This window comes from Roseovarius sp. MBR-51, from assembly GCF_053628575.1.
This window is the reverse complement of sequence record NZ_JBRJGQ010000001.1, coordinates 338364-449191: the sequence shown is the minus strand read 5'-3', so window position 1 is coordinate 449191 and position 110828 is coordinate 338364. Positions and strand designations below refer to the sequence as shown.

General features: G+C 59.3%; 114 protein-coding genes and 1 pseudogene (2 of these 115 cut by a window edge). 55 read left to right on the top strand and 60 right to left on the bottom strand.

All coding sequences use genetic code 11. The annotated features are described in order from the left end of the window. The 3 genes from ACSSVY_RS02225 to ACSSVY_RS02215 all read right to left on the bottom strand — a co-directional run. Positions 1-84 carry the 5' end (the start) of a hypothetical protein gene (locus tag ACSSVY_RS02225; RefSeq protein WP_454267756.1) on the bottom strand. The gene continues 396 nt to the left of window position 1, outside the view, so only the first 84 of its 480 coding nucleotides appear in the window; its start codon is at positions 82-84; its stop codon lies off the left edge, out of view. 180 nt (positions 85-264) lie between these two features. Then, positions 265-612 (bottom strand): antibiotic biosynthesis monooxygenase family protein, encoded by a 348-nt coding sequence (locus ACSSVY_RS02220; protein ID WP_454267754.1) that lies wholly within the window; start codon positions 610-612, stop codon positions 265-267. 208 nt (positions 613-820) lie between these two features. Next, positions 821-1132, bottom strand: a complete 312-nt coding sequence (locus tag ACSSVY_RS02215) for an NIPSNAP family protein (RefSeq protein ID WP_454267753.1) — start codon at positions 1130-1132, stop codon at positions 821-823. Positions 1133-1212: 80 nt separating this feature from the next. Between ACSSVY_RS02215 and ACSSVY_RS02210 the strand changes: the two genes are divergently transcribed. The 8 genes from ACSSVY_RS02210 to ACSSVY_RS02175 all read left to right on the top strand — a co-directional run bounded on the left by ACSSVY_RS02210 (position 1213) and on the right by ACSSVY_RS02175 (position 11416). Then, positions 1213-1896: an ArsR/SmtB family transcription factor gene (locus tag ACSSVY_RS02210; protein ID WP_454267752.1), complete on the top strand. Its 684-nt coding sequence runs from the start codon at positions 1213-1215 to the stop codon at positions 1894-1896. Between the two features lie 106 nt (positions 1897-2002). Next, entirely contained in the window at positions 2003-3484 is a 1482-nt protein-coding gene (gene pdxR, locus ACSSVY_RS02205) for a MocR-like pyridoxine biosynthesis transcription factor PdxR (protein WP_454267751.1), read from the top strand. A 232-nt stretch (positions 3485-3716) separates the two neighbouring features. Next, entirely contained in the window at positions 3717-5492 is a 1776-nt protein-coding gene (gene xsc, locus ACSSVY_RS02200) for a sulfoacetaldehyde acetyltransferase (RefSeq protein ID WP_454267750.1), read from the top strand. A 3-nt stretch (positions 5493-5495) separates the two neighbouring features. After that, positions 5496-6656 (top strand): acetate/propionate family kinase, encoded by a 1161-nt coding sequence (locus ACSSVY_RS02195; RefSeq protein WP_454267749.1) that lies wholly within the window; start codon positions 5496-5498, stop codon positions 6654-6656. A gap of 137 nt (positions 6657-6793) precedes the next feature. Next, complete coding sequence (locus ACSSVY_RS02190; protein ID WP_454267748.1) at positions 6794-9613, top strand: molybdopterin oxidoreductase family protein; 2820 nt, start codon at positions 6794-6796, stop codon at positions 9611-9613. Continuing rightward, positions 9610-9765, top strand: a complete 156-nt coding sequence (locus ACSSVY_RS02185; protein ID WP_454267747.1) for a hypothetical protein — start codon at positions 9610-9612, stop codon at positions 9763-9765. Before ACSSVY_RS02190 ends, ACSSVY_RS02185 begins: the two co-directional genes overlap by 4 nt. Beyond that, a complete protein-coding gene (locus tag ACSSVY_RS02180) occupies positions 9762-10544 on the top strand; it encodes a 4Fe-4S dicluster domain-containing protein (protein ID WP_454267746.1) in 783 nt (260 codons plus the stop codon). Before ACSSVY_RS02185 ends, ACSSVY_RS02180 begins: the two co-directional genes overlap by 4 nt. Next, positions 10544-11416, top strand: a complete 873-nt coding sequence (locus ACSSVY_RS02175; RefSeq protein WP_454267833.1) for a dimethyl sulfoxide reductase anchor subunit family protein — start codon at positions 10544-10546, stop codon at positions 11414-11416. The genes ACSSVY_RS02180 and ACSSVY_RS02175 overlap by 1 nt, the downstream gene beginning before the upstream one ends. Positions 11417-11428: 12 nt before the next feature. On the opposite strand, the gene ACSSVY_RS02170 is transcribed toward ACSSVY_RS02175, so the two are convergent. Beyond that, positions 11429-12007 carry a DUF1523 family protein gene (locus tag ACSSVY_RS02170; protein WP_454267745.1) on the bottom strand — a complete coding sequence of 193 codons (579 nt, stop codon included), beginning with the start codon at positions 12005-12007 and terminating at the stop codon, positions 11429-11431. A 10-nt stretch (positions 12008-12017) separates the two neighbouring features. Then, on the bottom strand, positions 12018-12284 hold the full coding sequence (locus tag ACSSVY_RS02165) for a hypothetical protein (RefSeq protein ID WP_454267744.1): 267 nt from the start codon (positions 12282-12284) through the stop codon (positions 12018-12020). 104 nt (positions 12285-12388) lie between these two features. Here ACSSVY_RS02165 and ACSSVY_RS02160 point away from each other — a divergent pair, with 104 nt between their 5' ends. Then, positions 12389-13204 carry a cyclase family protein gene (locus tag ACSSVY_RS02160; protein WP_454267743.1) on the top strand — a complete coding sequence of 272 codons (816 nt, stop codon included), beginning with the start codon at positions 12389-12391 and terminating at the stop codon, positions 13202-13204. Between the two features lie 664 nt (positions 13205-13868). Here the strand turns inward: ACSSVY_RS02160 and ACSSVY_RS02155 are convergent. The 4 genes from ACSSVY_RS02155 to ACSSVY_RS02140 form a co-directional block, all read right to left on the bottom strand. Further along, positions 13869-14111, bottom strand: coding sequence for a hypothetical protein (locus ACSSVY_RS02155; protein ID WP_454267742.1), 243 nt, complete (start codon positions 14109-14111; stop codon positions 13869-13871). Positions 14112-14267: 156 nt separating this feature from the next. Further along, a complete protein-coding gene (locus tag ACSSVY_RS02150; protein WP_454267741.1) occupies positions 14268-15146 on the bottom strand; it encodes a phosphotransferase in 879 nt (292 codons plus the stop codon). A gap of 72 nt (positions 15147-15218) precedes the next feature. Beyond that, a complete protein-coding gene (locus tag ACSSVY_RS02145) occupies positions 15219-15911 on the bottom strand; it encodes a flagellar hook capping FlgD N-terminal domain-containing protein (protein ID WP_454267740.1) in 693 nt (230 codons plus the stop codon). A gap of 11 nt (positions 15912-15922) precedes the next feature. Further along, positions 15923-17545, bottom strand: coding sequence for a flagellar hook-length control protein FliK (locus ACSSVY_RS02140; protein WP_454267739.1), 1623 nt, complete (start codon positions 17543-17545; stop codon positions 15923-15925). A 14-nt stretch (positions 17546-17559) separates the two neighbouring features. Between ACSSVY_RS02140 and ACSSVY_RS02135 the strand changes: the two genes are divergently transcribed. The 7 genes from ACSSVY_RS02135 (at position 17560) to ACSSVY_RS02105 (ending at position 21294) form a co-directional block, all read left to right on the top strand. Beyond that, positions 17560-17844, top strand: coding sequence for a rod-binding protein (locus ACSSVY_RS02135; protein WP_454267738.1), 285 nt, complete (start codon positions 17560-17562; stop codon positions 17842-17844). Beyond that, positions 17834-18193, top strand: a complete 360-nt coding sequence (locus tag ACSSVY_RS02130) for a flagellar protein FlgN (RefSeq protein ID WP_454267736.1) — start codon at positions 17834-17836, stop codon at positions 18191-18193. Before ACSSVY_RS02135 ends, ACSSVY_RS02130 begins: the two co-directional genes overlap by 11 nt. Before the next feature lie 206 nt (positions 18194-18399). Beyond that, positions 18400-19230, top strand: coding sequence for a flagellin N-terminal helical domain-containing protein (locus ACSSVY_RS02125; RefSeq protein ID WP_454267832.1), 831 nt, complete (start codon positions 18400-18402; stop codon positions 19228-19230). A 73-nt stretch (positions 19231-19303) separates the two neighbouring features. Then, the gene (gene flaF / locus ACSSVY_RS02120; RefSeq protein ID WP_454267735.1) at positions 19304-19678 is read left to right on the top strand and encodes a flagellar biosynthesis regulator FlaF; all 375 of its coding nucleotides are present in this window, start codon (positions 19304-19306) and stop codon (positions 19676-19678) included. After that, the gene (gene flbT / locus ACSSVY_RS02115) at positions 19678-20082 is read left to right on the top strand and encodes a flagellar biosynthesis repressor FlbT (RefSeq protein ID WP_454267734.1); all 405 of its coding nucleotides are present in this window, start codon (positions 19678-19680) and stop codon (positions 20080-20082) included. The genes flaF and flbT overlap by 1 nt, the downstream gene beginning before the upstream one ends. Beyond that, the gene (locus ACSSVY_RS02110; RefSeq protein WP_454267733.1) at positions 20079-20882 is read left to right on the top strand and encodes a DUF1217 domain-containing protein; all 804 of its coding nucleotides are present in this window, start codon (positions 20079-20081) and stop codon (positions 20880-20882) included. Before flbT ends, ACSSVY_RS02110 begins: the two co-directional genes overlap by 4 nt. A 175-nt stretch (positions 20883-21057) precedes the next feature. Next, positions 21058-21294: an Lrp/AsnC ligand binding domain-containing protein gene (locus tag ACSSVY_RS02105; RefSeq protein WP_009817203.1), complete on the top strand. Its 237-nt coding sequence runs from the start codon at positions 21058-21060 to the stop codon at positions 21292-21294. On the opposite strand, the gene ade is transcribed toward ACSSVY_RS02105, so the two are convergent. The 6 genes from ade to ACSSVY_RS02075 all read right to left on the bottom strand — a co-directional run bounded on the left by ade (position 21291) and on the right by ACSSVY_RS02075 (position 28682). Continuing rightward, entirely contained in the window at positions 21291-22985 is a 1695-nt protein-coding gene (ade, locus tag ACSSVY_RS02100) for an adenine deaminase (RefSeq protein WP_454267732.1), read from the bottom strand. The genes ACSSVY_RS02105 and ade overlap by 4 nt on opposite strands. 103 nt (positions 22986-23088) lie before the next feature. After that, positions 23089-23469 carry a hypothetical protein gene (locus tag ACSSVY_RS02095; protein ID WP_454267730.1) on the bottom strand — a complete coding sequence of 127 codons (381 nt, stop codon included), beginning with the start codon at positions 23467-23469 and terminating at the stop codon, positions 23089-23091. 71 nt (positions 23470-23540) lie between these two features. Beyond that, complete coding sequence (locus ACSSVY_RS02090; RefSeq protein ID WP_454267729.1) at positions 23541-25583, bottom strand: ASKHA domain-containing protein; 2043 nt, start codon at positions 25581-25583, stop codon at positions 23541-23543. Between the two features lie 121 nt (positions 25584-25704). Further along, a complete protein-coding gene (locus ACSSVY_RS02085; RefSeq protein ID WP_454267727.1) occupies positions 25705-26394 on the bottom strand; it encodes a hypothetical protein in 690 nt (229 codons plus the stop codon). A gap of 145 nt (positions 26395-26539) precedes the next feature. Next, positions 26540-27886, bottom strand: coding sequence for a 3-phosphoshikimate 1-carboxyvinyltransferase (gene aroA / locus ACSSVY_RS02080; RefSeq protein WP_454267726.1), 1347 nt, complete (start codon positions 27884-27886; stop codon positions 26540-26542). 82 nt (positions 27887-27968) lie between these two features. Then, complete coding sequence (locus tag ACSSVY_RS02075) at positions 27969-28682, bottom strand: UTRA domain-containing protein (RefSeq protein ID WP_454267725.1); 714 nt, start codon at positions 28680-28682, stop codon at positions 27969-27971. Positions 28683-28909: 227 nt separating this feature from the next. Between ACSSVY_RS02075 and hutI the strand changes: the two genes are divergently transcribed. From hutI to ACSSVY_RS02055, 4 genes are all read left to right on the top strand, one after another. Continuing rightward, positions 28910-30100 carry an imidazolonepropionase gene (hutI, locus tag ACSSVY_RS02070; protein WP_454267724.1) on the top strand — a complete coding sequence of 397 codons (1191 nt, stop codon included), beginning with the start codon at positions 28910-28912 and terminating at the stop codon, positions 30098-30100. Further along, positions 30097-31665, top strand: coding sequence for a histidine ammonia-lyase (gene hutH / locus ACSSVY_RS02065; RefSeq protein ID WP_454267723.1), 1569 nt, complete (start codon positions 30097-30099; stop codon positions 31663-31665). Before hutI ends, hutH begins: the two co-directional genes overlap by 4 nt. 166 nt (positions 31666-31831) lie before the next feature. Then, on the top strand, positions 31832-33499 hold the full coding sequence (hutU, locus tag ACSSVY_RS02060) for a urocanate hydratase (RefSeq protein WP_454267722.1): 1668 nt from the start codon (positions 31832-31834) through the stop codon (positions 33497-33499). 26 nt (positions 33500-33525) lie between these two features. Then, a complete protein-coding gene (locus ACSSVY_RS02055) occupies positions 33526-34011 on the top strand; it encodes a DUF1810 domain-containing protein (protein ID WP_454267721.1) in 486 nt (161 codons plus the stop codon). 4 nt (positions 34012-34015) lie between these two features. Here ACSSVY_RS02055 and ACSSVY_RS02050 read toward each other — a convergent pair whose 3' ends face one another. From ACSSVY_RS02050 to ubiE, 4 genes are all read right to left on the bottom strand, one after another. Continuing rightward, a complete protein-coding gene (locus ACSSVY_RS02050) occupies positions 34016-34654 on the bottom strand; it encodes a YjbF family lipoprotein (RefSeq protein ID WP_454267719.1) in 639 nt (212 codons plus the stop codon). Positions 34655-34695: 41 nt separating this feature from the next. Next, positions 34696-36795, bottom strand: coding sequence for a YjbH domain-containing protein (locus tag ACSSVY_RS02045; RefSeq protein WP_454267831.1), 2100 nt, complete (start codon positions 36793-36795; stop codon positions 34696-34698). A gap of 148 nt (positions 36796-36943) precedes the next feature. Continuing rightward, positions 36944-38476 carry a 2-polyprenylphenol 6-hydroxylase gene (gene ubiB / locus ACSSVY_RS02040; RefSeq protein ID WP_454267718.1) on the bottom strand — a complete coding sequence of 511 codons (1533 nt, stop codon included), beginning with the start codon at positions 38474-38476 and terminating at the stop codon, positions 36944-36946. A 1-nt stretch (position 38477) separates the two neighbouring features. Then, a complete protein-coding gene (ubiE, locus tag ACSSVY_RS02035; protein WP_454267717.1) occupies positions 38478-39221 on the bottom strand; it encodes a bifunctional demethylmenaquinone methyltransferase/2-methoxy-6-polyprenyl-1,4-benzoquinol methylase UbiE in 744 nt (247 codons plus the stop codon). 86 nt (positions 39222-39307) lie between these two features. On the opposite strand from ubiE, the gene mutM reads away from it, so the two are divergent. Together mutM and ACSSVY_RS02025 are read left to right on the top strand one after the other, a co-directional pair. Then, positions 39308-40159, top strand: coding sequence for a bifunctional DNA-formamidopyrimidine glycosylase/DNA-(apurinic or apyrimidinic site) lyase (gene mutM / locus ACSSVY_RS02030; protein ID WP_454267715.1), 852 nt, complete (start codon positions 39308-39310; stop codon positions 40157-40159). A 64-nt stretch (positions 40160-40223) separates the two neighbouring features. Then, positions 40224-41000 (top strand): enoyl-CoA hydratase, encoded by a 777-nt coding sequence (locus ACSSVY_RS02025; RefSeq protein WP_009817187.1) that lies wholly within the window; start codon positions 40224-40226, stop codon positions 40998-41000. Between the two features lie 190 nt (positions 41001-41190). On the opposite strand, the gene ACSSVY_RS02020 is transcribed toward ACSSVY_RS02025, so the two are convergent. Then, positions 41191-42177: an adenosine kinase gene (locus ACSSVY_RS02020; RefSeq protein ID WP_454267714.1), complete on the bottom strand. Its 987-nt coding sequence runs from the start codon at positions 42175-42177 to the stop codon at positions 41191-41193. Next, complete coding sequence (nth, locus tag ACSSVY_RS02015) at positions 42174-42818, bottom strand: endonuclease III (RefSeq protein ID WP_454267713.1); 645 nt, start codon at positions 42816-42818, stop codon at positions 42174-42176. The genes ACSSVY_RS02020 and nth overlap by 4 nt, the downstream gene beginning before the upstream one ends. Before the next feature lie 98 nt (positions 42819-42916). On the opposite strand from nth, the gene ACSSVY_RS02010 reads away from it, so the two are divergent. Beyond that, complete coding sequence (locus ACSSVY_RS02010; RefSeq protein WP_454267712.1) at positions 42917-43753, top strand: methylated-DNA--[protein]-cysteine S-methyltransferase; 837 nt, start codon at positions 42917-42919, stop codon at positions 43751-43753. A gap of 125 nt (positions 43754-43878) precedes the next feature. After that, positions 43879-44526 carry an OmpA family protein gene (locus ACSSVY_RS02005; protein WP_454267711.1) on the top strand — a complete coding sequence of 216 codons (648 nt, stop codon included), beginning with the start codon at positions 43879-43881 and terminating at the stop codon, positions 44524-44526. A 56-nt stretch (positions 44527-44582) separates the two neighbouring features. Here the strand turns inward: ACSSVY_RS02005 and ACSSVY_RS02000 are convergent, their stop codons facing one another. Both ACSSVY_RS02000 and ACSSVY_RS01995 read right to left on the bottom strand, forming a co-directional pair. Next, positions 44583-44972, bottom strand: coding sequence for a c-type cytochrome (locus tag ACSSVY_RS02000; protein WP_454267830.1), 390 nt, complete (start codon positions 44970-44972; stop codon positions 44583-44585). A 71-nt stretch (positions 44973-45043) separates the two neighbouring features. Continuing rightward, entirely contained in the window at positions 45044-46618 is a 1575-nt protein-coding gene (locus ACSSVY_RS01995; RefSeq protein ID WP_454267710.1) for a lysine--tRNA ligase, read from the bottom strand. A 120-nt stretch (positions 46619-46738) separates the two neighbouring features. On the opposite strand from ACSSVY_RS01995, the gene ACSSVY_RS01990 reads away from it, so the two are divergent. After that, a complete protein-coding gene (locus ACSSVY_RS01990) occupies positions 46739-47164 on the top strand; it encodes a tellurite resistance TerB family protein (RefSeq protein WP_454267709.1) in 426 nt (141 codons plus the stop codon). A 6-nt stretch (positions 47165-47170) separates the two neighbouring features. Here ACSSVY_RS01990 and ACSSVY_RS01985 read toward each other — a convergent pair whose 3' ends face one another. Continuing rightward, on the bottom strand, positions 47171-48520 hold the full coding sequence (locus ACSSVY_RS01985) for a FliI/YscN family ATPase (protein WP_454267708.1): 1350 nt from the start codon (positions 48518-48520) through the stop codon (positions 47171-47173). 85 nt (positions 48521-48605) lie between these two features. Between ACSSVY_RS01985 and ACSSVY_RS01980 the strand changes: the two genes are divergently transcribed. Genes ACSSVY_RS01980 through ACSSVY_RS01940 form a run of 9 tightly spaced genes read left to right on the top strand, consistent with a single transcriptional unit; the run spans position 48606 to position 53164 of the window. Then, on the top strand, positions 48606-48995 hold the full coding sequence (locus ACSSVY_RS01980) for a FlgB family protein (protein ID WP_454267707.1): 390 nt from the start codon (positions 48606-48608) through the stop codon (positions 48993-48995). Between the two features lie 9 nt (positions 48996-49004). Then, a complete protein-coding gene (gene flgC / locus ACSSVY_RS01975) occupies positions 49005-49397 on the top strand; it encodes a flagellar basal body rod protein FlgC (RefSeq protein WP_454267706.1) in 393 nt (130 codons plus the stop codon). 12 nt (positions 49398-49409) lie between these two features. Continuing rightward, a complete protein-coding gene (gene fliE / locus ACSSVY_RS01970) occupies positions 49410-49700 on the top strand; it encodes a flagellar hook-basal body complex protein FliE (RefSeq protein ID WP_454267704.1) in 291 nt (96 codons plus the stop codon). A gap of 4 nt (positions 49701-49704) precedes the next feature. After that, positions 49705-49974, top strand: a complete 270-nt coding sequence (locus ACSSVY_RS01965; protein WP_454267703.1) for a flagellar biosynthetic protein FliQ — start codon at positions 49705-49707, stop codon at positions 49972-49974. Position 49975: 1 nt separating this feature from the next. Then, positions 49976-50689: a flagellar hook-basal body complex protein gene (locus tag ACSSVY_RS01960; RefSeq protein ID WP_454267701.1), complete on the top strand. Its 714-nt coding sequence runs from the start codon at positions 49976-49978 to the stop codon at positions 50687-50689. A 14-nt stretch (positions 50690-50703) separates the two neighbouring features. Then, positions 50704-51489 (top strand): flagellar basal-body rod protein FlgG, encoded by a 786-nt coding sequence (flgG, locus tag ACSSVY_RS01955; protein WP_454267700.1) that lies wholly within the window; start codon positions 50704-50706, stop codon positions 51487-51489. A 23-nt stretch (positions 51490-51512) separates the two neighbouring features. Next, positions 51513-51905 (top strand): flagellar basal body P-ring formation chaperone FlgA, encoded by a 393-nt coding sequence (gene flgA / locus ACSSVY_RS01950; protein ID WP_454267698.1) that lies wholly within the window; start codon positions 51513-51515, stop codon positions 51903-51905. An 8-nt stretch (positions 51906-51913) separates the two neighbouring features. Beyond that, on the top strand, positions 51914-52648 hold the full coding sequence (flgH, locus tag ACSSVY_RS01945; RefSeq protein ID WP_454267696.1) for a flagellar basal body L-ring protein FlgH: 735 nt from the start codon (positions 51914-51916) through the stop codon (positions 52646-52648). A gap of 24 nt (positions 52649-52672) precedes the next feature. Then, positions 52673-53164 (top strand): flagellar basal body-associated protein FliL, encoded by a 492-nt coding sequence (locus ACSSVY_RS01940; protein ID WP_454267694.1) that lies wholly within the window; start codon positions 52673-52675, stop codon positions 53162-53164. A 30-nt stretch (positions 53165-53194) separates the two neighbouring features. Here ACSSVY_RS01940 and ACSSVY_RS01935 read toward each other — a convergent pair whose 3' ends face one another. Genes ACSSVY_RS01935 through ACSSVY_RS01925 form a run of 3 tightly spaced genes read right to left on the bottom strand, consistent with a single transcriptional unit; the run spans position 53195 to position 55484 of the window. Then, on the bottom strand, positions 53195-53632 hold the full coding sequence (locus tag ACSSVY_RS01935; RefSeq protein ID WP_454267693.1) for a hypothetical protein: 438 nt from the start codon (positions 53630-53632) through the stop codon (positions 53195-53197). Further along, entirely contained in the window at positions 53629-54717 is a 1089-nt protein-coding gene (locus ACSSVY_RS01930) for an EscU/YscU/HrcU family type III secretion system export apparatus switch protein (protein ID WP_454267692.1), read from the bottom strand. The genes ACSSVY_RS01935 and ACSSVY_RS01930 overlap by 4 nt, the downstream gene beginning before the upstream one ends. A 2-nt stretch (positions 54718-54719) precedes the next feature. Next, entirely contained in the window at positions 54720-55484 is a 765-nt protein-coding gene (locus ACSSVY_RS01925) for a flagellar biosynthetic protein FliR (RefSeq protein ID WP_454267691.1), read from the bottom strand. Between the two features lie 92 nt (positions 55485-55576). On the opposite strand from ACSSVY_RS01925, the pseudogene ACSSVY_RS01920 reads away from it, so the two are divergent. The 3 genes and pseudogenes from ACSSVY_RS01920 to ACSSVY_RS01910 all read left to right on the top strand — a co-directional run. Continuing rightward, a pseudogene (locus ACSSVY_RS01920) lies at positions 55577-55735 on the top strand (flagellar type III secretion system pore protein FliP); the annotation flags it as partial. A gap of 344 nt (positions 55736-56079) precedes the next feature. Then, positions 56080-57171 (top strand): glycosyltransferase family 2 protein, encoded by a 1092-nt coding sequence (locus ACSSVY_RS01915; protein WP_454267690.1) that lies wholly within the window; start codon positions 56080-56082, stop codon positions 57169-57171. A 2-nt stretch (positions 57172-57173) separates the two neighbouring features. After that, positions 57174-59420, top strand: coding sequence for a glycosyltransferase family 2 protein (locus tag ACSSVY_RS01910; protein ID WP_454267689.1), 2247 nt, complete (start codon positions 57174-57176; stop codon positions 59418-59420). A gap of 31 nt (positions 59421-59451) precedes the next feature. Here ACSSVY_RS01910 and ACSSVY_RS01905 read toward each other — a convergent pair whose 3' ends face one another. Then, positions 59452-60417, bottom strand: coding sequence for a glycosyltransferase family 2 protein (locus tag ACSSVY_RS01905; RefSeq protein ID WP_454267687.1), 966 nt, complete (start codon positions 60415-60417; stop codon positions 59452-59454). 217 nt (positions 60418-60634) lie between these two features. On the opposite strand from ACSSVY_RS01905, the gene ACSSVY_RS01900 reads away from it, so the two are divergent. Next, positions 60635-62851, top strand: a complete 2217-nt coding sequence (locus tag ACSSVY_RS01900) for a hypothetical protein (protein ID WP_454267685.1) — start codon at positions 60635-60637, stop codon at positions 62849-62851. Between the two features lie 30 nt (positions 62852-62881). Here the strand turns inward: ACSSVY_RS01900 and ACSSVY_RS01895 are convergent, their stop codons facing one another. From ACSSVY_RS01895 to ACSSVY_RS01860, 8 genes are all read right to left on the bottom strand, one after another. Then, positions 62882-63994: a flagellar basal body P-ring protein FlgI gene (locus ACSSVY_RS01895; RefSeq protein WP_454267684.1), complete on the bottom strand. Its 1113-nt coding sequence runs from the start codon at positions 63992-63994 to the stop codon at positions 62882-62884. Then, positions 63991-65001, bottom strand: a complete 1011-nt coding sequence (locus ACSSVY_RS01890; RefSeq protein WP_454267683.1) for a flagellin — start codon at positions 64999-65001, stop codon at positions 63991-63993. The genes ACSSVY_RS01895 and ACSSVY_RS01890 overlap by 4 nt, the downstream gene beginning before the upstream one ends. A 2-nt stretch (positions 65002-65003) precedes the next feature. Then, a complete protein-coding gene (gene flgK, locus ACSSVY_RS01885) occupies positions 65004-66452 on the bottom strand; it encodes a flagellar hook-associated protein FlgK (protein ID WP_454267682.1) in 1449 nt (482 codons plus the stop codon). A 33-nt stretch (positions 66453-66485) separates the two neighbouring features. Continuing rightward, complete coding sequence (locus ACSSVY_RS01880) at positions 66486-67787, bottom strand: flagellar hook protein FlgE (protein WP_454267681.1); 1302 nt, start codon at positions 67785-67787, stop codon at positions 66486-66488. Positions 67788-67874: 87 nt separating this feature from the next. Next, positions 67875-68738, bottom strand: coding sequence for a flagellar motor protein MotB (locus ACSSVY_RS01875; RefSeq protein ID WP_454267679.1), 864 nt, complete (start codon positions 68736-68738; stop codon positions 67875-67877). Between the two features lie 91 nt (positions 68739-68829). After that, a complete protein-coding gene (locus tag ACSSVY_RS01870) occupies positions 68830-70230 on the bottom strand; it encodes a TRAP transporter large permease (RefSeq protein ID WP_297777568.1) in 1401 nt (466 codons plus the stop codon). A 12-nt stretch (positions 70231-70242) separates the two neighbouring features. Further along, positions 70243-70875, bottom strand: a complete 633-nt coding sequence (locus tag ACSSVY_RS01865; protein ID WP_454267678.1) for a TRAP transporter small permease subunit — start codon at positions 70873-70875, stop codon at positions 70243-70245. 73 nt (positions 70876-70948) lie between these two features. Continuing rightward, the gene (locus ACSSVY_RS01860; protein ID WP_454267677.1) at positions 70949-71968 is read right to left on the bottom strand and encodes a C4-dicarboxylate TRAP transporter substrate-binding protein; all 1020 of its coding nucleotides are present in this window, start codon (positions 71966-71968) and stop codon (positions 70949-70951) included. Positions 71969-72455: 487 nt separating this feature from the next. Here ACSSVY_RS01860 and ACSSVY_RS01855 point away from each other — a divergent pair, with 487 nt between their 5' ends. Both ACSSVY_RS01855 and ACSSVY_RS01850 read left to right on the top strand, forming a co-directional pair. Then, positions 72456-73679 (top strand): MFS transporter, encoded by a 1224-nt coding sequence (locus ACSSVY_RS01855; RefSeq protein WP_454267675.1) that lies wholly within the window; start codon positions 72456-72458, stop codon positions 73677-73679. 136 nt (positions 73680-73815) lie between these two features. Continuing rightward, complete coding sequence (locus ACSSVY_RS01850; RefSeq protein WP_454267674.1) at positions 73816-76020, top strand: NADP-dependent isocitrate dehydrogenase; 2205 nt, start codon at positions 73816-73818, stop codon at positions 76018-76020. 35 nt (positions 76021-76055) lie between these two features. On the opposite strand, the gene ACSSVY_RS01845 is transcribed toward ACSSVY_RS01850, so the two are convergent. Next, positions 76056-78008, bottom strand: coding sequence for a lytic transglycosylase domain-containing protein (locus tag ACSSVY_RS01845; RefSeq protein WP_454267672.1), 1953 nt, complete (start codon positions 78006-78008; stop codon positions 76056-76058). A gap of 151 nt (positions 78009-78159) precedes the next feature. On the opposite strand from ACSSVY_RS01845, the gene dapA reads away from it, so the two are divergent. Continuing rightward, positions 78160-79035 carry a 4-hydroxy-tetrahydrodipicolinate synthase gene (dapA, locus tag ACSSVY_RS01840; RefSeq protein ID WP_454267670.1) on the top strand — a complete coding sequence of 292 codons (876 nt, stop codon included), beginning with the start codon at positions 78160-78162 and terminating at the stop codon, positions 79033-79035. 300 nt (positions 79036-79335) lie between these two features. Continuing rightward, positions 79336-81042, top strand: coding sequence for a bifunctional sulfate adenylyltransferase/adenylylsulfate kinase (locus tag ACSSVY_RS01835; protein WP_454267669.1), 1707 nt, complete (start codon positions 79336-79338; stop codon positions 81040-81042). 82 nt (positions 81043-81124) lie between these two features. Here the strand turns inward: ACSSVY_RS01835 and ACSSVY_RS01830 are convergent, their stop codons facing one another. After that, positions 81125-81352 (bottom strand): DUF1150 family protein, encoded by a 228-nt coding sequence (locus ACSSVY_RS01830; protein ID WP_454267668.1) that lies wholly within the window; start codon positions 81350-81352, stop codon positions 81125-81127. 6 nt (positions 81353-81358) lie between these two features. Further along, a complete protein-coding gene (locus ACSSVY_RS01825) occupies positions 81359-81772 on the bottom strand; it encodes an Hsp20 family protein (protein ID WP_454267667.1) in 414 nt (137 codons plus the stop codon). 159 nt (positions 81773-81931) lie between these two features. Between ACSSVY_RS01825 and ACSSVY_RS01820 the strand changes: the two genes are divergently transcribed. The 3 genes from ACSSVY_RS01820 to ACSSVY_RS01810 are packed head-to-tail and all read left to right on the top strand — an operon-like array spanning position 81932 to position 83757. Then, positions 81932-82156, top strand: a complete 225-nt coding sequence (locus ACSSVY_RS01820; RefSeq protein WP_009817133.1) for a YdcH family protein — start codon at positions 81932-81934, stop codon at positions 82154-82156. Between the two features lie 46 nt (positions 82157-82202). Further along, positions 82203-82691: a 5-(carboxyamino)imidazole ribonucleotide mutase gene (gene purE / locus ACSSVY_RS01815; RefSeq protein ID WP_454267666.1), complete on the top strand. Its 489-nt coding sequence runs from the start codon at positions 82203-82205 to the stop codon at positions 82689-82691. Beyond that, positions 82684-83757: a 5-(carboxyamino)imidazole ribonucleotide synthase gene (locus ACSSVY_RS01810; protein ID WP_454267665.1), complete on the top strand. Its 1074-nt coding sequence runs from the start codon at positions 82684-82686 to the stop codon at positions 83755-83757. Before purE ends, ACSSVY_RS01810 begins: the two co-directional genes overlap by 8 nt. 8 nt (positions 83758-83765) lie before the next feature. Here ACSSVY_RS01810 and ACSSVY_RS01805 read toward each other — a convergent pair whose 3' ends face one another. Continuing rightward, positions 83766-84620, bottom strand: coding sequence for an SDR family oxidoreductase (locus ACSSVY_RS01805; RefSeq protein WP_454267664.1), 855 nt, complete (start codon positions 84618-84620; stop codon positions 83766-83768). 126 nt (positions 84621-84746) lie between these two features. Here ACSSVY_RS01805 and ACSSVY_RS01800 point away from each other — a divergent pair, with 126 nt between their 5' ends. Beyond that, entirely contained in the window at positions 84747-85232 is a 486-nt protein-coding gene (locus ACSSVY_RS01800; protein ID WP_454267663.1) for a transglycosylase SLT domain-containing protein, read from the top strand. A 164-nt stretch (positions 85233-85396) separates the two neighbouring features. Here the strand turns inward: ACSSVY_RS01800 and ACSSVY_RS01795 are convergent, their stop codons facing one another. Further along, positions 85397-86152 carry a class II aldolase and adducin N-terminal domain-containing protein gene (locus tag ACSSVY_RS01795; protein WP_454267662.1) on the bottom strand — a complete coding sequence of 252 codons (756 nt, stop codon included), beginning with the start codon at positions 86150-86152 and terminating at the stop codon, positions 85397-85399. After that, a complete protein-coding gene (locus ACSSVY_RS01790; protein WP_454267660.1) occupies positions 86149-86592 on the bottom strand; it encodes a glyoxalase in 444 nt (147 codons plus the stop codon). Before ACSSVY_RS01790 ends, ACSSVY_RS01795 begins: the two co-directional genes overlap by 4 nt. 78 nt (positions 86593-86670) lie before the next feature. On the opposite strand from ACSSVY_RS01790, the gene ACSSVY_RS01785 reads away from it, so the two are divergent. Together ACSSVY_RS01785 and ACSSVY_RS01780 are read left to right on the top strand one after the other, a co-directional pair. Continuing rightward, positions 86671-88134, top strand: a complete 1464-nt coding sequence (locus tag ACSSVY_RS01785) for an AMP nucleosidase (protein ID WP_454267659.1) — start codon at positions 86671-86673, stop codon at positions 88132-88134. A 132-nt stretch (positions 88135-88266) separates the two neighbouring features. Further along, positions 88267-88554 carry an HU family DNA-binding protein gene (locus ACSSVY_RS01780; protein ID WP_009817125.1) on the top strand — a complete coding sequence of 96 codons (288 nt, stop codon included), beginning with the start codon at positions 88267-88269 and terminating at the stop codon, positions 88552-88554. 131 nt (positions 88555-88685) lie between these two features. Here the strand turns inward: ACSSVY_RS01780 and ACSSVY_RS01775 are convergent, their stop codons facing one another. Further along, the gene (locus ACSSVY_RS01775) at positions 88686-89669 is read right to left on the bottom strand and encodes an NAD(P)H-quinone oxidoreductase (protein WP_454267658.1); all 984 of its coding nucleotides are present in this window, start codon (positions 89667-89669) and stop codon (positions 88686-88688) included. A 16-nt stretch (positions 89670-89685) separates the two neighbouring features. Next, on the bottom strand, positions 89686-90375 hold the full coding sequence (locus tag ACSSVY_RS01770; RefSeq protein WP_454267656.1) for a COQ9 family protein: 690 nt from the start codon (positions 90373-90375) through the stop codon (positions 89686-89688). Between the two features lie 106 nt (positions 90376-90481). On the opposite strand from ACSSVY_RS01770, the gene rpsU reads away from it, so the two are divergent. Next, positions 90482-90688 carry a 30S ribosomal protein S21 gene (rpsU, locus tag ACSSVY_RS01765; protein ID WP_008207378.1) on the top strand — a complete coding sequence of 69 codons (207 nt, stop codon included), beginning with the start codon at positions 90482-90484 and terminating at the stop codon, positions 90686-90688. A gap of 198 nt (positions 90689-90886) precedes the next feature. On the opposite strand, the gene ACSSVY_RS01760 is transcribed toward rpsU, so the two are convergent. From ACSSVY_RS01760 to ACSSVY_RS01725, 8 genes are all read right to left on the bottom strand, one after another. Next, positions 90887-91075 (bottom strand): hypothetical protein, encoded by a 189-nt coding sequence (locus ACSSVY_RS01760; protein WP_454267653.1) that lies wholly within the window; start codon positions 91073-91075, stop codon positions 90887-90889. 105 nt (positions 91076-91180) lie between these two features. Next, on the bottom strand, positions 91181-91900 hold the full coding sequence (locus tag ACSSVY_RS01755) for a gamma-glutamyl-gamma-aminobutyrate hydrolase family protein (protein WP_454267652.1): 720 nt from the start codon (positions 91898-91900) through the stop codon (positions 91181-91183). After that, positions 91897-92850 (bottom strand): amidoligase family protein, encoded by a 954-nt coding sequence (locus ACSSVY_RS01750; protein ID WP_454267651.1) that lies wholly within the window; start codon positions 92848-92850, stop codon positions 91897-91899. The genes ACSSVY_RS01755 and ACSSVY_RS01750 overlap by 4 nt, the downstream gene beginning before the upstream one ends. A gap of 4 nt (positions 92851-92854) precedes the next feature. Beyond that, entirely contained in the window at positions 92855-94033 is a 1179-nt protein-coding gene (gene rlmN / locus ACSSVY_RS01745; RefSeq protein ID WP_454267650.1) for a 23S rRNA (adenine(2503)-C(2))-methyltransferase RlmN, read from the bottom strand. 115 nt (positions 94034-94148) lie between these two features. After that, entirely contained in the window at positions 94149-95117 is a 969-nt protein-coding gene (locus tag ACSSVY_RS01740; RefSeq protein ID WP_454267649.1) for an agmatinase, read from the bottom strand. Then, positions 95114-95863, bottom strand: coding sequence for a C40 family peptidase (locus tag ACSSVY_RS01735; RefSeq protein ID WP_454267648.1), 750 nt, complete (start codon positions 95861-95863; stop codon positions 95114-95116). Before ACSSVY_RS01735 ends, ACSSVY_RS01740 begins: the two co-directional genes overlap by 4 nt. Then, entirely contained in the window at positions 95860-97239 is a 1380-nt protein-coding gene (locus ACSSVY_RS01730; protein WP_454267646.1) for a leucyl aminopeptidase family protein, read from the bottom strand. The genes ACSSVY_RS01735 and ACSSVY_RS01730 overlap by 4 nt, the downstream gene beginning before the upstream one ends. Positions 97240-97319: 80 nt before the next feature. Continuing rightward, positions 97320-97700 (bottom strand): hypothetical protein, encoded by a 381-nt coding sequence (locus tag ACSSVY_RS01725; RefSeq protein WP_454267645.1) that lies wholly within the window; start codon positions 97698-97700, stop codon positions 97320-97322. A gap of 157 nt (positions 97701-97857) precedes the next feature. Between ACSSVY_RS01725 and ACSSVY_RS01720 the strand changes: the two genes are divergently transcribed. Then, positions 97858-98508, top strand: coding sequence for a carbonic anhydrase (locus tag ACSSVY_RS01720; protein WP_454267644.1), 651 nt, complete (start codon positions 97858-97860; stop codon positions 98506-98508). 107 nt (positions 98509-98615) lie between these two features. Here the strand turns inward: ACSSVY_RS01720 and ACSSVY_RS01715 are convergent, their stop codons facing one another. The 8 genes from ACSSVY_RS01715 to ACSSVY_RS01680 all read right to left on the bottom strand — a co-directional run bounded on the left by ACSSVY_RS01715 (position 98616) and on the right by ACSSVY_RS01680 (position 107134). Beyond that, the gene (locus ACSSVY_RS01715) at positions 98616-100814 is read right to left on the bottom strand and encodes a 3-hydroxyacyl-CoA dehydrogenase NAD-binding domain-containing protein (RefSeq protein ID WP_454267643.1); all 2199 of its coding nucleotides are present in this window, start codon (positions 100812-100814) and stop codon (positions 98616-98618) included. Between the two features lie 15 nt (positions 100815-100829). After that, entirely contained in the window at positions 100830-102041 is a 1212-nt protein-coding gene (locus ACSSVY_RS01710; protein ID WP_454267642.1) for an acetyl-CoA C-acetyltransferase, read from the bottom strand. A gap of 15 nt (positions 102042-102056) precedes the next feature. After that, the gene (locus tag ACSSVY_RS01705; protein ID WP_454267641.1) at positions 102057-102692 is read right to left on the bottom strand and encodes a glutathione S-transferase family protein; all 636 of its coding nucleotides are present in this window, start codon (positions 102690-102692) and stop codon (positions 102057-102059) included. A gap of 286 nt (positions 102693-102978) precedes the next feature. After that, positions 102979-104112: an acyl-CoA dehydrogenase family protein gene (locus tag ACSSVY_RS01700; protein ID WP_454267639.1), complete on the bottom strand. Its 1134-nt coding sequence runs from the start codon at positions 104110-104112 to the stop codon at positions 102979-102981. Between the two features lie 27 nt (positions 104113-104139). Next, positions 104140-104352, bottom strand: a complete 213-nt coding sequence (locus tag ACSSVY_RS01695) for a hypothetical protein (RefSeq protein WP_037270221.1) — start codon at positions 104350-104352, stop codon at positions 104140-104142. A 27-nt stretch (positions 104353-104379) separates the two neighbouring features. After that, entirely contained in the window at positions 104380-106158 is a 1779-nt protein-coding gene (locus ACSSVY_RS01690) for an acyl-CoA dehydrogenase C-terminal domain-containing protein (RefSeq protein ID WP_454267638.1), read from the bottom strand. Positions 106159-106192: 34 nt separating this feature from the next. After that, a complete protein-coding gene (locus ACSSVY_RS01685; protein WP_454267636.1) occupies positions 106193-106594 on the bottom strand; it encodes a MerR family transcriptional regulator in 402 nt (133 codons plus the stop codon). Between the two features lie 171 nt (positions 106595-106765). After that, the gene (locus ACSSVY_RS01680; protein ID WP_454267635.1) at positions 106766-107134 is read right to left on the bottom strand and encodes a MerR family transcriptional regulator; all 369 of its coding nucleotides are present in this window, start codon (positions 107132-107134) and stop codon (positions 106766-106768) included. A 119-nt stretch (positions 107135-107253) separates the two neighbouring features. On the opposite strand from ACSSVY_RS01680, the gene ACSSVY_RS01675 reads away from it, so the two are divergent. The 5 genes from ACSSVY_RS01675 to ACSSVY_RS01655 all read left to right on the top strand — a co-directional run. Further along, positions 107254-107676 (top strand): PaaI family thioesterase, encoded by a 423-nt coding sequence (locus tag ACSSVY_RS01675; protein WP_454267633.1) that lies wholly within the window; start codon positions 107254-107256, stop codon positions 107674-107676. Beyond that, positions 107676-108185, top strand: a complete 510-nt coding sequence (locus tag ACSSVY_RS01670; RefSeq protein WP_009817104.1) for a PaaI family thioesterase — start codon at positions 107676-107678, stop codon at positions 108183-108185. The genes ACSSVY_RS01675 and ACSSVY_RS01670 overlap by 1 nt, the downstream gene beginning before the upstream one ends. Continuing rightward, the gene (locus ACSSVY_RS01665; RefSeq protein ID WP_454267631.1) at positions 108178-109494 is read left to right on the top strand and encodes an MATE family efflux transporter; all 1317 of its coding nucleotides are present in this window, start codon (positions 108178-108180) and stop codon (positions 109492-109494) included. The genes ACSSVY_RS01670 and ACSSVY_RS01665 overlap by 8 nt, the downstream gene beginning before the upstream one ends. A 92-nt stretch (positions 109495-109586) precedes the next feature. Next, a complete protein-coding gene (arfB, locus tag ACSSVY_RS01660) occupies positions 109587-110009 on the top strand; it encodes an alternative ribosome rescue aminoacyl-tRNA hydrolase ArfB (protein ID WP_454267630.1) in 423 nt (140 codons plus the stop codon). A gap of 105 nt (positions 110010-110114) precedes the next feature. After that, on the top strand, positions 110115-110828 hold the 5' portion of the coding sequence (locus ACSSVY_RS01655; protein WP_454267628.1) for a beta-ketoacyl-ACP synthase III. Its footprint extends 408 nt past the window's final position; 714 of the gene's 1122 nt are visible here — the first part of the coding sequence; its start codon is at positions 110115-110117; the stop codon falls past the right edge of the window.

Genomic DNA, 110828 nt, shown 5'->3' with positions numbered 1-110828 from the left:
TGCCAACCCCAGCCGCAGCACCAAGACCGCCAGCGCATCCAGCTTGTCCTGCGGTGACAGAATGATTTTCTCGTGCAATGCCATATGAACCCATCCCCGTTCCAAACACCTTCTGGCTAACGGCATGGACTCGCACATTCAAATCACAGCTTGGCGAAGAGTGTGTCAGGCGCGCGTCGCCTCCGCCACTCCTGCGCCCCCTATGCCCGCCGCCCTCTGTCGCCAATGGTCCTCCTCTGTCCTTGATCCGCCGCGCAAGCGGCCTCACGCCCCATGCGCCGCACGGCTGTCCTCGGGTGCCTCGTCCCGCTCATGCTTGCCGTAATCCCGGATCACGCTGACCACGCGCAAGCGGTAGTCGTCAAACATCACCTCGCGCCCCGCCTTCTGCGCCCCGCGATGCGCCGCCAGTTGCCGCCAGCGGATCACCGCCGCCTCATCCTCCCAGAATGACAGCGACAAGAGCTTGCCGGGTTGGGTCAGACTCTCAAACCGCTCGACGCTGATAAAGCCAGGGATCGCCTCGGCCAATGGCCGCATCTTGGCCGCCATCTCCAGATACGGCTCCTTTTGTCCCTCACCGGGGATCACCTCGAATATAACCGCAATCATGTCACGCCCTCCCACTTGTTGGCCCCGGTTCACTTAGCCGCGTTCCTCGGCGCCTTGCCTTGGCATTCTGCCACGCCACTCAATCTCGGCCCTCTGCCCCCGGCACCTTGCCTCGGACCTCAGCCCCGGCTCAACATCTCGGCCCTCAGCCTCCGCGTCTTGCCCCGGCTCGCCGCTTGGATGCCACCGCGCCACCCCGGAACGTCCATCATCCCCCTCCGCTCACCAACTTCAGGAAAACGCGGTCTTCGCGCAACAAAAACCGCTCGCGCTGCGCGAACGCATAATTTTCGCGCCCCAGCGGATCATCGGCCAGCCGCGCGCGATAGGTCTCATACGCCGCCAGAGAGGGGATGTTATAGATACCATAGGCCAGCGTGCTGCTGCCTTCATGCGGGGCATAATAGCCGATCAGATCCGCCCCACAGCGCGGGATCGCCTCACCCCAGTTGCGGGCATACTGTGCAAATGCCTCCGTCTTGGTTGGATCAATATGATAGCGAATCACACATGTGAGCATGTCAGGCACTCCTTTCCAAATGGTTGCAGCCCCCGATCTACCCGATTGCGCAGCGTTAATACTTCGGCTACTATCGAACTATGAAAACTGGTCCCGACATCGCCCGCATCGCTGCCCTCATCGGCGACCCGGCCCGCGCCAACATCCTCACCGCCCTGATGAGCGGCAAGGCCCTGACCGCCACCGAACTAGCGGCCGAGGCGGGCGTGACCCCACAAACCGCCTCCGCCCATCTGGCGCGGCTGGAAACCGGCGGTCTCGTCACCCAGCGGCGGCAGGGGCGGCACAAATACACCCGCCTCGCCTCGGAGGACGTCGCGCATCTTCTCGAAACCCTGATGGGCTTTGCAGCGGGAGCAGGTCATCTGCGCACCCGCCCCGGCCCCCGCGACCCCGAGCTGCGCCGCGCCCGCGTCTGCTACAACCACCTTGCGGGCGACATGGGCACCCGGATGTATGACAGCCTGCGCGCACGCGGCTATCTACATCGCGATGACACGACCCTCACGCTCACCGACAGCGGCCACCGCTTCATAGCCACCCTCGGGCTTGACCTCGCCACGCTTCCGTCGCCGCGCACGCCCCTGTGCCGCGACTGTCTCGATTGGTCCGAACGCCGCGCGCATCTGGCCGGGCGTCTGGGGCGCGGCCTGCTCACGCATATCGAGCAGGTTGGTTGGGCCCGCCGCATCCCGGACACCCGGATCATTCGCTTCACGCCGGCGGGCGTGTCCGCCTTTGACAGCGCCTTTCCCCAGATTTGAGCTTGTGTACAAAAGCCGTGTACATAATGAACATCCCGTACACAGCGCCCTCGACGCATCACCAGACCAGATTGCACAGCGCATAAGTCCAGTCTAATCTCGCAACATGGCGATTCCAGTCGAAACCTTCTTTCTTGCCCCCGAGGCCGAGGGCACGCTTCAGGCGCAGATTCAGCAGATGATCGCGCAGGGCATCCTGTCAGGCCGTTTTCGCAAGGGCGAGAAACTCCCCTCCTCCCGCAAACTCGCCGCGCATTTGGGCGTGAGCCGCATCACCGTGACCCTCGCGTTGACCGAATTACAGGCCAATGACTACCTCGCCTCGCGCGACCGCTCTGGCTACTATGTCTCTGAAAACGCACCAGAACCCCCGGCGTTCACCGCCCCCGCGCCACGCGGCGACACAATTGACTGGTCCCGCGCGCTAGGCCGCCGCTTCACTGGCGGTGACACCCCCGAAAAGCCACAGGATTGGGCGCGCTACCCCTATCCCTTCATCTACGGTCAGACCGATCCGGCGCTCTTTGACCATGCCAACTGGCGCCATTGCGCGCTTCAGGCGCTCGGCGCCAAGGATTTTCAGGCCCTCACCGCCGATTACTACGATCAGGACGATCCCAAGCTCATAGAATTCATCGCCCGCCATACCCTGCCGCGCCGCGGCATCATCGCGCAACCCGATGAAATCCTTGTGACAATGGGCGCACAGAACGCTTTGTGGCTCACCGCGCAGGTGCTCCTGACCCAACGGCGCACCGCAGCAATCGAGAACCCCTGTTACCACGCCCTGCGCGACATTCTCATGCAATCCCGCTGTCACCTGATGCCGGTGGACGTCGACCGCGATGGCCTGCCGCCCGAAAATCTGCCCGATGAGGCCGACGTGATCTTTACCACGCCCAGCCATCAGGCGCCCACCAATGCCACCATGCCTCTCGCCCGGCGCAAGGCGCTGCTCACCCGCGCCGCCGATATGGAGGCGCTGATCGTCGAGGATGATTACGAGTTTGAGGTCTCCTTCCTCCGCGCGCCCCTTCCGGCCCTGAAATCCCTCGATACCGAAGGGCGGGTGATCTATGTCGGCTCCTTCTCCAAGTCGATCTTTCCCGGCTTACGCCTAGGCTATCTTGTTGGTTCCAAATCCTTTATCCGCGAGTGCCGGGCCCTTCGCGCCTCAGTCCTGCGCCATCCGCCGGGCCATATCCAACGCACGGCGGCCTATTTCCTCTCGCTCGGACATTACGACAGCCTCGTGCGCCGGATGGGTCAAGTCTTTGCCCGCCGCCGCAGTGTGATGGAGAGCGCACTGACCGAACACGGCCTCGACGTCGCCGGGCGCGGCGTCTTTGGCGGCTCGTCCATCTGGATGCAGGCCCCCGATCACATCGACATGGGCCTGATTGACATCGCCCTCCGTCAAGCGGGCGTGTTGATCGAGCCGGGTCACCCGTTCTTCCACGGTTCCGACCGGCCCCGCAATTTCTACCGCCTTGCCTATTCTTCGATCCCCTCAGAACGCATCCCGCAAGGAATAGCCCATATCGCTCGCGAATTGGCCTTGGCTTCAGAACATAGCCCTTTAGGCTAAAATTTTAAAATTTTACAATAAAAGCAAATACATATACTAATTTCGTTTTGACGCGACCAAGAGTGCCCCCTCAGAAAAAATTTGATTTTGATACCATAATTCTCATTTTTAATATATTCTGGCATTACCCTACATCAACGTCTGGCCCTAGAAGTACGCCCCTCAGAAGGCTAGTTTCCCCTCAGACACCCACTCAACCGCCACCGTGCGCCCGACCCAGAGGACCCAGCCGATGAAGATGACCACCGAAGAGGCCTTTGTCAAAACCCTGCAACTGCATGGAATCCAACACGCTTTCGGGATCATCGGCTCTGCCATGATGCCGATCTCGGATATTTTCCCCAAGGCCGGGATCACCTTTTGGGACTGCGCGCACGAGGGCTCTGCCGGCATGATGGCCGATGGCTACACCCGCGCGACCGGCAAGATGTCGATGATGATCGCCCAGAACGGCCCCGGCATCACCAATTTCGTGACCGCCGTCAAAACCGCCTACTGGAACCATACCCCCCTCCTCCTCGTCACCCCGCAGGCCGCCAACAAGACCATTGGTCAGGGTGGCTTCCAAGAGGTCGAACAGATGAAACTGTTCGAAGACATGGTCGCCTATCAAGAAGAGGTGCGCGATCCCACCCGCATCGCCGAAACCCTCAACCGTGTGATTCTCAAGGCAAAACGCGCCTCTGCCCCGGCCCAGATCAACGTGCCCCGCGATTTCTGGACGCAAGTGATCGACATCGAATTGCCCGCCATCGTCGAATTTGAACGCCCCTCCGGCGGCGAGACCGCGATCGCCGAGGCGGCCAAACTGCTGACCGAGGCCAAGTTTCCCGTTATCCTCAACGGGGCCGGTGTGGTGCTCGCGGACGGCATCGACGCCTCGCGCCAATTGGCCGAGCGTCTCGATGCCCCGGTCTGCGTGGGCTATCAGCACAACGACGCCTTCCCCGGCTCGCATCCGCTCTTCGCCGGACCTTTGGGCTACAACGGCTCCAAGGCGGGGATGGAGCTGATTTCCCGCGCTGACGTCGTGCTCTGCCTCGGCACCCGCCTCAACCCTTTCTCGACCCTGCCGGGTTATGGCATCGACTACTGGCCCAAAGAGGCCAAGATCATTCAGGTCGATATCAACCCCGACCGCATCGGCCTGACCAAAAAGGTCACCGTGGGCATCGTCGGCGACGCCAAGAAGGTCGCCACCTCGATCCTCGCCCACTTGGGCGAGAGCGCGGGCGACACCGACCGCGCAGACCGCAAGGCCCTGATTGCGCAGACAAAATCGACATGGGCGCAGCAGCTGAGCTCGATGGACCACGAGGACGACGATCCCGGCACCACCTGGAACGAGCGCGCCCGCGCCGATAAACCCGACTGGATGAGCCCCCGCATGGCATGGCGCGCGATCCAATCCGCTCTGCCCCGCGAGGCAATCATTTCCTCGGATATCGGCAACAACTGCGCCATCGGCAATGCCTATCCGTCCTTTGAAGAGGGCCGCAAATACCTCGCCCCCGGCCTCTTTGGCCCGTGCGGCTATGGCCTACCCTCTATCGTCGGCGCGAAAATCGGCCAACCTGACGTGCCCGTCGTGGGCTTTGCTGGCGACGGTGCCTTTGGTATCGCGGTCAATGAACTGACCGCAATCGGGCGGGGGGAATGGCCCGCTGTGACGCAGATCGTATTCCGCAATTACCAGTGGGGCGCCGAAAAGCGTAACTCAACCCTTTGGTTTGACGACAATTTCGTCGGAACAGAGCTGGATCAACAGGTCAGCTATGCCGGCATCGCGCAGGCCTGCGGCCTCAAGGGTGTTATCGCCCGCACGATGGAGGAACTGACCGACGCGCTCAACACCGCGATCAAGGATCAGATGGAGCATGGCAAGACCACGCTCATCGAGGCCATGATCAATCAGGAACTAGGCGAGCCCTTCCGCCGCGACGCGATGAAGAAACCCGTGGCCGTCGCAGGGATCAACCCCGCCGACATGCGCGAGCAGCAGGTCTGATCCATGTCAGGACCCGGCAACAGCGATCTCATTCTGGTCCTGAATGCCGGGTCTTCCTCGATCAAGCTGGCCGTTTTTGACGGCGCACTGACCCAAATCCTGACTGGGATCGCCGATGGGATCGGCGGCCCCGGCACGCTCAAACTGGGTGATGTGAAAACTGCTCAGGACTTCCCTGACCACGCCACAGCCCTGCACGCCATCCTGCAAGCACTTGAAATTCAAGGTTTTCCAATCAGCCGCTTTACCACCGCCGCGCATCGCGTGGTGCATGGCGGAACGGAATTGACTCAGCCCATTCGCATCACACCCGATGTTTTGGCTGCAATTAGGCGCTGCTCACAACTGGCCCCGCTGCACAATCCCCACAATATCGCGGCAATAGAGACATTGGCCGCCCTCGCCACTGATCTGCCGCAGGTAGCTACCTTCGACACCGCCTTTCACGCGAGCAACCCCGAGGTCGCCACCCGCTACGCCCTGCCGCCACAAATCGAGGCGCGCGGTATCCGGCGCTATGGCTTTCACGGCATCTCCTATGCCTCTTTGGTCGACAGCCTGCCCGCCCTGACCGGCACGCTGCTGCCCGCCCGGCTCTTGGCCTTTCACCTCGGCAACGGCGCGTCGATCTGCGCCATTCGTGACGGACAATCTATCGCCACATCAATGGGTTACTCTCCCCTTGAGGGGCTGACCATGGGCACCCGCACCGGCATGATCGACGGCAACGCGGTGCTGCGCTTGGCCGAGGAGGACGGCATTGCGGCCACCCACACGCTTTTGAACAAGGAAAGCGGGCTGCGCGGCCTCTCAGGCGGTCTCTCGGATATGCGCGCGCTGCTCGCTGACCCCTCCCCGGCAAGCGCCTTCGCGGTCGAGCATTTCTGCTACTGGGCCATCCGCCACGCCGGATCGTTGATCGCCGCAATGGGGGGCCTCGACGCCGTGGCCTTTACCGGCGGCATCGGCGAAAACGCGGCCCCCGTGCGTGCCCGGATCATGGACGGACTGGCATGGCTCGGGGCACAGATCGACGCCCGCGCGAATGCAACGGGCGAAACCCGCTTGCACGCCCCCAACTCTGGCATCGCCTGCTGGATCATCCCGGCCCAAGAAGAACGCATGATCGCAGGCGACGCACAGCGCCTGTTGTCTCGCGAATGAGCTTTCATATCGGGAAAACAGACCTGTAAATTCGGAAATTCCGAGACATGTTTTCAGGAAATGAAAAGAAACGAGAAGATGGTCGCGAATTGGGTTCTCCTGCCATAACGTGACGCCGACGGAGGAAAAGACCAGCCATGACACATCAGCCCCGCATCGACACCTCGCCGCATGTCTCGGATGAGGTGCGTAAAACCACCTGTTACATGTGCGCCTGCCGCTGTGGCATCAATGTGCATCTCAAGAGCGGCAAAGTCGCCTATATCGAGGGCAATCGCGATCACCCTGTGAACAAGGGTGTGCTCTGCGCCAAGGGCTCGGCGGGTATCATGCAGGTCAACGCCCCCTCCCGCCTGCGCGCGCCGCTCAAGCGGGTCGGCCCGCGCGGTTCCGGCGAATTCGTGGAAATATCCTGGGATGAGGCGCTGCAAATCGCCTGCGACTGGCTCGAACCGATCCGCCATAACGATCCGTCCAAGCTGGCCTTCTTCACCGGGCGCGATCAATCACAGTCGTTCACAAGCTTCTGGGCGCAGAATTTCGGCACCCCCAACTATGCAGCACACGGCGGCTTTTGCTCGGTCAACATGGCCGCGGCGGGCATCTACACCATGGGCGGCGCCTTTTGGGAATTCGGCCAGCCGGATTGGGACCATACCAAGCTCTTTATCCTCTTCGGCGTGGCAGAGGATCACGATTCCAACCCGATCAAGATGGGCATTGGCCGGATCAAGGCACGTGGCGCGCGCGTCATCGGCGTGAACCCGATCCGTTCGGGCTATAATGCCGTGGCCGATGATTGGGTGGGCATAACCCCCGGAACCGATGGGCTTTTCATCCTGTCGCTCATTCACGAACTCATGCGCGCAGGCAAGATCGACCTCGATTATCTCGCCCGCTACACCAATGCGCCGGTTCTGGTGAATGCCGATTCCAACTCGCCCGAACATGGCCTCTTCCTACGCGACGCCGATGGTAAACCTCTGGTGATCGACCGCAAGACGGGCCAACTCACGGCCTTCGACAAACCCGGCGTGCGCCCCGATCTCAGCGCCACATACGACTCCGATGGCATCACGCATCGCCCGGTGATGCACCTCATGGCCGAGCGCTATCTCGATCCGCAATACGCCCCCGAAGCAGTGGCCGAGCGCTGCGGCATCACCCCCGACAAAATCCGTCGCATCGCCGCCGAAATCGCGCGTGTGGCTTTCGAAGAGGAGATCGCCCTAGATCACGAATGGACCGATTTCCGCGGCGAAACCCATAAGACAATGATTGGGCGGCCCGTCAGCTTTCACGCCATGCGCGGGATTTCGGCCCATTCCAACGGTTTCCAGACTTGCCGCGCCTTGCACGTCCTGCAAATCCTCCTCGGCACGATCGAGGTGCCCGGTGGTTTCCGCTTCAAACCGCCCTATCCGAAACCCGTCAGCGCGCATCCCAAACCGCATTGCGGCGTGCAGCCTGATTGCCCGCTCGACGGACCGCATCTGGGCTTCGTGCGCGGTCCCGAAGATCTGGCGCTCAAGCCAGACGGCACGCCCGCCCGCATAGACAAGGCGTTCACATGGGAAAACCCGATGTCCAGTCACGGGCTGATGCATATGGTGATTTCCAACGCCCACGCGGGCGATCCGTACAAGATCAACACGCTCTTCATGTATATGGCCAACATGTCCTGGAACTCATCCATGAACACGAGCGGTGTGATGGACATGCTGACGGACACCGACGAAACTGGTGAATACGTCATTCCCCGCATCATCTATTCGGATGCCTATAGCTCGGAAATGGTTGCCTATGCCGATCTGATCCTGCCTGACACGACCTATCTGGAGCGGCATGACTGCATTTCGCTGCTTGATCGCCCCATATGCGAAGCGGATGCAGCCGCCGATGCGATCCGCTGGCCTGTGATCGAGCCTGACCGCGATGTGCGCGGCTTTCAGACCGTCCTTGTGCAACTTGCCAACAAGTTGAAGCTGCCCGGCTTCACCGCTGAAGACGGCTCGGCGAAATACGCCGATTACGCCGATTACATTGTCAACCACGAGCGAAAACCGGGAATTGGCCCACTCGCAGGCTTTCGCGGCGATGGAACCGAGACCGGGCGCGGCGCACCCAATCCCGAGCAGCTTGACCGCTATATCGAGAACGGGGGGTTCTTTGTCAGCCATATTCCTGAGGGGGCGAATTACTACAAACCGTGGAATGTGGCCTATCAGGGTTGGGCCGTCGGCATGGGTCTCTTTGACGCGCCGCAGCCCTATGTGTTTGATCTCTATGTTGAAACGATGCGCAAATTCCAACTAGCCGCCGAGGGACATGGCTCGCGCCAACCCCCCGAGCATCTGCGAGCACAGATCAAGGCCACGATGGACCCACTCCCTATCTGGTATCCACCCTTTGAGGATACGCATGTCGATCCCGAAGAGTTTCCCATCCATGCGCTCACACAACGCCCGATGGCAATGTATCACTCCTGGGGCACGCAGAACGCATGGCTGCGCCAGATCCACGGGCATAATCCACTCTATTTACCCACGAAACTCTGGCAACAGCACGGTTTCACCGACGGCGATTGGGCCCGCGTGACGTCTGCGCATGGCGAAATCACCGTGCCGGTCGCCCACATGGCCGCGCTCAATGAGAATACCGTCTGGACATGGAACGCCATCGGCAAACGCAAAGGCGCTTGGGCTCTAAGTGAGGATGCCCCAGAGGCCACCCGTGGCTTTCTACTCAACCACCTCATCCATGAGCTTTTGCCACCCAAGGGCGACGGGTTGCGCTGGTCGAATTCTGACCCGATCACCGGACAGGCCGCATGGTTTGACTTGCGGGTCAAGATCACCAAGACTGACGCCCCATCTGAGGCGAAACCCATCTTCGCCCCGCTCAGATCCCCCGTTCCCCAAGGGCCCTCACATCTTGAATGGAAGGTTGGCAAATGAGCGGAAAAACCCTGACATTGCTCGCAATTCTGACTTTTGTCGCCGTGACGGTCGGATCATTTTTCTGGTTCATTGTCACATGGGACAAGGCCAAAGAAGAACCGGTCACTCTGATTGCACCAGCATATACCGTTGAGGAGCGCATCACATGACCTCGCTTCCAAAATCGACACAGCGCAAGATGGGGCTCGTGATCGACCTCGACACCTGCGTCGGCTGTCATGCCTGCGTCGTGTCCTGCAAGGGCTGGAATACCGAGAACTACGGTGCGCCACTGAGTGATCAGCAGCCCTACGGAGCTGACCCCTCGGGCACCTTCCTCAACCGCGTGCACAGCTACGAGGTGCAGCCGCTGGCAACCTCGACAATGCCGCACCCCGCCGCACAATTGATCCATTTCCCCAAATCCTGCCTGCATTGCGAGGATGCGCCCTGCGTAACGGTTTGCCCGACAGGGGCCAGCTATAAGCGGGTGGAGGATGGGATCGTTCTGGTCAACGAAGCCGACTGCATCGGTTGCGGCCTATGTGCTTGGGCCTGTCCTTACGGCGCGCGCGAAATGGACGCGGCCGAAGGGGTAATGAAGAAATGCACCCTTTGCGTCGACCGCATCTATAACGAAAACCTCCCCGAGGTGGACCGCGTGCCCGCCTGCGTGCGCACCTGCCCCGCGGGTGCCCGGCATTTCGGCGATTTCGCGGATCCTGAGAGCAATGTGTCCAAATTAACCGCAGAGCGCGGTGGAATGGATCTCATGCCCGAGCAGGCCACCAAACCGGTCAACAAATACTTACCGCCGCGCCTCAAGGATCAGCTCGATCAGCCCAAACCAGTCGGCGAAATCGACGTTCTCGCCCCCTTTCTCGCCCCTGTAATCCAAGAACCCAAGGGCTTTCTTGGATGGCTCGACAAGACCTTGGAGAAGCTCTGATGCACCCCGCACCATCCGTCATCGTCTTCACCACGCTCTCTGGGTTGGGTTTTGGCCTACTTGTCTGGCTTGGTTTAGGCCTGCCTGCCGTTTCAGGCTGGGTGGCCTTTGTTTTCTTCGTCATTGCCTATGCTCTTGCCGTTGGCGGGCTGATGGCCTCGACATTTCACCTCGGCCACCCTGAACGGGCCTGGAAGGCCTTTAGCCAATGGCGTTCCAGTTGGCTCAGCCGAGAAGGCGTCTGTGCGGTTGCTGCTCTCTTGGTCATGGGGGTCTATGCGGCGGGATTGGTGTTATTTGACATCCGGCTTGCGTTGGTTGGCTTGATCGGGGCGCTCCTGTCGATGGCGACTGTTTTCACGACCTCGATGATCTACGCGCAACTCAAGACCGTTCCGCGCTGGAAAACACCCCTGACGCCCGCGCTCTTGATCGCGATTTCTTTGGCAGGCGGTGCGCTATTGGCAGGTCAAGTGAGCGCCGCTTTGGTTCTCATCCCCATTGCAGGTGCGCTGCAAATTCTATGGTGGGTTCGTGGCGACGGAGCCTTTGGGCAAAGCGGCACGACCATGGCTACAGCCACTGGCTTAGGTCAAATCGGCCAAGTCCGCGCGTTTGAGGCGCCGCACACCGGACCCAATTACCTTTTGCGCGAACTTGTCTTTCAGGTGGGGCGCAAACATTCGCTAAAGCTACGCGGTATCGCCTTTGGCCTTGGCTACGTGCTGCCCGTGCTGCTGTTGCTCGCCCCTTTCACTCATATATTGGCGCTCATCGCAGTGATCGCCCACGTCGCTGGTATCGCCGCGTCACGCTGGCTGTTCTTCGCCGAGGCAGAGCATGTCGTGGGCCTCTATTACGGCAAACGCTAGGGCACGGGCGCGTTAACGCCCTGTGCTCCATTCTTCGTCGACCGACTCACCTCGCCCATGCCAGAACCGTTTCCACCGCGCGCGGATGGCCCAAAAGAGTGCGGCCAAGAGGATCAAGATCACAATCTTGACCCAAGGAATGATTTGCACGTCCGGACCCTCAACGGCCCAGATCGTGACGGCATTTGGATAGATCGAAAAGAATTCGTTACGCCATCCATAATGGCGCACCACGACCCACTGCGCATTCTCGGCGTTCTTCTTTGACATCATGTCTGACGCCTGCGCCTGCAAGTTCGATGTATCGAACTTGAAATAGGGTGGCCAGCCCCAGCCGGTATCCTCATTGCGGTAGATCATGGGCTTGTCGTTGGCGCGAAAGGTCTGGATGAAAAAAACATCCCGCTCCACAACATCCGTGCGCTCACCAGTATCGGCACTGGACCAAAAGAGCGAGTTATCGCCCGGATTTACCCGCTTTTCATAGGTGTCTGTGATCCGCACCACGTCATGCTGTGGTAGCGTGTAATGCAGAAACGCAATCAACACGGTCCAGAACAGACCCCAGAACACCCATTTGACATAGACCATATCCGGCTCCTTACCTGAAATTCGTCACATAGATTACGACAGCCACCGTCGTCACCGGAACGATATAGACCAGCAATATCAGACGCCGCCGCAAGGAGTGCTGATATTGGATCATTCCTGCCTCTATATAGGCCTCACGATCACCCGGACGACCCGCCTCTTCCCAATCACGCTCCATTTTCTGGCGGCGCTGCGATCGCGAGTACCACGATATCGCCAGATAGAGCAGGGTCAGCACGATCAGCCCAAAAATCAGCAATCGCATCAGCGCAAGCATAACAATCTTCCCTTTTGGTTCCAGCAGATCAAGCCACGCTCTGCATAACTCAGAATCATGCTAGGCTGCACCCCGTATCCCTCAAATAATGAAAGGACCACCCCATGTGTGACGCCTGTATCATCAACGCGGTCAAAGACCGGATGCTGTCTCGCCGCGCTTTCTTTAGCACCGCCGCGGCATCCGGGGCGGCTGCGGCCCTCGCAACCGGGGGCACAACTCGTGCGATGGCCTCAGGTCATTCCTCAGTCGAGGATCTGACCCATGCCTATGACGCCAGCTTCCCGACCTATTTCGGCGCGCCCGGCATCTCGACCGAGCAGACCTTCAACTTTGCCGAACATGGCTTCAATCTAATGACGTTGACGGTCAACGAACATACCGGCACCCATGTGGATGCGCCGCTGCATTTCTCTGCGGACGGCGCCTCGGTCGATGAAATCTCGGTGGGAGATCTGGTGGCCCCACTCTGTGTCGTGGATATCGCGGCGCGTGCGACGCAGGACGCCGACACACTGCTGACACCTGACGATCTCAAAGCGTGGATTGCGACGCATGGGCCAATCCCAGATGGGGCCTGTGTGGCGCTCCATTCGGGGTGGGGGCCCAAGACCGGAACCGAGGCCTTCCGCGGCTTTGATGGCGAAAAGCAACATTACCCCGGCTTTCATATCGAGGCGGCGCAGATGCTGATTGAGGAAACCGGTGCACGTTCGATTGCCAGCGATACGCTCTCGCTAGACCATGGGCCCTCGGCAGATTTTGCCACCCATTATGCTTGGCTCCCTACCGGTCGGTTTGGCATCGAATGTCTGGCCAACCTCGACAAGGTACCCGCAGCCGGGGCAACGATTGTGATCGGAGCGCCCAAACATCGCGGTGGTTCGGGCGGGCCGGCACGGATTTTCGCCATGATCTAAAGTCTGGCGGCCCCGGCGACATCTCTCCGGGGCCGAATTCTTGACGACCGTAGGACATGACGGTTCAAAACCGTTTCATTTACAACGATGCACGTCATCATAGGTTTGATGCGCGGCGTGTTGATTTCCTAGACGCAGGTCTGGCTCGGCGTGGCCCCGTACACCCTCACAAAAGTTTAGGGGATACGCCCCTACTCTAATGCCCGCTGGAAATGAGGACCATTTCGCTCTTTCCCGAACCCGAAAGAGACGCCCCACTTTTGTGGCCTGAGATCAAGACACCGACATTAAGAAGCCTATCAGGACATACGCCTCTATCCCTTTGCTGGACGTGGCGATCAGAACGCCCGTCCAAGCAACGCAGACCACAAAGGGGTACGCAAGGGATTGATCAAGAGCGGTGCCCCATCATCAAACCCTACCAGCAGCCGTACAAACTTAAATCCGAACTCATCAGCCTGTTGAATGCAAGCAATCCACTTGAACATCGGCATCAATGCGCCTGGCTTGCGTGAGCTAAGTACGAGACCGCGCTCTCGCTCAATCGAGAGAGATTACGCCAGACAGACCTGTCGCTCGATCTGCATCGCCCATAAAAAAACGGGCCAAAAGGCCCGTTTTTATTCTGTGAATCTCACGTACCTCTTGGCAGCGCGGAGATCTATTAGTTGGTGGTTGTGGTCGTGCTGGAGCTGTCGTCCGAGCCCCCGGCTACAGCCGCAATAAAGATCGCGCCAACTACGATACCTGCAGCCGTTGCCGCAGCGACACCAAGACCCGGAGTCGTCGACTCACCTTGGGTCGATACAAAGGGGTCAGTGTTCACTTTTGCGTCGTCAGCGAACACAGGGGCAGCCGCAGAGCATGCCATTGCAGTCGCAGCAACAAACGTCGAAATCTTGTTCATACCATTCTCCTATCCATAATGGACCATGACGCCCTACAAGGACTTGGTCTGGTTATGCCATACCTCATGGTTCAATGGAACCAATAATTGCAACCATAACGCAATCTCGCTGGATCGGCGCAAACTTGCCACGTTTTGAATGTTTTTTAGGCAGTTTCAACTGGCTACCATCGCCATTGCAGCGATTTCCGCCGCTCCGACACTGCTGGCGGAGCTGTCACCCCGCGATTCGAGCCAAAGACAATAGGCGGCCATGCGCCAGTGATACCAAGGCGCAAGGGACAGGTAGCGAAGGACAAGATCCTTATCAGGATAGCTAAAGAGAAATGTCTCTCGTTCGTTATCTGTAAGAGGCCGTTTACGATACACCAGTTGCATCGCGGGTGACAAAAAGAGCGCGAGATCTTCACAGGGATCGCCCAATGCCGGACATTGCCAGTCGATCAGCCGCCATGAGCCTTGCATACCAACAATATTCCCCGGAACCGGGTCACCATGCAGAAATGAGAGCCTTCCGGATGGTTGAACGGCACCTTTTGGCCTGAGACCCAAGAGACTCTGCGCCTGGAATTGAGGGCAAAGAGCGAGGATACTCTTGGTCTGATGTTCAATTTCGCGACTTCCATCGGGGGTGATGCGGAGATGAGGGGGGCCGGTGACGCAATGAACCCGGTACAAGAGCTCCGCAATTTGCAACGGCCCGTCCTGCCATGTTCGGCCGGGCACATGCTCATAGATCAAGCAATGCCCATAGTCGGTCGAAAAATCATCGACATAAGCTGGAGCCAGGTCTCGGCCGGAGAGATGCCGCAAAGCCGCCACCTCTCCATCCGGATCATTCGGAAACAAGGGATTGTATCCATCGGGGCTAAACAGTTTGACGACAATACATTGGTCGTGGGATTCCACTTTCCAACTACTGTTCGTTCTTCCACCGACCAATTGGGTCCAAGCCGATCCTGCGACATCAAAGCCCCGGCCTTTCAGCGTCCGCAACAAGCCTGTTTGTGTCTCGATTGCCGAACCGAACGGCATGGTGTGTCACCTGTTGCAGGGAAATGGGTCGAGTGACGCTAGAGGGATTGGACCCATTCGGCAAGTCCAGGATTACTGAGAACTCGGACGCAGGCCTAGAACTTGGTCTGGTGAAATCCGCTGCCCGCTTTCGAGTACCAAAACTGCCTCACCAGCCTCGAATTGGGCCTCAACGATGCGGCTAGGCACACGCGCGTTATGCCGGGCGATGGTGTCGTTATTCACCAGCGAGTGTACCGAAAGAGCGTAGTCCCCATGGGCGAGGGGCAAACCTATACGATCAAGCCCAGCCCACAAAACCTGTCCGGAGGTGGTCGGGATGGGTTGTCGATTTACAATGATGCCTTGGGCACTGGTTGCCACAATCTCGGCCGCTTCGGCTTGCGGGTCAACAGTAGCCAAGAGCGAAACGGGCTCACCGCTAAAGCTGACAGGCAGCTCTGAGAGCGCCTCCATCCCGATCCAACCAGATACCTGAGACAGACTCTGTGCGCCAATCCGCGCACCCAGATCCGTAAGGAGATCGTTGGTGAGGACCTGCTGCTCGACCGCCGAGAATGTCGCCAGCTGCACAGCGAAATCCGACGACTCAATGGGGTTGAGCGGATCCTGATTACGCAACTGAGTTGTAAGCATTTTGAGAAAGGTTTCAAAATCGGTGCTGAAGCCACCAGTCGCTTTCTCAAGGGAACTGTCCGAGGTTGTCGCGCCGCGCTGGATAGCGCCCGCCTCGAAGCTGGGTTGACTGGCAGACGTCACGTCCATCTAGATTTCCTTTATATCAGAACATCAAGCCGTTCTCCGTGCATTGACAGCGGAGAGGCCAAGGGAATTGTAGCAGCCCCTGAGGCAGTATCGAACTGAACCGATTCCTGAGCAGGGTCTCGTCGGTAGTGCAACTTAGCATTGGAGCCGTTGGCAGAGTCTTGGCCGCCAAATGAGAAATGCGTATGCTCATATCCGACGTCGAGGAGGGCGCGGGCCAGAGTATCTATATGGCGTCGCAAGAGATCGAGAGTTTCCGGTCGATCGGCCAAAAGATTGACAGTCATCACGCCATCTTGAGCGGAGAGTTTCAGACGTATCCGGCCCATTTCATCGGGGGACAAAAGCAATCCTACCGAGTGTTCGCCGTCCCCCGATTGATGCACAGCGGTCGCAATGTACTGCGCAAGAGCCGAAGGCAACTCCGAACGATGCCACAGGACACTGTTTCGGAACATGCTGGGGTTCTCTTGTGATGTCGCCAAACGGAATTCCGAACCCATGACATCATTCGGGTCCTCCCGACCCAGTTCAACATCAAGGTTCGGGACACTGACCACAACACCGTCAGTCAGTATTCCATGGTTCTGGCTAAGCTGGGATCTGATTTCAGGCCACGCGACGGCGCGTGTCGGATCAAACACGTCAGGATTAACGCGCTCAACACTATATGCATTCCTTGCCAGCCCGGAGTCGCGAGAACTTAGGTCGTCCGGGACCGACTTTGACGCAGATGCGGTTAGGCCCAAGGCGATCACCTTCTCTTGCATGATAGCGTGAGCGTTATGAACAACGTGGGGCATTTCTTGCACGGTGGCGGCACCGGTGGTCTTGCCTAGAATAATCTGTGCCTCGGGATCTATGAGGGCCCTTCCCGTTACATCTATGGTCTTGTTCACATGGATAATCTGTCCGAGATCGCGCCCCTGATTCAGGGATGACAACCCGTCCGGCGCTTCTGGTAAAGCCACCGAGTGTTCCACCCCCTGTCGCGAAATTGCACCATCAGCGAACAGAAGGTCCAAATTTTGGTCAAGACTATTCAGAACTGGCACCCTTCCACCGTCGGACGCCACGATAAGAGCGTTGTTAACCCCTGACGCCGCTTCTGGCCGTGCATACTTGGTCAATCGCTCATCAAACTCTCCATCAAGACCGTGGGTCTTGGGAAACTCCGGCACATCGTCCAATGCCACCAAGACATGTTCAACCCCGCCACCCTGCAGACCCTCATCCAGGACCACCGATGAGGACATCAAGATGTCTTTGGTCGAAACGGTTTCTGGCCGCCCACTATGCATCGCCTCTGATAGCGAAACATCTAATTCTGGTGTGTCACTCTCAATCAATGTCGTCGCTTCATCGTCGCTGATGTCATCGCGAGTCACGTCATGAATTCTCTCGAACACCTCTCCAAAATCCAGCGGCCCACGCGTAGAATCGAGCGATTTAGTCTCAATGCCCCTCACGGTCATCGGCGGCGCAGGAGTCCGCGTGATGGAGTGCATTGGCTCAGTGGCAAGTGATTCGAACATCTGCGCCCTCCAGTTGTCTTTGACCATGTCCCTGAATATGGCGAAACCGATTACTGCTTGTTTACCGATTTCGGGTCTTCTGGTGATTAGTTCGATCAATTTGAGGAATACCCATGTCCAACCCAGTATCGTTACCGTCGGGAATAGGGGGCTCAGACGCCCCCCTCAAAAACCCAACGCGCATAGTCGCCGAGCGCCTGGAAGCCAGCTTTCTGGCAGAGATGCTCAAGTTTGGAGGGCTCGAACCAAAAGAAAGCAGCTTTGCTGGCAGCACCGGAGAATCACAGTTTGCTTCGTTCCATCGAGAGGCATTGGCACGCGAGATGGTCAAAGCAGGCGGCATCGGACTGGCGGACGTCTTTTTTCAGTCCATGATGGAGCGCTCAAATGGCTCATGAAATTGAAGCCCGGATTATCAGTGATCTCGATGCCATACTGGAAGAAGAGCGTAACGCGCTACTGGCGAGTGATATTGCAAGGATCACCGCGCTCATTCCAGAAAAGGAACGCCTGCTTGAACATCTCAATGCGCTCGACCATCAATCGGTCAGTGCATTGAACAGCCTCCAGAAAAAGCTGTCGCGCAATCAGGATCTGCTCAACGGCACTTTGCAGGGCATTCGAAACGTCGCTGCGCGGCTCGCGGCTCACCGCAGCATTCGCCGTTCGACGGATACATACGACCAACATGGCCGCAAATTCTGTATCCGCGGCGAGGTCGTCCATAATATCGAAAAACGCGCCTAAGCGGGTCGTTAAAATTCGTCGCTTTTCTCATGCCGGGTTTAGCACTCCATTAGGACCTTCGGGGCACTCTCGGTCTTGCATCCACGACAGGATGGCGCAGACGGATCATACCCTTCGCTGCACATGTCAGAATGACATCAGACCGCTCCCGGTACGGGCGTGGGATATTAAATGGCGAAAAGCGCCAAAATCAAAGGGAACGTACAATGTCCAGTATTCTGACCAACAACAGTGCCATGGTGGCGCTTCAAACCCTGCAATCAGTCAACTCAAATCTCGCCAAGACGCAGGATATGATTTCAACAGGCAAAGCTGTTGCGACGGCCAAAGATAACTCGGCGATTTTTGCAATTTCCAAGGTGATGGAATCCGACGTCAGTGGCTTCAAGGCTGTCTCGGACGCCTTGTCCTTGGGTGAATCGACCGTGGCCGTGGCCTCTGCCGGAGCCGAACAAATCACCAATATTCTCAATGACATCAAGGAAAAGGTCGTTGCTGCTACTGGTGAAAACGTCGATCATGCCAAAATACAGAACGATGTTGATGAACTGGTCAATCAGGTCAATTCGATCATTGGCGCGTCCCAGTTCAACGGGGCGAACCTGCTCGACACGGCAGGCAATGCTGGCATTACGGTTCTGTCCTCGCTTGATCGGGACGCGACTGGAACGGTAACAGCATCGAATATTACCGTGGCCTCTGTCGATTTCGAGGCCAACCTTGACCTGAGCGATATTGATGTGTCGAGCGCAACTGCAGCAGACAGTTCTCTGGCTGCGATCGAAACCCATATTCAGACAGCAGTTGACGGGGCAGCGGCCCTTGGCGCTTCGGCGCGCCGGATCTCTGATCAGAACGAGTTTGTCAGCAAAGTCACGGATGCGATGAAATCCGGTATCGGCGCCTTGGTCGATGCCGATTTGGAAGAGGCCTCGGCGCGTCTTCAGGCTCATCAGGTACAGCAGCAGTTGGCGACCCAATCCCTGTCCATTGCCAATCAGGCACCACAGGCGATTCTCTCGCTGTTCAGAAACTAAGCTCAACTTGGGGCGCCCTCAGGGGCCCCCAACCTCCGCTCAGTGACAGACCGCCAACTTGAAAGGACATGACGTGAACGCGACCCAGCTGGCGCAGACCGCCTATCAAAACCAAGCGCAGACCATTCGGACTGAGCGAAGGCTGGAGTACGACGCCTTTGCCCGGATAACGCATCGCCTTGGCTTAGCTGCAGTCAAGGGTCGTGAGGATATTCACAACCTTGCCGCCGCGCTACATGACAACCGGCGCCTTTGGACAATTCTGGCGACAGACGTCGCAGATCCAGAAAACCCCTTGCCGCAAGAATTGCGCGCGAGAATTGTCTATCTGGCGCAGTTCTCGCACCATCACAGCACTTTGGTGCTCAATGGCGATGCGTCTCTTCAGCCTCTCATCGACATCAATACAGCCATGATGCGCGGGCTGAGTAACAGGCAGGTCGTTTAATGAGCGGTCTTGTACTGAAGCTTGGTCCCAAAGAGCGCGTGCTTATCAACGGAGTGGTGGTTGAGAATGGGGATCGTCGCTCGCGTTTGTCAATTATGACTCCGAACGCACATATTTTACGTCTGCGCGACGCAATACACCCTGAAAGTGCAACCACGCCGGTGCGCCGGGCATGCTATGTCACGCAGCTTCTACTGTCAGGTGACGGCGATCCGCAACAGGCGCGTCGCCAACTCTTGCGACACATTGAGGAGCTAAGTCAGGTACTGCGCGATTCCGACAGTCGGATCCAGCTGACACTCGCAACAAGAGCCCTTTTAGACGGGGAATATTATCAATGTCTCAAGGCCCTTCGTAGGCTAATACCACGAGAAGAACGGCTATTGGCGCATCGAATGTCATGAACTTTGCCCCGGTTCTTCCTCTGAACGGATTGTCGGGATGGGCACTCTTGTCTCGCACCTTTGAGCGCCAGTCAGAGCTTTTCAATAAATCGCCGCAGATTGTTCGCGATACTGACTATTTCGAGCAGACCATCGGCAAGATCACCACCGCTGAGGATCTTGTGTCTGACCGCCGCTTATTGCGGGTCGCGCTTGGGGCATTCGGGCTTCAAGAGGACATCGAAAGCCGTGCCTTCATCCGCGCCATCCTTGAGGGAGGCACAATCAACGAAGAGTCATTGGCCAATCGCCTCGCCGATGATCGCTATAAACAGCTGGCCGAAGCCTTTGCATTTGCAGATCGCCCCATCCCTCGCACTCAATTGTCCACTTTCGGCTTCGAGATCACTGAAAAATTTCGCCGCAGGGAGTTTGAGGTGGCGGTCGGTGATCAGGATCAATCCCTCCGCTTAGCCCTGAACGCGCGGCGCGAGTTGGGGGATATCGCAGGCGACGATGCGGCAGAGGATACGCGGTGGTTCCGTATTCTCGGAAATACTCCGCTGCGCCGCGTATTCGAGGTGGCGCTAGGATTACCTGAGAGTTTTGCACAAGCGGATCTGGATCGACAGTTGGACGAGATAAAATCTCGGGCGGCGCGCCAATTGAACATCGGTTCGCTATCAGACCTTGCCGATACAGGTGTTCAGGAACAATTGCTCCGACGTTTTTTACTGCGTGATCAGATGGCGCGCATCAACATGCAATCATCACAGTCGATCGCGCTGACCCTGCTGCAATCGGTCCCTCCCCGATCTTGAGGCGCAGACCTTGAGGCGGGTGTCATAGGTCAGATCCGAACGTCATGTCAAATTTCCCATTGCAATTGTAAGGACATGACGGCCCTATAGCTCTATGATCTGGCGCAGCCTGAAGCCGAAAAAGTCTTTCGCTTTCTCGAAAACAGTCTCCGCGTCTACACAGAAGGAAAGTTAAATGCGCTGCGTCTTTATCAACATTCGCTGCAAACCGGGGCATTCCTACCGTGTTGCTGAGGCGATTGCATTGCGCGAGATTCATTCAGAGCTTTATTCCACGTCCGGCCCGTTTGACCTTTTGATGAAGCTGTACGTTCCCGAGAGTGAGGATATCGGAAAATACATCAACGATAATGTGCTCGATATCGCGGGCATCGAGAGAACCGAAACGACCCTGACATTCAAGGCCTTCTAGCTCAGGATTTCGAACCGCGTGACATCGACCAACCCACGATCGGTGATCTTGAGTGCCGGAATGACCGGTAGCGCCAGAAACGCCAATTGCAAAAACGGCTCTTGCAACGTGACCCCCAGGGATTTAGCCGCCGCGCGCAAACCAATGAGCCTATCACGCACGACTTCAAATCGCTCAAGGCTCATCAGCCCAGCCATGGGCAACGCCAGTTCCGCAAGCACCTGCCCCCCCTCGACGACTACAAAACCACCTTCTATTTCGCCGAGTCGGTTCACGGCAACAGCCATGTCCGCATAATCAACGCCAACACAAACGATATTGTGATGGTCGTGACAGACAGTCGAGGCAATTGCCCCGGCCTGCAAGCCAAAACCCTGCACAAATCCTGTTGCGATATTGCCATTCTTTCCGTGCCGCTCAACAACCGCAATGCGTACTAGGTCCCGCGCGACGTCTGGACACTTGTCACCATTCTGCGGGGCGATTTCTTCGTGCAGATGCTCCGTCAGAATCTTGCCACTCAGGATACCGATCACATCGGTTTCGGCCCGATTGCCCGCGTGACGAAAATCCTCTGGCCGAACTTTAGGAGCATTTACGGAGTTCCGCCCAATTGGTGGTATTTCGTAACGTGCGGCGAATGTACTGGCATCTGCCACCCGACCACTGCAGAGCACCAATCGCACATCGCAAGCCTCCAACGTCCCAACGGCTACGATATCGGCACGTCGCCCCGGCGCAATCAAACCGCGATCTTTTAGCCCAAATGCTTCTGCTCCGGACAGCGACGCCGCACGATAGGTTGCCAATGGGGAAGATCCGAGCGCTATCAAACGTCGGATCATGTGATCGAGATGCCCTTCTTCGGCGATATCGAGCGGGTTGCGGTCATCCGTACACAGGCACATGTAGGGGGCTGTGACATCCGTCAATAGCGCTTGTAGAGCATTCAGATCCTTGCTGACCGACCCCTCGCGGATCAGAATGCGCATGCCGCGCTGCAGTTTCTCGCGCGCCTCCTCTGGCGTTGTCGCCTCATGTTCGGTGCGAATTCCTGCAGAACAGTAGGCGTTAAGATCGCGACCCGAAAGCTGCGGACAATGTCCGTCGACATGCGCCCCTTTAAACAACCGCAGTTTGGCCATCATGCCCGGATCACGGTGGATGACGCCCGGGTAATTCATCACCTCGGCCAACCCGATGCCAGAGCGATGACCCATCACGCAGCAGAGATCCTCTGCCGTAATTTCGGCGCCAGAGGTTTCCATATCCGTCGAGGGCACACAGGACGACAGTTGGACCCGAATATCCATCAAGGTATGCTCGGAGGCGGCTTGAAAATAGCGAATTCCGTCGAGGCCCAATACATTGGCGATCTCGTGCGGGTCACAAATGGCCGTGGTCACCCCACGCGGCGTGACACAACGGTCGAACTCATAAGGTGTGACCAGCGAGCTTTCGATGTGGAGATGCGTGTCGATAAAGCCCGGCACAAGGATGAGGCCTGAAACGTCGATCACAGCGCGCCCTTCATAGGCGGCCCCAATGCCCACGATGGTATTGCCGCAGACCGCGACATCTCCGGGAATCAAATCCCCCGTGACGAGGTCAAGCACCTGCGCCCCACGCAGCACCAGATCAGCGGGGTCATCGCCCCGCCCCTGTGCGATCCGTTGTTCGAGATCTGACATGTTTACGCCCCCCGCGACATTCAGCGAGTGTCGCGCGGAGGGTAGCCAAGAGCAAGCCCATTGAGCCAAAACCATCGACCACGGGCTTGCTGTCAGAGAATGATTACCCGGTCTTCGCCGTTGGCTTTTCGAGCTTCATTTCGGGTTTGCACGCCATGCCGTTGTAGCGGCCGACCAGCGATTCGTTACGGCGCTGATAGGCACGCGCCTCGTCGCCCGCGGCCCCCTTGAGATCCATAAAGAACCAAGGGACGACAAGGAAAGCGCCTGCTGTTCCGGCAACGATGTTCTGCGTGGTTTTGGCCTGCTGCTCTTTGACGAGGCCTTGAATAGCATGGGTATTGGCCGTGATCTCGGTGCGCAACTGGGAGCAAGAGAGCGCGCCGTCGCCGGACTGAATTTCGTCAACAGGATCGGGGGCACGACCACCACAACCGCTCAACACGGCAATGGACAGGAGGGCAGGTGCTAACAACTGGTTCATCTGATTACCTTTTAACAGAATGTTCGCGTCAGTACCTCGCTCCTAAGCCAATGAAAAGCAGCAATTTTCCTTTAGCCGCGCCGACGCTTGCGGCGCCCACCATCGCTTCCATCTCCATGGGTGTTGAAACTCGGAGTTGGCAAGGTCACGATCTTGGCCAATTCGGGAAACGGATCGGTCTTGTGTGGGATCGCGTTTGCCGCAACAAAATGCTCTTGGAATTTCGGCTCGATCGCGGTCTCGACCTTGGTAATCTGGCCCACGACACGCTCGATTTCGCGCCGGGCGGCAACATTGCAGAGCGCAATGCGCGCACCGGTACCCGCCGCATTGCCCGCCGATGTCACCTTGTCGAGCGGGACATCGGGGATCATGCCAAGCACCATCGCATGTAGCGGCGAGATATGCGCTCCAAATGCTCCAGCCAGAACCACCCGGTCCACTTTGTCCACACCGCGCTCGTCCATCAACAGGCGCGCGCCGGCGTAAAGCGCAGATTTGGCGAGCTGGATCGCTCGTATATCGCCTTGGGTTACGGTAATGACCGGACCGCCTGCGGCACTCCCATCATGGATCAAATAAGAATGGGTGCGTCCGTCTTCGATCATCCGCGCGGTGCCCGTGGCCGCCGCCGATCCGATCAGACCGGAATCGTCCAAGAGGCCGGCCATCCGCATTTCGGCAACCGCCTCGATGATGCCGGAGCCGCAAATGCCGGTGATACCGCCGTCGCCCACCTCTTCGGTGAAACCATCGTCATCCGACCATTTGTCAGACCCGATCACCCGAAACCTTGGTTCCTTGGTCACCGGATCAATGCGGATCGCCTCAATTGCGCCGGGTGCGGCCCGTTGCCCACTGGAAATCTGCGCGCCCTCAAAGGCCGGTCCGGTGGGGGATGAACAGGCCAGAACCCGCGTCTTGTCACCCAACAATATCTCGGCATTGGTGCCCACATCGACGATCAGCGCCAGATCTTCAGATTTGCCGGGCTCTTCACTCAGCGCCACAGCGGCGCAATCCGCGCCCACATGGCCCGCAATGCAGGGCAGCACATAGACCTGTGCCCGCGGGTTTATCGCCGTGAGGTCCAATTCCTTGGCACCCAAGGTCAGGCTTCCAGACGTCGCAAGCGCAAAGGGCGCCTGCCCGAGTTCTACCGGGTCAATCCCCAAAAGCAGGTGATGCATGACTGGATTGCAAACAAACACTGTCTCGACGATGAGATTTGCATCAACCCCCGCCTCTTTGGCGATCTCCTCAGCCAACAAGTTGAGCGCATCACGCACGGTCGCCGTCATTTCCTTGTCACCGCCGGGGTTCATCATGGAGTAGCTGACACGGCTCATCAGATCCTCGCCAAAGCGGATCTGCGGATTCATGATACCAGACGAGGCCTTGACCTCGCCGGTTTCCAGATCCGTCAGATGCGCGGCGACCGTGGTCGAGCCAAGATCAATCGCCAGACCAAATAGCCCACCCTCGTGCAGTCCGGGCCATATCTCCAGAATTTGCGCCGCCGCGTCAGCGTGACCGCGGTGCAGCGCCACTGTTACCTGAAACTTGCCCTTGCGCAGAACGGGTTGCAGCTTCGACAACAAGCTGAGATCAGCACGAATATTGTCAATCTCCCATTGCGATTTGAGCGCGCGCTTGAGGCGTTCGAAATCTCCGGTTGGCTCGTGCATGTCGGCCTCTTCGACTTCAACGAAATAGAGCCGAGTTGCCGGGTCCATCTCGATCACGCGGGCCGAAGCAGCTTTGCGCACCACCTGCTTGTGGACTTGGCTCTCAGGGGGCACGTCGATCACAACATCGCCCATGATTTTTGCCTGACAGCCGAGCCGACGTCCCGGTTTCAGGCCACGCTTCTGGTCATACCGCTCTTCAACCGCGTTCCAGTCCGACAGCGCGTCCTGATGCACGGTAACACCGTGTTTTGAGAACTCACCATAGCCCGGCGAGATCTGGCATTTCGAGCATATCCCGCGCCCACCGCAAACGGAATCAAGATCGACACCAAGCTGCCGCGCGGCCGTCAGGACTGGGGTGCCTATGGCAAATCGCCCACGCTTACCGGACGGGGTGAATACGACGAGAGGGTCTGTCGACATAACGAATATCCTGCTTCTGACGCTGCGCTTGCGCGGAACATAAGGCATAGGCGCTTGCCCGACAGCCCACAAGCGTCAGAAAATCGTCGTCGCGCGGCATGACCTGATAATCAAACAGCCCCTAAGACAGAGTCCAGCCAAAGAGCCAGATTGCGAGAGGCACAGGCGCGGTCGCAATCACAAGAGTCAGAATTGCCAAATGCGCCCGAAACACGCCCGATAACCCGGACACAAATGCAATACCACCTCCGCCCCCGATCATCGAATTTCCCGGAATGTTGATAAGGAGCGCGAGGTTGACGTAGCGATATTTGACAACCCAGCTCAAATAGCGCGCGGGCAACTGCGCTTGCACAAAGCTGGCCCGCTCATCGAGGGGCAGCGCCTGAAACCTTTCGAACATCAGGCAGGCCCGCGTGAGATGCAGATCGAGCAGTATGCGGCTAAGCCAACGATAGGGGACCTTGCATCCAACTATATAGGCCAAAATTAGACCAGATGCCGTGGCAAGCCAGACCAAAGGCGCAATATCCGGGCCACCGACGGCTAGAACCATGAGGCCGATTTCAATGCCCGGCACAAACGGAATGGCGATCAGAACGGCATAGATCAAGAGCGCCGCCGCTAGAACGCTCGGTATGGCCCAGCCAAAATTATTCTGTGTGATCCAGCCTTGCGCCCAGACAAAGAGCTCGTGCAGCAAGATTGCCAAGATCACGAGCGCCACAAGGCGCAGCGCAGTCCGGAACAGCCCGATTTTGACAGGCGGCGGAACCGGCGTTTCAAGAATTGGAAGGTCGTTTTTGTCCATAGCCGAGTCTATGGTTCATTCACCGGTCTCCACAATGGCCCGCAGACAGAGATCACACGCATTTGCTTGACGGGCGAACTGCAGATCTGTCTCAGTCCATTCAACCTGCGCTGATCACTCAGACCGGAATGTCAGCCAGTGTGACTCATACCCTTCGAATGTCAGCGCCTAGACCAGCCATCAGAGGCTCAAAAATTGGAAAGGAGGTTGCGATCGGGCTTGCGTCATCGACACTGACCGGAGCCGTTGTCGCCATTCCCATCACCATGAACGACATCGCGATCCGGTGATCGAGATGACTGGCGCAGGTCTGTCCGCCTTGAACATTTCCGTGCCCTCTCCCATGCACAATCCACCAATCTGGACCGTCCTCGACCTCGACGCCCCCCGCGCGCAATCCAGCCGCCATTGCCTCGATCCGGTCGCTCTCTTTGACACGCAGTTCCTTGACCCCGCGCATGACGGTCTCACCTGTCGCGAATGAGGCGACCACCGACAGAACCGGATACTCGTCGATCATGCTTGCCGCGCGCTCGGGAGGCACCTCTATGCCCTTGAGGTCAGGCGAGAACCGGGCGCGCAGATCGGCCACAGGCTCACCGCCTTCTTCGCGCAGGTTCTCATACTCCAGATCGGCCCCCATCTCGCGCAAGGTTGCAAAGAGCCCGGCGCGCGTTGGATTAAGGCCGATATTTGGAACCAGAACATCGGACCCCGGAACAATGATCGCCGCGCAGACGGGAAAGGCCGCAGAGCTTGGGTCGCGCGGCACCACGATGGTCTGAGCCCTGAGTTCGGGTTGGCCTGTCAGCGTGATCACCCGCCCTTCGGCGGTGTTTTCTGTGACAATCTCGGCCCCGAACCCAGCCAACATCCGCTCGGTATGATCGCGCGTTGCGTCCCGCTCGATCACCACGGTCTGTCCGGGCGCGTTCAGCCCCGCCAAAAGCACGGCACTCTTAACCTGCGCCGACGGCACAGGCACGACATAACGTATCGGCACCGGATCAGCAGCGCCCACGATGGTCATCGGCAACCGGCCTCCCGCCCGTCCAACAGAGCGTGTCCCAAACAACGCCAACGGGTCCGTCACCCGCGCCATTGGCCGTTTGTTCAAACTGGCATCGCCAGTGAACGTTGCGGTTATGGGTGAGGTCGCCATCGCGCCCATGATCAACCGCACCCCTGTCCCCGAATTTCCGCAATCAATGACATGATCCGGTTCGGCAAAGCCTCCAACGCCAACACCATGAACGTGCCAAGAGCCCGTCTCGTCACGCGTCACTTCGGCCCCAAAGGCCCGCATCGCCTTGGCCGTGTCCAGCACGTCCTCACCTTCGAGCAGCCCGGTGATCACAGTCTCTCCCACGCTCAACGCCCCAAGAATCAGCGAACGGTGCGAGATCGACTTGTCTCCCGGCACATCGGCAACACCGGAAAGAGGCCCGGAGCGGTGCGAGGTCATTGGGGTCGGAGTGCCGTGGCCAGACATGATGTGCCTCTTGAATAGTCTGTGTTGTCCGCCCAATAGCCCAAGCTGGGGCACCCGTCCATGACCTTTGCCACGCCAACTTTTATGGGGCGGCACCCAGTTGGGTCACGATGCTGTGCCCCGGTGCATAGCACAGACGAGCAAAGGTCACGGCCCGCGCGTGATCCCATGTCAGGCGCTCGATCACAAACAGAGGTGCGCCCGGATGCGTGGTCAGGATCATGGCCTCAGCCTCGGTTGCAGCTTGGGCCGCCAAACGGATTTCCCCATGGGTATAGGGGACATTGGCCAACAACCACTCATTGGCGTTCAGCGCCTTAAAGTCCTGATCATCAGCGGCGGGGGCTGTCTCGAGATTGATCCAGCGATCTTCGAAGACAAAGGGCTCACCAGAGGCCAGATGCAGGGCCGTCACGTGCAGACATTGGATGGGGCCTTCGGCGCAGAACCGACGCGCCAGACCAAGCGGCGGCGCGGCACGGGCACGGCTCAGACGACGATACTCGTATGTCTTCCCAAGGGCGCTGACTTCCTGCCGGATCACCGGAATGTCCACGGTCGCGCGGCTCACAGGGTGCAAAGCAACGCGTGTCCCTGCCTTGCGCCGTCGCTCGACAAGTCCAAGCTCGGCCAATGCTCTCAGAGCACGATTGACGGTGGCGCGCGCGCACCCAAATTCCTGTGCCAGATCGGCCTCGTTCGGAATCACGGCACCTGGCGGCCACTCACGCGCATGGATACGGCGCAAGACCTCGTCCTGAATCGATTGCCAACTTTTGAACTGTGGTTCTGACATGGGGCATTCCAACGCGATTTCGTACTCTGGCAAGGACTGCAACTTTGCCGTTCCGCAGCATTGCGCGCCCTTATCGGTAAGCCTTGTCTGTTACGCCACGACCTCGAACAGAAGGCAAGCCCCCCTGCAGCCAGGCCGTGGATGTATCAGCGCAGACAGTCTTGACAGATTAATATGTATAGACATAATATTCAATCGCGGTTCAGAAAATCACAAGGGTGCTCTGCATGCTTCTGCGCAACGCAACTTTAGCAACACTGCAGGGGGATGACCCCTATGGCCTGGTTCTTCATGGAGCAATCCTCGTTGATGCTGGTCGTATTGTCTGGCTTGGGAAAGACGCGGATGTCCGGAAGGGATACCAAGGACCGGAAGAAGATCTTGAAGGACGCCTCGTTACCCCTGCGTTGATCGATTGTCATACCCATATCGTCCACGGCGGCAACCGTTCCGGTGAATTTGAGATGCGGCTAAACGGAGCGAGCTATCAGGACGTTGCCCGTGCTGGTGGAGGGATCGTTTCAAGCGTTACCGCGACTCGCGCAGCCTCGGAAGAGATGTTGCTCAAGGGGGCTTTACGCTTTGTTGACGCGCTGATTGCCGAGGGCGTTTGCACCATCGAGGTGAAGTCCGGCTATGGGCTGGACATCGACACGGAGTTGAAGATGCTGCGTGTGGCGCGATCCATCGAAGATGTGCGTGACATTCGTGTGAAAACCACCTTTCTCGGAGCCCACGCAATTCCTAAGGAGTTTGGCGGACGTACGCTCGCGTATGTTCAGCAGGTTTGCATTCCCACACTCAATGCAGCGCATGCGGCCGGCCTCGTCGATGCTGTGGACGGCTTCTGCGAGGGAATTGCATTCTCTCCCGATGATCTGGAGCCTCTCTTCGCAAGGGCGCAGTCACTTGGCCTGCCAATCAAACTTCACGCAGAGCAGTTGAGCCACCTTGGCGGCACGCAATTCGCCGCGCGTTACGGGGCTTTGTCTGCGGATCACCTGGAATACGCGACCAATGAGGATGCCAAGGCAATGGCTCAGTCTGGCAGCGTGGCGGTCATCCTACCGGGGGCGTTCTACACCCTTCGTGAGACGCAAATGCCACCGATCGACGCCTTTCGCGCTGCGGGCGTGCCAATGGCCTTGGCCACCGATTGCAACCCCGGTTCGTCACCCTTGGCGTCAGTGTTGTTGACGATGAACATGGGGTGCACTCTTTTCCGCATGACACCCGAAGAGGCGCTCGCGGGGGTAACGCGACACGCTGCGCGCGCCTTGGGGCTTGATGATTGCGGGATGCTTGCCACAGGCATGCGCGCAGACCTTGCCGTTTGGGACGTCGAGCATCCAGCCGAATTGGCATATCGGATTGGCTACAACCCGCTCTGGCGGCGCATTTTCGGAGGCAGGGCGTGACAGTTATCGTAGCACCAGGACAAGAACGGCTCGCCGCACTTGAGAGTATCTGGCGGAACAACCTTTCAGTGGAACTGGATCGCAGCGTCAAATCGGATGTCGAAGCCGCACATGCGCTCGTTGCACGCGCTGCGTCTGGCCATACGGCTGTGTATGGCGTCAATACGGGCTTTGGCAAGCTCGCCAGCGTAAAGATACCACCGGAGAAAACTGCCGAGTTACAATGCAATCTCATCCTGTCACATTGTTGCGGCGTCGGAGAGGCGTTGGATATCGCGACCACTCGGTTGATGATGGTGTTGAAACTTCTCAGCCTTGGGCGTGGGGCGTCTGGGGTGGCGTGGTCTACCATCACGTTGCTCGAAACGATGCTGGCGCATGGCGTCACACCTGTTGTGCCGGATCAGGGGTCGGTTGGCGCCTCGGGGGATCTGGCGCCCTTGGCTCATATGGCAGCGGTGATGATTGGCGCGGGCGAAGCCTGGGTGAACGATACGCGAATGCCCGGTGACAGGGCGCTTGCCCTTTGCGGTCTGAGCCCAATAACCCTCGGCCCAAAGGAAGGATTGGCGCTGATCAATGGCACCCAGTTTTCAACGGCTTGCGCGCTGACCGGACTCTGGACGGCGTGGCGCAACGCCCAGAACTGTGTGGTGACGGCAGCGCTCTCGACCGATGCCATCATGGGGTCCACCGCGCCATTGGTGGCAATGATCCATGAATTACGCGGCCATCGTGGTCAGATTGACATGGCCCGCGCCCAATCTGACCTTATGACAGGCAGCCAGATTCGTGAAAGCCACCGCGAAAACGATACGCGTGTGCAAGACCCCTATTGCATTCGTTGTCAGGCACAGGTCTCCGGCGCTGCTGTTGACCTGTTGCGCCAAGCTGGCGCGGTGTTGGAAATTGAGGCGAACGCGGTAACCGACAATCCCTTGGTTCTGGTGGACCCAACTCATCCAGAGGGTGGCATGATCGTTTCGGGCGGCAATTTCCACGCCGAACCAGTCGGCTTTGCCGCAGATCAGATCGCTATGGCGATTTCAGAGATTGGCGCAATTGCGCAACGTCGCGTGGCGCTGATGGTCGATCCCACGCTGAGTTTTGATCTCCCGCCCTTCCTGACTCCTGATCCGGGTCTGAACTCAGGTCTCATGATTGCAGAAGTGACGACTGCCGCGTTGATGAGCGAGAACAAGCATCTGGCCAATCCCTGCACGACCGATTCCACGCCGACGTCTGCCAATCAAGAGGATCACGTCAGCATGGCGGCACATGCCGCGCGACGCCTCAAGCGCATGAATGACAACTTGAGTGTGATACTGGGGGTCGAGGCAATCTGCGCGGCGCAAGGCATCGGATTTCGCGCGCCAATGCAGACAAGCGCCGCACTCCAAGCAGTCATCACCCGTCTGCGTGAGCAGATACCACCGCTGACCAAAGATCGCTACCTTGCTCCCGATTTGAACGCCGCAGCACAGATGGTGCGTGCCGGGGAACTTGTCGTGGCGAGCGGGCTGGATCTGCGTCTGAGTGGTCCGGCGCAGACCCGGGTGTTTTGAGAATGGTGGATTTGCGCCCGATACACCCGCTTTGTGCGCGGCTGTCATTCGCATTGCGCACGTCAGCATTAAACATACGTAGCCGTACGTTTTGGGTCAGTGGACCCTACGCGTCAATCGACCTACAATTTTTACCCCCTGACTATCCGACTGGGAAGGAACCGAAATGACCGATCCGCGTCACAATGCCCGCGACATCTATCCGGACACAGGCACAAAAATCTCCGCCAAGAGCTGGCTGACCGAAGCCCCACTCCGGATGCTGATGAACAACCTTCACCCGGATGTGGCTGAAAACCCGCACGAACTTGTGGTCTATGGCGGCATTGGGCGCGCGGCGCGTACCTGGCAGGATTTTGACCGCATCATCGCCGCGTTGCGATCCCTTGAAGAGGACGAAACGCTTTTGGTCCAATCCGGTAAGCCGGTAGGTGTTTTTCGCACCCACAAAGACGCACCACGGGTTTTGATTGCTAATAGCAATCTCGTACCGCATTGGGCCACTTGGGATCATTTCAGCGAACTCGATAAGAAAGGGCTGATGATGTACGGTCAGATGACCGCCGGTTCGTGGATTTATATAGGATCTCAGGGGATCGTGCAGGGCACCTATGAGACCTTTGTTGAGGCGGGCCGACAGCACTATAATGGCAGTCTGACCGGTCGCTGGATCCTGACCGGGGGCCTTGGCGGCATGGGTGGCGCGCAGCCTTTGGCGGCGGTGATGGCAGGAGCCTGTTGTCTGGCCGTGGAATGCGACGAGACCCGCGCCGAATTTCGCAAGCGCACCCGTTATGTGGACGAAATCACCCATGATCTGGACGAGGCGCTCGCCATGATAAACCGGTGGTGCAAAGCGGGCGAGGCCAAGAGCGTCGGCTTGATTGGAAATGCCGCCGACATCTTTCCAGAGCTCGTGCGGCGCGGCGTCAAGCCCGATATCGTGACCGATCAGACAAGTGCGCATGATCCCCTGCATGGCTACCTGCCTCAGGGCTGGAGCGTCGCCGAATGGCGCGCGCGTCAAGAAAGCGATCCTAGAATGGTAGAACGTGCCGCGCGTGCCTCCATGCGGGTGCAGGTGCAGGCCATGGTCGATTTTTGGAACGCTGGTGTTCCGACGCTCGACTATGGCAACAACATTCGCCAAATAGCGCTTGAGGAAGGGTTGGATACAGCCTTCGCCTTTCCCGGATTTGTACCCGCCTATATCCGACCACTGTTTTGTCGTGGGATTGGGCCGTTTCGCTGGTGTGCCCTAAGCGGCGACCCCGAGGATATTTACAAGACAGACGCCAAGGTTAAGGAACTGATTGACGATCCACATTTGCACAACTGGCTCGACATGGCGCGCGAGAGGGTTGCGTTTCAAGGTCTGCCCGCACGGATTTGCTGGGTAGGACTTGGCGTGCGACATAAACTCGGTCTCGCGTTCAATGAGATGGTGCGCAGCGGTGAATTGAGCGCCCCGGTTGTCATTGGCCGCGACCATCTCGATAGCGGCTCAGTGGCAAGCCCCAACCGCGAGACCGAAGCTATGAGGGATGGATCTGACGCCGTGAGCGACTGGCCTCTTCTCAACGCGCTGCTGAACTGCGCGTCAGGCGCCACTTGGGTGAGCTTTCACCATGGCGGCGGCGTGGGAATGGGATTCAGCCAGCATTCCGGCATGGTGATCTGCTGCGATGGAACTGAAGAGGCGGACCGGCGTCTTGCACGGGTGCTTTGGAATGATCCTGCGACTGGTGTCATGCGCCATGCCGATGCGGGATATGAGATTGCACTGGATTGCGCGAGGGAACACGGGTTAAATCTCCCTAGCATTTTAACCTGACCCATGAATGACGTATTGAGGATAACATGATGACTCTAGAGCGGTTTGTATTAGCACAGAACAAGATATGGCCGCTCCCACTCCAAGAGATCGCATCCGGCGAAAAGCGCCAGCATTGGGCGTGGTTCGTTTTGCCACAGGTCAAAGGGCTGGGTCGGTCCGAGTTTGCAAAATCCTTTGCAATCGACGATCTTGACCACGCGCGCGCCTACTTGGCGCATCCGGTCCTTGGTCCCCGTCTGATCGAAACCTGCGCCGCCATGTTGGCATTGCAGAACACCTCCGCAGAACGAGTGTTGGGCGGCATCGACGCACTTAAGCTTCAATCCTGCGCCACCTTATTTGCAGAGGCCGGAGGTCAGCAAATTTTCTCCGATGTTCTGGCGAGATTCTATGGCGGCATACGCTGCGAAACCACACGCGATTACCTTGCAGGACGGCGTGCATTGCCAACAGACGACGAGTACTTTCCACGCCCACCACAGCCCGACCTGCCGACTGGCGTGGCCTGAACCGTCAGCGCAGTCTCTGGATGGCGCTATATCCCATATTTGGACCAGCCCAGTGGCGAGATTGTAATATCCTGCCACTTGAATCTACCAGATAGGAATTGACCACACTTCGATCCGATTGCCAGCACTCTGCTGTCATTCGAACCACGGATGCAGTGCCATTGGCCCCCGCCAAGGTTTCTGTGTCACCGCGCGTGATCTTGCAATCTGATTTCAGGGTCACGATCTTGTTTTCCCCATCGAGATAGCGCTGCTGAATCTTTGCGACGCCGTTTTCCCGGCGGGTCACAACATCAAGCAACGGCTCAATCCTTGACGACATCAGATCATTCCCAAGCCCCCGCGTCGCAACCAACACACCGTTGCGGGTCGTCGCACTGCGCCGATCTGAACTGCCATAAGAGGCCCATGTCTGGTGCGGCCCATTCTGCTCGATTGGACGCAAAACGGCAGCCGCCTTACGATCCTCCAAGGCATAGAGCGCAACTGGACCTGTCGTATTCGCCAAGGCTTCCATCGCAACCGACGAGACGAGCTGAGGGTCAGGGGCAACAGGTTTGACTCTTTGTTGATTGATCAAGCTCTTGCCAACCGAAAAAACGTTCTCCGAACTCCGCTGGTTGGAGCACGCAGCCAGCACCATGAGACCTCCCAGTAGGAAAACTTGGGGCAGCGATCGGCACATCATCTCCAGAACTTCCCCCAACTCGCGGCCGCGTCGCGTCTGTGCGATGTCCGAACTGTTTCATATAGACGCCCGCTTACATTCAAACGCTGACCACCATCGCGGGTTAGCGAGCGGATGACGGCCGTCGGGGCCTGCTGTGTTGGCTTGCCCAAGATCCAAGAGATTGGCGCAGTTATACGAATGCCCTTGTCGAACGATCCTTCGCCGAAATCCTGAGCCGAAACATCAGTTTTCGTCGCGAACGCACCCACCTTCCAACCGTTGGCGAATTCGCGGTCGAGGCCTACCGTTACACCCCAGTCCCCTGCCAGATAGCGCCCGGCATCTACCTGCGCGTGATATCCGCCACCTAAATCATAATAAACCGACGCATGCCCATTGAACTCAGGGATCGCGCCGCTGATCGTGTTCCGATCCCGCAAGCCAAAATCACCATCAAAATCGCGTGGTCGGACATAGTTCAACTCGGCGCCTATTGCGATCCGGCTGTCTACTGGCCGCCAAAGCACCTCGGTCGAGACCCCAGCGTACATCTGCTCCAGATAACCCACAGTCCCCCGGGCGTATACATCCGGCGCAAGGCGCTGATACTTGCTCAGGGTCAGCCAGTCGAGACGAGGAGCATCCGATTTTGCATAAAGCGCCGCATCGGAGCGCACCCGCGGTATGCGCGAATTGCTGACTCGGTTCGATTTATCAAGGTTACCAAAGAGTTTGACGGATGTCGCCGCGCGCGCCACCCAGCCTCGCCCAAATTCCACCTGACCCTGAAACCGAAGCGCAACATCGACCCGCGCAGGATTATCAGGATCAAACAAGCTGATCCGCGTGAAGGGATTGATCCCCCAACCGTAACGTGGAAACTTGCCGGGCAAAGGTTCAGGCAGATTTCCAAATCGCAGACTGTCGCTGAAAGTTGCCGCCGCCAGAGCGTCATCAGCGGCCATATGTTCGAGCCGCTCAATATCACTGCGTGCGAAACTGACCGTGCTGGCAGGAATTCCCTTTACGTAGAGGGTGATATGAAAGTTCTCGACAGAGGCGGGCAAAACCCGTGTCATCACGCGGGCTGTTCGGCCAAGTGCCTGCGAGGTCTGGTCATAGGTTTCGTTCTGAATTCCAACATAGGCGGCGCGGTCTTCTAGCCGCAACCTGATCAGGTCAATTTGATCCTGTGCAAGGGTCTCATCAAGCGTCTTGCTGACTTGTGCCCGCGCGGCTGGCACAGTGGCCCAACCAAGGTCACGCGCCGCGTCCGGATCACGAACCGCAACAGGCAATGGTGCAGGTTCCAACCCGCCAGGAATTGGCATTCGGCGCGGGTTGATCGCTATGGAAAGGTTCACGCCAATTTCCTCACCGTGCAGGACAAAGGCCCGCACGTTGGCATCTTGGCCCAGCTTGTAGGTCAATCCAAAATTGATCGGTGTGCTTTGATCAAAGATACCAGCCGTCTTCTCCGTGTCGTAGTTATCGGATGAATACTCGACGGCAAAAGCCAGCTTGTCGCTGATATCGTAGCTGAATCCACCGAAGAAACCGATGTCCCCTTTGAACCAGTTTGAGATGCTCACATCGCCACCGGTTCCGACGCCGGCAAAGTTAAAGGGCGTGCGTGTTCCAAACCCACCAATTGAATTGCTCGAGCCAAAACGCCCCCAACCCAAGCCCGCAGTTATACGCAAACGGTCTCGATAGGATTTCGTGGCAACCAGGTACTCGCCTCCGAGAACCCCCGTCCCTAAAAAGTCCTGAAGTCCGATCGCGATTGCCGGTGAATAGTCGGTTTCCTTGAACAGTCGGAACCGCAAATCAAAGCTACGGTCATAGAAGGTGCTGAACTGTGGCGTCAGATCCCGCGTACCCGAGTATCGAAAGCTGCCTGTGATCCAAGGTGCAATCTGAAAGCTGAGCGTGGTCTTGCTGAAGCCATCGAAATAGGCAACTGTCGTGGATAGCTGCGCATCCGGGGCCATTTCCGCCGTAGGCATATCCCATAGACCACCGGGTGTGCCGTAATTGTTTGTCACGGTTGTTGTCAGATCATTCGCCGACGCACTCGAAGCAGCGACCAAAACCACCGTCGCGCCGAACATGTTCCGCAATCTGCCTGTCATCGACTGTTCACCTGCTCCGAGCGCCTTCACTTTTCTCTTAGGGGACAATAACCGTCACAGTGCAACACAGCAATGTGAGTTTATAAATCAATCCACTTCGATCCACAAAAGCGAGAACATCGCACATTCAGATCAGAGTTGCTGCGATCACCGCGCCCGCAATACCAATCACAACGCCCAGACCTGCCCAGAGGGCGCGCTCAGGCCAAACAGAGCGTTTGGGCGGCACCTGTGGCGCAGTTTGACGAATAAGAGCCGCCTCTACCAGCCCCGGCAACCTCGGACCGTAGCGTGACAAAACCATCGCTGTCCGCCCCAAATCCCTGAGAGCGGCCCGGGGACCGATGGTCTGTTTTATATAATCCTCGACCACTGGCTTGGCGACCTGCCATATATTGATCTGTGGGTTGAGACTGCGCGCCACCCCCTCGACCACAACCATGGTCCGTTGAAGCAGAATCAATTCAGTGCGCGTTTCCATGCCGAAACGCTCAGTCACTTCGAAAAGATAGCTCAGCAGGCTCCCCATCGAAATCTTGCTCGCATCCATGCCGAAGATCGGCTCGCCAACAGCCCGCAATGCACGCGCAAAGGCATCGACATCACGATCTGCAGGCACATAGCCTGCCTCGAAATGCACTTCGGCTACACGTCGGTAATCCCGCCTTATGAATCCGTAGAGGATTTCCGCGTAAACCCGACGGGTATATTCATCAATATGCCCCATGATACCGAAATCATAGGCGATGACATTGCCATTGGCGGCCACCTTGAGATTTCCCTGATGCATGTCGGCATGGAAATAGCCATCCCGCAAAGCATGGTTGAGAAATAGCTGTAGCACCCGCACACCCAGTTCAGAGCGGTCATGTCCGGCAGCATCCAGTGCGGCGTTGTCCCCCAAAGGCAACCCATCCGCCCAAGCCATGGTCATCACGCGCCTCGACGACAGGTTCCATTGCACAGTGGGAAGTTGAAATCCCGCATCCTGCGCCGTATTCGCCGCGAACTCAGAGGCCGACGCCGCCTCAAGTCGCAAATCCAACTCGCCCATCACCACACCTTCGAAATGGGCAATCACATCCGTGGGGCGGAGTCGACGCGCACCCGGGGCCAGCAATTCGATCATCCGCGCGGCGAAATAGAACGCGTCTATATCGCGCCGGAAAGCCCGCTCAATCCCGGGGCGCAGGACCTTGACCGCCACAGCTTCGCCGCTGTCCCGCAGCCGCGCCTTGTGGACCTGCGCAATAGAAGCCGCAGCAACCGGTGGACTGAAATCGTCAAACATATCTTCAACCGGCCGCCCGAGTTCGTAAGCGATACTGCCCATTGCAAGCTCAACCGAAAACGGCGGCAGCTTGTCCTGCAGCACGCGCAACTCTCCAGCCAGCTTTTCACCAACAAGATCGGGCCGCGTGCTCAGAATCTGCCCGAACTTGATATAGGCAGGCCCAAGGGCGGTCAGCGCCCGAGGTGCAGGGGGCGTCGAGGGGTCTCCCTTGTAGCCCAACCATTGAAACGGCCAGGCCAGAAATCGCATCGTCCCACGCACCATCGGCGGAGCCTCGAATGCATCCATGATCAGACCCATGGCACCCGTACGTTCCAGCGTCGCACCCGTACGGATCAGCCGCAGAATATTGTGCGGTCCGCGCATCTCAAATCTTCCAGCCGGAATGCAAGCAGGCAATTCCGAGACTCAAATTGCGGTACTTTGCATTCTCGAATCCTGCAGCTCGCACCATCTGCAGAAATGTCTCTTGGTCAGGAAACTGACGGATAGATTCCACCAGATACTGATAGCTGTCGCGATCATCCGCGATCATCTGCCCCAAACGCGGGATGATGTTGAAGCTATATAGGTCATAGACCTTTTGCATCACCTCGTTGGGGATCTGACTGAATTCCAACACCATCAGCCGCCCGCCGGGTTTGAGCACGCGAAACGCCTCGTTCAGCGCCTCTTGCGGGCGGGTCACGTTGCGGATGCCAAAACTGATCGTGTAGACATCAAAGCTGTTGTTCTCAAACGGCAGCGCCATCGCGTCGCCCACCACCCAATCGAGGCTCTCGGCCATCTGCTCTGCCTCGGCACGCTTGCGCCCCTCGATGAGCATCGGCTCGGTCAAGTCCAACACTGTCGCGTGCGCCTGCCCTGCCCGCTTGAGAAAGCGAAAGGAAATATCCCCCGTTCCCCCCGCAACATCGAGCAGACGTTGACCCGAGCGTGGTGCCAGCCAATCCATCATCGCATCTTTCCATACTCGATGGATGCCAAGCGACATTGCGTCGTTCATCACGTCATATTTACTGGCAACACTGCCGAAAACGCCGCGCACGCGCCCGGCCTTCTCTGACTCGGGGATGTCTTGAAACCCGAAATGCGTGGTTTTTTCGATCATGGGCCTTGCCGCTCTTGTGTCTCGCCTTTCTTATAGGGCTATGACAGGGGGTTACAATGCGCCCCTTGTGCCCATCGAGGTCCGATATGCCCGAATTACCCGAGGTTGAGACAGTCCGCCGCGGCCTTGCCCCGGTCATGGAGGGGCAGGTGATCGCCCGCGCCACCGTGAACCGCCCCGACCTGCGCTGGCCCTTTCCACCCGAAATGTCGGCTCGCCTGACGTGTCAGCGCGTGCTGGCACTGCGGCGGCGATCGAAATACCTCCTTGCAGACCTTGCTTCGGGTGAGACATTGCTCATTCACTTGGGCATGTCGGGTCGGATGCTGATATCGGGTGATCCCCTCGGCCAGTTTGTTCACGCGCATCCAACCCCTGAAAAGCACGACCATGTTGTGCTTGATATGGCGGGCGGCGCGCGGATCACGTTCAATGACCCGCGCCGGTTTGGGGCAATGGACCTGATGCCCACGATCATGGCGGAATCGCATCCACTTTTAGCTCGGATTGGTCCAGAACCGCTGGGCAACGCCTTTAACGAGCTCTATCTGACCGCCGCACTCAAGGGTCGCAATACCCCGATCAAATCCGCGCTTTTGGATCAGCGAATCGTCGCAGGCTTGGGTAACATCTATGTTTGTGAAACTCTCTATCGCGCAGGCATTTCGCCCCTGACACGCGCCGGGACGCTCTCGGCCAAACGCGTCGCATCTCTGGTGCCAATCATCCGCGAGGTTCTCCGGGACGCCATCACCGCGGGCGGCTCTTCGCTGAGGGATTTCCGGCAAACCGATGGCGAACTAGGCTATTTTCAACATAGTTTTGACGTCTATGGGCGGGAGGGCGACCGATGCCGCACCTTGGGATGCACCGGCCTGATCACTCGCGTCATCCAGGCAGGCCGATCCAGCTTCTATTGCCCGAAGTGTCAAAGATAGGTTGAACGCGCAGCCAACAGTGGTAATGAATCACCCCTGATGCAAACAAATGAAAGCTGATTTCATGGCCTATGAGACGATCATCGTCGAAATAGAAGACCACGTCGCCCTCATCAAGCTCAACCGCCCAGATGCGCTCAACGCGCTCAATGCACAGCTGATGTCCGAACTCGCAGAAGCGCTTGGAGAGGCGCAACAGAATGAAAAGGTGCGCTGCATCGTTCTGACTGGCTCGGAAAAGGCCTTTGCCGCCGGGGCCGACATCAAGATGATGAGCGAGAAGAGTTTTGTCGATGTCTTCACAGAAGACCTCTTTACCGCTGACAGCGCCGCCATCTGCCGGGTGCGCAAACCGATCATCGCCGCGGTGTCGGGCTATGCGCTTGGTGGAGGCTGTGAACTGGCGATGATGTGCGACTTCATCATCTGCTCTGACACCGCCAAGTTCGGCCAGCCCGAAATCAATCTGGGCGTGATCGCGGGCCTTGGCGGCACGCAGCGCCTGACCCGGCTGGTGGGCAAGTCCAAGGCGATGGACATGAATCTCACAGGCCGCTTCATGGATGCCGAAGAGGCAGAGCGTTCTGGGCTGGTCAGCCGGGTCGTGCCCGTCAAGAAGCTGATGGAAGAAGCGTTGAGCGCCGCTCAGAAGATTGCGGAGAAATCCCAGATTTCGGTGATGGCAGCGAAAGAGTCGGTCAACCGCTCGTATGAGACCACGCTGCGCGAGGGACTGCTCTTTGAGCGCCGCGTGTTCCACTCGCTCTTTGCCACCGAAGATCAGAAAGAAGGCATGGCCGCCTTTGCCGAAAAACGCGAGGCACAGTTCCGCGACAAGTGACGCCATTTGGCACGCGCAATGCGCGCCCGGGTTTGACACACGCAACACCCGGGCGCGACTTTTCCTTGGGCGATCATCGGCTCTCCAGCCTGTACCGCAGCACCAGCATCGCATGGTAGGGTTAACAAAGCCTTGCGCTTTTTCTTGGCAGAAATACTCAAACCCGACGCTGTGTGAGTAGATAAACGCCTCAGATCAGCCCTTCCGCCGCAAAGAGCGCCTTGACGTCCGCCTCGGGGCGCGCGCCGTAATGGCCGATCACCTCGGCGGCGGCGATGCAGCCCATACGCCCGGCCACAGCCAAGGACTGGCCGGTGGCCAGGCCGTAGAGCAGGCCCGCGGCAAACTGGTCGCCCGCGCCGGTCGTATCAACCGGGGTCACGCGGCGCACCGGCACGGTGACGGTCTCATCGCCTTGCACGAGCACGACATCATTGCCCGAGCGGGTGCAGACAATCAGCCCGCTTTCGGAGGCCGCCTGTTCCAGCGCCGCCCCCAGATCCTCGGTCTCATAAAGCGCGCACCATTCATGCTCGTTTCCGATCACGTAGTCCAACTCGCGCAAGAGACCCCGGAAATCGTCGCGGTGGCGATTGACGCAGAACGGGTCAGAGAGGGTGATCCCAGCCTTGCCGCCGCCTGCCCGTGCGGCCCGCGCCGCCGCTTGAAACGCCGCCTTGCCCTTGGGCTTGTCAAAGAGATAGCCCTCAAGGAACAAAAGCTCTGCCTGCCCGGCCACCGCCTCGGGCACATCCGCATCGTCGAGTTCGGTCGAGATGCCCAGACAAGTGTTCATCGACCGCTCGCCGTCGGGCGAGACAAAGATTATCGAGCGCGAGGTAGGCAGCGCGCCATTGCTCCGCGGCGGGTTGACGAAATCGGTGCCGACCTCGGCCATGGCCGCCGCATAGTAGCGACCCAGTTCGTCATCGCTGACCCGTCCGATAAACCCGGTCGAGAGGCCAAGCGCGCCCAGTCCCGCGACGGTATTGGCGACCGAACCACCCGGCATCTGCCGCCGGTCGGCCATGTTTTCATAGAGAAACTCGGCGCGCTCGGTCTCGATCAATTGCATCACGCCCTTGTCGATGCCTAGGCGCTCCAGAAAGGTGTCATCGCATTGGCTGATCACGTCCACCACGGCATTGCCGATGCCGACGGCCTGATATTTGGTCATAAGGTCTTGTCCTCGAATAAGCAGAGATCACGAATAAGGCAGGTGCCGCAGGCGGGTTTACGTGCCTTGCAGGTATAGCGCCCATGCAGGATGAGCCAGTGATGCGCGTGGCGCTGAAAACCGACCGGCACGTTGTCTTCGATGGCGCGTTCGACGGCGACCACATCGCGACCCGGACAGATGCCACTGCGATTGCCCACGCGGAAGATATGCGTATCAACTGCCTGCGCCGGATAGTGCCACCACATGTTGAGCACCACATTGGCCGTTTTGCGCCCGACGCCCGGCAACGATTGTAGCGCGGCACGGGAATTGGGCACCTCGCCGCCATAGTCATCAACAAGGATGCGGCTGAGTTTCATCACATGCTTGGCCTTGTTGCGATAAAGACCAATCGTCTTGATATGCTGGATCAGCCCTTCTTCGCCCAAATCCAGCATCTTTTGGGGCGTGTCGGCGATCTTGAAGAGGTCTCGCGTAGCGCGGTTCACCCCCACATCCGTGGCCTGCGCTGACAACGCCACAGCCACGACGAGGGTATAAGCATTGACATGGTCCAACTCACCCAGAGGCTCAGGCTCTGCGGCCTGAAACCGGCTAAATATTTCGCACATCGCGTGGTAATCGAGTTGGCCTGCCATGGCTGCTCTATGCCGGGAAAAACACGGATGCGCAACATTCGGGTCGCACGCACAGGTCCACCGCTTTATCTTGAGGGTGAAACGACAGGAACACCAACATGACCGCTCATTCCGAACCCAGCTATCATTATCACGTCATGCGACGCGCCATCGAGTTGATTGATAGCGGCGGGGAGACGCTGACGCTGGAAGAATTGTCAGGGGAAATGGGCATGAGTGCGGCCCATTTTCAAAGACTTTTCTCACAGTGGGTCGGCGTTTCTCCAAAACGCTATCAGCAATATCTGACGCTTGGCCATGCCAAGAAAATGCTGGCGCAGCGCTTTACCACGCTTGAAGCGGCTGATGCAGCCGGGCTTTCGGGGTCGGGGCGGCTGCACGATCTGTTCTTGCGGTGGGAAGCGATGAGTCCCGGTGAGTTCGCCCGCCAGGGCTCCGGCGTGACGGTCAGTTTCGGCTGGTTCGACAGCCCATTTGGCGAAGCCCTTGCTATGGGCACCGAGCGTGGGCTCTGCGGTCTGGCCTTTGTTGGGGAATTCGGTCGGACGGTCACAATGACCGATATGCAGTCTCGCTGGCCGAATGCAATCTACAACGAAGCCCCTGACCGGATCGCAGCGTGGGTTCACGCGGCTTTTGGGGGCAAGGGAGAGGCCGCGTTGCACATGATCGGCGCGCCATTTCAGATCAAGGTGTGGGAGGCCCTGCTTCAAATACCATCAGGCCATGTAACCACCTATTCAGAGATCGCAACTGCCGTCGGCCATCCGCGTGCGGTACGTGCTGTGGGGACTGCGGTGGGGCGCAACCCTGTCAGCTTTCTCATCCCGTGCCACCGTGCGTTGCGCAAATCCGGCGCACTTGGCGGCTATCATTGGGGCTTGCCTGTCAAACGCGCCATTCTCGCATGGGAGAGTGCCAGAGCCGACGTATAGGCGGAAATCTGCGCGACTTACCCCCCATATCCCCCTCGTTTGATCTTGGGTGAGCTCATGTTATTGCATATCATCGTTCAACACCCGAAACCTAGGGCCAGTTTAATCAAAGAGGCGAACATCCAATGATCCGAGCGAAAAAATCCCTACTGCTGCTCTCAGGCGCATCCCTTTTTCTGGCTGCGGCGTGCACCGAGCCGGTCAACGAGTCCAACCAGAGGACCAGACAGGGGGCTATTGTTGGTGGCCTCATCGGCGCAGGAACAGGCGCGATCGTCAGCGACAACAGAGGCACAGGCGCGCTGCTCGGTGGCGTCCTCGGTGCCGTGGGTGGCGCGGCCGTCGGCAATGCCCTAGACCGGCAGGCCGCAGAGCTGCGCCAGCAACTCGACAATGATGTGCAGATCGTGAACACCGGCGACCGTCTGATCGTGACCATGCCGCAGGATATTCTGTTTGCCGTCAACAGCTCCACAGTGGCCCCCGGTCTGCGGGATGACCTCTTCAAAGTCGCGCGGAGCCTTCAGGCATATCCCAACACCACCGTTCAGGTCGTGGGTCACACCGACAGCACTGGCGAAGCAGGATTTAACCAAAGCCTGTCAGAGCGCCGCGCCAACGCGGTTGCAACCGAGCTTTTGAACGGCGGTGTATCTCAGGCGCGGGTCAGGGCCTTTGGTCGGGGCGAGGATCAGCCGGTTGCCTCCAACCTTACGGTCGAGGGTAGGGCACAGAACCGCCGGGTCGAAATCGTGATCCTGCCGAATGCCTAAAGGTAAGTGAGATCCAAGAATGTGACTGATCGCCCTCTGGTCAGTCACATTCTGCGCTACTGAGCCTGAATGCTCTGAAGATAGGCCATAAGAGCAGCCAACGGTCGTGGCGTCGGAGTAAATACACCATCCCCCACATCCACTGGTACGGTATCCCCTTCCAGCAAAAGACCGAACTCGGGCATCTCCTGCCCCGGAAGGCCTGTGCGGTCATAGCCGTCAATCACCGACAAAACACGCGCACGCGGAAAGACACCGGCTTTGGAGAGCTGTGTCAGGTCTGCAGGACGTCGCGACAGATTGGCCGCCCAGGGGCCGTCGCCCTTGCCTGATGCCCCATGGCATTGTGCGCAATTGGCGTTGTAAATTACCGCACCTTCGCTGGCATCCGGCATCGAAATCGTCTGTGCGCAAGCCGCCACAGCCAATGCGATCAGAACTGTCATTGTACGCATCGCTCGCCCCTTTGTTTTTCGGCAAGGGTAGCAAGCGCATCCCGTACGCGCAACGATCCTGATTACGATAACTCGCCCGCAAGCCCCTTGTCGATCAGCGTCACAGTCTCGGCCACGCCATAGAGGGCAATGAACCCCCCAAACCGTGGTCCCTGAGACGCGCCGAGCAGCACTTCGTAGAGCGCCTTGAACCAGTCGCGCAGCGGATCGAACTGATCACGTCCGACCGAATAGACGATGGATTGAAGTGCCTCATCCTCAGCTGGGCCATCATAGGCGGCGAGGCGGTTGCGCAGATCTATCAGCGCCTCACGCTCCAGATCCGTGGGGGCGCGGTAGGTCTTGGCCGGCGCGACAAAGTCCTCGTAATACTTGACCGCATACCCCGCCGCCGCATCGAGATCAGGGTGTGTCTGTGCAGTCGCGTCAGGCGCATAGCGACGGATAAAGCCCCAGAGAGTTTCCTTGTCCCGCGCGGCCGAAACCGAAGCGAGGTTGAGAAGCATCGAGAATGGCACGACCATCCGGCTTTCTGGCACAGCCCCGCCGTGGATATGCCAAACTGGGTTGGCCAATTGCTGGTCCAGCGTCTGATCCGCATAAGCGCGCAATTGCTGGTGATATTCATCGACGGCCTTGGGGATCACGTCAAAATGCATCCGCTTGGCGGTCTTGGGCTTTTGAAACATGAAATAGGACAGACTCTCGGTCGCGGCATAGGTCAGCCACTGGTCGATCGAGACGCCATTTCCGGAAGACTTGGAAATCTTCTGCCCGCCTTCATCCAGAAAGAGTTCATACGTGAAATGTTCTGGCGCAGGGGCGCCGAGCGCCCGACAGATGCCGTCATAGATCGGCGTATTGGTCGAATGGTCCTTGCCATACATCTCAAAATCGACGCCAAGAGCGGCCCATCGGGCACCAAAATCCGGTTTCCATTGTAGCTTGACGTGGCCACCCGTCACCGGCAGCGTCCATTCACGGCCTTTCTCATCATCAAAGGTGATGGTGCCGTCTTTGGCATTCACCTCCTTCATCGGAACATAGAGGACGCGACCAGTTTCCGGATGGATCGGCAGAAAGATCGAATAGGTCTGCTGTCGTTCTTCTCGCAACGACTTGAGCATGATTTTCATGATGTCGTCATAGCGTTCCGCCGCGCGGAGCAGGACTTCGTCGAACTGACCAGAGCGATAGAAATCCGTCGCTGAGTAAAATTCATACTCAAAGCCGAACGTATCGAGGAACCGCCGCAGCATCGCATTGTTGTGATGACCAAAGCTTTCATGCGTGCCAAAGGGGTCAGGGACGCTCGTCAACGGCTTGTGTAGGTGCTCCAAGAGCATCTCACGGTTCGGCACGTTCCCCGGCACCTTGCGCATCCCGTCAAGATCGTCGGAAAAGCAGATCAAACGCGTAGGAATATCGCTGATCACCTCAAACGCGCGCCGGATCATCGTGGTGCGCAGGACCTCTCCAAAGGTTCCAATATGCGGCAGGCCAGACGGCCCGTAACCCGTCTCAAACAGCACATAGCCCTTGTCCGGCGGGGCCTTTTCATAGCGTTTGAGCACGCGGCGCGCCTCTTCAAAAGGCCAGGCTTTCGAATTCATCGCGGCATCGCGCAGATCGGACATTGGTCACTCTCCAGTTTCCCTTGGCCGAAACACCGGCAAGGCATCGCCGCTACCTATTGCCGGGGGACAGAACAGTCAATATTCTGCGCCGCAACATAGCCCCGCGCGAAAGGCCCGCAGATGTCTGATCCGATCCCACATCCCCTCACACCGCAAGATTGCCTTGTGGCGGTGATGATCGCCGTTTCGGCCTCGGATGAGGATATGCGCACCGCAGAACTCATCAAAATCGAGAGCACGGTGAACAACCTGCCGATCTTTGCCGATTACGATCTCGACCGGCTCCGAGTGATGTCGCAGACCGTGCTCGATCTCTTTACTGTCGAAGAGGGGCTCGATGCGCTCTTTGGGCTTGTGCGAGCAAACCTTCCCGTGCGCCTGTTCGAAACCGCCTACGCGCTCGCCTGCGATGTGGCCGCCGCAGATGGGACACTCAATGAGCGCGAGTTGCGTCTGCTCGAAGAAATCCGCTACGAGCTCGACATCGACCGCCTCCATGCTGCGGCCATCGAGCGGGGCGCGCGGGCGCGGCACATGATAGCCTAAGCGTCTTCACCGCGACGAAGCACGCACAAGCGGCGTCCCAGCTCGCCTCAGGATGACACCGAGGCGGGCAAAACTGTTCTTGACCGAAACCGCCTCTTTATCTGCGAGAAATCCGTCCAGCTCTGGCCAGATTCGAATCGCCTGATCCAATTCCGGATCGCTTCCCTCGGCATAGAGCCCGGCCCTGATCATGGTCTCAGAGCGGGAATAGCTGCTCAATAGCGTGCGGGCGCGCGCAATCAACGCATTCTCCTCGTCACTAGCAGCACGCGGCAGGCTGCGCGACACGGACCGCAATAGATCAATCGCAGGATATCGCCCTCGCTCGGCGATCTGACGATCGAGGATCACATGCCCATCCAGCACTCCGCGCAGGATATCGGCGATCGGCTCGTCCATGTCAGACCCCGCCACCAGCACCGTCAAGAGAGCGGTGATATCACCCATACTTTCGGCACCTGGCCCCGCCCGTTCACAGAGCGACATGATCAGATGCGATGTCGATGATGGAAACCCACGCAGGGTAGGCATTTCACCAGCCGCTGTTGCGACCTCCCGATGCGCTTCGGCAAACCGAGTAATCGAATCGGCAAGAAACAAAACATGTTTTCCCTCGTCACGAAAGAACTCCGCGACAGCCATCGCGGTCCAGGCGCAGCGTCGGCGAATAAGCGGCGAGCGGTCAGATGTCGCGGCCACGATCACAGAACGCCGCATGCCCTCCGGTCCCAGCACAGTCTCGACGAACTCCCGCAGTTCCCGCCCGCGTTCTCCGATCAATGCGATCACAACGACATCGGCCTGCATATGGCGCGCCAAATGTCCCAGAAGCATGGATTTTCCCACCCCCGACCCGGCAAACAATCCCACGCGCTGCCCCCGAACGATCGGTAGCACGGTATTGAACGCCACCATTCCGGTTTCCAGACGCGCGCCAAGCGCGCGCCGTCGCGTAGGGGCTGGCGGGTCAGCCCGCAACGCCCGGATATTGGCCCCACGCAATAGTGGTCGCCCATCAAGTGGCTCCCCGAACGGGTCGATGATCCGGCCCAACCATGAGCGTGACGGTGCGACGGAATTCTCTTGGCCCAAGATCACCCGATCCCCGAGCGCAACGCCATCCGGGCTGGTATCGGGTAACACAACTAGGGACGCGGCCTCCAACCGGATCACCTCTCCGTGCAATGTTCCGTCAGATCGGCGTTGGATCACGACACGATCCCCGAGCCGGGCCACGGCAGACAAGCCACTGATCCGCAGAGCATTTCCTTGCACCGTAGTGACCCGGCCCATCATCCGCATCGGCCGCAGCGCCGATATTTCAGCCCGGAGGCCTGCCATGTCCTGTCTGATCATCGAACGCTCCAATCATGTCCTGAAAACAATTTCTAAAGGAATCAGGGTTAAGCCTTGGTTGAAGCCAATCGAGGGAGAAGCCCCGATGTTTGAAAAACTTGAGATCTTTCGCATGGCCCATGCCATGGCCCGCCATGCCGGAGCGCGTCAGGCTGTCGTGTCACAGAACATGGCCAATGCCGATACCCCGCATTACGCCGCACGCGATGTCGTCGCCTTTGCGGAGTCCTATGAGACGGACAAGGCGACCCATGTTTCCCGTGTCACCCGAAACGGACACCTTCTTGGACAAGATCATCGTCTCGGATTTGACGTGGCTGAAGACCCAACAGCGATCAAAGACCCCAATGGCAACTCTGTCTCGCTTGAAACAGAGATGTTGCGGGCGGTCGATGTCAAACGTCAACACGACCGCGCACTTGCGATCTACAAGTCTTCGCTCACCGTGCTACGCACGGCGATCGGGCGGCGATAGGAGCCCAGGATGAGCGATTTCTCCAACGCCCTCTCAGTTTCAGCCAGTGGCCTCAAGGCTCAGGCACAGCGACTGGTTCATGTGTCCGAAAACATCGCCAACGCCGACACCCCCGGATACCGCCGAAAAACCGTCTCCTTCGAGACCGCCTTTGCAGGATCGGAGGGCACTGGTGCCGTAGAGGTGAGCCGCGTCAACCTCGACAGGCGAGAGCCTCAGAAAATCTATGATCCCAGTCATCCGCTCGCGGATGAAACCGGCCATTATCAAGGGTCGACCGTCGATTTGATGATCGAAATTGCCGACGCGCGCGAGGCGCAGCGCAGCTACGAGGCCAATCTCAAGATGTTCGATCAAGTCCGCCAAATGTCTGCCGGGCTGATGGACCTATTACGCCGTTAAAGGAGAGCCAGAATGGATATCACAGCACTGACTGCCGCCCAAAAGTACACCGCCACACGCACCGCGACAGAACCCGTCCTTGGACAGGCAACCGAAGGGGCGGCATTTCAGAACATCGCCAAGGACTTTGCCGCAACACTCAAAGAAGGCGAGGAGATTGCCAAGTCAGCCATGATCGGCAAAGCCGATCCGCATAGTCTCGTGCAGGCCCTGGCACAAACAGAACTGGCGGTCGAGGCCGTGATCACAGTGCGTGATCGAGTGGTGGAAGCATATCAGGAAATCCTACGGATGCCGGTGTGATCCCATGCTCAACGAGGTTCTGTTCTTTGACACACTGCGCGAGGCGCTTTGGATTTCAGTGATCATATCCTTTCCGATCCTGACCGTTGCACTTCTGGCGGGCCTCGTTGTCGGGCTCTTTCAGGCCCTCACCTCCATTCAGGAACTGACGCTGACCTTTGTCCCCAAACTCGGGGCCATTATCGTCGTGTTCTGGATCACCATGGGGTTCATGACACAAACGCTGGTGAGGTTCTTTCAGGACCGGCTGATCCCGATCATTCTAGGAGGCTGAGTTGGAAACTGCAGGCTATACGACACTCACCCGGCAATCGGGCCTGTTGCGCGAATTGCAGGTGGTCGCCAACAACATCGCCAATGCTGCGACCACCGGCTACCGCCAGGAGGGGCTGATCTTTTCCGAGTTCATCAAGCGTTCCGAGGGTGGCCCGTCTCTCTCGATGGCGCAGGGCAATGTGCGGATGACCTCGACAGTGCAAGGGCCGTTGACGCCGACCGGCGGCACGCTTGATCTGGCCATCGAGGGCGAGGGATTCTTTCTGATTGAAACGCCTTCGGGTGAACGCCTCACACGCGCGGGAGCTTTCACGCTTTCTGCGCAGGGTGATCTTGTGACACCGGACGGGTTCCGCGTTCTGGATGCGGGCGGCGCGCCAGTCTTTCTTCCACCGGACGCCAAGAGCATTGGTCTCTCGCCGGATGGCACGCTCAGCGACAATGGCCGCCCACTGGCCCAGATTGGCCTCGTGCGCCCGATCGACAGCTTGGACATGATCCGCCAGGACGGTGTCTTGTTCCGCACCAACGGCGGTTTCGAACCGGTCGAAGACGGTCGCGTGCTCCAAGGCTTTCTCGAAGGTGCCAATGTCGACCCAATCGGCCAGATCGCCCGCATGATCGAGGTCCAGCGCGCCTATGAGATGGGCCAGAGCTTTCTTGATTCTGAAAACGAGCGGGTGATGACCGCGCTCGACTCCCTTATCCGTTAACCAAGGAACGCATCATGCATATCCTCAAGATCGCCGCCACCGGCATGGCCGCCCAGCAGATGCGGGTCGAGACCATCTCGAACAACCTCGCCAATATGTCCACCACCGGCTACAACGCACGACGGGCCGAATTCGCTGATCTGCATTATCAGCAACTGGCCCGCGCGGGCACCATAAACGCCGCCGATGGCACGGTCCTGCCCACCGGTGTGCAGCTTGGGCTTGGCGTACGTCCTGCGGCGATTTCCGTACAACTTGCTCAGGGATCACTCTCGCAGACCAACGGCGATCTGGACGTGGCGATCGAAGGAAATGGCTATCTAGAGGTCACTTTGCCCTCTGGCCAGGCCGCATATACCCGTGACGGCGCCCTCAAACGCTCAGCTGACGGGATTATCGTCAACTCCGAGGGCTTTCCTGTCGCCCCTGAAATCACCATCCCAGAGGATGCCCGCAGTATCACCATCAACGCCGAAGGCGAAGTATTCGCGTTCTTTCAAGACAATGCCGAGGCGCAACAACTTGGCCAATTGGATTTAGCGGGGTTCAGCAATCCCAAGGGGCTTGAGGCGATCGGCAGCAACCTTTTTGTCGAAACAGAGGCCTCTGGCCCTGCAAATGTCACCACCGCGGGACAAGACGGGCTTGGCACTCTGCGCCAAGGCTATCTCGAGGATAGCTCGGTCGATCCGGTGCGCGAGATCACCGAACTCATCGAGGCGCAGCGTGGCTACGAGTTGAACGCCAAGGTGATCACCGCGGCAGACCAGATGCTCAGCGCAACAACGCAGGTACGATGATGCGATTTCTCACGTCTTTTCTAATGCTTACAATCGCCAACCCAGCCCTCGCTGACATGATCGTGGCCACCCGCACGATCCGCGCTCAGGAGGTTCTTGGCCCCGCCGATCTTTTACTGAAACCAGGCGAAGGCATCACCGATGTCACCCTGCACGATCTGATTGGTCAGGAAGTCCGTGTCGCTCTGTATCCCGGGCGTCAAGTTCGGGCGGTGGACGTGGGACCGCCCACCGTCATCGAACGCAACCAGATCGTGCCACTGGTTTACGCACACAGTGGCCTGACAATCGAGACGGAGGGCCGCTCACTCGCGCGCGCAGGGGTTGGTGATTATGTCCGCGTGATGAACCTTGCATCGCGCGCCACTGTCTCGGGCCGTGTCACTCAGACCGGTCAAATCCTGGTCTCACGATAGGAGCGGCGATGCTTGATCTTAGATACCCAGTTCTGATCGGATTGCTTTCTTTCCTTGCCGCCTGCGGCCGTATGGATCACATCGGCAAGCCTCCCAGTTTCACTCCGACAATGAACTCCACCGAGCAGCTTGCAATGCTCAATCCCGGCTTGCCGATGACGGCACCACACGACACTCCGTTCCAGCGCGCGTCACTCTGGAGCGGTGGCAAACAATCCCTCTTGGGTGACAGGCGCGCGGCACAGCGCGGCGACATCATGACCGTCGTAATAGAGATAGATGAAGCGGCGGAAATCTCGAACTCAACATCGCGTTCCCGCGACAGCACTGAGGACCTTGCAATCCCCGGCCTCTTTGGCCTCCCACAACGGATCAATCGGAGCTTGCCTGAAAGGGCCAGCCTTGAGTCTGCGGTCGACATAAGTTCTTCCAGCCAGTCAGGCGGAGATGGGTCGGTCAGTCGGAGCGAAGAGTTGACGCTTAGGGTGGCAGCCACGGTGATGCAGGTCCTGCCAAACGGCGTATTGGAAATCCAAGGATCACAGGAGGTGCGGGTAAACTTCGAACTGCGCGAGTTGCTGGTCTCTGGCTTTGTCCGCCCCGAGGATATTTCACGGCAGAATGAGATCACCTATGACAAGATTGCCGCCGCGCGGATTTCTTATGGAGGGCGCGGTCAGATCACTGATGTGCAGCAACCCCGGATTGGCCAACAAGTTCTCGACGCCATTTTACCATTCTGACTCTTTCTCAAAGGAAACGAGACGATGATTGCAAAATTGCTACCGATCCTCCTGCTGGTCCTCGGAGTCACGGCGGGCGCTGGGGCGGGAATTTTTCTCAAGCCAGATCCGAAGGCTTTGAGTGCAGACGCGTCGCATGCCCCAGACGCCGCACATAGTGACGATTCGGAGCAAGCGTCGCCTCAAGGAGACCCAACTGAAATTGTAAAATTGAACAACCAGTTCGTCATTCCTGTCGTCGACAAGAATATGATCAGCGCATTGGTGGTCATGTCCCTGAGCGTCGAAACCGGAGTGGGGCGAAGCGCGGAAGTCTATGATCGTGAACCGAAGCTGAGGGACGTATTCTTGCAGGCCCTGTTTGATCATGCAAACAGGGGTGGATTCGACGGTGAGTTCACGCAGGCGAGGAATATGGACGTCCTGCGCTCTGCGCTTCTCGATGTCGCAACCCATGTTCTCGGCGATGCGGTCCTCGGCGTTTTGATTACTGAAATCGCACGGCAGGATGTCTAGCCCTGCATGATCCTTGGCAGACGGCTTTAGTTAATCGTCAGCACTCTCTTGCGCCCTTCTCAATCTGCCGAGTTCCTCAAGCAGATCGTGCTCTTGCTTCATACATCGCTGGCCGTATGCTTGTTCCTGATCTTGCAAGAGTTCAGTCGCCGCCAAATACTTGCCATAGGCTCGGCGCAACATACTACTAACCTGTCCTTTGCGTCCGAGCACTCGGGCCAGATCTGCGTGGAGGTTCGCCTTGCTGTGTCCAATCCAACCTTGCCATGTCAGGTCAGCGCCAATCTCACGATAGCCCTGCAGCCGATTGTCAGGCACGTCCCGCGCCGCGAATCGCACCTCTTCGATCTGTCCCAACTCTGCACGCAACCGCCGCTCGTCGACCAAGAGAGCTTGCATTCTGGCAGCCTCCGAACGGTAAATTGCTTCTGTCACGGAGACCAAATCAGAATAGCTATTGGACTTCATCCAAAACTCCTTGCCCTGCGCCGCATGTCCTCGGCATATCGGATGGCGACAGCGACAGCGGCGTAATAGGTGGGATCAACTTCTTGGCCAATTTCAGTCGTGGCATGCAAAGCACGGGCTGTTGCGGGATCTTGCTGCACGGGGACGCCGCTCTCATAGGCGAGATCGCGGATCGCGAGGGCTATGTGATCCACACCCTTGGCCACACAGATCGGCGCCGCGCCCGGCGTACGGCTCCATTTCAGGGCTATTGCGTAATGGGTTGGATTGACAATCACCACATTCGCCCCCGGCACCTCCGCCATCATCTGCCGAGAGGCGATTTCCATCCCGCGACGACGGTGCTGCAGCTTCACGGCGGGATCGCCGTAATTCTGCTTGAATTCATCGCGCAATTCCATGTGCGTCATTCGTTGGCGGCGCAGGTGCTCGAAATACTGCCACGTAAAATCTGCAGCGCCGACAGCCAGTGTGATCAGGAGAACGACCAGTAGAAACTCGATGATCAGTTTGCCAATCATAACCCCGATCATGGCAGGCTCGGCATGCAGCGCACCCACCATTTCTGACATTCGATAAGACAGAAACATTCCCAACAGAATGCAATATAGCGATAGCTTTGCAATGCTCTTGCCAAACTCAAAAAGGCCTGACGGGCCAAATTTGTTCTTGGCATTCTCGATCGGATTGATACGCGAAAGTTTGGGCTCCAACTTGGATGGGGCAATGACGAATGCGCGCTGCGCGATCACAGTCAATAGGGTCACAGAAGCGGGAAGAAGAAACAGCGCGGACACGGCCAAGGCAACTTTTGCCAGAATCGCCCCCAAAGCAGCGGACGCGTGGCCCCCTTGATAAAGGAGATCAGCAAGGGCGTGTGGCTGATCAAGCAACACCGCGAGATTAGCGCCGGTCGTCTGAGATACCGTTCCTCCCAGCGCCAGAAGCGCAAGCAAGAGACCTCCGTATGACCCAGCGGTGTTCAAATCAGCAGAGCGTACGATCTCCCCCTTCTTGCGGGCCTCTTCCATCTTGTTCTGGGTCGCCTCATGCGGCTTCTCGCTCTCGTCTTCTTCGCCAGCCATGACTACCCTCCGAACGGATTGGCGACAAAGCCGGCAAACGCCTGTGCCCAAGCCATCAGCAGAGCCGGCGCGACCAACATCAGAACAAAAAGCGCAAGTGCTGTAATCGCAGGGGCCCCAACGAAAGCGACCATCATCTGCGGCATCGCCCGGTTAATCACGCCAAGCGTCAAGTTGTAGAGCACCGATACCAAGACAAATGGCGCAGCCAACATAAAGCCTAGCGAAAAGGCATGCGCAATTTGCGAAACACCCCATTGCGTTATCGCCGACACCTCTAGAACGCCCTGAACTGGAAAAACTCGATAGCTTAGGATTATGAGCTCGGCCACCCGCACGTGCAGGTCCATGATCATCATCAAGGCAACACCGCCTGTCGCAAGCAAATGTCCAATGGAAGGCATCGGCGTGAGACTCGCGTTACCCAGAATCTGCGACAAGGACGTCGACTGCGCAGCAATGGAGCCCGCCATCTGAATCGCCATCAGAAAAAGGCGTAGGCCGATACCTATAATCAAACCCACGAGAGTCTCGGATAGAATTGTAAGCGCAGATGGTGCGTGAACATGATCTAGCAAATCAGGTGCAATGGCGAGCGCCGAAATGAGCGTAAAGGCGAAGACAAGGACCACTTTTATCCGCATTGGAACGGACTGCTCGCCAAAGCCCGGCAGAAGCCCGATGATTGGGGCTACGCGCATAAACACTTGAGCATGAAGCCATAGCACCTCCTGAGCAATGCCAACGAATTGGGTCAGCTCAGTCATCTTCGTATCACCCCGATCAATGCGGGCTTAGCTCCAGTTCCGATCTCTTCGAAGGACAGCACTGGGACGTCAATATTCTTGGCCATCAGGACTTTCTCGTGATTGACCTCGTCGTCGCGGCGATCCTGATGTCCATGGGCATGATGATGGTGCCTCCGGCCATTGTCTCATTACCCTTCAAGCTGGCGTTTTTTGTCATCGCCGACGGCTGGACCCTCATCGCCGAGAGCCTCGTAAAGGGATACATGTAATTGACGCGAATAGTGTAAGCAAACCAGATAAAGTCTCGCGATATAAGGCAACACGGACCAGCAATCGTGAGGCGGCCAATGAGGCCCGTAGGGTCCACGCTTCACCTCTGATCGCCAATCAGATGGAACGCTGTGCGAGCTGTTGGTTCAGCGCAAACTACGCGCGATGAGTGATGATTGACGATGCTGCGTACTCAAGAGCAATCAAAGGTTGTTGTGGTCCTTAGCTCGTTCACTACCTAATGCGTCTTGAGCGAGAGTCATCAGCCCCAGTCTCTTACCTTTTCGCATTCAAAGAATTCTTGATTGAAATGCAGGGCATTGGATGACTTTGTTCAACGATCTTGCCTATAATCAGGGATAAAACACGGCAAGACAAAGAGCAGAGGATTCAATTGAATTTCTTGGGTATCACATGTTTACGCAATGACGGTCCCTATATTGTGGAGTGGCTTGCGCATCATCTGGCAGTTGGGTTCGACCGGATGATGGTCCTAAGCCATGATTGCACGGATGGCAGTGACGAATTGCTGGCCGCGTTGGCGCAAGATCGTCGGATTGAGCATGTACGCTTTGTACCAAAAGGTGGAAAATCTGTACAATGGCAAGCTCTACGTCATCTGCGCGACCTTGACATATACAAGGTGGCGGATTGGGCGCTATTTTTTGATTGCGACGAGTTCTTGTGTAGCCCGACCGACAGCCTGCCAAAGATACTAGCCACGTTCGAGAGGAACGCGGGACGGTTCGACGCATTGGCGCTGCCATGGCGTCTTTATGGATCCAGCGGTCATAGAAGACGCGTGTCAGGCATCACGCCGGAACGCTTTACGCGAGCCGCGCCGTTAGATTTGCATTTCCCGCTCGCCCATCTCTTCAAAACCCTTCATAGACCCGGTGCATTTCGCCAGCCTGGCGTTCATCGCCCTCGCGGACGTCCGCGACATCCCGCAGTTTGGGTCGGACCAGATGGTGCTCGTCTTGCTGACGGCTTTGCAAGCAATGACACCGCAATCACCCTGTATGGCGCAGGAAGCGGTCCTCCGAAAATATGGCTGAACCACTATTCATTGCGTTCTGTGGAAGAATTCATGCTCAAACGCGCCCGTGGTCTGCCCAATCATATGGACCGCGACGTCGGAGTAACCTATTGGGCAGAACGCAACTGGAACACCGTTGAGGCGTCAGAGATCCTGCCTATGTTGACATCTACTCACAGGGAAATCGACACGCTTATGGCCCTGCCCGGCGTTGCGCATGCGCATGAGGCCTGTATGGCCGCGCATGACGCGAGATATCACGCCCTAACTCAACAAATAGAAGCGTTGAGACTGGAATTCAGGCTGAACTTTCTCACCGGCAGCACCCCGCCCTCCGCTGCAGATGGTCAGGATTTTCTCGATGCGCAGTTGCTTTTGGCTCGGACAGAGACCTGACCATGAGCGGGCGGGTGATCGAACGCCGCATGGCGAGCCAAGACTTGAGCGGACTTGTGCTTCTCGATGCCGTAGAGACCCGAATAGATAACGCAAGGCTGGTCACTCTCTTCTTGGGGCCACAGGTGGAACCAAGCGCGATCATTGCCCCGCAAGGAGGCGCGCTGATCTCGCAAAAGAGCGTAGGCGGCGCGGCGGTTCTGGAGTTTTCGGTTCCCGAAGGCCGCTTGCAGTTCGGCACGCCGCAGGGCCTGATGGACGTCACGCCGGCTGAAGCAGAGGTCTCGCTTCTCGAAGGCGAAAATGTGATAGTCGCAGTGCGGAATGGCGAGGATGCAGCGACAGTGCTGACATGGCTTGCCTATCATGCCGATCAGCAAGGTATGACCGGCGCAGTGATCCTTGACCGTGCTCGTCCCGCCAGCGACCCGGATTTTGCGCGGGCTCTCCGCGAAGGCATTGCTGCGCAAGGGCTCTCAAGTCTGGTCATCTTGCTAAGCAGCGACCAGCCTTTGGGACGCTTTGACAGTCCAGCCGAGGCCCATCCCTACTGTGTTCCGGAATCTCCGGGCAAAGACAGGATGGAGATCCCGCCCCCTTCTCCTTGGAATTCGCCTCTGGCCGCGCTCAGCTTCTACGAGATTGCGCGTGCCCGCTTTCTTGCCCAATCCCGCGCCGTGGCAAACATTGACGTTCATGATCTGCTGGTGACAAGCAGCGAAACGGTATTTAACAGCGCCGTTGCCGCAAAGGATGGTCTTATCGCGCTGATCGGGCGGCATTGCTATCCGTGGCGCGTCCGGAACGGGCAGCCAACAGGCTTTGCGGATCATATTTGCGTGCAGTTTGATTCCGGGACCGAACGACAGAGGTGGTGCCTAGCCCCAGCAAAATTACCGCAGGACGCCGTCTGGCGCCTCTTGCGGGTCGGAAATGCGCGACCTGATCCCACGCACACCCAAGGGTTCTATCGTCATATGGCCCTACGCCACCCGACGGAGTCGATTTCCAAGATCGTTCCAAAATCCTCGCTGATCGAGCATCCCCCGTTGCTTGAACAGGCACAGACGTATTTCGGCCACACGCCCGTTCGCATGCCCGAGATTGCTTCGGATGCGGCACAGGGCGGGCAGGGACGCGCAGCCATTGTGACCACGATGAAGAATGAAGGCCCCTTCATCCTCGAATGGCTGGCCTATCACCGCTCAATCGGATTTGATGATATTCTGGTATATACAAATGACTGCACGGATGGCACGGACACCATGCTGCAGTTGCTGGAACGCAAGGGGTATGTTCAACATCGCGAGAACCCATTTCGCTCGATGGATATGCCCCCTCAGCATGCCGCTCTGCAATCCGCCGAGCAGGAGCCGGTGATCAAAGCCGCCAAATGGATCACCTGTATTGATGTGGATGAATATATCAACATCAAAACCGGGGATGGAACGTTGAACGCGTTGTTTGATTCAGTCCCGGACGCCAATATGATCGCAATGACTTGGCGGCTCTTTGGCAATGGTAACGTGAAGGACTATGTCGATCGCCCCATTACCGAGCAATTCCTGCGTTGTGCGCCCGAGTTTGCGCGCAAACCTCATCAGGCATGGGGATTCAAAACCCTTTTCCAGAACATCGGCCTTTTCAAGAAGTTGGGGGTGCATCGGCCCAAGGGACTTAATCCGCAGCTTTGGGAGGACATCAATTGGGTTAACGGATCTGGACAACCATTGCCACGCGAAATGTATCGCAACGGCTGGCGCTCCACGATTGAGACCTATGGCTATGATTTGGTGCAGCTCAATCACTATGCGGTGCGTTCTGCCGAGAGTTTTCTTGTCAAACGTGACAGAGGCCGGGTGAACCACGTGGATCGAGATCAGGGTCTGGCCTACTGGTTTCGCATGAACAACAATTTTGAAGAAGAGCGCTCGATTCAGTCACGCCTCGCCATGATGCGGGCGGACCTAAACAGGTTGATGCAAGATCCCGAAATCGCGGCGGCCCATCACCATTCCGTCGCCTGTCACCGCGCCAAGATCGACGAACTACGCGCCACCGAGAATTACAGCAGTTTCTTTGCGGAGCTGACAAGCCCGCGCATGGAAAAGCTCGCGCGGCTGCATGGTCACTTTGGGTCGAATGTCTTTTTGTCAGGGCCGGGCGTGATACCCGACGAAATTGTGGCTCAGGACCCCGAAGCGGAGTGGTTCTTTACCGTAGAATTGCAGGGCGACACGGCGCATTGATCGAAGAGCGCGCAGCCTGTGCGATATCATATCAGGTCCGCCTGATCGCGGTAACGAGCGTGTCCATTTCCGGATCCATCCGGATCGAAGCCGCCTTTCGTTGGTGCCATTCGACACCGCGCTGATGCAGGTCTGCCAACTGAGGATCACTTTTCAGTTCAGCCAACAGCTCCGCAGTCCGGGCGTTGTAGCGAGAGATTGATGTATCCGTTTCGTCATTCAAGTTGAACTTGTCCCAATAGTCTTTGCCCAAGATATGGTGCGAATGGTTTGCGCGCCCACGAGCGCGCTTGATCAAAAAGCTCTCCATCGAACGCAGGGCGTAGTGATTGACCTGCGCATGGGTATAGAGTGGCGGGTTTTCCGTGCGCACGCCGTCCACAATGTAGTCAATTCCCCCCGGCAGGACACGCCGCGTGGTGGCGACATGCTCATCATGGCACACGGGTCCATGCAAACCCATGCGCTGAAATTTGTGCTGGTTCGTGTAGAGCGATTTTACGAATTTGCCGGTGCTGGGTCGCTGTTCGGCATCCCACTCATACTCACCTTTGGTGAACTGCTCCGTTACGGGCCTGTCTTCGAACCGCTCGACTCCGTCCGGGCCAAACACGCGCCACGGCACAGAAATCACGTCGGTGTCCGCGCCAGATCCCTCGACAAGAGCCCGGACAGACCCATCGCCAAGGTGGACATTGAGGAATTCATCCACATCACAGACAAAAATCCATTTCGCCTTTAGCACAATCTCATAGCGGCGACTGGCTTGCCGCAAGGCGCTGCGGTGGATGCCGGCCTTGCGCACTACCGTGTCATGTTGCGTCACCACTCCCATTTCCTGAAGGCGGCGCAGGATGTCTACCGTGGTATCGGTGCAGTCGTTGGTGCATACCAAAATATGATCGAAGCCAAGGGCCTTGTAATGCGCAACCCATTCCAGAATATAGGGGGCTTCGTTCTTCATCGTCGACACGACGGTATAGGTCTCTGCGCTCATATCCGCCTCATCTCATCAGCCGTTCGGGCATGTTGTTTTGCCGTCAACCTTAGCGTCAGCGCATCGCACAAGACAAGCAGCATGGCGTCGGCGTCACGATCGCTTCAATTTCGTATCGGCCCGACAATCTGCCGATACCCAAACGCTGCGCAAGTGTTTAGTCTGTCACGTAACCGCGCCATTTGGCCCGCAGCGCATAATGAGAGGAGAGCTATAGGTGGCACGGCAACGTGAGGTCGGCACACTATGGATCGGTGGGCCGCTCAGCTGGATGGAACAGCTCTGCCTCAAGTCCTTTGTGGACAAAGGCCAGAGAGTTACCCTGTTCGGATATGAAGGTATTCCAAACCTACCAGATGGCGTGATTTTTTGCGATGGCCGCGAGATCATCGACACAGATGACTTTATCAAGTACGAGCAAAAGAACAGCTACGCGCTATTTGCCGACTGGTTTCGCCTGCACATGATCCACAAATGTCCGGGCATGATCTGGGTGGATACCGATGTCTATTGCCACCGCCCAATGACCTACGACAGCGACTATGTCTTCGGCTATGAGCTGCCCGGTGAGCATCGCGTCAACAATGCGGTTCTGGGTCTGCCCGCCGACAGCGAGATGCTGGCGCGGATGTTGGAATTTACTTCGGACCGGTATGCGATTGCCCCATTTTTGCCCCGCAAGCGGCAAGAGATGATGCGCAAACAGGCGGACAAGGGCAAGCCTGTGCATGTGTCACAACAGCCGTGGGGCGTTTGGGGGCCGATGATGGTCACCCACTATGTTCATGCTCTTGGGCTTGAGGCGCATGTGCAGCCACTCAACGCATTTTATCCGATCACCTTTCCGGAGCGGTTCAAGTTCATGCGGCGCGCCGATCTGGCCGCTGGTCTGATCACAAAGGAAACCACAGCTCTCCATCTCTGGGCCTCGAACAAGCGGCAGTTGGGCACTTTGCACAACGGCCTTCCACCAAAGGGCTCCTATCTCGAAATGCTGGTGCAAGAGCATGGCATCAACCCAGCCCTTGCCCCGATCAAGGGGCGTGGCAACACGACCTTTGACGGAGCGTTGATCGACGAACTCGACCTGGAAACGGTATCGAGCGCCGCCGATCTGACGGGACATGCCCGCAGTTTCATGCTGGCGCTGCACCACAAATTCGATTGCGACTTACAGGTGATCAATTGTAACCGGCGGGGCAAATTCAAGGCTGAGGACGAAGGATGGCTTGAGGGGTATATCACTTTCCTCGTCGAAAACGATGTCAGCCGTGATCGCATTCAGATCATCCGGGATGACAAAGACCTGCGCCCGGTGGATGTGCTGTGTAATCTTTCGGGGTTTGGCGATCGCTTGAGCGTTCCTTTTCTGCAGAAGTTTCTAGAACGCTGCATGCATTCCGACAGCCGCGTTTTCATGGATGTGCGCAAAGGATCAGGTGCATTTCCTTTTCTGAAGGCGTTTGGCATCAACACCACGATCTCAAAGCGCGAAGAAGAGGGCCATGAAATCACCCGCATTCGCGTGCAGGCAAAAGCCCCCGAGGTAAATTCCGGTGGGGATACATGGGATCACATCGCTCTCCAACTCGCAGGGACGGAAGGTTGGTACCGGGCCGGACCCAACGGGCATAGCTTTCTCTACATGCCCCGCGATCCTGACATTCTGGTCGTGACCTTTGACAATCTCGATATCGCGATGACCAAGCGTGAAGATCGACGTCCATGGGGATACAATTTCATCAAGGATCAGGGTTGGTCGATGTTGGGTGTTCTGGCCGGTGGTTGGACCTGGTATCGGGAGCCTTGGGTCTGTGAGCAATTCGACGCTCTCCAGCAAGAGGGATTCTTCAAGAAATTCAAACGTGTGGTGTTTTACGGAGCCTCGATGGGAGGCTATGCAGCCTGCGCCTTTGCACCTGCCGCACCCGGCTGCGATGTGGTCGCCATCTCACCGCAGAGCACGGTGGATAAATCGATCGTACCATGGGAAACTCGTTACAAAACGGTCTGGGATCGCGATTTTACCGGCAAGTATGGCGATGCGGCCCAGGTGAGCGCATCCGCGCACCGTGTTTCGATCCTATATGACCCCTATGAACCACTGGATGCGCAGCATGCTGCGCGTTTCAGTAACGCGAATGTTGCGCATCTGCGCGCGCCCCTGCTTGGGCACCGCTTGGGCAGTTCTCTCAATCAGATGGGCATCCTGAGCCCGATCATTCTGGGTGCCCTGAATGGCACCCTGACGCCGCAAGAGTATTACCGGCTGCTCCGCGCCAGACGCAATCTGCCAAGATATCAACGGGAACTTTTCAAACGCGCTGTCGAGAAGGGGCATGCCAAACTGGCCAGATCGCTTGCGTCTCATATTCTCGAACAGAACCCCAATCGAGCAGTGCGGATTGGGCTTGAGGCTCTGACGACAGGCTGAGCGACGCGGTCAAGGTGGCGCTCAGGGCATTCATCGCACCACGAACTCGGCGTGCAGGGCACCCGCGGCCTTGATGCTCTTGAGGATGTCAATCATGTCCCGGGGGGCCACTCCGAGCGCGTTCAATCCAGCTATCACCTCTGAGAGAGAGGTGCCTGGCTCCAATTCGGCCATTCCAATGCCCGGCTCCTCCTCGAACTCGGCCTGCGTGCGCGGGACCACAACAGTCTCGCCTTGCGCGAATGGGTTGGGCTGCACCACCAGGGGTGTTTCCTGAACTCGCAAAGTCAGGTTTCCTTGGGAAACGGCCACCCGCGAAATGCGCACGTCCTGCCCCATCACGATCGTGCCCGAGCGTTGATCGACAACCACCCGCGCCTTGCGCTCTGGCTCAACCAAGATATTCTCGATTTGGCCAAGCGCATGAGCCGGCGACGCCGCGCGCATCCGAGACAGGGTCAGGCGCACAGTTCCAGAGTCAAGCATGATGGCTGCATCGCGTCCAATCGTTCCGTTGATCGCGCTCTCAATCCGCGCAGCCGTGGTGAAGTCCGGCTCTCGCAGCGCAAGGCGGATCGTTTCAATCGTTGTAAAGTCAAAGTCGATCTCACGCTCGACCCGCGCGCCGGACGGGATGACCCCTGCTGTCGGAACACCTTGTACGACTCCCCCGGCCTCTCCTTCGGCCGAGAAACCGCCAGCGATGATCGTGCCTTGGGCCACTGCATAAATCTGACCATCGGCCGCATTGAGGGGCGTCATCACCAAGGTTCCACCCAAAAGGCTCTTGGCGTCACCGATTGCCGAAACTGTCACATCTATCTGACCTCCTGCACGCGCAAACGGGGGCAGTTCTGCCGTGACGAACACCGCTGCGACATTTTTTGGCCGGAACTGTTCGCCTGACACGTTGATCCCGAGACGCTCAAGGATATTGGACATGATTTCTTCGGTGAAGGGGGCGTTGCGCAATCCGTCCCCTGTTCCGTTGAGCCCGACAACCAAACCGTAGCCCACAAGGTCATTGCCGCGCACACCATCGAACTCGACCAAGTCCTTGATTCGGATTGGGCTGGCGCCGACAGAGCCGACGCACGCGGCAACGCCAAGAATAATACACAAGATCAAGGGTTGAACGTTCATGACAGGAAATTCAGAAGGTTGAGTCGGGCGGTTCGCGCTGTGAGGGTGTAAAGCGTTTCCAACTGGAACTGCACTTGTTCGAGCTCAACCGCCGCCTCGAATGGATCAGAAGCGACCAGTCCAGAACGTGCAATCTCGAATCCGCTTATTTCTGCAGAGATGCGCGAGGCGGATTGATCAATCCGAGCTTCCGCCAGGCCAAGATTGGCTCGCAGGGTCGTCAATGCGTCCTGATGCTCGATCAAGGCGACACCGGCACCCGCCGCTAGATCAAGACGGTCTGCCTCCGTGAGAGGCAAGCCGGCATCATTGCTGACAGCTATCAATGCCAGATGTTTCAACGCATCTCGCAACGCGGGATCATCGGCGCGAATGTCCAGAGCGACGGATTCGCCAGACCCGAGTTGATATGGGGAGATCCCAGTCGTGCCGCCCTGATAGATCGCGGCCTGAAATCCGCCTGACATTCCGTCGAAGAAGGCATCGAGCCGCACTTGTACCTCTGATCGGGTGGCGGCACCAATAAGCGTGCTGCGCAGATTAGAGAGCAGTGTTTCGCTAGAGGCCAAGGGTGCTCGCTCAGTCCGAGACCCAGCAAATAGCGCCCGACCAGAGACATCGCTGTTCAGCGCTCCTATCACGGAGCCGAGGGTCAGATTGGCACTGACAATGAGATTGGACAATTGGAGCGTCGTCCCGGCCGTGCCGAGCGTTATGGCCTGCGTGGCCAGATCGGTTGTTGCTGACTGCACCCGGTCAAGCGCGCTCTGCATGATGCTCGTATCTGTCGCCGCCTCGCGCGCGGCTGTGCGATGAGCGGATAAGAGCACCAGTTCATGTTCAATATCGGCCAAGGGTAACAAATTGCCTGCGAGATGGTGACCCAAATCCGCCACCCGACCGCTGCTGAGCTCCAATGTCAAGCGGTCCATATGTTGTCGCAAGTCCACCCCCTGACGGCGGAGCGCAAAGGATTGGGCAAGGTCGCCGATCGTTTGAAAGTTCATGGTCAGATCCTCAAAAGGGTGTCGAGCATATCATCAATGGTCTGGATCATACGGGCGTTTGCACCAAACGCCTGTTCCACCAAAAGCAAGCGTTGCAGTTCCGCGTCGCTATCGACACCATTGGCCAATTCCAACGTCCGAAACTCGGTGGCCTGTCCTGTGGCAAAGCTCTGGACCTGCTCCGCCGCCACCCGTGCTTGAGAGAGACCCGAAACCAACGTCGCCGCATGCCCAGCCGCAGAGCGCGCGCCGCCGCCCAAAGTGCCCGAGGACAGGAGGCTTGTGTCAGTCAGCGCACGGGTCAATGTGACAAGCAGACTTCCGTCGCCCGGTGGCCCGGCACTGGGGGCCGCCAACCCGTCGCGGATCCTGAAGAGATCCCCTCCACGCTGAGGATCCACTGCCTGATTTACAGCAATGCGCGTGGCGATGCCTGATTCATTCTGAGCCTCAAACAGGTCGCCCGCGTCGGTGAAGAGACCAGCGCCCCCCGACGCGCGCGTGGGGTCCAAGCCGGATTGCTGAAACCGCTCCACCAGATCGCGCGCAATGGCATCGAGATCCGCAGTCGTGTCAACCGAGGTCCGATCGCGGATATCGAATAGCGCCCCAAGGCGCCCGCCCTGCAAAGGCCCCCGGTCACTGCCGACGGGAACCGCCGTACCGTCAATTGCGATTCCCGAGAGAAGACCATTTTCAAGGGTCATATGCGCGGCAACCATGGGCGCGCCGTCAAAGGAGAGTGTAACCGCCCGCCCGTCGAGCAACAGCCCTCCAGCGGTTGTGACCAGCGCCACAGACCCATTGTCACGGGGCACCTGCCGAAGCGGAAGAATCTCAGCCAGGGAATCGATCACACTTTGCCGCTGATCCTCGAGGGTGGCCGTGTCAGTTCCGCGTGTGAGGCCGGTCGTTATTTGAATGTTGAGCGCAACCACCTGTTGGAGACCGGAGTTCAACGCAACCACAGTTTCAGCGATGTTGTGATCCGCGGCACTGCGCAAGCGCGCAATTTCGGTTGCGGCGTCATTGAGGTGCGTACCAAGCGCCTGCGCCTGGCGCAGAACCGACTGCAAACGGTTCAGATCCTCGGGGCGTGTGCTGGCAGTCACGAGCGCGGCTTCGAGCGCGGCAAATCGACCTGTTAGGGATTGCGCCGACTCTGGCGTACCAAGGACGCGCTCCACAGCTGATGCAAAGGCCACACCGACCTCGGAGGCGGCCTGCGCGGCATCCGCGATACGCCGATCAGATAGCAGACCGAGATCGATTTGTCGCGACACAGCCTCGACACGCACACCACGGCTGTCGCGGGTCGAGGTGAGTGATATTTCTCTTGGCGCAAACCCGTCGGTGAGCGCGTTGGCGAGATTGCCAGACACAACATCTAGAGTGCGCGTATTGGCAGCCAGCCCACTGAGCGCGCTTGACAGAGCGGAACTGAGGGACATGATGCTTCCTTTGCTTGGCGGTCAAGGGCGTGATCAACGGATGATGTTGGTGGTTTCTTGCAGCATTTCATCAACGGTCTGAATGACCTTGGCATTCGATGAATAAGCGCGCTGCGTCTGGATCATGTCTGTCAATTCACGCGCAACATCTGTGGCGGATTCTTGACGGGCAAAGGCCACGATATCACCAGTGGGCCCGTCCCCCGCGTCCCAAAGAAAGAAGGATCCGCTTTCGGGTGAGGGCTGATAGGTCTGTTGATCCATCGACACCATGCCGTTGGGGTTCGGCAGATCCACCAGCGGCACCTGATAGATGATCCGACTGACCCCTGTATCGAACGAGGCGCGGACAAAGCCATTCGCGTCCACTTCTGCCGAGGTCATGTTACCCACGGGGGAGCCATCTTTGGAGATCGACAGCGGAGCAAAGCTGTCGGACAATTGGCTGAGGCCATCGGACGTGCCGGGACGCCCGATATTGATTTCGATTGGACCGCCTGCCACATCGACGATGATTGTCCCGGTCGTTGGGTCAAATGCACCCCCTGTGACGGTCTGGACGTCGAGCAGGGTGCCGCCCGTCTCTCGTGCATCATCAAAGGTCAAAACATACTCTCCGATCAGCGCATTGCCCTGAGCCGAGTCCGTCAAGATTACTGTCCATTCATTCGACAGACCGACAGTTGCGACCGTCGGCACGAACTGGAGCGAGATATTTTCTGAGGTTCCGAGATTGTCGAAATACTCTATCGAAAGCTGCTGCGGATCGCCGATACTGTCAAATCTGGTGTCGGTTGCTGGGAGGTTGATGCCAAGTTTGATGGAAGTGGTCGGTTCACCAGTCAGTTGATTGACATTGATTTGAACCGGCTCCAACCCACCGCTCGTGTCGCGCGAGAACTCTGGGATCGTTCCGTCTGGATTGGCGGGCCACCCCAGCAGCACAAGACCCGACTCGGTCACGAGCCGCCCCTGTGAGTCCGTCCTGAACGAGCCGGTCGTGGTCAAGAGCATCTGAGGATCGCCATTTGCCACCGTGAGATCAGTCACCCGCGCAACCGGAAGGAACCCACGGTCGCGCACGGCGAGATCGGTTGCATTCGAAGAGCTGACAATTGAGCCGCCCTGATCGATCAGGCGCTGCGTGCTGGCACGGACGCCACCGGCGGAATAGCTCCCGCCACGTCCGGATATGACCAAGGATTCGAAATCCGCCTCAACCCGGCGATATCCAAAAGTCGATGAGTTGGCGATATTGTCCGAAATCGTGGCGAGGCGCGTGGCATTCGCGTTCAAGCCGGCGACACTGGCATTCAAAGAGGAAGAAATTGTCATGGATACGTCCTTTTGCTGCATCAACCAACCCTGGGACACAGGCATAAGCGCGTAACTTTAACAGTCCGCTAATAGATAAAATTCTCTCTAATTCAGGGTCGGATCGGATCGCAGCAAGATCATTTCCAGCCGATTGTTTCGCAAATCCATGGGATCAGGAACAGCGGATGTGCGGTCAGCATGCCCTGTTATACGACGCATCCGCCTAGCCGAAAGGCCCGCAGCTTCTAGCATCTGGCGAAACTGATTGGCACGGGCACTGGACAAATCCCAAACCGGATTTCTCGCAAGCGTAATGGGTTGCGCACGGGTATGGCCCGCCAACGCAACATCATTCACCACCAGATTTGCGGCAGAGGTCAGAAGCACCGTGAGGTCCTTTAGCAAGTGTGTCGCGACAACCTCATCCACTTCGAAAAGCTGCGCCTGGGGCAGATCAAAGACTTCAATCACCAATCCCTCATCCGTGACACGTGTCACGATATGGCGCAGGGTTTCATCTGCGACCAAACTCTCGCCACTGCCCCCCCTCAGTATGTCCTCAATGGCGGCGAATGCTTCTGCCTCGGCCTGTGCCCCGGCAGAAAGAATGCCTTCCTCAAGTGCCCCATTCTCACCAATGGCCTGACGGTTGGACGTCGCCAAGCGTTGCGTAGCGCCCGTGCCATTCTGCACCAGCGTATCTTCGGAGAACAGGCTGTCCCCGCCAAAAGCGCTATCCCCGCCACCGGAGATGCGGTTGATCGGCACGCTCGGGCTGAAGTAGTCCGAAATACCCTTGCGTTGTTGTTCCGTTGTCGCGTTCAACAGCCACATCAGCAGGAAGAAAGCCATCATTGCCGTGACGAAGTCAGCATACGCCACCTTCCAGGCACCTCCATGATGCCCACCACCGCCCACGATCTTCTTCCGTTTGATGATGACTGGCACGGCATTGCTATGCGCGCTCATTCTCACCACCTTTGTACTCACCCGTTCTAAGGGCTAGCACACCGATGTTTACCGGGCTGTTAACGTGTCAAGTTGTAGGCATTTACCGGAGTCAGACCTGCCCCGGCAACCACAGTACAATCGCCGGAAAGGCAACCAAAAGGCCAATTGTGACAGCGTCAGCGACAAAGAATGGCGTAACACCCTTAAAGACATCTTGCACACTGATATCGTCTCGGACGCCCGCCACGACAAAGCAATTGAGACCGATCGGAGGTGTGATAAGGCAGAACTCCGCCATCTTGACCACCAGAATGCCAAACCAGATTGCGCACATCTGTCCGTTCATCCCGAAGGCACTATCGGCAGCACTCACCCCGACCCCGCCATTCAATGCCATGACTGCAGGATAGACCACCGGCAAAGTCAAGAGGAGCATGCCGATGGCATCCATGAACATACCCAAAACCGCATAGGCCAAAAGGATGCAAATCAGAATTAACATCGGCGACATGGTCAATGACGTGATCCAATCGGCAAATGCGCTCGGCAGGTCGGCAAAACCCAGAAACCGGACATAGATCAGAACGCCCCAGATGATCGAGAAAATCATCACGCTCAGCTTGGCTGTTTCGAGCAGGGCGTCCTTCAACTCAGGCCAGCGCATACCGCGGTAAAGAGCAACCAGAAAGACCAGAAAGGCCCCGATTGCCCCGCCTTCGGTGGGTGTGCCCCACGCATCACCTCCGAAGGGATTGTAGACAAAGAACACAATGGTCACGACCACGAAGACAATGGGCAGCGCAGGGGGCAGAGAAACGAACCGTTCGCGCCACGTGAACCCGCTGACTGGCGGTCCAAATCCCTTGATCGTCATCGCCAATCCGATGATCAAAACCACATAAACAATGGCCGAGAACATGCCGGGCACAAACCCAGCCAAAAGGAGTTTGCCCACGTCCTGCTCGACGATGATGGCATAAATCACAAGCAGAGCGGATGGCGGAATGAGACTGGCCAGGGTGCCAGATGCCGCTACAACGCCCGCCGCAAAGCGCTTGTCATATCCGATCTTGAGCATCTCGGGGATTGCGATGCGAGCAAAGACCGCCGCGGTCGCCACGCTCGCGCCAGAGACGGCGGCAAAACCTGCGGTCGCGAAGACGGTCGAGACAGCAAGCCCGCCAGGCACCCACGCCACCCAACGCTTTGCGGCCTCAAACAGCGCCTGTGTCAGGCCAGCGTAGTAGGCAAGGTAGCCAATGAGGATAAAGGTGGGAATGAGGCTGAGCGCCTGAGAGCTGACCTTGGAGTGGGGCACCTGCCCCGCGGTTTTGACCGCGACGGTCACCGCCCATAGGAATTGATCGCCATCGTAGCCTTTTTTGGACCAAAAGATCCAAATCAGCCCGACAACACCGGCCAGCGCCGCAGCAAAGGCCACCCGCATGCCCAGCACCACGACAACCAGCATGATGCCGGTGACGGCGATTCCAATTTCGATGGGCTCCATCAGACGCGTCCCTTATGTGTCATGGCCGGTCAGTTGCGCGGCCTCTCTTGCGGCTTGGGTGGCCACATCTTCAATTAATGGCACCGCCACAGGCTGTTCGGTGCCGGAGACAAAGGCCCGACCATAACCCCAGAGTTGAAGCCCCAGCCGAAGGGACAGCACTGCAAAGGCAATCGGAGCAAGGATTTTGGCGGGCCAGATCGGCAGACCGATATCAATGGTACTGTCGCGGCTCCACAGGGGGGCACTCCAGTCAAAACTGCGCTGGAAGTGCGCCCAGGTGCCCCAGACCAGCAAGAGCATCACGATCAACACTATCAGCGTCGTGACAAACTCAACCAGCCACAACGCCCGTCCTTTGAGAAGGCTGACCACAATGTCCATTCGGATGTGCCCACCGTCGCGTTGCGTGTAGGCCACGCCCATGAAGGCGATGAGCGGCATGATCTGTTCAATCCAGTCCACATATCCCGGGACGGGCTGATTAAAGAAATTGCGCCCACTAACGGAAATGACCGCAAGCACCATGATGGAAAAAACCGCAAGTCCGCTCAGCAACGCGAGCAGGCGCTCTAGCTTGTAAAGACGCCGATCAAGATAGCTAAGAAGGCTGTTGTCGGACAGCACCGATGCCGCACCCGCCATGGGTTTTCTCCCTGTTGTTTCAGGATGGAAACGGCCCGCCACGCATCCAGCGCAGCGAGCCGGCGTTACTGGCTCAGGAGCCGCCCTTGATTTCAGTCAGTTTGGCCGTGACGAAATCGTAAAGTTCCTGTGCAGGAAGGTCGCGCGCAGCATTCTCCTCGATCCAGCTTGTCGCCGCTGGACCGGCCGCTGTTTCCTTGAACGCATCGAGCGAAGCCTGATCAAAGCTGACCGAGGTAATGCCGCGCTCTTCCAGAGCCGGACCCCAGGCTTTCATGGTTTCGTTTTGATAATAATCAATATAATAGGCCAAGGCTTCGTCGATAGATCCAAGCAAAGCCTCACGCTCAGCGTCCGTCAGCGCGTCGAGCGCATCGGTATTGGCCACCACGGGGCAATTCACGGTGCCGGGGTTGAGGTTGGCGGTCCACCACTTGGCGCTTTCGATGGTGCCAAAGGACATGTGCGCATGCGGTGCGAAACTCACGGCTTTGACAACACCGCTGTCCATGGCTTGACGCACTTCGGTGGCTGACATTGAGGTTGGAACCGCGCCGACAGCCTGCATGGCCTCGCCAATCCCGCCAAGGGCGCGGACGCTCATGCCCTTGAAATCCTCTGGGCTGTCAGGCACGTCGCCTGATCCCACAAAGTTGTATTGCGGCATTGGCGTTGGCATCAGAAGCGTCGCATTCCAACGCGCCAGATCGGCTTGGACCGCGGGATGGTCATAAAGAGCCTGCGACAGTGCGGTTTCTTGTTCGAGCGACTCGACGCCCAGGAATGGCAGTTCCAAGACCGTCAGGGATGGGTTCTTATCGGCATGATATCCTGCGCAGAACTGCGCCATCTCGAAGGCTCCGATCGAGATTCCATCGAGGTTCTCTTTCTCGTTCGACAGACCTCCATAGCTGATATTCAAGGTAAATTCGCCGTTTGTCTTGGCACTTACCAGTTCTGCAAGCTTTTCCACATGTTCCGTGAAGGCGCGGCGTTTGCCCCAGACGGACACGTTCCATTCGGTTGCCATTGCCTCTCCGGCGAAGGCAAGGCTGATGGCGGCTACAGCGGTGTAGCTCAGGTATGTCTTCATGGATATTCCTCCCAATGTTTTCTTGTTTGATTGGAGTTACCAAGAAAATACCGGCCAACCTTGCGTTGAAAAACCGCCATTCCTCTATGGAAACCCAGTCGTGTTCTGCGAGAACACACCAGTAGCGTCCTTTTGTCCAGCCCAAGCGTGTTGAAACGGGACCTTCGACAAGCCGGGAAAAGGGTCTGCTTTCGATTTGTGCGCTGACCGGAAATCGCGACCAGAAGAAGCAAGCGCGGCGTGGCGACTGTACGGATGTGCGGTGTCAGCGTACGTTTGCGCAAGGCTTGGATTGCGACGTGGTCGGGCCGTCGAAACCACCATCCGACGCGGGGCTGAGCGCCAGCCTCCAAGGCCGTCCGCGACAGAACTGGCCGAAACCTCGATCAATTCCGATTTAAAGACTCAACTATTTATCGAGCGGTGATCTGGTCACCCCCGCGATGGCGTGCTAAGCGCGAATTATCCGCGCGACGAAGGATGCCGCATGCCTGACCCTGTGCCCGCCCAAAGCCCCCTCTCTCGGACCGAGTTCATCGCGATGATGGCCATGATGGCTGCGGCGGTTGCGTTCTCCATTGATGCGATGCTGCCTGGTCTGCCGCATATCGCCGAGGCGCTGACGCCCGATGCCCCGAATCGGGCGCAGTTGATCATCACCGCCTTTCTGCTGGGTCTGGGACTGGGAACATTTGTTTCGGGTCCGCTGTCGGATTCATTTGGGCGCAAGCGGGTGATCCTGATCGGTGCAGCGATCTATGCAACGGGGGCCGGACTGGCGATGTTCGCGCCAAGTCTTGAGACCTTGCTGGCCGCGCGCGCGATACAAGGCATAGGAGCGGCGGCGTTTCGCATCGTGTCCATCGCCATTATACGCGATCTCTATGCCGGCCGCGACATGGCCCGGCTGATGTCATTCGTGATGATGGTGTTTGCGCTGACACCTGCGATGGCCCCGCTCATGGGGTCAGGCATCATCGTGCTGGCTGGGTGGCGCGGGGTATTTGCGGCCTTTGTGGTCTTTGCGCTGGTTCTGTCGCTCTGGATGGCGCTGCGCCTGCCTGAACCGCTGCCATTACATGCGCGCCGGGCCTTTCGGGCGGCCCCCCTCTGGGCCGCGCTGCGCGAGGTTCTGGCGCATCCGGTGACGCGCGTGGCGATTGTTGTGCAAATGCTCTGCATGACCACGCTTTTCACCTCGCTCAGCATGGTGCAGCCGGTGTTCGACGAAACATTCCATCGCGCCGCAAGTTTCCCCTACTGGTTTTTCCTGATGGCACTGATCGCAGGCTGTGGCAGCTTTCTGAATTCCCGCCTTGTAATGCGCCTTGGGGTGGAGCGGATGGTGAGCGCGGCGTTGGCCTCGCAAATCGCGCTCTCCATCGTGGCAATTGCGCTCTGGCAAATCGGCCTGCCGCCCGGCGCGCAATTCGCAACCTTTCTGATCTGGCAGACCAGCGTTTTCTTTCAGGCCGGGTTGACGCTTGGCAATCTCAATGCCTTGGCGATGGCCCCGATGGGTGCGATTGCAGGCATGGCCGCGAGCGTGACCGGCGCTGTGGCGACGGTGGGCAGTGTCGCCATCGCTGTTCCCATCGGGCAGCAGTTTGCAGGCACCCCGATGCCGGCGCATCTGGGGGTGCTGGGCGCCGTGCTCGTGGGCTTTGTCCTGATGCAGCGGCTGCGGATGCGCACTGCGGAAATGGTGTGAGTCACTTTATTTTGTATACCGTCGCATACTATCTTTATCGCGCGCGAATTTTCCGCTAAGACAGCCTCAATCCAACGAGTCGCGCGCCTGCGCCGCAGGGCGACAGCGCGCATCCCCTGATCGGAAAGGATCCCAAATGGCCACGTCCAATACACCCGATATCATCTATACCAAGGTCGATGAGGCCCCCGAGCTTGCCAGTGCCTCGCTCTTGCCGATCATTCAGCGCTTTGCAGCGGCTGCCGATGTCACGGTGGGCACCAAGGATATTTCGCTGGCAGGTCGTATCCTTGCCTCCTTTCCCGAGCATCTGACAGACGAGCAGCGTATCGCTGACGATCTGGCGGAATTGGGCGCGTTGGTAAAGACACCGACAGCCAATGTCATCAAGCTGCCGAATATCTCGGCCTCGGTGCCGCAGCTCTTGGCCGCCGTCCGCGAACTGCAGGGGCAAGGCTATGCTATACCCGATTACGTCGAAGATCCTCAGACCGATGCCGAAAAATCCGCGCGCGCCCGGTATGATGCGCTCAAGGGCTCTGCCGTGAACCCGGTGCTGCGCGAGGGCAATTCCGATCGCCGCGCTGCGAGCGCCGTCAAGAAATACGCACAGGCCAATCCACACCGCATGGGCGATTGGTCTGCCGACAGCAAGACGCGCGTGGCGGCCATGGCGAGCGGTGATTTCTTCTCGAACGAGAAATCCGCAACCCTGCCGCAGGCGGCCAAGGCCAAAATTGTGCTGGAAACCGCCAATGGAGAGACCGTCCTCAAGGATGGGCTGAGCTATCCGGCCGGAACCGTGGTTGATGCCACCTATATGAGCGCGGCGGCGCTGGATGCGTTTCTGGCCGAGGAAGTCGAACGGACCAAGGCCGAAGGCGTGCTCTTTTCGATCCACCTCAAGGCCACCATGATGAAGGTTTCGGACCCGATCATCTTTGGTCACGCGGTCAAGGTCTTTCTCGCCCCGGTGTTCGACGAATTCGGCGATGAGATGACTGCATTGGGCGTGAACCCGAATTCGGGGCTGGGCGATCTCTTGGCCAAGGTCAAGGACAACGCCGAGATCGTCTCTGCGATTGACGCCTGCATGGCCGCGCGTCCGCCGCTCTATATGGTGGACAGCGGCAAGGGGATCACCAACCTGCACGTGCCGTCCGATGTGATCATCGACGCCTCGATGCCTGCACTCATCCGCGCCGGCGGCAAGGGCTGGGGACCGGATAACAAGGAGCATGATGCGGTCTGCGTCATCCCCGACAATGCCTATGCTCCGGTCTATGACGAGGCGGTCAAATTCTTCAAGGAGAACGGCAAGCTGAACCCCGCCACCGCCGGCACGGTGCAGAACATCGGGCTGATGGCGCAAAAGGCCGAGGAATACGGCAGCCACCCAACCACATTCGAGATTGCCCAGACCGGCACCGTCAAGATGGTGCTCGAGGATGGTACCGTGCTGCATCAGCACAGCGTTGAAGCGGGCGATATCTGGCGCTCTGCCTCGGCGCGCAAGGCACCGATCGAGGATTGGGTCAATCTGGCGATCGAGCGGCAAAAGGCCACTGGCTATCGGTCGATCTTCTGGCTGGATGCGGCCCGCGCCCATGATGCAGAGCTGATCGCGATGGTGAAACCAATCCTTGAGGCGCGGGGCGTTTCGGACAAGTTCGAGATCATGGCCCCGCGCGAGGCAACCCGCGCTTCGCTTGAGACCATCACCAAGGGAGAGAACAGCATCGCCATCACCGGCAACGTGCTGCGCGACTACCTGACGGACCTGTTTCCGATCCTCGAACTGGCGACGAGCGCCAAGATGCTTTCGATCGTCAAGCTGATGCAGGGCGGTGGCATGTTCGAAACCGGGGCCGGGGGTTCTGCGCCCAAGCACGTGCAGCAGTTGCAGTCGGAAAATCATCTGCGTTGGGACAGCCTGGGCGAGTTCTGCGCGCTTGGGGAGAGCCTCAAGTTTCTGGCCGAAACCAACGGCAATGATCGCGCCCGCGTCTTGGGCGAGGCGGTCGAGGCCGCGACCCAAGGCATTCTGGATCACGACCGCTCGCCCAGCCGCAAGGTCGGAGAGCCGGACAACCGCGACAGCCACTACTGGTTTTCCCGTTATTGGGCCGAGGCGCTGGTGGCGCAGGGTGAGGATGCCGCACTGGCCGCAGAATTTGCCCCGGTGGCGAAAGCGCTGGCCGAGAATGAGGCCAAGATCGTCGGGGAACTGGCCGCAGCCCAAGGCAAGCCTGCCGATATTGGCGGCTATTACCACGCCGATCCGACCAAGCTGGCGGCGGTGATGCGCCCTAGTGCGACGCTGAACGCGATCATCGGCTGAAAGACACGGACCGCGCGGCCCTCTGGTCGCGCGGTCTATTCTCCGACCGGGGCCACGCTGTTGCCTGCCAGTTCCTCGGAGAAGGGGCGCGGCAGTGGGTCCTTGCCCAAACGGGCGCGGTAGGCCGGCAGGCTCTCGGCAACGCGCATCACGTAATTCTGAGTCTCGCGAAACGGGATGTGTTCGATCCAGTCGACGATGGCATGAGCCCCGCGTCCACGCGGATCGCCATACTCTGTGACCCATTGGGCGGCGCGACCCGGACCGGCGTTGTAGCCGACTGACACCAGCACGATATTACCGCCAAAGCGCCCCCCCAGCCCCGCCAGATAGGCCGAGCCGAGCCGAGCATTATAGACCCAATCATTCAGCACATCCGAGGGAACATAGAGCAGGCCCAGATCGCGGGCCATGTCGCGCGCTGTGCCGGGCATGAGCTGCATCAGCCCCTGCGCGCCCGCGCCGCTGACAACAACATGGTTGAACTCGCTCTCGCGCCGGGCGATGGCGAGGGCCAGTTCCATCGGCGTTGGCAGCTCCATCTGTGACATCGGATGCAAGGCGTAATAGGGGCGTTCCACGATCACCCCACGCTCTGCTGCTGTTTTGCCCAGCATCACCTGAAGATGCGGTTGGTCAAGGTCTTCGAGCATATGGCCCATCTGCATGAGGCCGGTGCGATCCTGGGTTTCGGCCAGATGCAGGAAGAACCGCCGCGCGAGGCCAAGATCACGCATGCGTAGCGCAAGTGTGCCGATTTCGTGCAGGTCGGTTTGGGCAAACGGAGCACTGCGCCAGTCGGGCGTGGCCTCATTCCCCGCAAGGCGCAGATCAAACGCCAGCCCACCCGCCTCAGCGGCCAATAGCCCATAAAAGCTGGTCTGATATTCGGCCCCTTCGGCATAGGCCAGTCGCGCCGCCTCGGGATCGCCCAACGCCTCTTGGGTGCGTCCGATCCAATAGCCCGCACGACCCAATGAAATCGGCGTGGCAACGGCGGCGCGGAAGCGTTGGAAATGGTCGAGCGCAAGGTCGGGCGCCTTGAGATACGTCAGTGCCAGATAGCCCGATAGCCATTCGAGATCGGCGTAATTCGACCCCTCGACCAGTTGATGCACAGACGCGAGATCATAGGCCAGTTGAGCCTTGCCCGCGCGCATGCTCTGGCGAGCCAAGACGCGCCGCCAACTGGCCCAGCGCTCCGGGTCGCCCAGCCCCGCCTTGATGCGGCTCTGGCGCAAGAGAACGGCGATGGCGTCCTCGGGCGCGTTGCTCAGGTGACGGGTAAAGAGCTCATAGGCGATGCCAGGATTGCGGGTCTCGGCCTCGGTCAAACCCTTGCCACCGCCGCGTTTCACGGTCTCACGCAGTTTGGCCAAACGGCGCGCCTGCTCAGAGACCAGAGGCAGCATATCGGTGACATTGCCCAAGCCGCGCCAGAGCGCCATCTCCAATCTGGCCTCATGATGGGGGGCGAGGAGCGGGCCGAACTCGCGCAGGAAATCCTCATGTTCGGCGCGGCTCAGGTCCAGCGTGCGCCAGGCCAGCACAAGGCTGATCTCGGCCTCTCCCTGTCGCCCGCGCGCCTGAAGCGCATGTGCGAGGTTGAGCGCGCCGGTGCCGGTCTGGGGCGTGTAGCCCTCATAAAAAGCCAGCACATCGTCAAAATCGGCATGGGTCATCGGCTCTTCGCTCTGCTGACGCAGATGGTCGAGACCGGGCCAATGGGCGTTGCGGCCCAGAAAATCGAGAATCGCACGCGGTTCGCCCAGCCCCGCGCGCAGGCGGTGCCATTCGATCAGGTCGGCGGCGGCGATGCCATCGCGCCGCGCCAGACTCGCCGCCACGTCCCAACGCCCGCCCTGCATGGCATCAAGCGCACTGGCCAGAGGGCGCGGTGCCTTGCGTGGCAGATCAGACGCATACCCCGTCGAAACCGACAGACTCAGCCCCAAAACCATGATCAGCGCGCGCAACATCTCTTGCATTTCCTGCTTTTGCGAAGGATAGACAACGCCAGCCTAAGCGGCCCGCGCGCCCGCGTCCATTCACGATGCAGGTTGCCATGTGCGGTCTCCCGCCGATGGCCCGAAATCCAAGCGGGTCCAACCCACCCAAGTCAGACAAGAGGAGCGTGTCATGTTCAGAGGATCTTTTCCTGCCCTGGTCACGCCGTTCAAGAACGGCGCAGTGGATGTGGAAACGCTCAAGAAACTGGTGGAGTGGCATATCGGTGAGGGCAGTCATGGCCTTGTGCCGGTGGGCACGACCGGCGAAAGCCCGACACTCACCCATCAGGAACATGAGATGGTCGTCGAAGAGGTGGTACGTGCCGCCGCAGGCCGGATTCCGGTGATCGCGGGCGCAGGTTCCAACAACACGCTCGAAGGCATCCGGTTGATGCAGCACGCTCACAAGGTCGGGGCGGATGCCGCATTAGTCGTCACACCCTATTACAACAAGCCAACGCAAGCCGGGTTGATCGCGCACTTCACCGCGCTGCACGATTGCTGCGATCTGCCGATCATCATCTACAACATTCCGGGCCGCTCGGTCGTGGATATGACGCCTGATACGATGGGCAAGCTGGCGCAATTGCCGCGCATTGTGGGGGTCAAGGACGCGACAGGCGATCTGGCGCGGGTTTGTGCGCAGCGGATCACCTGCGGCAAGGATTTCATCCAGATTTCCGGTGAGGATGCGACCGCCCACGGGTTCAACGCCCAAGGCGGGGTTGGGGTGATTTCTGTCACCGCCAATGTCGCGCCCAAGCTGGTGGCGCAGGTGCAGGAAGCGACGTTGGCCGGAGATTATGCCAAGGCGCTGGAATTGCAGGACCGACTGATGCCGCTGCATCGCGCGATCTTTGTCGAGCCGGGGCTGGTGGGCGTGAAATACGCGATGTCGCGGCTGGGGCTGTGCAGTGAAGAGGTCCGCTCGCCCTTGGTGGGGCTGAGTGATCCGGTCAAGGCGCTGGTTGAGGATGGTATGCGCCATGCGGGGCTGATTAACTGAGTCTGAATAAGCCGGGATCGCCCAAATCTGCAGCCCCGGTTTATGTCACCGCCCCCGAACCCGTGAGGTGCGGAGGCAGGTATCATACAGTCCAAAGTCACGTTTGGAGGTATTGTCCAACAATGGCCGGTTAGACAAAGCGCCTGTTCCAAACAGGCGGCAATCCGCGTCATTTTTGCCTCATTTACCCAGTCAAGCCCCGGATGCCTTGATTCCGGGCACAATCTGGGGCTAAGCCGCGCGGAAATATGTCGCCTGACGCGACATCGTTGAAATCCGTAACTTGCCCGAGGCCCCCCGATGCAACAGCCAAACCTAGCCCCCGTTCCAGAGCTCTATGTTTCATATGAGAGCGCGCAGAAACTCAAGGTGGAGGCGGCCGATCTGACAAGCTGGGATCTGACGCCGCGTCAGATCTGCGATCTGGAATTGCTGATGAATGGCGGGTTCAACCCGCTCAAGGGATTCATGAGCGAAGCCGATTACGACGGTGTGGTCGAGACCATGCGGCTGGCCGATGGGGGACTTTGGCCGATGCCGATCACGCTCGATGTGAACGAGAAGTTCGCCGAGGCGCTGGAAATCGGGCAGGACATCGCGCTGCGTGATCAGGAAGGCGTTATTCTGGCGACAATGACTGTCACTGACCGCTGGACCCCCAACAAGGCGCGCGAGGCGGAGCATGTCTTTGGCGCGGATGATCTGGCGCATCCGGCGGTGAACTATCTGCATCACACGGCGGGCAAGATTTATCTGGGCGGGCCTGTGACCGGGATTCAGCAGCCCGTGCACTACGATTTCCGGGGCCGCCGCGACACGCCCAACGAATTGCGCGCGCTTTTCCGCAAGCTGGGTTGGCGGCGCGTTGTGGCGTTCCAGACCCGCAATCCGCTGCACCGCGCGCATCAGGAGCTGACATTCCGCGCCGCCAAGGAGGCGCAGGCCAACCTGCTGATCCATCCCGTCGTGGGCATGACCAAACCGGGCGATGTCGATCACTTTACCCGCGTGCGCTGCTATGAGGCGGTGCTGGATAAATATCCGGGCGCAACCACCACGATGAGCCTGCTCAATCTGGCGATGCGTATGGCGGGCCCGCGCGAGGCGGTCTGGCACGGCCTGATCCGCAAGAACCACGGCTGCACGCATTTCATCGTCGGGCGCGATCACGCCGGTCCGGGCAAGAACTCTGCCGGGCAGGATTTCTATGGTCCCTATGACGCGCAGGAGCTGTTCAAGCAGTATCAGGATGAAATCGGCCTTGAGATGGTCGATTTCAAACATATGGTATATGTGCAGGAAAAGGCGCAGTATTACCCGATTTCCGAAGTGCCGGAGGGGGCCACGGTCCTCGACATTTCAGGCACCGAACTGCGCCGGCGTTTGGCGGAAGGGTTGGAAATCCCGGAATGGTTCTCCTTCCCCGAAGTGGTGCGCGAATTGCGCCGCACCCGTCCGCCCCGGTCCAAGCAGGGCTTTACCGTGTTTTTCACCGGCTTTTCCGGCTCGGGCAAATCCACCATTGCCAATGCTCTGATGGTCAAGCTGATGGAGATGGGGGGACGTCCTGTGACCTTGCTCGATGGCGATATCGTGCGGAAGAACCTAAGCTCTGAACTGGGATTCTCCAAAGAACACCGCGACCTCAACATTCGCCGGATCGGCTATGTCGCATCCGAGATCACCAAGAATGGCGGTATTGCGATCTGTGCACCGATTGCGCCCTATGCCACCACCCGTCGCGCGGTGAGAGAGGATGTCGAGCAGTTCGGCGCGTTCATCGAGGTGCATGTGTCCACGAGTCTTGAGGAATGCGAACGGCGCGACCGCAAGGGTCTCTATAAGCTGGCGCGTGAGGGCAAGATTAAGGAATTCACCGGGATTTCCGATCCTTATGACGTGCCCGAGAACCCCGAATTGCGTGTCGAAACCGAGAATGTCGATGTCGACAATTGCGCCCATCAGGTCATTCTCAAGCTGGAGAGCCTTGGCCTGATCGCCGGGTGACCGAGCTGTCATTTTGACTCAATGAGGGGCGTCCCTGTGCAGGGGCGGCCCTCATTGAGTCGACCTGCATCCGAGGGGCGGTTCAGTGAACAGTCACCGGCTCCATGTTGTTCTGGCGGGCCAGTTGGAACGCCAGCTTGCGGTCCTTGACCAGCGCGAGACGCTCGCCTTCTTCGGAATGAACGGCATAGATCTTTGTCAGATCGCCAACCTGTTCGCGCATATCCTGCGGCAGGTCGTCGACGTTGACGGCACGCACATAAACGATGGCGCGATCCGTGTTTTCTCCGAAATCATATCTGGTGTCCATGACTGCTCACCCTCTGTTTATCTTGATGCGTTGCACAACCGGCTCTGGCTGTGCGCGTGTCAGATCGACATGCAACAGGCCGTTTTCCATGATCGCCTCGCCCACTTCGACCCCGTCGGCCAGCACGAAAGACCGCTGGAACTGCCGCGCAGCGATGCCGCGATGCAGATAGAGCCGATCCTCGGCCTCGTCGCTCTGACGGCCCCGGATCACCAACTGACGATCCTCGACGGTGATCGCGAGATTCTCTTCGGCAAAACCGGCCACGGCCAGCGTGATACGGTATGAATTCTGTGAGGTCTGTTCGATGTTGAAGGGCGGATAGCCCTCATTCCCGGATTTAGCGCTGCGTTCCAGCATGCGTTCCAGCTGTTCAAACCCCAGCATATAGGGGTGCGACCCCAGAGTAAGCTTTGTCATCGACACGTCCTTGAGCTTAAGCGACCGTCCATTGTGCAGGTCCCGTTATGGCGGCCTGCATGGGAAATATGGGGTTTGGTCCGCATGCGTGCAAGGGCTTTGCGAAAGCTGCGCGATTCAGTATCTTGTATCTCCACGACCCCAGAGGAATCGCGTGCCATGAATGCCTATAGCGACCTGTCAATGAAATCCGAGGATGTGTTGCGCGTAGAGCTGGAGGAGTTCCGCCGCGAGCATCGCGATTTGGATGAGGCCATCCGCGCCTTGCAGGACAAGGGCACGGCGGATCAGTTGATGGTGCAGCGGCTCAAGAAAAAGAAGCTGTGGCTGCGGGACATGATCGCGCGGATCGAGGACCGGCTCTATCCGGACATCATTGCGTAGCGGTCTGTGATCAGTATAGTGCGCGCTTCCAGACGGGGAGCGTTTCATGGCAGGCGTTAAGATCGGCATCATCATGGGCAGTCAATCGGACTGGTCCACTATGCGCGAGGCGGCGCAGGTTCTGGATGAATTGGACGTGCGTTACGAGACCAAGATCGTCTCGGCGCATCGCACGCCGGATCGGCTCTGGGACTATGGCAAAACGGCGGTCGAACGCGGCTTGCAGGTGATTATCGCCGGTGCGGGTGGGGCTGCGCATCTGCCGGGGATGATGGCGTCAAAGACCCGCGTGCCGGTGATTGGCGTGCCGGTGCAGACGCGGGCACTGTCGGGCGTCGACAGTCTCTATTCCATCGTGCAGATGCCAAAGGGGTTTCCAGTAGCGACGATGGCGATCGGGGCAGCGGGCGCTGCCAATGCCGGGCTGATGGCGGCGGCGATCCTTGCCAATTGCGATGCGGACCTCGCGCAGCGCCTTGATGCGTGGCGCGCGGCCCTTTCGGCCTCGATTCCCGATGAGCCATGCGATGAGTAATATGCTGTTGACAGGTTCCACCATCGGAATTTTGGGCGGCGGGCAATTGGGGCGCATGCTCTCGGTCGCGGCTGCGCGTCTAGGGTTCAAAACCGTGATCTTTGAGCCGGGTGGCGATTGCCCCGCAAGCCATGTGGCGCATCGCCACATTCAGGCCGAGTATTCGGACGAAGATGCGCTGCGGCGGTTTGCCGAGGCGGTCGACGTGATCACCTATGAGTTTGAGAATATCCCCACCGCAGCCCTCGATGTGCTGGAGGGCATGCGCCCTGTGCACCCCGACCGCAGCGCGCTCAGGGTCAGTCAGGACCGGCTGTTGGAAAAGTCGTTCCTGAGCGATCTGGGGCTGATGACCGCGCCCTTTGCGGCCGTTGACGATGCCGTGGACATGGCCGAGGCGATGGCCGAAATCGGCCTGCCCGCGATTCTCAAGACCCGGCGTTTCGGCTATGACGGCAAAGGGCAGGCGCGGATCATGTCCGCCGCCGATGCCGAGCAAGCCTTGGCCGATATGGGCGGGCAAGCGGCGATTTATGAGGGGTTTGTCGAGTTTTCACACGAGGTCTCCGTGATTGCCGCGCGCAATAGCGCGGGCGATGTCGCCTGTTATGATCCCGGCGAGAATGTGCATGAGGGGGGTATCCTGCGCACCACCACAGTGCCCGCGCGCCTCACGGCGGCGCAGCGCACCGACGCGGTGCTCTTGGCGGCCAAAATCCTCAACAGCCTGAAATATGTGGGGGTGATGGGGGTGGAGCTTTTCGTGACGCCCAAGGGGCTGATCGTCAATGAAATCGCGCCGCGTGTGCATAATTCCGGCCATTGGACGCAACAGGGCTGCGCCATAGACCAGTTCGAGCAGCATATTCGCGCCGTGGCGGGCTGGCCCTTGGGCGATGGCACCCGCTATGCCGATGTGGTGATGGAAAACCTGATTGGGGCCGATATGGACCGCGTGCCCGAGTTGTCGCGTGCGCCCGGCGTCTCGCTGCACCTCTATGGCAAGGCCGAAGTCAAGGCGGGCCGCAAGATGGGCCATGTCAACCGGATCGTGCCCAAGGGCTGAGTATTCCGTTAATCCCCAGCCGCCAAGAGCGCCTGCAACCCGGATCGGTAATCGGGGTAAATGAGCTCGACACCCAACTCCTCTTTGATCCGGTGGTTCGAGACGCGTTTTGATTCCGCATAGAACGACCGCGCCATCGGCGTCATCTCGGCCTCGTCAAAGGCCACCTCTTCGGGCAACGGCAGGCCGAGCAATTCAGCGGCATGGCCGATCACGTCCTGCGGCGGGGCGGGGTCATCATCGCAGAGGTTATAGATCGCGCCCGGGTCGGGCCGGTTGATCGACGCCTCGAGCACCTGCGCGATATCCTCCACATGGATGCGGCTAAAGACCTGACCGGGTTTGACGATCCGCCGCGCCGTGCCTTGGCGCACCTTTTCGAACGGACCGCGACCGGGGCCGTAGATGCCCGCAAGGCGAAAGATATGCAGCGGCAGACCGGGAATGGCCTGCCATGCCGCCTCGGCCGCGACCCGCATCTGGCCGCGTCTGGTCGAGGGGGTGAGCGGAGTTGCCTCATCCACCCAGCCGCCGGCATGATCGCCGTAAACCCCGGTGGTGGAGAGATAGCCCACCCAGTCGAGCCGGGGCGCAGCCTGCGCAATTGCATCGTGGTAGCGTGCCAGCACCGGATCGCCTGCCGCGTCCGGTCCGGCGGAAATCAAGAGATGCGTCACCGAGGCCAGCACGGGCGAAAGATCGTCCTCGGGCCAAAGCGCGGGCGTGATGCCCTCATGGCGCAGAACTTCGGCCTTGTCGGCGCTGCGGGTGGTGCCGATGATGGCCCAACCCTGCGGCACAAGGCGGGCGGAGAGGGCGCGGGCGGAAAAGCCGTGGCCAAAGGAAAGAAGCGTCTGTGTCATGGGGCCTACATGGCGCGGGACGGGCGCTTTGGCAAGGTGGCGGGGTTTCGCCGGTCGCGCACAAGGCCTCTGGCGCGAAATGGAGGATGTGGGCATCTTGCGCGCAGCGTTTTTTCAGGAGCCGCCATGTCTTTAATCAGTCGCCGCCTTGTTCTGGGTCTCATCGCTATGGCACCGCTGGCCGCCTGCGCCGCGGCTGACTCGGAGTTATCCACTCGGAACACCCCGTTCGATCCGCCGCTTTACCCGAATGAAACGCCCGAGTTGCGACGGTTGATCAACACTTATGCCGATCATTATCAGGTGCCGCGCAGTCTGGTGCATCGGCTGGCGGTCCGCGAGAGCACGCATCGTCCCGGCGCGCGCAACGGGCCCTATTACGGGTTGTTGCAGATCCTGCCACAGACCGCGCGGGGCATGGGGCACAGGGGGCCTGCGTCCGAGTTGCTCGAGGCCGAGACCAATCTGAAATACGGGGTCAAGTATCTGCGCGGGGCCTATATTGTGGCGAATGGCAACCCCGATGCCGCGATCATGTGGTACGCGCGCGGGTATTATTACGAGGCCAAGCGCAAGGGATTGCTGGTGGAAACGGGGCTGCGGTCGGCGTGATCTTGTCCAAGGCTGGCGTTTGTCCCACGTCATGAGGCGCGCGGAAGAAGCCGCCTCATGATCACTTGGGGTCAAAAAGCCCCCATCAGGCCAACACCTGCCCCCCCGCGCGGTTTCTGCACGGTTTCGAGCCGACAAGGTCTATCACGTTGCTCTGAGATTGTTCAATGCGCGTAATCCGAGCCTTCGGCATCCAGAATGGCCTTTAATTCCGTCAGATGCCGATCGGCCTGTCCGGGGTAATCATCGAGTTCCTGAGCTGTCTTTTCCGCGACCGCGTCCGAGAGCACCCGCAGGGGCCGCCCGGTTTGCAGGGCACGGATATATGTTTCGGCGGCGCGCTCGAAATAATAGAGACGGTTGAACGTGTCGGCGACGCTGTCACCGATCACCATGACACCGTGATTGCCCAAGATCAGCACCTTCTTCGTGGGGTCGATCAGGAGCCGGGCACAGCGCACGCCCTCATCCTCGAACGCCAGCCCGCCATAGCCCTCATCCACCACATGCCGGTTGTAGAAAGTGGCGCAGTTCTGGTCGATGGGCGGCAGACGGCTGTCAGCGAGGCTGGCGAGAACCGTGGCATGAATCGAATGCACATGCATGGCGCAGCGGGCATGGGCGCAGTGCCGGTGCAGCCCGCCATGCAGGCCCCAAGCGGTGGGATCAGGCGCGTTCGGCCCCTCTAGCGTTTTAGGGTCATTGGCATCCACGACGATGAGGTCGCTCGCGCGGATACGGGCGAAATGCATCTGGTTGGGGTTCATCAGGAACCGGGTGCCGTCGTCATTGATCGAGAGGCTGAAGTGATTGGCCACCGCCTCGTGCATGTTGAGGCGTGCGGTCCAGCGAAAGGCGGCGGCGAGATCAACGCGCTCTTGCCAGTGATCCATGTTCGGTTTCAGGTTGGCCACGTTCATAGGGTTGTCCTTTCAGTCGCGGTCAGGGGCCGGGAGGCGACCCACGCATAGCCATTGGGGCACAGGATGCAGCATTCGCGCAGCCCGTGGGGTTTGTTAGTGGGTGGTTGCAGGATCATGCCGCCTGCACCGTCGGCGCGAGCGGCGGCAGTGTCGGGATCGCTGTCGAAAAGATGCAAGGACGCCCCGGCCCCGCGCGGCGGACGCTCGGGCACAAGGCCAAGGATCGGATTGGCGGCATAGGTATGATCGGCATGCAGTTGCATCACCTGATCGCCATAGATCATGATTGCGAAATCCGTGCTGAGCCGGTGGGCCGTCATGTCAAAGACCTCTGTCAGAAACGCGGACTCGGCCAGCACATCGCGAACCAGCAGGTTGAGACCGAGCCCGCGCAGGCTGGCCCCGAATATCTCTGGGGTGACGGTTTCGTAGTCCATTTGCGCGCACTCCTTGGGTGGCAGCTTGATCATGCCCCCACCGCGTGTCAACCTGTGTGCGCAGAGCAGGAGACAGGCATGACCATGCAAACCCCGGATGAGATCGTCCCGGAGGCGTTCACAGACGCGCGCGCGGCTGTGGACCGCCTCTGTCAGCTTTATGCGGCGGGCACGGAGTTTCTCTGCGCGGCATTTGCGCGGGCGTTGGCCGGGAACCTGCCAATAGGCCGGGTGCGCGCCTATTATCCCGAAATCCGCCTGACCACCGGAACCTATGCCAAGGTCGACAGCCGGCTCAGTTTCGGGCATGTGTCCAACCCCGGCACATATGCCGCGACGATCACGCGCCCTGACCTTTTCCGCGCCTATCTGGAGCAACAGATCGGGTTGCTCTTGGTCAACCACAGCGTTGGGGTAACGATCGGCACCTCCGACACGCCGATGCCAGTGCATTTCGCGGTGGCGGAGGATGCGGGGCTGAGCGTGCCGCAGGAGGGGGCGGCAGAGTTTACCCTGCGCGATTACTTTGACGTGCCCGATCTCGCGACCACCAATGACGATATCGTCAATGGCACATGGGTGTCTGTGCCAAATGGGGCGGCACCGCTTGCGCCCTTTACAGCGCAACGGGTGGACTATTCGCTGGCGCGGCTCACGCATTACACCGCGACTGATCCCTGCCATTTCCAGAATTACGTGCTCTTTACCAACTATCAGTTCTATGTCTCGGAATTCGAGACCTATGCCCGGCGCATGTTGGGGGATCCGCAGAGCGGCTATACCGCCTTTGTCAGCACCGGCAATGCCGAGATCATCGGGCCTGATGACCCGCTGCCTGCGCTCGAGCGATTGCCGCAGATGCCCGCCTATCATCTCAAGCGGGCGGATGGGTCGGGGATCACGCTGGTCAATATTGGGGTCGGGCCATCCAATGCCAAGACCGCGACCGATCATATCGCCGTGCTGCGCCCGCATGCCTGGGTGATGGTGGGCCATTGCGCGGGGCTGCGCAATTCGCAATCCTTGGGTGATTTCGTGCTGGCTCATGCCTATTTGCGCGAGGATCGCGTGCTCGATGCCGATCTGCCCGCCTGGGTGCCCATCCCGGCGCTCGCTGAAATCCAGATCGCGCTGCAAGACGCGGTGGCGGCAGAGACGCAGTTGGAGGGGTTTGATCTCAAGCGGGTGATGCGCACCGGGACCGTGGCCAGCGTGGACAACCGCAACTGGGAGTTGCGCGATCAGTCGGGGCCGGTGCAACGTCTGAGCCAATCGCGCGCCATTGCGCTCGACATGGAGAGCGCCACGATTGCCGCCAACGGGTTCCGGTTCCGGGTGCCCTATGGCACGCTGCTCTGTGTGTCCGACAAGCCGTTGCAGGGCGAGTTGAAACTGCCTGGCATGGCGTCGGAATTCTATAAATCACAGGTCTCTCGGCATCTGATGATCGGGATTCGCGCTATGGAATCACTGCGCCGGATGCCGCTCGAACGCATCCACAGCCGCAAATTGCGCAGCTTTGAGGAGACAGCCTTCCTTTGACCCCACGGAAATCCGCACAAAATCCGCCGAAAGCGCTTGCTTTTGCCCACTAGGCGTTGTGTTTAACCACATCATAGCGTTAAATCACGCGCATGAGGCCCAAGAGAAGGGCAGTTGCAAGGAGACCATAAAATGGCAAAACCCATGACCAAGACCCAACTCGTGGCCGCACTGGCCGATGAAATGGGCAGTGACAAGAAGACCGCAGGCGCGGCGCTGGATTCGGTGATTGCGATCATCACCCGCGAAGTTTCCGCCGGTGGTGCCGTGACCCTACCGGGCATTGGCAAGATCTATTGCCGCGAGCGCCCCGAGCGCATGGTGCGCAATCCCGCCACCGGCGAGCAGATGAAGAAAGAGGCCGACAAGGTGGTGAAGATGACCATCGCCAAGGCACTCAAGGACAGCGTGAACGGCTGATCCCCGGACCTGCTGGAGCGATACCGCTTACCGAGAGCAGAGCAAGATCACACCAAGATCATAAGGGCCGCCCAAAGGGCGGCTTTTTACTTTGTACGGTCATGACAACCGTCCCGCGCCGCGTGATCCGGTCAGGCGACCTTGAGGACGATCTTGCCGATATGGCCGCTCGATTCCATGCGGGCATGCGCGGTGGCGGCCTCGGTCAGCGGAAATTCGGAATCCATGACCGGGGCAATGCGGCCTGCCTCGAGCAGTGGCCAGACATGGGCGCGCAAGGCTTCGGCAATGCGCGCCTTGGCGAGATCGCTTTGCGGACGCAGGGTGCTGCCGGTGATCGTCAGGCGGCGCATCATGACCTGAGAGAAATTCAGCTCGATCTTGGGGCCTTGGAGGAATGCGATCTGCACGAGGCGTCCATCATCGGCAAGCGCCTTGACGTTGCGGGGCAGGTAATCGCCGCCGACCATGTCGAGGATGAGATCTGCGCCGCCCTCGGCGGATACCACCTCGGTGAAATCCTCGTCGCGGTAGTTGATCGCGCGTTCAGCTCCGAGATCCACGCAGACCTTGCATTTCGCGGCGCTGCCTGCCGTGGTAAAGACCCGCGCGCCGAAGGTGTGAGCGAGTTGAATGGCCGTGGTGCCGATGCCGGAAGACCCGCCATGCACCAAAAAGCGCTCGCCCGCCCTGAGCGCGCCGCGCTGAAAGACGTTGGACCAGACGGTAAAGAAGGTTTCTGGCAGGCAGGCGGCCTGTTTGAGGCTGAGGCCATGAGGCACGGGCAGGCAATGCGCGGCGGGCGTCGCAACATATTCAGCATAGCCGCCGCCGGGCAGAAGCGCGCAGACCTGATCACCAAGCGCCCAATCGCTGACGCCCGCACCGAGCGCCACGATTTCCCCCGCCCCCTCTAGCCCCGGAAGGTCAGAGGCGGTCTGGGGCGGCGCATAGAGACCGGCGCGTTGCAGGGCATCAGGGCGATTGACGCCAGCATAGGCAAGCCGGATCACCACCTCACCCGCGCGGGGCGTGGGGCGGGGACGCGTGGTGGGTTGCAATACCTCGGGGCCACCGGCCTGTGTGATTTCAACGGCCTGCATTGTCTTGGTCATCCTTGGTCCTTTGTCGTTATGTCGGTCGGTTCCAGCGCCCTGGCATGCCTGTTTGCTGCGCGCTCTGTGGCGCGCGGATGCGGCTCAGAAAGCTGAGCGGGCCGGCCATGAGGCCCGAAACCAGCCGGTTGTCGCGCGCCTGCGCCTTGAGCTTTTCGATCTGCATCACACCCTCGATGCGGCGATCCAGAAACTCCCATGTGCGGCTGTGCCCGTCGCTGTCATCCCCCAGCCAATAGAGCACAGTCGCGCCATAGACACCCGAGAGCGTGGCGCGTTTGGTATACCAATTCACATCGTCGGATGTATCGCCAAGGGCGATCCAGATGTGATCGGCGGTCTGCCAGAGGGCGCGCGCGCCATCGGCGGCATAGGGTGGCAGCGAAAAGAGGGTCATGCCCCGGCGCACAAGTTCGCGATCTTCGACAGCCTCAAGCCGGGCGCGCACGGCAAAGGCCACGCGGTCGCGAAAGCGCAGGGCGCCCAGATCGGTCTCGGCCAGTCGTGTGAGCATCGCGGAATCGCCCGCCGCGTGATAGGCCAGCGCCAGATCCACCGCACCGCGTGGGCAGATGGCGGACACTAGCGTCGGAGAGATCCCGGCATCCTCGGCGGCGAGGCGCAGGGTGGTTTCACTCCAGCCGTCAAAGGGCACATGCAGGGCCGCAGCCTCGAGCAGACGGGTCATAAGATCAGGTTCGGACATCAACGATCCTCCTTGCGGCGCACCCTAGACAAATCCGGGGCGCTTTGCTATACGGCGCCTTCCTGCAATCTATTGCAAATTTAACTTAGGAAGGTGGTGACACCACATGCAGGTTAGTGTTCGCGACAACAATGTCGATCAGGCGCTCCGCGCTCTGAAGAAAAAACTGCAGCGCGAAGGCGTTTTTCGTGAAATGAAGCTCAAGCAACATTTCGAGAAACCGTCCGAGAAAAAAGCGCGCGAGAAGGCCGAAGCGATTCGCCGTGCCCGGAAACTGGCGCGCAAGAAAGCGCAGCGCGAAGGCATGCTCTAAGGTCTCTTGGAGCACTCTCCGCAGAATTTTGCGGCACGAGGCATCTATCCCGAAAGATCGGACACCGATTTTAGGATCAGATAGGCGTTACTTTGACGACCCCCGAGCGGATGCTTCGGGGGTTTGTCGTTTTGGGGGCTTGGCCCCCGTCGCTCCAAAGGGCACCCCCTAGAGTATTTCTGCCAGGAAAAGCCGCGATCAGCTGAGTTGGCAGAGCGGCGCGTCTTGGCGAATCGAGGTGACAAAGCGGCCCTCGGAGGTGTCACGGATCGCATAGCCATAGCCGCGCAGGCGGTGTTTCCATTCACGTTCAGACACTGCGAGGTGACGCTCTCGCAGGACGAGGTTACGGATTTCGGTGGTGCTGTCAGTCTGGTTCAGGTTCATTGTTTCTATCCCTGTTGAAATTTGCCTCTAACTTTAGGGATAGGTGGCGGATGTGGCGGTAATCGTGCCGGATTATGGCGAGGCCGGGGAATTGTCTGGGCAGGGTCAACGCGCCGCAGCATCCACGCCGGGCAGTTGCGCAGCATCGTCGCGGCGCAAGGAGGCAGCGGCGATCAGCGCGCGAAAGATACCCATTTGCCGATGCGCATAGAAGAGATGCTCGGGGTGCCATTGCACGCCCAAGGCAAAGGGCTCGGTCATGCGTTCGATGGCCTGAATCATGCCGCCGCTGTCGCGTGCGGCGATGCGCAAGCCATGTCCCAAACGGTCCACCGCCTGCGTGTGCAGGGCGTTCACCTTCATCGGTTGAGTGCCGGCAAGTTTGGCCAGACGGGTGCCGGATTCTATGTGCACGGTCTTGCGCGGGAGCACGGTGCGGATGTGATCACTGGCCTTGTAGGTTTCATAGGCGTCCTGATGCAGCGTACCGCCGAGCGCAATGTTGAGCATCTGACTGCCGCGGCAAATCCCCAGAACCGGCTTGGCATGCTCGAACGCCGCCAGCACCAGCCCGCGCTCCAACGCGTCACGGTCGGGGTCAAGCCGCGCGGATGTCACCAGCCGCCCGCCATAGAGATCCGGCGATATGTCATCGCCGCCGCCGATAATAAGCCCGTCCACGGCTGTGATGTCTGCTGCGCGGCCGGTCTGCCAACGCTTTGCCTGGCCGCCTGCCAGCCACACATTTAGGGCAATGAGCGGAAAGATGCGCCAGCCCGAGCGGCGCGAGACAGTGACCCCGATCACCGGGCGGCGAGTGGTCATGCGCGGTCCAGCCCCGCCGATTGCAGAATACGACCGGCGCGATTGGCCCAACTCTGACGGGAGAGCGTCAGCAGACCGTGATCATCCAGCCATGCCTGTGACAAGCGGGTGAGAAGGGCGGCATTGCTGGCGACCCGTTCGACGATCAGCCAGCGCTGCCATTCCTCGGCAATGGACCAGTCGGGTTCGTCTATCCGGCAGTCAGGCAGGCGAAAATGAAACGTCGGGCGGGCAGAGGTCTTGTCGGAGATGGCAGCTCTGACCCGGTTCGCGTCGAAATGCGCGAAGATCGGCAGCATATCCAGACCACGGTTCCGGCTGGGTGTCAGTTCGAGATAGAGTCCTGTCACATGGTCACGGCTGGCACCCTGTCCGGCCTTGATCAGCGCACGGACGAAATCTATCGGGTAGGGATCGGTGAAGGGCAAGAGGCGGCGGGCCTCGTCGATCGGGTTGGTGGCGCGCAGCCAGTCCTCGATCAATGCATAGGCCAGCAGGGGGCAAATCGTGTCAGCATCGGCATCGCTGGCAACTTCGATGTTGAGATGCAGGCCAAAGCCAAAGAACCAGCCTGCGCCGCTGCCCAAGGCCCCCGCATCCCGCAGGGCATTGCGCAGATCGTCCAGACGGGCGAGACTCTTGAGCTCGAGTGGTTCGGTGACGATTTCCACCGGGACGACCTCGCGCCCCAGATCAAGGGCCATGTCGCGCAGTTTGCTTTTCTGGGCATTGCGCAGAAAGATATCGAGATAAATGTTGATCTGACCGATCTTGCTATTCTCGACGCGCCAGATATGGCTGTCCGTTTGGGACACGCTGCCATCCAGCGTTGCCGCGCACAGGCGTGCCACTTGCGCTTCGGGCAGACCGCCAAGCTCTATCTCGACGCCGATGAGGCGGGGATCGCCCTTGGCGTTCAGCGGTTGCGGCAAAGGGGCAAAGGCGGTCATGGGCTTAATGCCCCGCCTCGGCCTCGATCTGAGCGCGGGATTTGCGGGCGCGTTCGGTGGCGGATTTCAACTGGCCGCAGGCGGCCATGATATCCTCGCCGCGTGGGGTGCGGATAGGGCTGGCGTAACCGGCCTTGTAGATGATGTCGGAGAAGCGCTGAATCCGGTCCCGGTCGCTGCGCTGATAGGGGCTTCCGGGCCATTCGTTGAAGGGGATGAGATTGATCTTGGCCGGAATGCCCTTGATCAGTTGTACGAGGCGGCGGGCGTCGGCATCGCTGTCATTCACATCCTTGAGCATCACATATTCAAAGGTGATCCGCTCGGAATTCGAAAGGCGCGGATAGTCGCGCAGCGTATCGAGGAGCGTCGCGATGTTCCATTTCTTGTTGATCGGCACAAGCGTGTCGCGCACCGCGTCGGTGGTGGCGTGAAAGCTGACAGCCAGCAGACAGCCGATTTCCTGCGCCGTCTTGGCAATCTCGGGCACGACACCGGAGGTGGAGAGCGTGATACGGCGACGCGAGAGGGAAATCCCCTCGCCATCCATGGCGATCTTCATCGCGTCGCGCACGTTGTCGAAATTATAGAGCGGCTCGCCCATGCCCATGAGGACGATATTGCTGATCAGGCGCGGGCGCTCACCCACCGGTTCACCGGGGCGCGGCCATTCATTGAGATCATCGCGCGCCAGCATCACCTGACCGATAATTTCTCCGGCGGTCAGGTTGCGGACCAGTTTCTGCGTGCCGGTGTGGCAAAAGGAGCAGGTCAGCGTGCAGCCCACCTGAGAGGAAATGCAAAGCGTGCCGCGATCGGTTTCGGGGATATAGACCACCTCGACCTCATGGCCGCCAGCGATGCGGACGAGATATTTGCGGGTGCCATCGGTGCTGACCTGCTTGCTGACCACCTCGGGAATGGTCACCACGAAGTTTTCAGCCAGTTGGGCGCGATAGGCCTTGGCCAGATTGGTCATGGCATGAAAATCGCGCACACCCCATTGATAGATCCATTGCCAGATCTGATTGACCCGCATCTTGGCCTGCTTTTCGGGCGTGCCATGCGCGATCAGAACCTCGCGCAGCGCATCGCGGGTGAGACCGACAAGGTTCACCGGCCCGTTGGGAAGCTTGCGGGGGATGGTCAGCACATCCTGTGTAATCGGCGCTGTTTGGGTCATGGGCCTGTCGCGGTTCGGGCTGGGATATGATCCCATATAGGATTCGCAGGCGGATTCCAAAGGGTTTGGCGGAGGATACCGCCAAACCGCTGTTGATGGGCAACAGGGCGGGCCCTCAAACCTTGGCGTGCAGCCGTGCCATGACGCAGAGCAACTCAAACATGATAGAGGCGCCCAGAAAGGCCGTGCCGCCAGAGGCGTCAAACGGCGGCGACACCTCGACGAGATCGGCGCCGATGATGTTGACCCCCTCTAACCCGCGCACCACCTGCAACGCCTGATAGCTGTTGGGGCCGCCCACTTCGGGCGTGCCGGTGCCGGGGGCAAAGGTGGGGTCAACAAAGTCAATGTCATAGCTGACATAGGTATCACCGCTGCCTGCAATCTCGCGCGCCTCGGCCATCACATCCTCAGGTCCGCGGGCGTGAAATTCCTCGATCAGGATGAGGCGGATACCCTCAGCGGCTGCGAAATCGCGATCCTCGGTGTCATACATGGTGCCACGCAGGCCGATCATCACGACACGTTTGGGATCAAGCAGCCCTTCCTCGACTGCGCGACGGAACGGGGTGCCGTGGGTATACATCGTGCCGCCAAAGTACGAATGATAGAGGTCGGTGTGGCTGTCGAAATGGATCATGCCGACCGGCGCGCGGCGGGCCAGAGACCGCAGCACCGGCAGGGTCGTAAGGTGATCGCCGCCTGCTGTGAGCGGGATGATCCCCGCGCCTGTCACCCCGCCGTAGAAGTCGGTGATCCGGGCGAGGCTGTCCATGATATCGGCGGGGTTTGGTCCGACATCCCCAAGATCGGCACAATTCACCGCCTCGAACGGGCGCATGCCAGAGGTCGGATGCTGCGCGCGGATCATAGTGGAGGCGTCGCGCAATTGCCGGGGGCCATGACGCGGGCCGGGGCGGTTGGTGGTGCCACTGTCCCACGGCACGCCGATGAGGCCGATTTGCACGTCACTGTACCGCTCATGCCCGTTGGGCACATAAGGAAGCCGCATGAAGGTGGGCACACCGGCAAAGCGCGGCAGCTCAAACCCAGACACCGGGTGAAAGAAGGGATCGGAGGTCATGACAGTCCTTTCAGGCGTTTGCGAGAGGTGACGTGGCCGTCCCCCTGTGCGGTGATGCGGGCGATGGCCCCTGCGAGGGGTTCAAAGGCCACGGCCATGTGATGCGCGTTGGCGTGCAGCAGAGTGTCGGGGTCAGACACCCATGCGACATGCCCCTTCCAGAACAGCAGGTCGCCGCGTTGAAGCGGGGCGGAGTCTGGGAGATGTTCACCCAAGTCTTGCTCTTGCGGTCCGCTGTCGCCGGGGCAGGCGATGCCGCAGGCGAGGCAGGCCGCCTGCACCAGCCCCGAACAATCAATGCCAAAGCTGGAGTTTCCGCCCCAGAGATAGGGCGTTCCAAGAAAGGTTTCCGCAACGGTGACAGGATCGGTATCGAGCTCGTCCAGCGGCGTCAGATGAACGCGTGGGACGTATCCCTGCGGCGTCTCGGCAAAGCGACCCTGTTGCGAGAGCACCTGCAGCCGCGCGCCATGGCTGAGGCTGAACAGCTCGCGGGTCTTGAAATCCGGCGCGGGGTAGAGATGTGTGGCGCTGGCGCTGACGCGGTGGGTAGGGGTGCCGTCTGTCAGCACGGTATCGGGCACAAACCCCCGGTAGCCGTCGCGGGTAGCTGTAACCTCTACCCAACGATCGGCGTTCGACTGCACCGTGACGCCCTCGCCCATCAAAAGTTGCCGGTCGCGCGGGCCATCCGGGCTGCGCAGGAGATCGACAAGAGGCCGGGCAATCACGCGGATTTCGCTCACAATCCCAACACCTCTGGCAGCGCCTCCAAAAGCGCGCGCGCGCCCATGCCGACACCGCCCTTGGGACGGGCCGGGGACGCCGTCGGTGTCCAGCCGTAGATGTCGAAATGGCTGTAATTCAGCCCGCCTACGAAACGGCGCAGAAAGAGCGCGGCGGTGATGGAGCCTGCAAAGCCGCCCGAGGGCGCGTTGTCGAGATCGGCGATGCCCGGCTCGATCATCGCCTCATAGGGGGTGTGAAACGGCAGGCGCCAGACCGGGTCAGCAACGCGCGCGGCGGCGCCCTCCAGTGCCGAAACAAAGCGGGGATCGTCGCTGTAATAGGGCGAGAGATCGGGGCCAAGCGCCACGCGGGCAGCGCCGGTTAGAGTGGCCATGGAGATCATCAGATCGGGTTCATCCTCGGCCCCATAGGATAGCGCATCGGCCAGCACCAACCGCCCCTCGGCATCGGTGTTATTGACCTCGACCGTGAGGCCATTGCGCGCGGTCAGGATGTCGCCGGGGCGAAAGGCATTGCCCGCGACCGCATTTTCCACCGCCGGGATCAGCACGCGCAACTGCATCGGCATGCCGAGCGCCATGATCATATGCGCGAGCCCCAGAACCGTAGCAGCCCCGCCCATATCCTTTTTCATCAACCCCATGGACGAGCCGGGTTTGAGATTGAGCCCGCCGGTGTCGAAACAGACCCCCTTGCCCACCAAGGTCAATTTCGGGCCGCTCTCACCCCACCGCATATCCATGAGGCGCGGCGGCACAGCAGAGGCGCGCCCGACGGTGTGGATCAACGGAAAGTTCTGTGCGAGCAGATCTTCGCCCCGCACGGAGGTCATGCGCGCGCCCTGCTGATCGGCAATGGCAGCAAAAGCGGCCTCAAGCGCGTCGGGACCAAGATCGTTGGCGGGGGTGTTGATGAGATCACGCGTCAGCGCCTCTCCCGCCGCGATGATTTCCAACCTCGCGGCATCGACACCCTCGGGCGCGATGAGCCGCGCCTTGGCCGGGGTCTGCTCGCGGTAGCGCTCATAGGCGTAATGCGACAAGAGCCAGCCCAGCGCCTCGGTCTCTGCCTGATCCTCGGGCAGGCCCTCGACCCGGTAGGTGCCCGCAGGCAAGGCGGTGGCGATCCCGGCCAGATGAAACCGCCCCCGTGCGCGCGACGCATCCGAGCCGTAGCCGCCCAGCGCCATGGCAATCGCGCCTGCCCCGTCCGGCACAATGAGGGTGCGACCAAGCGCGCCGGTGAACCCCATCGCGCGCACCCAATTGGTGACCTCTGGCGTTTGCCCGGACAGCCATGCGTCAAGGCTATGCTCGGCCACCAGATGCAGCGGAGTGGCAGGCGTGTCGGGTGCAGCGAATCTGAGGCTCATTTGGGCAGACCTTTTGGCGGGGTTATTGCGCCCCAGCCTAGCCACGATTGCGCCGCCTGCAACCCGTCAATTCATGCGGTTCAAAGCGGCGGGTCGGACATATCCCATATCTCGCAGAGCGAACGCTCGCCAATGCGCACGAGGCGCGCGAAAGTGGCGGCAAGCGCAGTCGCGTCACCGGCATCAATGCAGCGGGTCACATCCCCGGCCACCTGCACCAAAAGCTGCATACCGATCTGGTCGGCGATGGCGATCAGGCTGCGCGCGCATTTGCGCAGATCGTCCCTGCACCCCGCGCCGTAGAGCCGGTCGGCCTGCGTGAGCCGTGCCGCCAGTTCCTCGAGCGCGCGACAGACCACATCGTCGGCATTCGCCTCGCCGAGTTGGACATAGAGCGTCTCGAGCCGTTGGGCATCAAGCCGCACCTGTTCCCGTTGTTTCAGCAATGTCACCTGTTCCACGGTTCACCCACATTCCCTTGATCCATCAGCCCCCACGGCGCGCGCAGATTGGCCCTTGGCTGGTTCCCAAATGGTTTCCATGGTCGCAATTTATCGCTCGAATTCGAGGCGAATCCGGACTATCTACCAGACGATTGCCATAAGCCCGGGAGAGACCATGGAACACGCCCGCCCCCTGCCCGCCTATCTGGTACACCGTTTTCATGGCTGGAAGGCCACGAGCTATGCCGAGAACCAGTCGTGGTATCGGCATCTCGCACAACAGGGGCAGCACCCCCGTGCCATGGTGATTTCCTGCTGTGACAGCCGCGTCCATGTCACCTCGATCTTTGGTGCGGATCAGGGAGAGTTCTTTATTCACCGAAATATCGCCAATCTGGTGCCGCCCTATGAGACCGATGGCGGTCAACATGGCACCTCGGCAGCGGTGGAATATGCCGTGACCGCGCTCAAGGTGGCGCATGTCATCGTGATCGGCCACTCCGCCTGTGGTGGCGTCAAGGGCTGTATGGAAATGTGCTCTGGCCATGCGCCGGAACTGGAAAAACAGACAAGCTTTGTCGGGCGGTGGCTGGATATTCTGCGGCCCGGCTACGAGCGGGTCAAGGATATGGCTGATGCAGAGCATCAGATGAGGGCACTCGAAAAGCAGGCGGTGGTGATTTCGCTGGAGAACCTCATGACATTTCCGTTTGTCGCCAAGGCGGTCTCTGATGGCACGTTAACACTGCACGGGCTCTGGCACGAGATCGGCTCGGGTGCGCTGGAACAATTTAGCGGCAATCAGGATACCTTTTTGCCGCTCTGAGCGCAGTGCCTCAGCCCCCTGTGGGATCGGCCAACGGAAAGATATGAGTATTTGATCCAAGAAAAAGCCCGGCGCTCACGAACAAGGCGCGCCGGGCTTTTTTATGGTCAGGCTGCGGCCGCCTGACCGCCAAAGCGCCCATAAAAGCTCTGGGTCTTGTCCGCCATTTCGCGCAGTAGTTTGGGTGTCGTGAAACGCGGGCCGAATTTCTCGGCCAACTGATCACACCGCTCTGCCGCATAGGGCGTGCCGATGATGTCGAGCCACGCAAACGGCCCACCCGACCAAGGCGCAAAGCCCCAGGCCAGAATTGCACCCACGTCGCCCTCGCGGATGTCCTCCAGCACACCCTCTTCGAGCGCGCGGACCGCTTCTAGCACTTGCGCGAACATCAGGCGATGCTGCACCTCATGCAGATCGGGTTGTTCGGCGGCGCGGGGATATTTGGTGGCAAGACCCGGCCAGTATCCCAGACGCTTGCCCTTGTCGTCATAGTCAAAGAACCCGGCCTTGGATTTGCGGCCCAAACGCCCCTCGCCTTCCATGTAAAAGATCACCTCATCAACAGCGGCATCCGGATAAGCGTCGCCCATCGCCGCCTTGGTCGCACGGGCAATCTTGGCACCGAGGTCAATCGAGGTCTCATCGACCAGTTGCAGCGGCCCTACCGGGAAACCAAGCTGACGCGCGGCATTGTCGATGAGCGCGGGCGCCACACCTTCGGCCACCATGCGCAGACCCTCGTTGATATAGGGAATGATGCAGCGGTTGCAGTAGAAGAAGCGCGCGTCATTCACGACGATCGGCGTCTTGCGGATTTGCCGGACATAATCCAGAGCCTTGGCGACGGCGCGGGGGCCGGTTTTCGCACCCTTGATGATCTCGACCAGCATCATCTTTTCGACCGGCGAGAAGAAGTGGATGCCAATGAAATTCTCAGGAGTGTCAGACGCCTTGGCCAGTTCGGAAATCGGCAAAGTCGAGGTGTTGGTGGCAAAGATGCAGTCCTTGTCCACGACCTTGAGCACGTTTTTGGTGACTTCGGCCTTGACCTTGGGGTCCTCGAACACCGCCTCGATGATCAGATCACAGCCCTTGAGCGCCGCGTAATCCGTGGTGGCGGTGATGAGATCGAGCGTCGCCGCCTTCTTCTCTGCCGTGGCCTTGCCGCGCTTGATGCCCTGATCCATGAAATCGGCGGTGTAGGATTTGCCCTTGTCCGCCGCCTCTTGTTTCTGGTCGATCAGAACCACCTGCATGCCCGCCATGGCAGAGACGAGCGCAATGCCTGCCCCCATCATGCCCGCGCCCATAACGCCGACCTTTTTCACCCGTTGATCGGGCACATCGGGGCGATTGGCCCCTTTTTCCAGCGCTTCCTTGTTGATGAAGAGCGAGCGGATCATCGCACTGGAGCTTGGGTTCATCAGCACGTTGACGAACCAGCGCGCCTCGATCTTGAGGGCGGTGTCGAAGGGCACGAGCGCGCCTTCATAGACCGCTGACAAGAGCGCCTTGGCCGCCGGAAAGGCCCCTTGGGTCTTGCCGTTGACCATGGCGGAGGCCCCGACAAAGGTCATGAAGCCTGCCGGGTGATAGGGCGCACCACCGGGCATTTTATAGCCCTTGTCATCCCAGGGTTTGACGATCTCGGGATTGCTCAGCACCCACTCGCGCGCCTTTTCGATCAGTTGATCGGCGGGCACCACCTCATCCACCACACCGGCGGCTTTGGCTTTTTTCGGATCATTGAGCTTGCCTTCGAGCAGGAGCGGCGAGGCGGTCATCGCCCCAAGCTTGCGCACAAGGCGTGTTGTGCCACCCGCGCCGGGGAAAATCCCCACCATGATCTCGGGCAGGCCGATCTTGGCCGATGGATTGTCGGCGGCAAAGATGCGGTGACAGGCGAGCGGGATCTCAAGCCCGATACCAAGCGCCGTGCCGGGCAGGGCTGCGGCAATCGGCTTGCCGCCCTTGTTCGTCTTGGGGTCCATGCCCGCACGCTCGATCTTGCGCAGGATGGCATGCATGCCCATCACCCCGTCAAAGAGACCCTTGGCCGGATTGTCGCCCGCGTCATCGCGCATCTTGGCGATGATGTTGAGGTCCATGCCCCCCGCGAAGGACCCTGCCTTGCCGGAGGTGAGGATCACGCCCTTGACGGCATCGTCAGCGAGCGCGTCATCAATCAGAGCCTCAAGGTCGAGAAAACCTTGGGAATTCATCACATTCATGGACTTGCCATGCGTGTCCCAGGTGATGATCGCGACGCCATCGGCGCCTTTTTCCATTGTGAAATCAGTCATCTTGGTCATCTCCTCTTACACGCGTTCGATGATGGTGGCGGCGCCCATGCCAGAGGCGATGCAGAGCGTGGCAAGGCCCGTGCCCTTGCCCGTACGCTCCAACTCATCCAGCAGCGTGCCGATGATGATGGCCCCCGTGGCCCCCAGCGGATGACCCATGGCGATGGACCCCCCGTTCACGTTGACGAGGCTGGGATCGACATTGAACGCCTGCTGAAACCGCAGAACAACCGATGCGAAGGCCTCGTTCACCTCGAAGAGGTCGATGTCGGAAATCGACATGCCGCTGTCGGCGAGGATTTTCTGCGTGGCAGGCACCGGGCCGGTCAGCATGATCGTCGGGTCCGTGCCGATCTTGCAGGTCTGCACGATGCGCGCGCGCGGCTTGAGGCCCCATTTCTCGCCAAATTCCTTGGAGCCGATCAAGACACCCGCCGCACCATCGACGATGCCGGATGAATTGCCCGCGTGGTGGATATGGTTGATCCGCTCCAGATGCGGATATTTCATCTTGGCCACGGCATCAAAGCCCGGCATGACCTCGCCCATCGCCTGAAACGCCGGGGTAAGTGCCCCCAGTGTCTGCATGTCGGTGCCGGGGCGCATGTATTCGTCATAGTCGAGAATGGTCAGGCCGTTCTGATCCTGCACCTCGATGATGGATTTCGCGAACCGCTTGTCATCCCAGGCCGCCTTGGCACGGCGCTGCGATTCCACGGCGAGGGCGTCGGCCTCGTCCCGGGTGAACCCGTATTCGGTGGCGATGATATCCGCCGAAATGCCCTGTGGCACGAAATAGGTGTCCATCGCAATCGACGGGTCCACGGCAATCGCCGCCCCATCGCTGCCCATGGCAACGCGGCCCATCATCTCGACCCCACCGGCGATATAAGCCTCACCGGCGCCACCCTTGATCTGGTTGGCGGCAAGGTTCACCGCCTCCATGCCAGAGGCGCAAAAGCGGTTAATGGCAAGGCCGGGGATGCTCTCATCCAGATCAGAGGCGAGCACGGCAGTCCGCGCAAGGCAGCCGCCCTGCTCCATCACCTGCGTGACATTGCCCCAGATCACATCCTCGACGGCGTGACCATCGAGTCCGTTGCGGGATTTCAGCGCGTTGAGCACCTGCGCCGATAGGCGCGCGGCCGTCACCTCGTGCAGCGCGCCATCCTTGCGGCCCTTGCCGCGCGGGGTGCGCAGGGTGTCATAGATATAAGCGTCAGACATATCGGTCTCCTTCGTTCAGGCGCGGTCAGCGGGGCTGCCGGGCATCAGGTCATAGGGGTGTTTCCAACCGGGCGTGGCGCTGATGTTGTCCAGCCACCGGTCGATATTGGGCCACTCGGCGCGGTCAAAGCCGAAGGGTTCGGGGTAATAGAGATACCCGCAGCAGGACAGATCGGCATTGGTGATCGCGTCACCCAAGATCCAGTCGCGCCCAGCCAGATGAGTGTCGAGCGTGGTGTATGCGGCCTTGAGGCGACCTTGGGCAAAGGGGATCACAGCCTCCGGGCGCTTGTCCTCGGGCAGGAAGTTCATCAGGAACCGCGTCATGCCCGCCTGAGAGCTGAGCTTGTGATTGTCCCAGAACATCCAGCGCATCACCTCACGCGCCTCTTCCGGTGTGGTCCCGCCGAATTTGCCGGTCTTCTCGGTGATGTACATCTGCATGACGCCCGATTGCGCCAAGGTCACGTCGCCATCGACCAGAACCGGCACCTCGCCCATGACGTTGATCTCGCGAAACGCAGGCTGCCGGGTTTCACCGCCAAAGAAATCGACAAAGACCGGCTCCCAATCGAGACCAGAGAGTTGCAGCGCGAGCGCCGCCTTGTAGGCATTGCCGCTTTCGCCAAAGCAGTGGAGTTTGATGGTCATGTGTTGGGTTCCTGTTGCGATGTCGAATTTGAGTATTTTTGGCAAGGCGAAGCCAATCCGGATTTACCCTGTATTAACTGAGATGTGGCTTGATCGGCGATGCGGTACAGGCTGGAGAGCCGATGACTGCGCAAGGTGAAGCCCTGTTCCGGTGACTGATGCCAAATGGCCCGCGCACCGGGCAGGGTGCACCTGCGCTTTTCATCTTGCCGCAAATACTCCACGGGGGTCCGGGGGTGTGAAACCCCCGGTTCCGAGCCTGCAATGCGAACCGCCACGCCGACCCTCACAGCGCCCTCGCAATCAGTTCTTTCATGATCTCGTTGGTGCCGCCATAGATGCGCTGCACGCGGGCATCGGCCCACATTTCGGCGATGTCATATTCCTGCATATAGCCATAGCCGCCATGCAGTTGCAGGCAGTCATCCAGCACCTCGCCTTGGCTGTCGGTCAGCCAGTATTTCGCCATTGCCGCCTTTTCCACGCTGAGGTCGCCGCGAATGTGTTCGGTGATGCACGCATCGAGAAAGGCGCGGCAGACGGCGGTTTTGGTCTGGCATTCGGCCAGTTTGAAGCGGGTGTTCTGGAATTGCAGGATCGGGCCGCCAAAGGCCTGACGTTCCTTACAATAGGTGATGGTGCGTTCTACCGCGCCCTCCATCGCGCCCTGCGCGCCGCAGGCGATGATCAGGCGTTCTTGCGGCAGTTGCTGCATCATCTGGTAAAAGCCGCGCCCTTCTTCGCCGCCCAAGATGTTCTCGGGCGGAATTTCCACATTGTCGAAGAAGAGCTCCGACGTATCGCCCGCGTGCATCCCGACCTTTTCGAGATTGCGACCGCGCGCAAAGCCCTGCGCGCCTTCGGTTTCCACAACCACCAAGGAGATGCCCTTGGCCCCTTCCTTGGGGTCAGTCTTGGCCGCGACGATGATCAACTCGGCGTGTTGCCCGTTGGTGATAAAGGTCTTTTGCCCTGAGAGGCGGTAGGCGTTGCCGTCCCGAATGGCGCGGGTCTTGATGCCCTGCACATCCGACCCGGCGGCAGGCTCGGTCATGGCGAGCGCGCCGACCATCTCGCCCGACACCATCTTGGGCAGCCATTTCTGCTTTTGCGCCTCGGACCCATAGGCAAGGATGTAATGCGCGACGATGCCAGAATGGATGGGATTGCCCCAGCTTGCCAGATTGGCGCGGCCCTGTTCCATGCAGATCACCGCCTCATGGCCGAAATCCCCGCCAGCCCCGCCATATTCCTCGGGGATGGACGGGCAGAGCAGGCCCAAGGCCCCCGCCTCAAGCCAGCAGTCGCGGTCCATGATCCCCGCCTTGCGCCAACGGGCGAAATGCGGCCGCCATTCATCGGTGATGAACTTGGCGGTCATGTCCGAGAGCATCTGATGCTCGTCTGTCATCCAGGTCATGGCCGGGCCTCCCCTCCCTTTGCCGCCTTAGCGTTTGCGCGCCTCTAGCTCCGAATTGAAGAGCCTGAGGCGATGCGCAAAGGTTTCCTCGTTGATCACGCTGTCGAAATTCTCGAAGAGGAAGGACAGCGCCTCACCTTCATCCAACCCCGAGTCCTGCGCAAAGCGGCGCAGGCGGCGGTAGCCATCCTCGGTCATCGCCGCGTTGAAGCGGCGCGTGAGGCGAAAGCGTTTCGGCATCTGTCCCTCCTCCCTAGCGGTCTCTCCTCAGAACGCTTCGGCCTCGAGGGCCATGACTGTATCGGCACCGCTCTGGATACGTGCCAGATGCAGGGCCGTCGCAGGCAGGCGGCGCTTCATGTAGAAGCGGCCGGTCGCCAGCTTGGTCTTGTAAAACGCCTCGTCCGAAGTTCCCGCATCCAGCGCCGCATGCGCCGCCTTCGCCATCCGCGCCCACATCAGGCCAAGGCAGACATGGCCGAAAAGGTGCATGAAATCATAGGAGCCCGCGAGCGCCGCATTGGGGTTCTTCATCCCATTCTGCATGAAGAACATGGCTGAGGCTTGCAGATCCTTGGACGCTGCCTTGAGCGGATCAAGGAAATCAGCCTTGAGCGCTTCGTTGCCCTCGTTGTCCTTGAGGAAGGTCTTGACCAGTTCGAAGAAGGCCATGACGTGTTTGCCGCCGTCCTGCGCCAGCTTGCGACCGACCAGATCGAGCGCCTGAACGCCGTTGGCCCCTTCGTAGATCATGGCAATGCGGGCGTCGCGGGTGAATTGCGACATACCCCATTCCTCGATATAGCCGTGGCCGCCATAGACCTGCTGCGCCAACACGGTCATGTCATAGCCTTCATCGGTGAGAAAGCCCTTGATGACGGGCGTCATCAGCGAGATCAGACCTTCGGCGGCGGCGTCATTGCCACGATGTGAGCGGTCGATCAACTCCGCACCCCAGAGCATGAAGGCGCGCGCGCCCTCGATAAAGCTCTTTTGATCCATCAGCGAACGACGAATGTCGGGATGCACGATCAGCGGATCGGCGGGGCCATTGGGGTTTTCCGTGCCGGTCACGGCGCGGCCTTGAAGGCGGTCCTTGGCATAGGCGAGCGCGTTCTGATAGGCGACTTCGGCCTGTGCCAGACCCTGCATGCCGACGCCGATACGGGCCTCGTTCATCATGGTGAACATCGCCCGCATGCCCTTGTGCTCTTCGCCCAAGAGCCAGCCGGTTGCCCCATCATAGTTCATCACGCAGGTGGAGTTGCCGTGAATCCCCATTTTTTCCTCGATCTTGCCGCAGGTCACGCCGTTGCGGTCGCCAAGGCTTCCGTCATCTTTGACGATGAATTTCGGCACGATGAAGAGCGAGACGCCCTTGATCCCCTCGGGGCCACCGGGAATCTTGGCCAGCACAAGGTGGATGATGTTGTCGGCCATGTCATGCTCGCCGGACGAGATAAAGATCTTCTGCCCGGTGATCTTGTAGCTGCCATCGCCCTGCGGTTCGGCCTTGGTGCGCATGAGGCCCAAATCGGTGCCGCAATGCGGCTCGGTCAGGTTCATGGTGCCGGTCCACTCGCAATTGGCCATTTTCGGCAAATAGGTGGCCTTTTGATCGTCGGTGCCATGCACGAGGATCGCAGAGGCGGCACCATGGGTCAGACCCTGATACATGGTAAAGGCCTGATTGGCAGCCGAGAACATCTCGCCCACGGCGGTGCCGAGGATATAGGGCATGTATTGCCCGCCGAATTCCTCGGGAAGATCGAGGGCCGTCCAACCGCCTTCTTTCATCTGCTCAAAGGCCTCTTTGAAGCCCTTGGGCGTGCGCACCACACCGTTTTCCAACACGCAACCCTCGGTATCGCCCACGGCGTTGAGCGGCATCAGCACCTCGGAGGCAATCTTGCCCACCTCTTCCAGAACGGCCTTGGTAAAGTCAGGCTCAAGCTCGGCATAGCCGGGCGTTGTCTGTTCGGACACGTTCAGAACCTCGTGCAGCACGAATTGCATGTCACGGGTGGGGGCGGTGTAGCTTGGCATATGTCTCTCTCCCTAAAACAGGTGCCGGACCGGATTACTCGGCGGCTTTTTGGCTGGTCTTGAGCGAGGCCAGCATACGCTCGCCCCATGTCATCTGTTCGCGCAGCTCAGAGATTGCGGCCTCCAGCTCGTCGCGCTGTTTCTCCATTTCGGCCAGACGCGTCCGCGCCACAGCATAGGCGCGGGCAATCTGGCTGTGTTGCTGATCCCCCTTGTCGTAGAGATCGAGCAACTGTCGCAGGTCTTCGAGGCTGAACCCAAAACGCTTGCCGCGTTGGATCAGCTTCAGCCGGGCCCGGTCGCGCCGGGTAAAGAGCCGCTTTTGCCCGACCCGCCGGGGCGAGAGCAGCTCCTTGGCCTCGTAGAAGCGCAGAGTGCGCGGCGTTACCTCGAACGCTTCGCACATCTGGCGGATTGTCATCATATCGTCGGTCATTGGCTTACCCATATCAGAGCACATTTACCGACAATCTGCGGATCATGGGCCATGGTTACAACAGCCGGGCGGCTTTACGTAACTACTACGTCGCGTCACTTTTAGATTGACGTAAGATAAGGCAAGGTAAGCGCATCCCGTGGGAAATTTTCTTTCCCCTGCGTCAGCCTTTCAGGGGAGGCTGGAGGCGGTGTCGTCACGCAACTTCTTCAATTCGGCCATGGCGTCGTCAATTTGACGACGCTGTTCGGCCAGTTCCGCAAGCTGCCGGTCGGCCAGGGCAATCCAGCTCTGCATCTGCGCATTCGTACCCTCTTTCTCGTAAATGAGAAGCCATTGCCGGATCTCTTCCAGCGCAAAGCCGAATTTGCGACCGCGCAGGATCAGGGTCATGCGCGCGCATTCGCGCGGGCCGTACCAGCGCGCCCGCCCGTCACGTTCAGGCTGCAACAGTTCAATGTATTCGTAATAGCGCAGGGTGCGCGGCGTGACATCATATGTCGCGCACATTTCCTTGAAGGACAGTTTTTTATCCGACATGGGCAGGCTCCCTCGCTCTCTTGACGTTAGGACCAAGATGCGGCCCATGCAACCGGTGCTCTTGCAGCTTGTGCGGATTAGGGATCATAAAGGGCGCAACACGATCCGCGGGGAAGAGCATGACCGACGCCAAGACCAAGATCGCACAGCAATTCATGCAGGCCCTACCGCATGCCCGTGCGCTTGGGATGCGGTTGGTGACAATGGGCGACGGTGAGGCCGAGATCGAGATGGATTACGATCCACGATTTGTCGGCGACCCCGAGACCGGGGTTATTCACGGCGGCGCGGTTTCGGCGTTGATGGATACCTGTTGCGGGGCGGCGGCGATGAGCCACCCGGCCTCGCCCGGCGGCACGGCGACGATTGATTTGCGCATCGACTATATGCGTCCGGCGACGCCGGGGCAGCGGGTCCGCGCGCATGCGGAATGCTATCATATCACGCGCTCTGTGGCGTTTGTGCGGGCGCGCGCCATGGATGACGACGACGCGCGGCCTGTGGCCACGGCCACCGGCACCTTTACCGTGGACGGCAAATGATGGCCCGCGCCCGTCCCGAACCTGTGCAGGTGGTCAAACAGCGGCGTGATGCGGCGCTCAAGGCACTGGTCGAGGGGGTGCCCTATATCGGCTTTCTCGGGGTGCAGTTTGATCGGCGCGGCGATGAATTGACGGCCTTGATGCCGTTTGCGGACAAGCTGATCGGCAATCCGATGCTGCCCGCGTTGCATGGCGGGGCGACGGCGGCATTTTTAGAGATCACGGCAATCATTGGTTTGAGCTGGGGCATGCTCTGGGAAGAGATTGAAAGCGGCGCGTTCGATCCTGAGACAGTGGTCGGAGGAAAGCTGCCGAGACTACCTAAAACCATTGATTTCACAGTGGATTATCTGCGCTCTGGCCTGCCGCGCGATGCCTATGCGCGGGCGCAGGTCAACCGCTCTGGCCGCCGCTATGCCTCTGTGCATGTCGAGGCGTGGCAGGACAATCGCAGCCGTCCTTTTGCCCAAGCCACGGGGCATTTCCTGATGCCGCGCCGCGATGGCTGAGGTCGCGCGGGCGGTCACGCATGCCCGTGTCCTGAAAATCGCCCTTCCCATAGTAATTTCCAACGCCACAGTGCCGATCCTTGGCGCGGTAGATACTGGCGTCGTGGGGCAGTTGGGGGCGGCAGCGCCGATTGGCGCGGTGGGCATTGGCGCGGTCATAATTACCGGAATTTATTGGCTTTTCGGCTTTTTGCGGATGGGCACCACGGGCCTGACCAGTCAGGCGCAGGGGGCGGGACAGGTGGGCGAGGTGGCCGCGCTATTGACGCGCGCGCTGATGATCGGATTCGCTGGCGGGCTGGCATTGATCATCCTGCAAGTCCCTGTTTTCTGGGCTGCTTTTCAGCTTTCACCGGCGAGCGAGGAGGTCGAGAGCCTTGCGCGGCAGTATATGGCGATCCGGGTCTGGAGCGCGCCGGCGATGATTGCGCTGTTCGGCATGACCGGATGGCTCATCGCACAAGAGCGCACGCGGGCGGTTTTGCTTCTGCAACTGGTGATGAACGGGATAAATATCCTTTTGGATCTGTGGTTTGTGCTGGAGCTCGACTGGGGTGTCGCCGGTGTTGCACGGGCGACGGTGATCGCAGAATGGGGTGGTCTGGCGCTTGGGTTCTGGTTCTGCCGTGATGCGTTTGCGGTGCCAGCGTGGTGTGACTGGTCCCGGGTGTTTGACCGGGAACGGCTGAGAAACATGGCGTCAGTCAATGGTGACATTCTGCTCAGGTCATTGATGTTGCAGATTATTTTCATTTCTTTCCTGTTCTGGGGCAGCGATTTTGGTGATGTCACGCTGGCGGCAAATCAGGTGCTTTTGCAATTCCTGAGTATCACCTCGCATGCGTTGGACGGGTTTGCCTTTGCCGCCGAGGCGCTGGTGGGGCGGGCGTTTGGGGCGCGCTCTGTCGCGCATCTGCGGCGGGGGGCGCTCTTGACGAGTGTTTGGGGGTTGGTGGTCTGCGTGGCCCTCGCGGTCGTCTTTGCCAGCTATGGCGGGGCGTTGGTCGACCTGATGGCCAAGGCCCCAGAGGTGCAGCAAGAGGCCCGTAACTATCTGATTTATATGGCGCTTGCACCGGTTCTTGGGCTGGCTTCCTATATGCTTGATGGGGTCTTTATCGGCGCGACGCGCACCCGCGACATGCGCAACATGATGGCGCTGAGCCTCTTGGTCTACATCGGTGCGGCGCTGTTGCTCGCCCCCTCGATGGGCAATCACGGGCTATGGCTGGCGCTCTTGATCAGTTTCGTGGCGCGGGGCGTCACGCTGGGTCTGCGCTATCCGGCGCTGGAGCGGGCGGCGGCCTAGTGTACAGGATGTCCATTGTGGACGCGGGTTGTGTACAGGTTCGCAATCCCGCCGGGATGCTGTATCAAGGGCAGAGTTTTGGGGCCGGAACCATGCTGCATATCACCGATCAGATCGCCATCGAGGACTGGGAATTGACCGAGCAGTTCATGCGCGCCTCGGGGCCGGGGGGACAGAACGTCAACAAGGTGTCGAGCGCTGTCGAATTGCGGTTCGAGGCCGAACGGTCGCCCAACCTGCCCGCGCCGGTCAAGACGCGGCTGCGGCGTCTGGCCGGGCGGCGCTGGACCAAGGAGGGGGCGGTCGTGCTGCAATGCGACGAGACCCGCAGCCAGACCCGCAATCGGGAAATCGTGCGGGACCGTCTAGCCGATCTCATTCGCCAAGCCTCGGTCGCGCCCAAACGGCGCGTGGCGACCAAACCGACGCTGGGATCGAAGAAACGTCGCCTTGCTGCCAAGAAGCAGCGCGGGGAGGTCAAGGCGCTGCGCGGTCAGGTGGAGGGCGATGACTGAGCCTAAGCGCGACAGTGCTAGAACCGGCGAGACGGTGGCGCGACGTTGGGCTTGACCCGGCGGCGGGACTGAGGTGATCTGATCAAATCTTTGAGGAGAATGAGAATGGGTTTGCCCGCAATCACGGGAACGGGGGTGTTCACACCGCCCGAGGTGATCACCAACGAGGAACTGGTCGCAGCCTTCAACGCCTATGCCGAGGCGTTCAACGCGCGCCATGCGTCCGAGATTGCGGCCGGTGAGATCGCGGCCAAGGGCATGTCGTCGCCCGAATTCATCGTGAGTGCTTCGGGGATCGAGCAGCGGCATGTGATGGACAAGACCGGCGTTCTGAGCCCCGAGGTGATGCATCCGCTGTTGCGGCAGCGCCGGGATGACGAGCCGGGGATCATGGCGGAAATGGCGATGGACGCCTGCGCGCAGGCCCTCGCACAGGCGGGGCGCGCGGCGTCGGAGGTCGATCTGATCATTTGCGCCGCGTCAAACCACGAGCGCGCCTATCCGGCGATTGCGATCGAGATTCAACAGCTTTTGGGCGCGGGTGGCTTTGCCTTTGATATGAATGTCGCCTGTTCCTCGGCCACCTTCGGGATTCAGGCCGCCGCGGACATGATCCGGGGTGGGTCTGCGCGGCGGGCGCTGGTGGTCAGCCCCGAAATCTGTTCCGGGCATCTGGAATGGCGCGACCGCGATTGTCATTTCATCTTTGGCGATGTCTGCACCGCCGTTCTGATCGAGGCGGTGGAAGACGCCAAGGGGCCACATTTTGTGATCCGTTCAACCCGCTGCGCCACGCAGTTTTCCAACAGTATCCGCAAT

What these genes read in the sequence shown, in the direction of transcription:
- ACSSVY_RS02220 (WP_454267754.1), bottom strand. Translation starts at nt 612, where the DNA reads ATGATTGCGGTTATATTCGAGGTGATCCCCGGTGAGGGACAAAAGGAG.
- ACSSVY_RS02215 (WP_454267753.1), bottom strand. Translation starts at nt 1,132, where the DNA reads ATGCTCACATGTGTGATTCGCTATCATATTGATCCAACCAAGACGGAG.
- ACSSVY_RS02210 (WP_454267752.1), top strand. Translation starts at nt 1,213, where the DNA reads ATGAAAACTGGTCCCGACATCGCCCGCATCGCTGCCCTCATCGGCGAC.
- pdxR (WP_454267751.1), top strand. Translation starts at nt 2,003, where the DNA reads ATGGCGATTCCAGTCGAAACCTTCTTTCTTGCCCCCGAGGCCGAGGGC.
- xsc (WP_454267750.1), top strand. Translation starts at nt 3,717, where the DNA reads ATGAAGATGACCACCGAAGAGGCCTTTGTCAAAACCCTGCAACTGCAT.
- ACSSVY_RS02195 (WP_454267749.1), top strand. Translation starts at nt 5,496, where the DNA reads ATGTCAGGACCCGGCAACAGCGATCTCATTCTGGTCCTGAATGCCGGG.
- ACSSVY_RS02190 (WP_454267748.1), top strand. Translation starts at nt 6,794, where the DNA reads ATGACACATCAGCCCCGCATCGACACCTCGCCGCATGTCTCGGATGAG.
- ACSSVY_RS02185 (WP_454267747.1), top strand. Translation starts at nt 9,610, where the DNA reads ATGAGCGGAAAAACCCTGACATTGCTCGCAATTCTGACTTTTGTCGCC.
- ACSSVY_RS02180 (WP_454267746.1), top strand. Translation starts at nt 9,762, where the DNA reads ATGACCTCGCTTCCAAAATCGACACAGCGCAAGATGGGGCTCGTGATC.
- ACSSVY_RS02175 (WP_454267833.1), top strand. Translation starts at nt 10,544, where the DNA reads ATGCACCCCGCACCATCCGTCATCGTCTTCACCACGCTCTCTGGGTTG.
- ACSSVY_RS02170 (WP_454267745.1), bottom strand. Translation starts at nt 12,007, where the DNA reads ATGGTCTATGTCAAATGGGTGTTCTGGGGTCTGTTCTGGACCGTGTTG.
- ACSSVY_RS02165 (WP_454267744.1), bottom strand. Translation starts at nt 12,284, where the DNA reads ATGCTTGCGCTGATGCGATTGCTGATTTTTGGGCTGATCGTGCTGACC.
- ACSSVY_RS02160 (WP_454267743.1), top strand. Translation starts at nt 12,389, where the DNA reads ATGTGTGACGCCTGTATCATCAACGCGGTCAAAGACCGGATGCTGTCT.
- ACSSVY_RS02155 (WP_454267742.1), bottom strand. Translation starts at nt 14,111, where the DNA reads ATGAACAAGATTTCGACGTTTGTTGCTGCGACTGCAATGGCATGCTCT.
- ACSSVY_RS02150 (WP_454267741.1), bottom strand. Translation starts at nt 15,146, where the DNA reads ATGCCGTTCGGTTCGGCAATCGAGACACAAACAGGCTTGTTGCGGACG.
- ACSSVY_RS02145 (WP_454267740.1), bottom strand. Translation starts at nt 15,911, where the DNA reads ATGGACGTGACGTCTGCCAGTCAACCCAGCTTCGAGGCGGGCGCTATC.
- ACSSVY_RS02135 (WP_454267738.1), top strand. Translation starts at nt 17,560, where the DNA reads ATGTCCAACCCAGTATCGTTACCGTCGGGAATAGGGGGCTCAGACGCC.
- ACSSVY_RS02130 (WP_454267736.1), top strand. Translation starts at nt 17,834, where the DNA reads ATGGCTCATGAAATTGAAGCCCGGATTATCAGTGATCTCGATGCCATA.
- ACSSVY_RS02125 (WP_454267832.1), top strand. Translation starts at nt 18,400, where the DNA reads ATGTCCAGTATTCTGACCAACAACAGTGCCATGGTGGCGCTTCAAACC.
- flbT (WP_454267734.1), top strand. Translation starts at nt 19,678, where the DNA reads ATGAGCGGTCTTGTACTGAAGCTTGGTCCCAAAGAGCGCGTGCTTATC.
- ACSSVY_RS02110 (WP_454267733.1), top strand. Translation starts at nt 20,079, where the DNA reads ATGAACTTTGCCCCGGTTCTTCCTCTGAACGGATTGTCGGGATGGGCA.
- ACSSVY_RS02105 (WP_009817203.1), top strand. Translation starts at nt 21,058, where the DNA reads ATGCGCTGCGTCTTTATCAACATTCGCTGCAAACCGGGGCATTCCTAC.
- ade (WP_454267732.1), bottom strand. Translation starts at nt 22,985, where the DNA reads ATGTCAGATCTCGAACAACGGATCGCACAGGGGCGGGGCGATGACCCC.
- ACSSVY_RS02095 (WP_454267730.1), bottom strand. Translation starts at nt 23,469, where the DNA reads ATGAACCAGTTGTTAGCACCTGCCCTCCTGTCCATTGCCGTGTTGAGC.
- ACSSVY_RS02090 (WP_454267729.1), bottom strand. Translation starts at nt 25,583, where the DNA reads ATGTCGACAGACCCTCTCGTCGTATTCACCCCGTCCGGTAAGCGTGGG.
- ACSSVY_RS02085 (WP_454267727.1), bottom strand. Translation starts at nt 26,394, where the DNA reads ATGGACAAAAACGACCTTCCAATTCTTGAAACGCCGGTTCCGCCGCCT.
- aroA (WP_454267726.1), bottom strand. Translation starts at nt 27,886, where the DNA reads ATGTCTGGCCACGGCACTCCGACCCCAATGACCTCGCACCGCTCCGGG.
- ACSSVY_RS02075 (WP_454267725.1), bottom strand. Translation starts at nt 28,682, where the DNA reads ATGTCAGAACCACAGTTCAAAAGTTGGCAATCGATTCAGGACGAGGTC.
- hutI (WP_454267724.1), top strand. Translation starts at nt 28,910, where the DNA reads ATGCTTCTGCGCAACGCAACTTTAGCAACACTGCAGGGGGATGACCCC.
- hutU (WP_454267722.1), top strand. Translation starts at nt 31,832, where the DNA reads ATGACCGATCCGCGTCACAATGCCCGCGACATCTATCCGGACACAGGC.
- ACSSVY_RS02055 (WP_454267721.1), top strand. Translation starts at nt 33,526, where the DNA reads ATGATGACTCTAGAGCGGTTTGTATTAGCACAGAACAAGATATGGCCG.
- ACSSVY_RS02050 (WP_454267719.1), bottom strand. Translation starts at nt 34,654, where the DNA reads ATGGTGCTGGCTGCGTGCTCCAACCAGCGGAGTTCGGAGAACGTTTTT.
- ACSSVY_RS02045 (WP_454267831.1), bottom strand. Translation starts at nt 36,795, where the DNA reads ATGTTCGGCGCGACGGTGGTTTTGGTCGCTGCTTCGAGTGCGTCGGCG.
- ubiB (WP_454267718.1), bottom strand. Translation starts at nt 38,476, where the DNA reads ATGCGCGGACCGCACAATATTCTGCGGCTGATCCGTACGGGTGCGACG.
- ubiE (WP_454267717.1), bottom strand. Translation starts at nt 39,221, where the DNA reads ATGATCGAAAAAACCACGCATTTCGGGTTTCAAGACATCCCCGAGTCA.
- mutM (WP_454267715.1), top strand. Translation starts at nt 39,308, where the DNA reads ATGCCCGAATTACCCGAGGTTGAGACAGTCCGCCGCGGCCTTGCCCCG.
- ACSSVY_RS02025 (WP_009817187.1), top strand. Translation starts at nt 40,224, where the DNA reads ATGGCCTATGAGACGATCATCGTCGAAATAGAAGACCACGTCGCCCTC.
- ACSSVY_RS02020 (WP_454267714.1), bottom strand. Translation starts at nt 42,177, where the DNA reads ATGACCAAATATCAGGCCGTCGGCATCGGCAATGCCGTGGTGGACGTG.
- nth (WP_454267713.1), bottom strand. Translation starts at nt 42,818, where the DNA reads ATGGCAGGCCAACTCGATTACCACGCGATGTGCGAAATATTTAGCCGG.
- ACSSVY_RS02010 (WP_454267712.1), top strand. Translation starts at nt 42,917, where the DNA reads ATGACCGCTCATTCCGAACCCAGCTATCATTATCACGTCATGCGACGC.
- ACSSVY_RS02005 (WP_454267711.1), top strand. Translation starts at nt 43,879, where the DNA reads ATGATCCGAGCGAAAAAATCCCTACTGCTGCTCTCAGGCGCATCCCTT.
- ACSSVY_RS02000 (WP_454267830.1), bottom strand. Translation starts at nt 44,972, where the DNA reads ATGACAGTTCTGATCGCATTGGCTGTGGCGGCTTGCGCACAGACGATT.
- ACSSVY_RS01995 (WP_454267710.1), bottom strand. Translation starts at nt 46,618, where the DNA reads ATGTCCGATCTGCGCGATGCCGCGATGAATTCGAAAGCCTGGCCTTTT.
- ACSSVY_RS01990 (WP_454267709.1), top strand. Translation starts at nt 46,739, where the DNA reads ATGTCTGATCCGATCCCACATCCCCTCACACCGCAAGATTGCCTTGTG.
- ACSSVY_RS01985 (WP_454267708.1), bottom strand. Translation starts at nt 48,520, where the DNA reads ATGATCAGACAGGACATGGCAGGCCTCCGGGCTGAAATATCGGCGCTG.
- ACSSVY_RS01980 (WP_454267707.1), top strand. Translation starts at nt 48,606, where the DNA reads ATGTTTGAAAAACTTGAGATCTTTCGCATGGCCCATGCCATGGCCCGC.
- flgC (WP_454267706.1), top strand. Translation starts at nt 49,005, where the DNA reads ATGAGCGATTTCTCCAACGCCCTCTCAGTTTCAGCCAGTGGCCTCAAG.
- fliE (WP_454267704.1), top strand. Translation starts at nt 49,410, where the DNA reads ATGGATATCACAGCACTGACTGCCGCCCAAAAGTACACCGCCACACGC.
- ACSSVY_RS01965 (WP_454267703.1), top strand. Translation starts at nt 49,705, where the DNA reads ATGCTCAACGAGGTTCTGTTCTTTGACACACTGCGCGAGGCGCTTTGG.
- flgG (WP_454267700.1), top strand. Translation starts at nt 50,704, where the DNA reads ATGCATATCCTCAAGATCGCCGCCACCGGCATGGCCGCCCAGCAGATG.
- flgA (WP_454267698.1), top strand. Translation starts at nt 51,513, where the DNA reads ATGCTTACAATCGCCAACCCAGCCCTCGCTGACATGATCGTGGCCACC.
- flgH (WP_454267696.1), top strand. Translation starts at nt 51,914, where the DNA reads ATGCTTGATCTTAGATACCCAGTTCTGATCGGATTGCTTTCTTTCCTT.
- ACSSVY_RS01940 (WP_454267694.1), top strand. Translation starts at nt 52,673, where the DNA reads ATGATTGCAAAATTGCTACCGATCCTCCTGCTGGTCCTCGGAGTCACG.
- ACSSVY_RS01935 (WP_454267693.1), bottom strand. Translation starts at nt 53,632, where the DNA reads ATGAAGTCCAATAGCTATTCTGATTTGGTCTCCGTGACAGAAGCAATT.
- ACSSVY_RS01930 (WP_454267692.1), bottom strand. Translation starts at nt 54,717, where the DNA reads ATGGCTGGCGAAGAAGACGAGAGCGAGAAGCCGCATGAGGCGACCCAG.
- ACSSVY_RS01925 (WP_454267691.1), bottom strand. Translation starts at nt 55,484, where the DNA reads ATGACTGAGCTGACCCAATTCGTTGGCATTGCTCAGGAGGTGCTATGG.
- ACSSVY_RS01910 (WP_454267689.1), top strand. Translation starts at nt 57,174, where the DNA reads ATGAGCGGGCGGGTGATCGAACGCCGCATGGCGAGCCAAGACTTGAGC.
- ACSSVY_RS01905 (WP_454267687.1), bottom strand. Translation starts at nt 60,417, where the DNA reads ATGAGCGCAGAGACCTATACCGTCGTGTCGACGATGAAGAACGAAGCC.
- ACSSVY_RS01895 (WP_454267684.1), bottom strand. Translation starts at nt 63,994, where the DNA reads ATGAACGTTCAACCCTTGATCTTGTGTATTATTCTTGGCGTTGCCGCG.
- ACSSVY_RS01890 (WP_454267683.1), bottom strand. Translation starts at nt 65,001, where the DNA reads ATGAACTTTCAAACGATCGGCGACCTTGCCCAATCCTTTGCGCTCCGC.
- flgK (WP_454267682.1), bottom strand. Translation starts at nt 66,452, where the DNA reads ATGTCCCTCAGTTCCGCTCTGTCAAGCGCGCTCAGTGGGCTGGCTGCC.
- ACSSVY_RS01880 (WP_454267681.1), bottom strand. Translation starts at nt 67,787, where the DNA reads ATGACAATTTCTTCCTCTTTGAATGCCAGTGTCGCCGGCTTGAACGCG.
- ACSSVY_RS01875 (WP_454267679.1), bottom strand. Translation starts at nt 68,738, where the DNA reads ATGAGCGCGCATAGCAATGCCGTGCCAGTCATCATCAAACGGAAGAAG.
- ACSSVY_RS01870 (WP_297777568.1), bottom strand. Translation starts at nt 70,230, where the DNA reads ATGGAGCCCATCGAAATTGGAATCGCCGTCACCGGCATCATGCTGGTT.
- ACSSVY_RS01865 (WP_454267678.1), bottom strand. Translation starts at nt 70,875, where the DNA reads ATGGCGGGTGCGGCATCGGTGCTGTCCGACAACAGCCTTCTTAGCTAT.
- ACSSVY_RS01860 (WP_454267677.1), bottom strand. Translation starts at nt 71,968, where the DNA reads ATGAAGACATACCTGAGCTACACCGCTGTAGCCGCCATCAGCCTTGCC.
- ACSSVY_RS01855 (WP_454267675.1), top strand. Translation starts at nt 72,456, where the DNA reads ATGCCTGACCCTGTGCCCGCCCAAAGCCCCCTCTCTCGGACCGAGTTC.
- ACSSVY_RS01850 (WP_454267674.1), top strand. Translation starts at nt 73,816, where the DNA reads ATGGCCACGTCCAATACACCCGATATCATCTATACCAAGGTCGATGAG.
- ACSSVY_RS01845 (WP_454267672.1), bottom strand. Translation starts at nt 78,008, where the DNA reads ATGCAAGAGATGTTGCGCGCGCTGATCATGGTTTTGGGGCTGAGTCTG.
- dapA (WP_454267670.1), top strand. Translation starts at nt 78,160, where the DNA reads ATGTTCAGAGGATCTTTTCCTGCCCTGGTCACGCCGTTCAAGAACGGC.
- ACSSVY_RS01835 (WP_454267669.1), top strand. Translation starts at nt 79,336, where the DNA reads ATGCAACAGCCAAACCTAGCCCCCGTTCCAGAGCTCTATGTTTCATAT.
- ACSSVY_RS01830 (WP_454267668.1), bottom strand. Translation starts at nt 81,352, where the DNA reads ATGGACACCAGATATGATTTCGGAGAAAACACGGATCGCGCCATCGTT.
- ACSSVY_RS01825 (WP_454267667.1), bottom strand. Translation starts at nt 81,772, where the DNA reads ATGACAAAGCTTACTCTGGGGTCGCACCCCTATATGCTGGGGTTTGAA.
- ACSSVY_RS01820 (WP_009817133.1), top strand. Translation starts at nt 81,932, where the DNA reads ATGAATGCCTATAGCGACCTGTCAATGAAATCCGAGGATGTGTTGCGC.
- purE (WP_454267666.1), top strand. Translation starts at nt 82,203, where the DNA reads ATGGCAGGCGTTAAGATCGGCATCATCATGGGCAGTCAATCGGACTGG.
- ACSSVY_RS01810 (WP_454267665.1), top strand. Translation starts at nt 82,684, where the DNA reads ATGAGTAATATGCTGTTGACAGGTTCCACCATCGGAATTTTGGGCGGC.
- ACSSVY_RS01805 (WP_454267664.1), bottom strand. Translation starts at nt 84,620, where the DNA reads ATGACACAGACGCTTCTTTCCTTTGGCCACGGCTTTTCCGCCCGCGCC.
- ACSSVY_RS01800 (WP_454267663.1), top strand. Translation starts at nt 84,747, where the DNA reads ATGTCTTTAATCAGTCGCCGCCTTGTTCTGGGTCTCATCGCTATGGCA.
- ACSSVY_RS01795 (WP_454267662.1), bottom strand. Translation starts at nt 86,152, where the DNA reads ATGAACGTGGCCAACCTGAAACCGAACATGGATCACTGGCAAGAGCGC.
- ACSSVY_RS01790 (WP_454267660.1), bottom strand. Translation starts at nt 86,592, where the DNA reads ATGGACTACGAAACCGTCACCCCAGAGATATTCGGGGCCAGCCTGCGC.
- ACSSVY_RS01785 (WP_454267659.1), top strand. Translation starts at nt 86,671, where the DNA reads ATGACCATGCAAACCCCGGATGAGATCGTCCCGGAGGCGTTCACAGAC.
- ACSSVY_RS01780 (WP_009817125.1), top strand. Translation starts at nt 88,267, where the DNA reads ATGGCAAAACCCATGACCAAGACCCAACTCGTGGCCGCACTGGCCGAT.
- ACSSVY_RS01775 (WP_454267658.1), bottom strand. Translation starts at nt 89,669, where the DNA reads ATGACCAAGACAATGCAGGCCGTTGAAATCACACAGGCCGGTGGCCCC.
- ACSSVY_RS01770 (WP_454267656.1), bottom strand. Translation starts at nt 90,375, where the DNA reads ATGTCCGAACCTGATCTTATGACCCGTCTGCTCGAGGCTGCGGCCCTG.
- rpsU (WP_008207378.1), top strand. Translation starts at nt 90,482, where the DNA reads ATGCAGGTTAGTGTTCGCGACAACAATGTCGATCAGGCGCTCCGCGCT.
- ACSSVY_RS01760 (WP_454267653.1), bottom strand. Translation starts at nt 91,075, where the DNA reads ATGAACCTGAACCAGACTGACAGCACCACCGAAATCCGTAACCTCGTC.
- ACSSVY_RS01755 (WP_454267652.1), bottom strand. Translation starts at nt 91,900, where the DNA reads ATGACCACTCGCCGCCCGGTGATCGGGGTCACTGTCTCGCGCCGCTCG.
- ACSSVY_RS01750 (WP_454267651.1), bottom strand. Translation starts at nt 92,850, where the DNA reads ATGACCGCCTTTGCCCCTTTGCCGCAACCGCTGAACGCCAAGGGCGAT.
- rlmN (WP_454267650.1), bottom strand. Translation starts at nt 94,033, where the DNA reads ATGACCCAAACAGCGCCGATTACACAGGATGTGCTGACCATCCCCCGC.
- ACSSVY_RS01740 (WP_454267649.1), bottom strand. Translation starts at nt 95,117, where the DNA reads ATGACCTCCGATCCCTTCTTTCACCCGGTGTCTGGGTTTGAGCTGCCG.
- ACSSVY_RS01730 (WP_454267646.1), bottom strand. Translation starts at nt 97,239, where the DNA reads ATGAGCCTCAGATTCGCTGCACCCGACACGCCTGCCACTCCGCTGCAT.
- ACSSVY_RS01720 (WP_454267644.1), top strand. Translation starts at nt 97,858, where the DNA reads ATGGAACACGCCCGCCCCCTGCCCGCCTATCTGGTACACCGTTTTCAT.
- ACSSVY_RS01715 (WP_454267643.1), bottom strand. Translation starts at nt 100,814, where the DNA reads ATGACTGATTTCACAATGGAAAAAGGCGCCGATGGCGTCGCGATCATC.
- ACSSVY_RS01710 (WP_454267642.1), bottom strand. Translation starts at nt 102,041, where the DNA reads ATGTCTGACGCTTATATCTATGACACCCTGCGCACCCCGCGCGGCAAG.
- ACSSVY_RS01705 (WP_454267641.1), bottom strand. Translation starts at nt 102,692, where the DNA reads ATGACCATCAAACTCCACTGCTTTGGCGAAAGCGGCAATGCCTACAAG.
- ACSSVY_RS01700 (WP_454267639.1), bottom strand. Translation starts at nt 104,112, where the DNA reads ATGACCTGGATGACAGACGAGCATCAGATGCTCTCGGACATGACCGCC.
- ACSSVY_RS01695 (WP_037270221.1), bottom strand. Translation starts at nt 104,352, where the DNA reads ATGCCGAAACGCTTTCGCCTCACGCGCCGCTTCAACGCGGCGATGACC.
- ACSSVY_RS01690 (WP_454267638.1), bottom strand. Translation starts at nt 106,158, where the DNA reads ATGCCAAGCTACACCGCCCCCACCCGTGACATGCAATTCGTGCTGCAC.
- ACSSVY_RS01685 (WP_454267636.1), bottom strand. Translation starts at nt 106,594, where the DNA reads ATGACCGACGATATGATGACAATCCGCCAGATGTGCGAAGCGTTCGAG.
- ACSSVY_RS01680 (WP_454267635.1), bottom strand. Translation starts at nt 107,134, where the DNA reads ATGTCGGATAAAAAACTGTCCTTCAAGGAAATGTGCGCGACATATGAT.
- ACSSVY_RS01675 (WP_454267633.1), top strand. Translation starts at nt 107,254, where the DNA reads ATGACCGACGCCAAGACCAAGATCGCACAGCAATTCATGCAGGCCCTA.
- ACSSVY_RS01670 (WP_009817104.1), top strand. Translation starts at nt 107,676, where the DNA reads ATGGCCCGCGCCCGTCCCGAACCTGTGCAGGTGGTCAAACAGCGGCGT.
- ACSSVY_RS01665 (WP_454267631.1), top strand. Translation starts at nt 108,178, where the DNA reads ATGGCTGAGGTCGCGCGGGCGGTCACGCATGCCCGTGTCCTGAAAATC.
- arfB (WP_454267630.1), top strand. Translation starts at nt 109,587, where the DNA reads ATGCTGCATATCACCGATCAGATCGCCATCGAGGACTGGGAATTGACC.